Annotated in this window: 94 protein-coding genes (2 of these 94 only partly in view); 57 read left to right on the top strand and 37 right to left on the bottom strand. The window is 67.2% G+C overall.

Annotation, left to right across the window (positions count from 1 at the left end; genetic code table 11):
* The 5 genes from ACVN90_RS17045 to ACVN90_RS17025 form a co-directional block, all read left to right on the top strand.
* Window positions 1-175 carry the end of a tagaturonate reductase gene (locus ACVN90_RS17045; protein ID WP_475099388.1) on the top strand. The gene continues 1,274 nt to the left of window position 1, outside the view, so the window shows 175 of its 1,449 coding nt (coding positions 1,275-1,449); its start codon lies beyond the left edge, outside the window; it ends in the stop codon at window positions 173-175.
* Entirely contained in the window at window positions 175-1,095 is a 921-nt protein-coding gene (locus ACVN90_RS17040; protein WP_475099387.1) for a sugar kinase, read from the top strand. Before ACVN90_RS17045 ends, ACVN90_RS17040 begins: the two co-directional genes overlap by 1 nt.
* Before the next feature lie 16 nt (window positions 1,096-1,111).
* Window positions 1,112-1,714: a bifunctional 4-hydroxy-2-oxoglutarate aldolase/2-dehydro-3-deoxy-phosphogluconate aldolase gene (locus tag ACVN90_RS17035; protein WP_475099386.1), complete on the top strand. Its 603-nt coding sequence runs from the start codon at window positions 1,112-1,114 to the stop codon at window positions 1,712-1,714.
* Between the two features lie 157 nt (window positions 1,715-1,871).
* Window positions 1,872-6,743 (top strand): OmpL47-type beta-barrel domain-containing protein, encoded by a 4,872-nt coding sequence (locus ACVN90_RS17030; protein ID WP_475099385.1) that lies wholly within the window; start codon window positions 1,872-1,874, stop codon window positions 6,741-6,743.
* Window positions 6,744-6,845: 102 nt separating this feature from the next.
* Complete coding sequence (locus tag ACVN90_RS17025; protein ID WP_475099384.1) at window positions 6,846-9,590, top strand: PxKF domain-containing protein; 2,745 nt, start codon at window positions 6,846-6,848, stop codon at window positions 9,588-9,590.
* 247 nt (window positions 9,591-9,837) lie between these two features.
* Here ACVN90_RS17025 and ACVN90_RS17020 read toward each other — a convergent pair whose 3' ends face one another.
* The 9 genes from ACVN90_RS17020 to ACVN90_RS16980 form a co-directional block, all read right to left on the bottom strand.
* Complete coding sequence (locus tag ACVN90_RS17020; RefSeq protein WP_475099383.1) at window positions 9,838-10,011, bottom strand: twin-arginine translocase TatA/TatE family subunit; 174 nt, start codon at window positions 10,009-10,011, stop codon at window positions 9,838-9,840.
* A gap of 13 nt (window positions 10,012-10,024) precedes the next feature.
* On the bottom strand, window positions 10,025-12,769 hold the full coding sequence (locus ACVN90_RS17015) for an exo-rhamnogalacturonan lyase family protein (RefSeq protein ID WP_475099382.1): 2,745 nt from the start codon (window positions 12,767-12,769) through the stop codon (window positions 10,025-10,027).
* A 58-nt stretch (window positions 12,770-12,827) separates the two neighbouring features.
* Entirely contained in the window at window positions 12,828-13,367 is a 540-nt protein-coding gene (locus ACVN90_RS17010; RefSeq protein ID WP_475099381.1) for a LacI family DNA-binding transcriptional regulator, read from the bottom strand.
* On the bottom strand, window positions 13,360-14,565 hold the full coding sequence (locus ACVN90_RS17005) for an SGNH/GDSL hydrolase family protein (RefSeq protein WP_475099380.1): 1,206 nt from the start codon (window positions 14,563-14,565) through the stop codon (window positions 13,360-13,362). The genes ACVN90_RS17010 and ACVN90_RS17005 overlap by 8 nt, the downstream gene beginning before the upstream one ends.
* A gap of 3 nt (window positions 14,566-14,568) precedes the next feature.
* Window positions 14,569-15,180: a hypothetical protein gene (locus tag ACVN90_RS17000; protein WP_475099379.1), complete on the bottom strand. Its 612-nt coding sequence runs from the start codon at window positions 15,178-15,180 to the stop codon at window positions 14,569-14,571.
* Between the two features lies 1 nt (window position 15,181).
* The gene (locus ACVN90_RS16995) at window positions 15,182-16,102 is read right to left on the bottom strand and encodes a carbohydrate ABC transporter permease (RefSeq protein WP_475099378.1); all 921 of its coding nucleotides are present in this window, start codon (window positions 16,100-16,102) and stop codon (window positions 15,182-15,184) included.
* Window positions 16,099-17,082, bottom strand: a complete 984-nt coding sequence (locus ACVN90_RS16990; protein WP_475099377.1) for a carbohydrate ABC transporter permease — start codon at window positions 17,080-17,082, stop codon at window positions 16,099-16,101. Before ACVN90_RS16990 ends, ACVN90_RS16995 begins: the two co-directional genes overlap by 4 nt.
* Window positions 17,083-17,098: 16 nt before the next feature.
* A complete protein-coding gene (locus tag ACVN90_RS16985) occupies window positions 17,099-18,394 on the bottom strand; it encodes an ABC transporter substrate-binding protein (RefSeq protein ID WP_475099376.1) in 1,296 nt (431 codons plus the stop codon).
* A 116-nt stretch (window positions 18,395-18,510) separates the two neighbouring features.
* Window positions 18,511-19,569, bottom strand: coding sequence for a LacI family DNA-binding transcriptional regulator (locus tag ACVN90_RS16980; RefSeq protein WP_475099375.1), 1,059 nt, complete (start codon window positions 19,567-19,569; stop codon window positions 18,511-18,513).
* A gap of 125 nt (window positions 19,570-19,694) precedes the next feature.
* On the opposite strand from ACVN90_RS16980, the gene ACVN90_RS16975 reads away from it, so the two are divergent.
* The 3 genes from ACVN90_RS16975 (at window position 19,695) to ACVN90_RS16965 (ending at window position 23,891) form a co-directional block, all read left to right on the top strand.
* The gene (locus tag ACVN90_RS16975; protein WP_475102148.1) at window positions 19,695-21,671 is read left to right on the top strand and encodes a DUF2264 domain-containing protein; all 1,977 of its coding nucleotides are present in this window, start codon (window positions 19,695-19,697) and stop codon (window positions 21,669-21,671) included.
* Complete coding sequence (locus ACVN90_RS16970) at window positions 21,668-22,669, top strand: hydroxyacid dehydrogenase (RefSeq protein WP_475099374.1); 1,002 nt, start codon at window positions 21,668-21,670, stop codon at window positions 22,667-22,669. Before ACVN90_RS16975 ends, ACVN90_RS16970 begins: the two co-directional genes overlap by 4 nt.
* Window positions 22,670-22,787: 118 nt before the next feature.
* Window positions 22,788-23,891 (top strand): rhamnogalacturonan acetylesterase, encoded by a 1,104-nt coding sequence (locus ACVN90_RS16965; protein ID WP_475099373.1) that lies wholly within the window; start codon window positions 22,788-22,790, stop codon window positions 23,889-23,891.
* Between the two features lie 61 nt (window positions 23,892-23,952).
* Here ACVN90_RS16965 and ACVN90_RS16960 read toward each other — a convergent pair whose 3' ends face one another.
* The 13 genes from ACVN90_RS16960 to ACVN90_RS16900 form a co-directional block, all read right to left on the bottom strand.
* Window positions 23,953-26,697 (bottom strand): PxKF domain-containing protein, encoded by a 2,745-nt coding sequence (locus tag ACVN90_RS16960; protein WP_475099372.1) that lies wholly within the window; start codon window positions 26,695-26,697, stop codon window positions 23,953-23,955.
* 102 nt (window positions 26,698-26,799) lie between these two features.
* Window positions 26,800-31,104, bottom strand: coding sequence for an OmpL47-type beta-barrel domain-containing protein (locus ACVN90_RS16955; protein WP_475099371.1), 4,305 nt, complete (start codon window positions 31,102-31,104; stop codon window positions 26,800-26,802).
* A 97-nt stretch (window positions 31,105-31,201) separates the two neighbouring features.
* Window positions 31,202-36,829 (bottom strand): family 78 glycoside hydrolase catalytic domain, encoded by a 5,628-nt coding sequence (locus tag ACVN90_RS16950; RefSeq protein ID WP_475099370.1) that lies wholly within the window; start codon window positions 36,827-36,829, stop codon window positions 31,202-31,204.
* Between the two features lie 234 nt (window positions 36,830-37,063).
* The gene (locus tag ACVN90_RS16945; RefSeq protein ID WP_475099369.1) at window positions 37,064-38,536 is read right to left on the bottom strand and encodes an NAD-dependent succinate-semialdehyde dehydrogenase; all 1,473 of its coding nucleotides are present in this window, start codon (window positions 38,534-38,536) and stop codon (window positions 37,064-37,066) included.
* Between the two features lie 20 nt (window positions 38,537-38,556).
* Window positions 38,557-39,360, bottom strand: a complete 804-nt coding sequence (locus ACVN90_RS16940) for an HpcH/HpaI aldolase family protein (protein WP_475099368.1) — start codon at window positions 39,358-39,360, stop codon at window positions 38,557-38,559.
* Window positions 39,345-40,130 carry a 2-keto-4-pentenoate hydratase gene (locus ACVN90_RS16935; RefSeq protein WP_475099367.1) on the bottom strand — a complete coding sequence of 262 codons (786 nt, stop codon included), beginning with the start codon at window positions 40,128-40,130 and terminating at the stop codon, window positions 39,345-39,347. Before ACVN90_RS16935 ends, ACVN90_RS16940 begins: the two co-directional genes overlap by 16 nt.
* Before the next feature lie 171 nt (window positions 40,131-40,301).
* Complete coding sequence (hpaD, locus tag ACVN90_RS16930; protein ID WP_475099366.1) at window positions 40,302-41,462, bottom strand: 3,4-dihydroxyphenylacetate 2,3-dioxygenase; 1,161 nt, start codon at window positions 41,460-41,462, stop codon at window positions 40,302-40,304.
* 43 nt (window positions 41,463-41,505) lie between these two features.
* Complete coding sequence (gene hpaE / locus ACVN90_RS16925; protein WP_475099365.1) at window positions 41,506-43,038, bottom strand: 5-carboxymethyl-2-hydroxymuconate semialdehyde dehydrogenase; 1,533 nt, start codon at window positions 43,036-43,038, stop codon at window positions 41,506-41,508.
* Between the two features lie 22 nt (window positions 43,039-43,060).
* A complete protein-coding gene (locus ACVN90_RS16920; RefSeq protein ID WP_475102147.1) occupies window positions 43,061-43,726 on the bottom strand; it encodes a GntR family transcriptional regulator in 666 nt (221 codons plus the stop codon).
* A gap of 10 nt (window positions 43,727-43,736) precedes the next feature.
* On the bottom strand, window positions 43,737-45,218 hold the full coding sequence (locus tag ACVN90_RS16915) for a fumarylacetoacetate hydrolase family protein (RefSeq protein ID WP_475099364.1): 1,482 nt from the start codon (window positions 45,216-45,218) through the stop codon (window positions 43,737-43,739).
* 116 nt (window positions 45,219-45,334) lie between these two features.
* On the bottom strand, window positions 45,335-47,047 hold the full coding sequence (locus tag ACVN90_RS16910; RefSeq protein ID WP_475099363.1) for an FAD-dependent monooxygenase: 1,713 nt from the start codon (window positions 47,045-47,047) through the stop codon (window positions 45,335-45,337).
* Window positions 47,048-47,055: 8 nt separating this feature from the next.
* Window positions 47,056-47,868: a coniferyl-alcohol dehydrogenase gene (locus ACVN90_RS16905; protein ID WP_475099362.1), complete on the bottom strand. Its 813-nt coding sequence runs from the start codon at window positions 47,866-47,868 to the stop codon at window positions 47,056-47,058.
* Window positions 47,865-49,373: an aldehyde dehydrogenase family protein gene (locus ACVN90_RS16900; protein ID WP_475099361.1), complete on the bottom strand. Its 1,509-nt coding sequence runs from the start codon at window positions 49,371-49,373 to the stop codon at window positions 47,865-47,867. The genes ACVN90_RS16905 and ACVN90_RS16900 overlap by 4 nt, the downstream gene beginning before the upstream one ends.
* Before the next feature lie 135 nt (window positions 49,374-49,508).
* Between ACVN90_RS16900 and ACVN90_RS16895 the strand changes: the two genes are divergently transcribed.
* The 4 genes from ACVN90_RS16895 (at window position 49,509) to ACVN90_RS16880 (ending at window position 54,256) form a co-directional block, all read left to right on the top strand.
* Window positions 49,509-50,912, top strand: coding sequence for an MFS transporter (locus ACVN90_RS16895; protein ID WP_475099360.1), 1,404 nt, complete (start codon window positions 49,509-49,511; stop codon window positions 50,910-50,912).
* A gap of 60 nt (window positions 50,913-50,972) precedes the next feature.
* Window positions 50,973-51,659 (top strand): IclR family transcriptional regulator, encoded by a 687-nt coding sequence (locus ACVN90_RS16890; protein WP_475099359.1) that lies wholly within the window; start codon window positions 50,973-50,975, stop codon window positions 51,657-51,659.
* A 3-nt stretch (window positions 51,660-51,662) separates the two neighbouring features.
* On the top strand, window positions 51,663-52,598 hold the full coding sequence (locus ACVN90_RS16885; protein WP_475099358.1) for an AraC-like ligand-binding domain-containing protein: 936 nt from the start codon (window positions 51,663-51,665) through the stop codon (window positions 52,596-52,598).
* A 143-nt stretch (window positions 52,599-52,741) separates the two neighbouring features.
* Window positions 52,742-54,256: an APC family permease gene (locus tag ACVN90_RS16880; RefSeq protein ID WP_475099357.1), complete on the top strand. Its 1,515-nt coding sequence runs from the start codon at window positions 52,742-52,744 to the stop codon at window positions 54,254-54,256.
* 122 nt (window positions 54,257-54,378) lie between these two features.
* Here the strand turns inward: ACVN90_RS16880 and ACVN90_RS16875 are convergent, their stop codons facing one another.
* The 3 genes from ACVN90_RS16875 to ACVN90_RS16865 all read right to left on the bottom strand — a co-directional run bounded on the left by ACVN90_RS16875 (window position 54,379) and on the right by ACVN90_RS16865 (window position 58,005).
* Window positions 54,379-55,722, bottom strand: coding sequence for an FAD-binding oxidoreductase (locus ACVN90_RS16875; RefSeq protein ID WP_475099356.1), 1,344 nt, complete (start codon window positions 55,720-55,722; stop codon window positions 54,379-54,381).
* Window positions 55,719-57,371 (bottom strand): thiamine pyrophosphate-binding protein, encoded by a 1,653-nt coding sequence (locus tag ACVN90_RS16870; protein ID WP_475099355.1) that lies wholly within the window; start codon window positions 57,369-57,371, stop codon window positions 55,719-55,721. Before ACVN90_RS16870 ends, ACVN90_RS16875 begins: the two co-directional genes overlap by 4 nt.
* Window positions 57,372-57,534: 163 nt before the next feature.
* Window positions 57,535-58,005 carry an Lrp/AsnC family transcriptional regulator gene (locus tag ACVN90_RS16865; RefSeq protein WP_475099354.1) on the bottom strand — a complete coding sequence of 157 codons (471 nt, stop codon included), beginning with the start codon at window positions 58,003-58,005 and terminating at the stop codon, window positions 57,535-57,537.
* 174 nt (window positions 58,006-58,179) lie between these two features.
* Here ACVN90_RS16865 and hisC point away from each other — a divergent pair, with 174 nt between their 5' ends.
* The 7 genes from hisC (at window position 58,180) to ACVN90_RS16830 (ending at window position 66,745) form a co-directional block, all read left to right on the top strand.
* Complete coding sequence (gene hisC / locus ACVN90_RS16860) at window positions 58,180-59,262, top strand: histidinol-phosphate transaminase (protein ID WP_475102146.1); 1,083 nt, start codon at window positions 58,180-58,182, stop codon at window positions 59,260-59,262.
* A 34-nt stretch (window positions 59,263-59,296) separates the two neighbouring features.
* Complete coding sequence (locus ACVN90_RS16855) at window positions 59,297-60,298, top strand: ABC transporter substrate-binding protein (RefSeq protein ID WP_475099353.1); 1,002 nt, start codon at window positions 59,297-59,299, stop codon at window positions 60,296-60,298.
* Window positions 60,299-60,319: 21 nt separating this feature from the next.
* Window positions 60,320-61,243, top strand: coding sequence for an ABC transporter permease (locus tag ACVN90_RS16850; protein ID WP_475099352.1), 924 nt, complete (start codon window positions 60,320-60,322; stop codon window positions 61,241-61,243).
* 9 nt (window positions 61,244-61,252) lie between these two features.
* Window positions 61,253-62,041, top strand: coding sequence for an ABC transporter ATP-binding protein (locus ACVN90_RS16845; RefSeq protein WP_475099351.1), 789 nt, complete (start codon window positions 61,253-61,255; stop codon window positions 62,039-62,041).
* A gap of 22 nt (window positions 62,042-62,063) precedes the next feature.
* Complete coding sequence (locus ACVN90_RS16840) at window positions 62,064-62,936, top strand: oxidoreductase (RefSeq protein ID WP_475099350.1); 873 nt, start codon at window positions 62,064-62,066, stop codon at window positions 62,934-62,936.
* 130 nt (window positions 62,937-63,066) lie between these two features.
* The gene (locus ACVN90_RS16835; RefSeq protein WP_475099349.1) at window positions 63,067-65,139 is read left to right on the top strand and encodes a primary-amine oxidase; all 2,073 of its coding nucleotides are present in this window, start codon (window positions 63,067-63,069) and stop codon (window positions 65,137-65,139) included.
* 196 nt (window positions 65,140-65,335) lie between these two features.
* The gene (locus ACVN90_RS16830) at window positions 65,336-66,745 is read left to right on the top strand and encodes an aldehyde dehydrogenase family protein (RefSeq protein WP_475099348.1); all 1,410 of its coding nucleotides are present in this window, start codon (window positions 65,336-65,338) and stop codon (window positions 66,743-66,745) included.
* Between the two features lie 174 nt (window positions 66,746-66,919).
* On the opposite strand, the gene ald is transcribed toward ACVN90_RS16830, so the two are convergent.
* Window positions 66,920-68,002, bottom strand: coding sequence for an alanine dehydrogenase (gene ald, locus ACVN90_RS16825; RefSeq protein ID WP_475099347.1), 1,083 nt, complete (start codon window positions 68,000-68,002; stop codon window positions 66,920-66,922).
* 135 nt (window positions 68,003-68,137) lie between these two features.
* Between ald and ACVN90_RS16820 the strand changes: the two genes are divergently transcribed.
* Window positions 68,138-68,623, top strand: a complete 486-nt coding sequence (locus ACVN90_RS16820; protein WP_475099346.1) for an Lrp/AsnC family transcriptional regulator — start codon at window positions 68,138-68,140, stop codon at window positions 68,621-68,623.
* A 47-nt stretch (window positions 68,624-68,670) separates the two neighbouring features.
* Here ACVN90_RS16820 and ACVN90_RS16815 read toward each other — a convergent pair whose 3' ends face one another.
* Window positions 68,671-69,588: a LysR substrate-binding domain-containing protein gene (locus tag ACVN90_RS16815; protein WP_475099345.1), complete on the bottom strand. Its 918-nt coding sequence runs from the start codon at window positions 69,586-69,588 to the stop codon at window positions 68,671-68,673.
* A 71-nt stretch (window positions 69,589-69,659) separates the two neighbouring features.
* Between ACVN90_RS16815 and ACVN90_RS16810 the strand changes: the two genes are divergently transcribed.
* The 10 genes from ACVN90_RS16810 to ACVN90_RS16765 all read left to right on the top strand — a co-directional run bounded on the left by ACVN90_RS16810 (window position 69,660) and on the right by ACVN90_RS16765 (window position 80,564).
* A complete protein-coding gene (locus ACVN90_RS16810; protein WP_475099344.1) occupies window positions 69,660-71,375 on the top strand; it encodes an amidohydrolase in 1,716 nt (571 codons plus the stop codon).
* Entirely contained in the window at window positions 71,375-72,466 is a 1,092-nt protein-coding gene (locus ACVN90_RS16805) for a Zn-dependent alcohol dehydrogenase (RefSeq protein WP_475099343.1), read from the top strand. Before ACVN90_RS16810 ends, ACVN90_RS16805 begins: the two co-directional genes overlap by 1 nt.
* A 126-nt stretch (window positions 72,467-72,592) precedes the next feature.
* Complete coding sequence (locus tag ACVN90_RS16800) at window positions 72,593-73,585, top strand: ABC transporter substrate-binding protein (RefSeq protein WP_475099342.1); 993 nt, start codon at window positions 72,593-72,595, stop codon at window positions 73,583-73,585.
* A 97-nt stretch (window positions 73,586-73,682) separates the two neighbouring features.
* A complete protein-coding gene (locus ACVN90_RS16795; protein ID WP_475099341.1) occupies window positions 73,683-74,417 on the top strand; it encodes an ABC transporter permease in 735 nt (244 codons plus the stop codon).
* Window positions 74,414-75,184 carry an ABC transporter permease gene (locus ACVN90_RS16790; RefSeq protein ID WP_475099340.1) on the top strand — a complete coding sequence of 257 codons (771 nt, stop codon included), beginning with the start codon at window positions 74,414-74,416 and terminating at the stop codon, window positions 75,182-75,184. Before ACVN90_RS16795 ends, ACVN90_RS16790 begins: the two co-directional genes overlap by 4 nt.
* A gap of 53 nt (window positions 75,185-75,237) precedes the next feature.
* Window positions 75,238-76,020, top strand: coding sequence for an ABC transporter ATP-binding protein (locus tag ACVN90_RS16785; RefSeq protein WP_475099339.1), 783 nt, complete (start codon window positions 75,238-75,240; stop codon window positions 76,018-76,020).
* A gap of 27 nt (window positions 76,021-76,047) precedes the next feature.
* Window positions 76,048-76,626 carry a TetR/AcrR family transcriptional regulator gene (locus ACVN90_RS16780; RefSeq protein ID WP_475099338.1) on the top strand — a complete coding sequence of 193 codons (579 nt, stop codon included), beginning with the start codon at window positions 76,048-76,050 and terminating at the stop codon, window positions 76,624-76,626.
* Window positions 76,627-76,645: 19 nt separating this feature from the next.
* Complete coding sequence (locus tag ACVN90_RS16775) at window positions 76,646-77,953, top strand: aminotransferase family protein (protein WP_475099337.1); 1,308 nt, start codon at window positions 76,646-76,648, stop codon at window positions 77,951-77,953.
* Window positions 77,954-78,305: 352 nt separating this feature from the next.
* Window positions 78,306-78,989 carry an IclR family transcriptional regulator gene (locus tag ACVN90_RS16770; protein ID WP_475099336.1) on the top strand — a complete coding sequence of 228 codons (684 nt, stop codon included), beginning with the start codon at window positions 78,306-78,308 and terminating at the stop codon, window positions 78,987-78,989.
* Window positions 78,990-79,082: 93 nt separating this feature from the next.
* The gene (locus ACVN90_RS16765) at window positions 79,083-80,564 is read left to right on the top strand and encodes an aldehyde dehydrogenase family protein (protein WP_475099335.1); all 1,482 of its coding nucleotides are present in this window, start codon (window positions 79,083-79,085) and stop codon (window positions 80,562-80,564) included.
* A gap of 296 nt (window positions 80,565-80,860) precedes the next feature.
* Here the strand turns inward: ACVN90_RS16765 and ACVN90_RS16760 are convergent, their stop codons facing one another.
* On the bottom strand, window positions 80,861-81,871 hold the full coding sequence (locus tag ACVN90_RS16760) for a LacI family DNA-binding transcriptional regulator (RefSeq protein ID WP_475099334.1): 1,011 nt from the start codon (window positions 81,869-81,871) through the stop codon (window positions 80,861-80,863).
* Between the two features lie 170 nt (window positions 81,872-82,041).
* Between ACVN90_RS16760 and ACVN90_RS16755 the strand changes: the two genes are divergently transcribed.
* The 5 genes from ACVN90_RS16755 (at window position 82,042) to ACVN90_RS16735 (ending at window position 87,968) form a co-directional block, all read left to right on the top strand.
* The gene (locus tag ACVN90_RS16755) at window positions 82,042-83,583 is read left to right on the top strand and encodes a sugar ABC transporter ATP-binding protein (protein ID WP_475099333.1); all 1,542 of its coding nucleotides are present in this window, start codon (window positions 82,042-82,044) and stop codon (window positions 83,581-83,583) included.
* The gene (locus tag ACVN90_RS16750; protein ID WP_475099332.1) at window positions 83,580-84,623 is read left to right on the top strand and encodes an ABC transporter permease; all 1,044 of its coding nucleotides are present in this window, start codon (window positions 83,580-83,582) and stop codon (window positions 84,621-84,623) included. The genes ACVN90_RS16755 and ACVN90_RS16750 overlap by 4 nt, the downstream gene beginning before the upstream one ends.
* Window positions 84,620-85,696 (top strand): ABC transporter permease, encoded by a 1,077-nt coding sequence (locus ACVN90_RS16745; RefSeq protein ID WP_475099331.1) that lies wholly within the window; start codon window positions 84,620-84,622, stop codon window positions 85,694-85,696. The genes ACVN90_RS16750 and ACVN90_RS16745 overlap by 4 nt, the downstream gene beginning before the upstream one ends.
* A gap of 38 nt (window positions 85,697-85,734) precedes the next feature.
* Window positions 85,735-86,784, top strand: a complete 1,050-nt coding sequence (gene rhaS / locus ACVN90_RS16740; RefSeq protein ID WP_475099330.1) for a rhamnose ABC transporter substrate-binding protein — start codon at window positions 85,735-85,737, stop codon at window positions 86,782-86,784.
* An 80-nt stretch (window positions 86,785-86,864) separates the two neighbouring features.
* Window positions 86,865-87,968: a LacI family DNA-binding transcriptional regulator gene (locus ACVN90_RS16735; protein WP_475099329.1), complete on the top strand. Its 1,104-nt coding sequence runs from the start codon at window positions 86,865-86,867 to the stop codon at window positions 87,966-87,968.
* A gap of 1,098 nt (window positions 87,969-89,066) precedes the next feature.
* On the opposite strand, the gene ACVN90_RS16730 is transcribed toward ACVN90_RS16735, so the two are convergent.
* On the bottom strand, window positions 89,067-90,002 hold the full coding sequence (locus tag ACVN90_RS16730) for a LysR family transcriptional regulator (RefSeq protein WP_475099328.1): 936 nt from the start codon (window positions 90,000-90,002) through the stop codon (window positions 89,067-89,069).
* Window positions 90,003-90,126: 124 nt separating this feature from the next.
* Between ACVN90_RS16730 and ACVN90_RS16725 the strand changes: the two genes are divergently transcribed.
* The 12 genes from ACVN90_RS16725 (at window position 90,127) to ACVN90_RS16670 (ending at window position 100,499) form a co-directional block, all read left to right on the top strand.
* Window positions 90,127-90,843 (top strand): SDR family NAD(P)-dependent oxidoreductase, encoded by a 717-nt coding sequence (locus tag ACVN90_RS16725; RefSeq protein ID WP_475099327.1) that lies wholly within the window; start codon window positions 90,127-90,129, stop codon window positions 90,841-90,843.
* Entirely contained in the window at window positions 90,840-91,562 is a 723-nt protein-coding gene (locus tag ACVN90_RS16720) for an SDR family NAD(P)-dependent oxidoreductase (RefSeq protein WP_475099326.1), read from the top strand. The genes ACVN90_RS16725 and ACVN90_RS16720 overlap by 4 nt, the downstream gene beginning before the upstream one ends.
* 83 nt (window positions 91,563-91,645) lie before the next feature.
* A complete protein-coding gene (locus tag ACVN90_RS16715; protein ID WP_475099325.1) occupies window positions 91,646-92,515 on the top strand; it encodes a substrate-binding periplasmic protein in 870 nt (289 codons plus the stop codon).
* Window positions 92,516-92,572: 57 nt separating this feature from the next.
* The gene (locus tag ACVN90_RS16710) at window positions 92,573-93,358 is read left to right on the top strand and encodes an amino acid ABC transporter ATP-binding protein (RefSeq protein ID WP_378898697.1); all 786 of its coding nucleotides are present in this window, start codon (window positions 92,573-92,575) and stop codon (window positions 93,356-93,358) included.
* Between the two features lies 1 nt (window position 93,359).
* On the top strand, window positions 93,360-94,001 hold the full coding sequence (locus tag ACVN90_RS16705; protein WP_475099324.1) for an amino acid ABC transporter permease: 642 nt from the start codon (window positions 93,360-93,362) through the stop codon (window positions 93,999-94,001).
* Complete coding sequence (locus ACVN90_RS16700; protein ID WP_475099323.1) at window positions 94,001-94,645, top strand: amino acid ABC transporter permease; 645 nt, start codon at window positions 94,001-94,003, stop codon at window positions 94,643-94,645. Before ACVN90_RS16705 ends, ACVN90_RS16700 begins: the two co-directional genes overlap by 1 nt.
* A 184-nt stretch (window positions 94,646-94,829) precedes the next feature.
* On the top strand, window positions 94,830-96,131 hold the full coding sequence (locus ACVN90_RS16695; protein WP_475099322.1) for a flavin-containing monooxygenase: 1,302 nt from the start codon (window positions 94,830-94,832) through the stop codon (window positions 96,129-96,131).
* 132 nt (window positions 96,132-96,263) lie between these two features.
* The gene (locus ACVN90_RS16690; protein WP_475099321.1) at window positions 96,264-97,532 is read left to right on the top strand and encodes a Glu/Leu/Phe/Val family dehydrogenase; all 1,269 of its coding nucleotides are present in this window, start codon (window positions 96,264-96,266) and stop codon (window positions 97,530-97,532) included.
* Between the two features lie 14 nt (window positions 97,533-97,546).
* Window positions 97,547-98,119 carry a 6-phospho-3-hexuloisomerase gene (gene hxlB / locus ACVN90_RS16685; protein WP_475099320.1) on the top strand — a complete coding sequence of 191 codons (573 nt, stop codon included), beginning with the start codon at window positions 97,547-97,549 and terminating at the stop codon, window positions 98,117-98,119.
* A gap of 23 nt (window positions 98,120-98,142) precedes the next feature.
* On the top strand, window positions 98,143-98,766 hold the full coding sequence (gene hxlA, locus ACVN90_RS16680) for a 3-hexulose-6-phosphate synthase (protein ID WP_475099319.1): 624 nt from the start codon (window positions 98,143-98,145) through the stop codon (window positions 98,764-98,766).
* Between the two features lie 260 nt (window positions 98,767-99,026).
* Window positions 99,027-99,836 (top strand): hypothetical protein, encoded by an 810-nt coding sequence (locus ACVN90_RS16675; RefSeq protein WP_475099318.1) that lies wholly within the window; start codon window positions 99,027-99,029, stop codon window positions 99,834-99,836.
* 81 nt (window positions 99,837-99,917) lie between these two features.
* The gene (locus ACVN90_RS16670; protein WP_475099317.1) at window positions 99,918-100,499 is read left to right on the top strand and encodes a helix-turn-helix domain-containing protein; all 582 of its coding nucleotides are present in this window, start codon (window positions 99,918-99,920) and stop codon (window positions 100,497-100,499) included.
* Window positions 100,500-100,819: 320 nt separating this feature from the next.
* On the opposite strand, the gene ACVN90_RS16665 is transcribed toward ACVN90_RS16670, so the two are convergent.
* The gene (locus ACVN90_RS16665; RefSeq protein WP_475099316.1) at window positions 100,820-102,925 is read right to left on the bottom strand and encodes an alkaline phosphatase family protein; all 2,106 of its coding nucleotides are present in this window, start codon (window positions 102,923-102,925) and stop codon (window positions 100,820-100,822) included.
* Between the two features lie 411 nt (window positions 102,926-103,336).
* Here ACVN90_RS16665 and ACVN90_RS16660 point away from each other — a divergent pair, with 411 nt between their 5' ends.
* Entirely contained in the window at window positions 103,337-104,197 is an 861-nt protein-coding gene (locus ACVN90_RS16660; protein ID WP_475099315.1) for an EamA family transporter, read from the top strand.
* Between the two features lie 122 nt (window positions 104,198-104,319).
* Complete coding sequence (locus ACVN90_RS16655) at window positions 104,320-104,724, top strand: hypothetical protein (protein ID WP_475099314.1); 405 nt, start codon at window positions 104,320-104,322, stop codon at window positions 104,722-104,724.
* 312 nt (window positions 104,725-105,036) lie between these two features.
* Here the strand turns inward: ACVN90_RS16655 and ACVN90_RS16650 are convergent, their stop codons facing one another.
* Window positions 105,037-105,861 carry an alpha/beta fold hydrolase gene (locus ACVN90_RS16650; protein ID WP_475099313.1) on the bottom strand — a complete coding sequence of 275 codons (825 nt, stop codon included), beginning with the start codon at window positions 105,859-105,861 and terminating at the stop codon, window positions 105,037-105,039.
* A gap of 236 nt (window positions 105,862-106,097) precedes the next feature.
* Between ACVN90_RS16650 and ACVN90_RS16645 the strand changes: the two genes are divergently transcribed.
* A complete protein-coding gene (locus tag ACVN90_RS16645; protein WP_475099312.1) occupies window positions 106,098-106,478 on the top strand; it encodes a RidA family protein in 381 nt (126 codons plus the stop codon).
* Between the two features lie 170 nt (window positions 106,479-106,648).
* Here ACVN90_RS16645 and ACVN90_RS16640 read toward each other — a convergent pair whose 3' ends face one another.
* The gene (locus tag ACVN90_RS16640; RefSeq protein ID WP_475099311.1) at window positions 106,649-107,290 is read right to left on the bottom strand and encodes an LON peptidase substrate-binding domain-containing protein; all 642 of its coding nucleotides are present in this window, start codon (window positions 107,288-107,290) and stop codon (window positions 106,649-106,651) included.
* 339 nt (window positions 107,291-107,629) lie between these two features.
* Here ACVN90_RS16640 and ACVN90_RS16635 point away from each other — a divergent pair, with 339 nt between their 5' ends.
* The 3 genes from ACVN90_RS16635 (at window position 107,630) to ACVN90_RS16625 (ending at window position 109,224) form a co-directional block, all read left to right on the top strand.
* Window positions 107,630-108,208: a VanZ family protein gene (locus ACVN90_RS16635; RefSeq protein ID WP_475099310.1), complete on the top strand. Its 579-nt coding sequence runs from the start codon at window positions 107,630-107,632 to the stop codon at window positions 108,206-108,208.
* Between the two features lie 352 nt (window positions 108,209-108,560).
* Window positions 108,561-108,947, top strand: coding sequence for a hypothetical protein (locus tag ACVN90_RS16630; RefSeq protein WP_475099309.1), 387 nt, complete (start codon window positions 108,561-108,563; stop codon window positions 108,945-108,947).
* Between the two features lie 7 nt (window positions 108,948-108,954).
* Window positions 108,955-109,224 (top strand): hypothetical protein, encoded by a 270-nt coding sequence (locus ACVN90_RS16625; RefSeq protein WP_475099308.1) that lies wholly within the window; start codon window positions 108,955-108,957, stop codon window positions 109,222-109,224.
* A gap of 44 nt (window positions 109,225-109,268) precedes the next feature.
* Here the strand turns inward: ACVN90_RS16625 and ACVN90_RS16620 are convergent, their stop codons facing one another.
* The 3 genes from ACVN90_RS16620 to ACVN90_RS16610 are packed head-to-tail and all read right to left on the bottom strand — an operon-like array spanning window position 109,269 to window position 110,729.
* On the bottom strand, window positions 109,269-109,730 hold the full coding sequence (locus ACVN90_RS16620; RefSeq protein ID WP_475099307.1) for an SRPBCC domain-containing protein: 462 nt from the start codon (window positions 109,728-109,730) through the stop codon (window positions 109,269-109,271).
* Between the two features lie 11 nt (window positions 109,731-109,741).
* Entirely contained in the window at window positions 109,742-110,389 is a 648-nt protein-coding gene (locus ACVN90_RS16615) for a dihydrofolate reductase family protein (protein ID WP_475099306.1), read from the bottom strand.
* Between the two features lies 1 nt (window position 110,390).
* Window positions 110,391-110,729 carry an ArsR/SmtB family transcription factor gene (locus ACVN90_RS16610; protein WP_475099305.1) on the bottom strand — a complete coding sequence of 113 codons (339 nt, stop codon included), beginning with the start codon at window positions 110,727-110,729 and terminating at the stop codon, window positions 110,391-110,393.
* Window positions 110,730-110,810: 81 nt separating this feature from the next.
* Between ACVN90_RS16610 and ACVN90_RS16605 the strand changes: the two genes are divergently transcribed.
* Both ACVN90_RS16605 and ACVN90_RS16600 read left to right on the top strand, forming a co-directional pair.
* Complete coding sequence (locus tag ACVN90_RS16605) at window positions 110,811-111,038, top strand: RNA-binding S4 domain-containing protein (protein ID WP_475099304.1); 228 nt, start codon at window positions 110,811-110,813, stop codon at window positions 111,036-111,038.
* A gap of 66 nt (window positions 111,039-111,104) precedes the next feature.
* A complete protein-coding gene (locus ACVN90_RS16600) occupies window positions 111,105-111,275 on the top strand; it encodes a hypothetical protein (protein ID WP_475099303.1) in 171 nt (56 codons plus the stop codon).
* A gap of 27 nt (window positions 111,276-111,302) precedes the next feature.
* On the opposite strand, the gene ACVN90_RS16595 is transcribed toward ACVN90_RS16600, so the two are convergent.
* The gene (locus tag ACVN90_RS16595) at window positions 111,303-113,003 is read right to left on the bottom strand and encodes a vWA domain-containing protein (RefSeq protein ID WP_475099302.1); all 1,701 of its coding nucleotides are present in this window, start codon (window positions 113,001-113,003) and stop codon (window positions 111,303-111,305) included.
* Between the two features lie 156 nt (window positions 113,004-113,159).
* On the opposite strand from ACVN90_RS16595, the gene ACVN90_RS16590 reads away from it, so the two are divergent.
* Window positions 113,160-114,290 (top strand): winged helix DNA-binding domain-containing protein, encoded by a 1,131-nt coding sequence (locus ACVN90_RS16590; protein ID WP_475099301.1) that lies wholly within the window; start codon window positions 113,160-113,162, stop codon window positions 114,288-114,290.
* Here the strand turns inward: ACVN90_RS16590 and ACVN90_RS16585 are convergent.
* Complete coding sequence (locus tag ACVN90_RS16585; protein ID WP_475099300.1) at window positions 114,230-115,090, bottom strand: alpha/beta fold hydrolase; 861 nt, start codon at window positions 115,088-115,090, stop codon at window positions 114,230-114,232. The two genes, ACVN90_RS16590 and ACVN90_RS16585, sit on opposite strands and share 61 nt — an antisense overlap.
* Before the next feature lie 226 nt (window positions 115,091-115,316).
* Here ACVN90_RS16585 and ACVN90_RS16580 point away from each other — a divergent pair, with 226 nt between their 5' ends.
* Window positions 115,317-115,343: the start of a histidine phosphatase family protein gene (locus tag ACVN90_RS16580; RefSeq protein WP_475099299.1), read on the top strand. 699 nt of this gene lie beyond the right edge of the window; the window shows 27 of its 726 coding nt (coding positions 1-27); its start codon is at window positions 115,317-115,319; its stop codon lies beyond the right edge, outside the window.

Genomic DNA, 115,343 nt, shown 5'->3' with positions numbered 1-115,343 from the left:
CCAAGGGGCTGATCGCGAACGGGGCGTGAGACGAGTGCTGGTCGACACCGGTCTGCTGCCGGAGGGCCACCCGTCGCTGAGCAGACTCGCCGTCGAGGTCGCCGGTCACATCGCTCAGATCGAGCACGAAGGGGTCAGGACGACTCTGCACCCTGCCACGGTCGGAGACCGCTGATGGAGGCCGTCACCGCGCCTGCGCGCCGAAGTGTCGATCTGCTCACGATCGGCGAGACGATGGCGCTGGTGACCTCGGCCGAAGCCGGCCTCACCGAGGGGGCGCCGCTCCTCCTCGGAGTAGGGGGAGCCGAGAGCAACGTCGCCGTGGGGGCGGTGATGCGGGGCCTGCGGACGGCGTGGGTGTCGCGCGTGGGAAGCGACACGCTGGGCGAGATGATCGTGTCGTCGGTGGCCCGGCGGGGCGTCGACGTATTCATCCGCGTCGACACCTCCCGTCCGACGGGCGTCATGTTCAAGCAGTCTTCGCCCGTCGGATCGACGGTCTTCTACTACCGCGCCGGTTCCGCGGCGTCGGCTCTGTCCCTCTCGGACTTGGACTCGGCTCCGCCCGCCCGTCTCGTGCACACGACCGGTATCACCGCCGCGCTGTCGACGAGCTCGCGCGAACTGGTCGAAGCGGTGGTCGACGGCGCAGTGGCGCCGGCGATCACCAGCTTCGACGTGAACTTCCGGCCCGCGCTGTGGAGCTCCAAGCAGCAGGCCGCGGAAGCGCTGCACCAGCTGTCGCGTCGTGCGGACATCGTGTTCGTCGGCCGTGACGAGGCCGAGCGGCTCTGGCACACGACCACTGTCGAAAGCGTGCGTGAGCTGCTTCCGGACGTTCCGCACCTCGTCGTGAAGGACGGGTCGGTGGAAGCCGTCGAGTTCGACGGAGATCGAGTCACCCGCGTTCCCGCGAACCCGGTGGACGTCGTGGAGCCGGTCGGGGCCGGCGACGCGTTCGCGGCCGGCTGGCTCGCCGCCCTGCTGCAATCCGGCGACGCGACGGCACGGCTTCACGCCGGACACACGTCCGCGGCGGCCGTGCTGCGCAGCCGACACGATACCGCCGAGGAGCCGGACCGTGTCCGGCCGTGAAACGAAAGAGTTCCGTATGACCGCCGAGTACTTCGAAGCCACCTTCGCCGACGTCCCCGTCATGGGGATCTTCCGTCGACAGGGGCTGGCTCGGACGCTGCAGCTCGCCGAAGCAGCATGGAGCGTAGGGGTTCGTGTCATGGAAGTCCCGGTGATGGGCGCCGATGACATCCCCGTGCTGCGCGCTGTCGTGCGGGCCGCTCGTGAACGAGGCTTCGACGTCGGCGCCGGCACGATCGTCTCCGTCGATCAGGTTGATGCTGCCGCGGAGGCGGGCGCCGCTTTCACGGTCGCCCCTGGGTTCGATCCCGCGGTGGCGCGAGCCAGCGTCGACCGCGGACTTCCGCACATCCCGGGTGTCGCGACCGGCAGCGAAGTGCAGGCTGCTCTCGGCCACGGGCTGACATGGCTCAAGGCGTTCCCCGCGGAGCGCCTGGGACCGCAGTGGATCCGGCATCTCCGGGGTCCGTTCCCCCACGCGCAATTCGTCGCCACCGGTGGAGTCACCCCCGAGACCGCCGCGTCGTTCCTCGAAGCGGGATGCCGGGTCGTCGCTCTCGGCTCGGCGTTCGACACGGAGGAGCAGATCGCCAAGCTCGCGGGGCTCCTCGAGAGGTGAGCTGCGCGCCGGCAGCCTCGTCGCCTCGCTCGACCGCGGTCGGCCGCCGATCATATCGCTCGAATCTGTTGACTTGACCAGGAGCACCGGCTAGCCTGAAAAAACGCTTTCTGCAAGCGTTTTTTTCACGAGCACCGCAGCTCTGAGAGGAACACCGATGTTCGTTTTCAACCGACGACCCGCGACAGGAGTGGCGCTGGGTACAGCCGTCGCCGTCGCACTCGCCGCATCGCTGACGGCGATCTCCGCGCCGGCCGCGTCTGCCGCAGAGGCATCTGCTTCCGCGTTCACCGGTTACACCGACAAGAGCGGACTCGAGGCCGAGGGCCGCGCCGTCGTGGCGAGCGAGCAGCTGCTCGTCACCGACGGATCGGCGCCGACCGGAACGGGGACGACGTACTACGTCGACTCGCAGGCGGGAGCAGATAGCAGCAACGGCACCTCGGCGGGCACGGCGTGGAAGACGCTCGCGAAGGTGAACGCGACGGTGTTCCAGCCGGGTGACCGCATCCTGCTCAAGGCGGGCAGCACGTGGGCGGCCGATGGAACCACGGTCGCCAAGGAGGCCTACGACTACACGAACTGGAGCGCCGGCGTGCCCACGGACGTCGCAAAGGCCGACCCTACGGCGCTGCTGGCGCCGAAGGGCTCCGGCTCGACAGCGGCTCCCATCGTGCTCTCCAGCTACGGGACCGGCGCAGCGCCCCAGCTGGACGGCCGGGGTGTGGTCAATGACGTGCTGCAGTTGACGAACCAGCAGCACTGGGACATCTCGAATCTCGACATCAGCAACGTCACCGACGGCTTCGACCCGTCGAAGTTCCAGCCGGGTCTCAACGACGGCCTCAAGGCGGGCGAGGAGAACCCGAAGACGGGCGACCTGCGCGGCATTCACGTCCAGGGGGAGAACGCGGGCACGCTCAGCGGGTTCGAGATCCACGACGTCTTCATCCACGACGTCAGCGGTGTGATCTGGTCGATCGGCAACACCGGTCTCGACCGCTCGAAGCGCACCGGCGGCATTCTCTTCGAGGGCCTCAAGGGCGACGCGCACACCGTCTCGCAGTTCCAGGACGTGATCATCCGCGACAGCTACATCGCCAACACGTCGTTCGCGAACATCATGTTCAAGCAGTTCTCGGGCATGGGCGAGTACCGATACCAGGACGTCGACCCCGGCTGGGGCGACCGCGCGGTCGCAAAGGCCAGCAGCACCGGCGTGATCACCGAGGACCCCGACTGGCGCCCCCACACGGACGTGGTGATCGAGGGCAACTACCTCACCAACCGCGACACCCAGTACGGCTGGGACTCGGTCTACCTCACCAGCGTCAAGGGCGGCACTGTCGACGACAACCTCATCGACGGAGCCGGCGTGTCGGGCATCGAGCTCTACTATTCCGACGACATCGTCGTGCAGAACAATGAGGTCGCCGAGCTCGAGACGCGGGCCAACGCGGCCGACTCCAACGGCATCGACCCCGACCGCGGGACCTCGAACATCCTCATCCAGGGCAACTACGTCCACAACTCCGGTGAGGGCATCCTGCTGTGCGGCTTCGCCTTCAGCACAGCAGTGGTGCGCTACAACGTCATCCAGGACGTCGACCGCAACTACGTCAACCCGCATGGCAACGCCGGCGTGAACGTCATCTACAACAATCTGATGTACAACACGCAGAAGCCGGTGAAGAACAACACCGTCGGCTTCTTCGAGTCCTCGGGCAGCGCGAGCGAGTACCTGTTGGCGAAGAATCCGCATTGGGTGCTCAACAACGTGTTCGTCAACACCCGTGCCGACGTGACGGCCGCCGCGTTCCGTACCGAGTTCCCCGGCGTCACCTTCCGGGCCAACGCGTACTACGGCCCCAAGGTGACCGCGCCCGCCGCCGACACCCAGGCGATCACGGCCGACCCGAAGCTCGGCGGCAACCCCGCCGACGACGTCGCCAACGCCGCCATCGCGTCGTTCGACTCGCCGCTCATCACGTCGGGCTCCGCCGTCGATCTCGCGGCGATCGCTCCGGGCTTCGCCGCCCGTGGTGCGGCCGACACGAGCAGCCTGCCGATCGGGGTCGACATGTTCGGCGTGCCCCTCACGACCCCGCCGACCGTCGGACCGACCTCCTACGTGCCCGCTCAGGGCAAGGGCCTGCTCACGGGCGTCGTCGTCGACGCGTACGGCAGCCCGGTGGGAGGTGCCACCGTCGCATACGGGTCGGGCACGGTGACCGCTGACACCGGCGGCCGCTACGCGGTAGAAGCAGCGCCGGGTGCCTTCTCGCTCACCCCGAGCGCGACCGGCTACAGCGCCGGCGCAGCCGTCGCCGTCAACCTTCCAGCCGGGTCGACGGTGAACACGAAGCTGACGCTCGGCGAGACGACAGCCACCACCGGAACCCTCACCGGGACCATCACGTCTTCGGGCACCAAGCTCGCCGGCGCGACCGTCTCGCTCGTGAAGGACGGCGCAACGGTCGCGACGGCCACCTCGGACGCAGCCGGTTCGTACACGCTGAGCGACGTGGCCAAGGGCACCGGGTACACGCTCACGGCCGGCAAGACCGGTTACGTGACGGGCTCCAAGGCCGACGTCGAGGTGAGGGCGGCGCGGACGGTGACCGTGGACCTCGCGATCGCCGCCGAGCGGAAGGAGACCGAGTACGCGATCAATGAGACGTTCGATGACGAGTCGACCGGTGCCTTCACGCGGACGGCGGACAACAGCCTGGTCGCCGTGACGAACTCGGCCGTCGGATCCATCACGATCGGTGACGACGCGTCGCGCGCGGGAAACAAGTACCTTCGCATCGCGAAGACGAGCAGCAGCTCCGGGGCGCTCGTCGTGCACAACCCGACCGAGCTCAACCTCACGGGCACGGTGACGGTCGAGGCCCGCATCCAGCGCACCACGACCACCGGGTCGCCGAACCAGGTCGCGATGTACTCGTTCACCGAATCGAGCTGGAGTGCGTCGAACCCCGCCGCGTCGACCAACCCGGCCGGGACGTTTGGCCTCTCCAACGGCAAGATCATCACGCACAACGTCACGGGGGCGAGCACGATCAAGAACGTCGCGGACTACGCGGTGGGTCGCTGGTACACCGTGCGCAACGTCATCGATCTGAACTCGGGCACGTTCGACTTCTACATCGACGACATGAAGACGCCGGTGCTGGCGGATCAGCCGCTGCGCACCAAGGTCGATGATCTGGACTACTTCGAGTTCTTCGTGAATGGTTCCAACGTCGGCGACATGCTGATCGACTACTTCCGCGTGAACACCGGTGATCCCTACGACTACGACGACGCGTCACTCGTCTCGGTCGAGGCGACGAGCGGGGCGGCTGCGGTCGAGCTCACGTCCTCCGGCGACGAGTACGCCGGCACCGTCGACCCGCACACCGAGAGCGTGTCGATCAAGGCCGCGACCGCGAGCCCGTTCGCGCACGTCACCGTCAACGGGGTCGATGAGACCGCCGGCGGTGCCGTGGACGTCGATCTCGCCGAGGGGTCGCAGAGCGCGGACACATGGGTCACCGCGGTGCCGATCGTGGTGACCGCCGAGAACGGCAGCAAGAAGACGTACACCGTCTCGATCTCCCGCACCAACCCCAACCAGTCCAACTCGCTGCGCGCCTTGGGCGTCGACGGGTACGAGCTCTCGCCGGCGTTCGATCCGGCACGGCAGGGGACGGACGACCCGTACACACTCGCGCAGGAGCTGCCCGCGACGGTCGGGTCCATCACACTCACGTGGGCGCGCGGATGGACCGGTCAGCAGGTCCAGGTGGGCGGTGACCTCGCCGCGGCCGATGCCACACAGGCGACCGTCGATCTGGAGCCCGGCGAGAACGAGATCATCGTCACGTCGGACTCGTTCCCCGGCGATTTCGCGAGCTACGTGATCCGCGTGACGGTCGCCGCGCCCGCGGATGTCACGGCACCCGTGGTGACGGCGAGCACGGCACCTGCCGTCGCCGACGGCACGAACGGCTGGTTCGTGTCGCCGGTGTCCGTCAGCCTGTCCGCCACCGATGCCCAGTCGGGCGTGGCGAGCGTGGAGTATCGGCTGGGTGACGGTGCGTGGAGCGCGTACGGCACGGCGGTCTCGATCCCTGCAGGCACGACGACGTTCAGCTATCGGGCCACCGATGTCGCGGGCAACGCCTCGGAGGTCCAGGAGCTCCCGCTGAAGCTGGATCTGACCGCGCCCACGGTCTCGGGTTCGCTCGTGGAGCGGTCGGTCGAGGTGTCGGCATCCGATGGCGGCTCGGGAGTCGCCCTGGTCGAGTATCAGGTCGATGCGGGCCCGTGGTCCGCATACTCCGCCCCCGTCGCGGCCCCTGACGCCGCCGCGCACATGGTGTACTTCCGTGCGACGGACGTCGCCGGTCAGGTGAGCACCACGGGTGTGGTGAGTATCCCCGCGGCTCCGCCGGCGGGCCGGGTTCCCGGCGCACCCACGGGTGTGACGGTGGCACTCGGTGATGCCGCGGCGAAGCTCACCTGGGGGGCGCCGACCGATCCGGGGACGTCGGCCGTGACCGGCTACACCGTCACGGCGGTGCCGGGCGGGAAGACCTGCACGACCACGGGCGCGCTGACCTGCCGGATCGAGGGCCTCACGAACGGGACGGCTTACTCCTTCCTGGTCACGGCGACCAATGCCGTCGGCACGTCGGTGGCCTCCGCGCCCACTTCTCCGGCGACGCCGTCGTTCGCGCCGGGCACGGCCGGGAACGTGTCGGTCTCGGTCAGCGCCAAGGCGCAGTGCGTGAACGCGAAGCCGTCGCTCGCGGTGTACGTGCTGAACAAGGAGTCGGTGGCGGTGACCGCGGTGGTGACGACGGCCTACGGGACGCAGACCGCATCCCTCGCCGCGGGCAAGGCCGTGTACCTCACGTTCACCACTTCGGGCGCAGCGATGCCGGCGGCCGTCGCGTCGATCGACGCGACCAAGACGGTCGGCGGTGCCCCCGTCACAACCACCTACGAGGCCGGCTACACGGCGGTCTCCTGCAACTAGCGATCGGGCCGGCCGGGATCCGCGTCCCGGCCGGCCGGCGCTGACCGCGCCGTCTCGCCGAGGCGCGGCCGAACAGCCAGATTCTCTTCAAGGACGTGCACCATGACCGCCATCTCATCCCTTCGCCGGCGAGCCGTCGCCGTGCTCGTCGCGGTCGCGGTCGTGGTCGCAGGCAACGTCGCCCTGGCGGTCGATCCGGCCGCCGCGGCTGCGGTGCCGAGCGCTCCTGCGGGGGCGACGGTTGTGACCGGTGACAGGGCGGCCCGGGTCACCTGGCCGGCCTCGGCAGATGACGGTGGGTCGGCGATCCTGCAGTACACCGCGACTGCTACGCCCGGCGGCCGCTCCTGCACGACCGCCGGCGAGTTGACCTGCCGGATCGACGGTCTCGTGAACGGCAAGTCCTACACGTTCGCGGTGACCGCCACGAACGCGTCGGGCACCTCGTCCGCGTCGCCGCCCAGCGCGCCGATCACCCTGTCGTACCCGATCGGTGGAGCGGCCACGTCCATCGCGGTCAATGCGCGGGCGCAGTGCACGAACGCGGTTCCCGTGCTCGCCGTCTACGTCCTCAACAAGGAGTCCGTTCCGGCGGATGTGCAGGTGACCACGGCACTGGGAGACCGAACAGTCTCGCAACTAAGCGCGGGAACACCGAACTACATGACGTTCGCGGCGAGCGGGAAGAATCTGCCTGCGGGGGTCGCGACGATCGTTGCGACCAAAACGATCGATGGCGTCCCGAAGCCGACGACGTATGAGGCGGCCTACAACGCGGTGGACTGCGACTCCGCGGGGCCGATCATCACGTCCACCGTGACGCCGCAGGCGAACGCGTTCGGCTGGCACAACAGCGACGTGTCGGTGCGGTTCGCCTGTGTCGACGACAGCGGGGTCGCCGGGTGCGCGGGCGACGTGACTTTGACGAACGAGGGGCTCGGGCAGACCGTGCCCGGTGACGCCGTCGACGTGCTGGGCCACCACTCGAGCACGGTCGTCGGTCCGGTCAACATCGACAAGACCGCTCCGACACTCTCTGGAGCGCTCGTGGCCGCGCCAAACGCGGCGGGCTGGTTGAACGATGATGCGGTGGTCGAGTGGGCCGGCGACGACGGGCTGTCAGGCCTGGATCCGGCGACGCAGCCCGCCGCGACCACGGTGACGGGCGAGGGGAGCAGTCTCAGCGCGGGCCCGGTCACGATCTCGGACAAGGCCGGGAACGTGAGCGCACCCGCTACGGTGACCGGCATCAAGATCGATCGGACGGCGCCGGTCGTGACCGGGAGCCCGAGCACGCCGGCGAACAGCTTCGGGTGGTACCGCGACGCCGTCGTCGTCGACTTCACCTGTCAGGATGCGCTCTCGGGTGTAGCCGAGTGCCCGACCAGCCAGCTCGTCTCCGGGGATGGCGGCAGCCAGAGCGTCACCAGCGCACCAGCCGTCGACCTCGCGGGGAACACCGCGACCGCGACGGTGTCGGGCATCAACATCGACGGAACGGCGCCGAGCACCACCATCGATAACCAGTGCGTCCGCGCCAACGGCTACTGCACGGGCGCCACGGCCATCGTCGTCATGACGGCGACCGACCAGGCGGGCCTGTCGGGGTTGGCGCAGATCCACTACCGCATCGGCCAGGGCGACGAGCGCATCGTGGATGCCGCGACCGCGACCGTCGAGGTGCCGATCGACGCGGCGGGCGGTGCCACCATCACCTATTGGGCGGTCGACCGGGCCGGCAACAGCGAGGAGCCCAAGTCCACCGAGCTGCTCTGGGACGCCATCGCACCCACCGTCACCCACACCGTCTCACCGGCCGCGAACGCCAACGGCTGGAACAACACCGACGCCACCGTTCACTTCGACGCCCGCGACAACGACGCCGGTTCCGGCATCCATCCCGGAAGTATCACAGGTGACACCACCCTGACCAGCGAGACGAACGGCACAGAGATCACCGGGACGGCTCGCGACACCGCCGGTAACATCGGCAGCGACACGGTGACCGTCCGGATCGACAAGACGCAGCCGACGATCACCGCGGCGATCGTCGCGGGAACTCTCGGAGCCAACGGGTGGTACACGTCGCCCGTGACGGTGCGCTTCACGTGCACGGACTCCCTCTCCGGCGTCGCTGCGTGCCCCGACGACTTGGTCCTGTCCGACAACGGCGCCTCCAACACTGCGGCCGGCACGGCGACGGATCGGGCAGGGAACACCGCGTCGACGAGCATCGGCGGTATCAAGATCGACCGCGAGAAGCCGCAACTGCGCAAGGCGGACATCTCCGTCGAGGGAGGCACGTTCATGCTCGGGGCCGTCCCGACGGCGTCGTGCGCGGCGACCGATGCCTACTCGGGTATCGCGGGGTGCGTCGTGACGGTGACGGGCGGAACCGCGAACGGAGTCGGAACCTTCTCGTACACGGCCGTCGCGACCGACCGCGCAGGCAATAGGACCACGGTGACCGGCACCTACCGGGTCATCTACTTCTTCCTCGGCTTCCTGCCGCCCGTCATCGACGTCTACCCCGCACTGCCGGTCGTCGGGATCCACAAGTCGGGCAGCACCCTCCCGGTCCACTTCGTCCTCTTCGACGCGAATGGGCGCGTCGTCCAAGCCAGCACCGCTCCGAAGTGGCTCTCCCCGACAAGGGGACCCGCGACGACCGCCCCACTCACCCAGACGGCCTTCGCCCCCGCCACCGAGGACACGGGAACCACCTTCCGCTACTCCCTCGGCCTCTACCAATACAACTGGAAAGTCACGGGCGCCGGCTACTACTGGCGAATCGGTGTCCAGCTCGACGACGGCCAAACGCACTACGCCACCCTCGGCGTCCGCTGACCCGACTCCCGTCACGCGCCACGGACCCACGCGAGCGAGGGCGATGTTGCCGTCCACTTAGGTGCGATACGAGGGTTCACCCATCTCGACCGATGGGAGCGGACGGAGTGTGGCATGTCGGAGTCATACCGCCCCGCGAGCGTCAGGCAGATAGGCGGGAAGTCTTGCGATGGATGTTCTTCGCATCAGCGCCGCGACCTTGGCCAACCGCGGTGGATCGGCGCGTCTCGCCCACCCACCGTTGTGTTTACGTGTCGGTCGTCTGCTTCGGATCCGGTTCGACCTCTTTCGTCTCCTTCTTGAGGATTCGAACGGATTGTCCGACGCCCTTCGCGAGCGCGGGTAAGCGGGCCGCTCCGAAGAGGAGCAGCAGGACGGCAAGAAGAAGGATGAGATGCCATCCGCCGATGTTCGCGAGCATGTCTGGCCTGACTTCAGATCTGATCGCCGACGAGGGCGAGGTTCTGGATGGCGGCGAGCCCGTATTGAGCGCTGGCGTTGGTGCTGAACGGCGCCTCATCGATTGGGTTGAGCACCGCGGGTCCTTCGACGTGTGTTGCTGTGAAAGCGAGGCTCTCGGGGTAGCCGGCGTGGCCGGTGCGGAACTCCCGCCACGCGCGCTGTGCGAGGGCGATGTCGCCGAGCTTGTGGGCTGCGTAGGCCGTCGCCCGCGAGTACGCCTGTCGGAGGTTCTGGCTTCCCCACGAGGACCCGGTGATCGCGATCTGCTCCGCCGAGGTGCCGTTGTAGAGCCGGCAGTAGTTGACCCATTGTTCTGTCACCGTCGGGTCGTCGATGAGTTCGATGAGCTCCGTCATGAGTTCGAACAACCCGAACACGGAGTCCAGCGACCCGACATCGACGCTCTTCTCGCTGGGCCCGCTGAATTTGCCGTCGGCGAGGTTGTATCGCACCTCTCCGCCCTGCGACCACCCGTTGGGGAGCGCGGCGATCGTCTTGGCGCCGTTGATGAGCTTCTCCTGCGCGACCGGGTCGCCGTTGCGCTCCCACTCGGCCAGCCAGGCCAGAGCGAGCGCGCCCCAGTCCGTCGTCGTAGAGACGCCGAGCGCATCGGGTTGCGGGTTGTAGACCTCGTCGCGGATCTTGCGGGCGGGGTCGAGCACCAGGAAGGTCTTGTCGGCGTCGACGAGGTCCTTCATCAGGTCGCCGACCCGCTCGTCGGCGGTGAGGAAGTAGTAGAAACGGCGGTAGCCGGCGTTGCTGATCCGCTGCTGCTTCGCGCTGTCGCCCCAGTGCATGATGCCGTGGCGGGTTCCGAGGTCGCGGTACTCGCCGAGGTGGTAGACGTCGACCTCGCCGGTGTGACGTGTCATGGCTTCGGCGAAACGGAAGGCCGTCGCATCGCCGGTCCGCAGGTAGTGGTACCAGAGCCACATGTCGGTGCTGAGCTCGGAGTTGTCCCAGGCGTAGCCGCCGATGTCGTACCGCCACACGTGCCGGTCGCGATCGTAATCGTGGATCACGTCGCCGTAGTCCCAGAACCCGTACCACGACCGCTGGTCGACCTGCTGCACGTAGTGCTGGTGCATGACGGCGAGCTTGTCCTCGACCGCGATCTTCTTCATGTTCGACCGATCGACAGGCGCCCAGGAGCCGAACACCCCTGCCGAGTGGTTGTGCTCGGGAGAGCTCACCAAGAGCGGCGGGGTGGCGTTCGCGTCCGCGAGGGCGCTGAAGTCGGCGGCGGTCGGTGTGGCGCCCAGAGCCCAGAAGCTCAACTCGGTGGTGCGGGCAGTGCCATAGGGTGAGCCGAAGCCGGGCTCGTAATCCTCGTAGGTGATCTCGAGCGCGTCGAGCTGCTTCGCATAGGTGTCCTGTCCCATGCCGTCGTGATAGAACCGGAGGTCCATCGCGTCCGCCTTCGGCGACCACATCCACGCCGTGGCCGTCGCCTTGTCCGTCGCGGCACCCGAGATCTCGAGCTCCGTGGGGTGCAGCTGCCAGAAGTTGCGCATGCCGAAGGCGAGGCCGCCTCCGGGGCTGCCGACGTAGGCGAGACCGCGGGCCCGCTTGCCTGAATCGACGCGAATCCAGGAATGCCCCGCCTTCGTGCGCTTGCGGATCTCGAACCCGTGGGCTGTGAGCTGGCTGAGGCTGTAGTCGCCCCACGCGGGGATCCACTGCAGTCGCGACGTCACGCGCTGATCCCACGTGGCGGTATCCGGGGTCCACGTCCCCGCGATCTGTGCGGCGCGCGCAGCGGCGCCCGGGTCGCGACGGAGCCCGGTGATGCCCCGGACGGCTTCGCCGAGGACGCCGGCAGCCTCGCCGGCGAACCGGATGTGCCGGTCGTGCAGCTGCGCCGAGAGCGGCACGGAGAAGCTGAAGCCGATGCCCGTGATGAAGTCTTTGGTCTCGTCGCCGTCGAAAACGAAGCTGTGCACGACGCGGACGCCGTCGGATCCGGCGTAGAGGTAGAACCGCACGTCGAACGGGAGCCATGTGCGGTTCCCCTTCTTGTGGTTCCCCGTCACGCGCACGACGGCGCGGACCGGTCCGCTCTGCTCGACCTTGGCATCGGACACCTGGCTCTGGAACTGCTCTCGGGCGACCTTCTCGGCTCCGTCGGTGTCGGGCTGATCCTGACGGGAGGCGACGAGCCGGCCGTTCTCCGCGATGACCGTGTCGCCGCGACGGATCGATGACACGAGGTTCGCCCCGTTCTTGGGAAACTCAACGCGGATGACGCCGGTGTCCACGACGACGCGCCCCGGGTTGTCGGAGACTGAGATCGCTGTCGCCGGCGGCGCGGGTGTCCCAGGTTGTAGCGAGTACCCGGCAGTTCGCCCGGATGCTCCGCTCAGGGCGTGCGCGGTCCACTTCACGGAGCCGTCTGGCCACCACCCCGTCGGCCAACTCTGCACCGGGACGGACTCGCCCGCCTCGGAGACCAGAGCGAACGTCTGCTCCGGGCTCAGCGCACCGCGCGGCCACGGCACGCCCCAGGTCGTCCCGGCGACGAGTTGCGCAGGTGTCCCACCTTCGAGCCAGCGAACAGGGATCGGCCCGTGTCCCGTGAGGGCATGCGGTGCAACCTGACCGAACGCGCCGCGCGCGAGTGGCGCCGCGCTGGCGGCCGACGGGGTCGACGACACGAAGGCCGCAGCGACGCCCGCAGCGACCGACGACTGAAGCAGAGTTCGACGACTGATGTCCATTGGTGATGACTCCTCGATGAATCTGTGGAGCCGTCGCTGGCTCCGACCGCCACCGAAACTAGGACGAAGCCTCGGCCGCAGTGATCAATCGGACAAAATCGGTCAGGATCGGCGAATCCACGTCCGCGTGGGAGGAGACGCTCAGAACGACAGGGACGCCCCCGTGCCCTTTGTAATGATCAAGTTCTACGGCCACCGCGGCGCTCGGAGCGGAGGTGGAGTGCAGGACGACGATGGAGCGCGGCCGCTGTCCTCGAAGAACCCGGACGATGCCCGCGGCCCTGTCGGAGGCGACCGGGCACGCGGTGATCTGCGCGAGGAGGCCGGCCTCATCCGCAAGCCGATGGACGAGCTCGGCCGTGCGCATGATCCTTAGGTCGGTGAGCGCGTCGACGACGATGAGGACCGTGGTCGACCTGCGTCGTGCAGTCGCTTGCGCTCGCACGTCGACGGCATAGCCGAGCTCCGCGGCGGCGTCGCGCACCCGTTTCGCGTTGTCGTCCCGCACGTTGCGCGTCGATCCGTTGAGCACGCGAGACGCCGTCGACTGTGAGACTCCGGCGGCCTGCGCCACTTCGACAAGCGTGGTCTCAGCCATGCCCGGCTTCCAGCTGCACCGGAGTGCCCGCAGTCGTGAAGGCTTCGCGGAGCACTCCGGCGAAACGGTGCCCCATGACGAGGTGCGTCGACGCGTCGGGGTGCAGATTGTCGGGAAGCGGCCGGACGACGGCATCGGCTTCGCCATACAGAAGCCGGCCGTCGATGTGATGAATCGCGTCGTCGCCCGCGGCACGGCGCCGTTGGACGACCCTTTCGAGCTCGACCCGAATGGCCTGGAGGCTGAGCTTTCCGTCACGCATCTCGTCCGCTCTGCCCAGCGTGCGGTACGCCGCGGACTCTCCGTCGCGGACAGGGTCTGCGACGGTGGGACCCGGAGCCTTCTCCACGATCGGGCACAGGATCGGGCTGACCACCAGCAGCGGCGTCGCGGAGTGCCCGTCCCGGATCGTGGCGATGAACCCCTCGATGGCGGATACGAAGGCGCGCCGGCGCATCGCGTCATGGTTCACCACATTGATCCCGAGCTTGATCGAGATCACATCGGCCGGTGTGTCGCGAATCGTTCTCGCGGCGAACGGGTCAACCAGCGCGTTGCCTGCGAATCCCAGATTCGTGAGTTCCACGCCGACCTCCCGTGCGGCGACGGCCGGCCAGATGCGGCTGGGCGAAGCAGCACCGGAGCCATGGCTGATGGAACTGCCGTGGTGCACCCACCGCCGCCGCTGAGGCGGCGGCGCGGCAACAGCACCATCAGCTCTCAACGCGGCGATCGTGACCGTCTCCTGCTGCGGAAGCCAGATCTCGACGCTCGCCGTCCGGCCGGGCAGATCGGGAAATGGGAGAGTCGTCACCGGCGCGTGATCCGCCTCGGCGACCTTAGTTGCGAAGTGCAGGCGATAAAGACCGTGCTCCACCGCGTGGCACCGGCCAGCCAGTTCACCGTCGATCAAGAGGTCGAACGCTCCGGGCGGCGGGACGACCCCGACCGCTCCCCCGTCGAGCCCGTCGACCGCGACGGGCCGCAGCACACGCACGTCCAGTTCCACGGTCCGCGCGTCGGTGGTGAAGCAGACGCGCACACCCGCCCCCTGGGTCGCGGCGCGGCGCACCCAATCGTCGGGAGCCATCGCGATGGCCTCTGGCGTCAGCCGCGTGAGCCGGATGCCCTCATCGGTGTGCTCGAGATGCGCGGCGCCTCGGATCTCGACGCCGCTAAGCGGCACGTCGCGCAGCATTTCTCACCCGCCGATGCCGGGTTCTGCGCGGCTCAGGCGTCGCATCTCGACCCCGACCCCCGCCAGCGCGAGCAGTCCGCCGCCGATGAGGACGAGCGGCGGGTACATCCATGCGAAGACGGCAACCCCGCCGACCGCCGCGGCCAGCAGGACCGAACCCACCGGGTCGCCCCACGTCAACCGGAGCGCCTCGCGCCCCTGCCACCGCCACCCAGCGCCCGGCACCCACCCGGCGGCGAAACGCACAGCTACGAGCACAGTGCCGACAGCCGCGCCGAGGAGGACGAGGGTCACCGCGCCCTTGCCGGGCACGTCGACGAAAGTGAGAAGCCAGAGGTCCACCGCGATCGCGAGGAGCGCCGCGACGAGGGCGATACCGGGGAGCAGGAGTGTGCGCAGCGCGGTTCCCAGGTCCTCGAGAAGGGGACGGATGCCGTCGCCCTCACCCGTGACGTGGCGCTTGAGGTGCCGGACACCCGTCGCCAGTCCCGCGAGGGCGGTGATGGCCGGCAGCGCGCACACCGCCACGACGATCCCGACGAGCAGCGTCTCGCCGAAGAGGGCGAACCCGTGCGAGTGCAGCATCCGCTTCTTCGTCGACTGCGCGCGTGCCATGTCAGCCCTTCAGCCCTGACGACGCCATGCCGCCGATGATGTACCGCTGGAACACCAGGAAGAACACCAGCACCGGCACGAGCGCCAGGACGGCCATCGCCATCTGTGCACCGAAATCCGACGTGGAGGTCGCATCTACGTAGAGGCGAAGGGCGATCGGCATCGTGTACAGGTCGGGGTCCTTCAGATAGAGGAGCGGACCGAAGAAGTCGTTCCAGGTCCAGATGAAGGCGAAGATCGCTGTGGTCACCAGGGCCGGCCGCATTAGGGGCAGCATGATCGAGAAGAAGATACGGCCGTGCCCGGCACCATCCAGGCGCGCGGCTTCGTCGAGGTCGCGGGGCACACCGCGCATGAACTGCACCATGAGGAAGACGAAGAAGGCCTCGGTCGCCAGGTACTTGCCCAGCAGCAGCGGGAAGTAGGTGTTCACCAGACCGGCCTGACTGAACACGATGTACTGCGGGATGATCACCACGTGGAACGGGAGCAGCAGCGTCCCGATCATCAACGCGAACCAGATCCCACGGCCCGCGAACGAGATGCGCGCGAAAGCGTATGCGGTGACGGCCGACGAGGCCACCACCCCGATCACGGCGAGTACGGCGAGAGCCATGGAGTTGCCGAAGAACGTCCAGAAAGAGATCCCTGCGATGCCGTCGAACGCCTTCGCGAAGTTCTCGAACGTGAACTCCTTGGGCAGCAGCCCCACGTCACCGACGATTTGATCGCTGGGTTTGAAGGACGACAGGATCATCCACGCTGCAGGGTACAGCACCACGACCAGCAGCGCCAGCGAGAGGACGTGGAAGACCACCGACCGCGCCATGGCTTTCGGTGTCCGGCGACGGCGGTCCGAGGACCGCTGATCCGATCCTGTCGTGATCGCGCGGGTGGTTGTGAGCTCGTCGGTGAGTGTCATCGCGAGTCGCCTCCGTAGTGCACCCAGAACTTGGAACTCCGGAAGAAGATGAGCGTGATGATTCCGACCACGACCAGCAGGATCCACGCCATCGCCGATGCATAGCCCATGCGCAGTTCCACGAAGCCCTTCGTGTACATGTACAGCGTGTAGAAGAGGGACGAACCGGCAGGACCACCGGTGCCGTCCGAGATGATGTAGGCCGAGGCGAACACCTGGAAGGCATTGATCGTCTCGAGGAGCAGGTTGAAGAAGAGCACCGGCGACAGCATCGGCAGCGTGATGCTCCAGAAGCGCCGCCAACGGCCCGCGCCGTCGACGTCGGCGGCTTCGTAGAGCTCCTGGGGGATGTCCTTCAGGCCTGCCAGGAAGATCACCATGGGCGCACCGAACTGCCAGGTGGCCAACAGGATGAACATCGGCATCGTGTAGTCGGGGTTGCCGACCCACCCGCCCCAGTCGAGGCCCAGGGCCGCGCCGATCCGATCGACGATGCCGTTGTCGATGAACATGGCGCGCCAGACGATCGCGATGGAGACGGAGGCCCCGATCAGCGACGGCGCGTAGAACGAGGAGCGGTAGAATCCCTGTCCTCGTCGGCTGTTGTTCAACAGCATCGCGACGGCGAGGGCTGCCGCCAGCTTGATCGGCGTTCCGATGAGGACGTACACGAGCGTCACCTGTGCCGATTGCAGGAACCGCGGGTCGGCGAACAGCTGCTCGTAGTTCTGCAGCCCGACCCACTGCGGTGGCTGGAAGAGGTTGTAGCTCGTGAAGGACAGATACAGCGACGCGACCATCGGTCCCGCGGTGAGCAGGAAGAATCCGAGCAGCCACGGGAGGAGGAAGGTGTAGCCGGCGCGGTTCTCGTGGCCGTTCGTGCCGGAGCGGCGACGCTGCGTGCGGGATGTCGGAGGTGCGGCCGTGGCCGGCGCGACGTCGGTCGCGCCGGCCACGGGGGAATCGATGGTCATGGTCATCTCCGGATCCGTCGGATCAGAGCCCGGCCTGCTCGGCCTCAGCCCACCACTGCTCCGCGAACTGGTCGACCGTGATCTTTCCGTACATGAGGTCGCCGTTCAGGCGGGTCCACGATGCCTCGAGGGTCGCGAACGACTCCGGAAGGACGGGAGCCGGCACGGTCTCCTGGTCGGCGAGCGAGTCCCGGTAGGCCAGCGACTTCGCCTCGAGCGAGCCTTCCTCGAAGTCGAGCGCATCCAGCTGCTCGGACGACGCCGGGACGCCGCGGGACGTGCCGAAGATCTTCGCCGCCTCCGGATCGTTCGCGAAGAAGTCCAGCAGCTCCGCGACTTCGGCCGGGTGCTCGGTGTTCGACGCGCCGGCGAGGTGCAGCACGGTGTAGAAGACGTCCTTGTCGCCTTCGGGCCCGGTGGGCACCGGCAGGGTCTCGAGGTCGGCGATGTCGGTGTACCGCGAGAAGAAGCTGTCCCACGTGAGGGAGCTCGCGGTCTCCTGCTGGGCGAACCCGTCGGCCGGCGCGATCTGCGTGGCGCGGTCGGGCGGGAAGAACGCGCCCGCCTCGCGAAGGGGCGTGGTCAGGTCCATCCACTCGACGATGTCGTCCTGGGTGAAGTTAGGTGTGCCGTCCTCGTCGAACGGCTCGACGCCGTTCTGCAGAAGCCACTGCAGGAAGAACCACGAGGTGATGCCCTGGTCGTAACCGCCGTACACGGGGCTTCCCGCGGCGTTCGACGTGCCTGCCGCCGTGACCTCCTCGATCCAGTCGTTGAGGTCTTCCCAGGTGTAGTCCGCATCGAGCGGCTCGACGCCGGCCGCCTCGGCCAGCGCCGGGTTCACGAAGAGCGCGAGGGTTCCCGTCCCCTGCGGAACGCCGACCTGGGCTCCGCCGATCTCACCGGCCTGCACGATCACGTCGTCCATCGTCGTCAGGTCGACCTGCTCGCCGACGTACGGCGCGAGATCCAGCAGAGCGCCCTTCGCGCCGTACTGGATGAGGTTGGCCTGGTCGAATTGCATCACGTCGGGAAGTGCACGAGCGGCGACCTCGGTCGAGCGGGCGTTCCAGTACGAGGGGAAGTCGGCGAAGTTGCCGTTGACCGTGATGTTCGGGTGCTTCTCCTCGAACACGTCGATGGCCGCCTGGTACATCTCGGCACGGCTGTCGTTGCCCCACCAGACGAGCTCGAGGGTGACGGGTTCGTCTGAGGTCTCGGCACCGGTGTCGTCTGCGCCGCCGGAGCAGGCGGCGAGCGCGCCCACCGACAGCGTGACCGCCATGGCCATGCCTGCGATCCGTGCTGTGTGCTTCATTGCAGTGATCCTCTCTGATCATCGGTCTCGCCGACCCCGGGTACGGGCGTCAAAGCGTCGGCGGAGGTCAATCTATGCAACGGGCACATCCCATCCGGACAAGTGGACAAAAACGATCACACCAGCGCTCCGCACGATTCGCGCACGGTGAGCCGCGGCAGCATCGTGATGTGACGCGCGGCGGTGTCGGACCGGTCCGGTGACGCGATCCGCTCCGTCATGATGCGCAGCACCTCCTGGCCGAGATCGCGGCCAGGTGCGGTGATGCTCGTCAGCGGCACCATCGCGAGGCCGGCCGTATCGTCGTCGTACGCCACGATCGCGAGATCCTGCGGGACACGGATGCCGCGATCCGTGGCGAGCTCCACGAGCCTGGCGGCGTGCACATCGGTGTGCACGATCGCCGCCGTCGTACCGGTCGCCGCGCACGCGTCGAGGAACGCTCGCAGGCCGTCATCCAGCGGCTCGCCGTCGCCCTCCTCGCCCTTCGGCAGCGCCGCGTACGGGGCGTCGGCGAGTCCGAGCCGGGCCACGGCCGCGGTGTACCCGTCGCGTACGAGCGGCGCCGTCGGTGTGCGATCGAACAGGGCGAGCCCCACGCGCCCGTGACCCAGCGATGCGAGGTGCTCGACGGCGAGCTGGGCACCGCGGCCGTGATCGGTCCGGGCGCTGTCGAAGGCGGCGAGCGCCGTGGACTCGAGCCGGCGCTCGAGGAAGACGACCGGCACCGGGATCGTGCGCACCCAGTCCGCGAGCTCGGCCTCGGTCCGATGCCTCATCGTCGGCGCCAGGATGATCCCCGCGACACCCACGTCCACCAGCCGCTCGGCCTGCCGCTGCTCGAGCTCCTCCCGGTACTGCGAGGTCGCGAGCACGACACGCGTTCGGCCACCGCGGGAGGCGGCATCCATTCCCCGTACGATCTGGGGAAAATAACTGACGGACGACGGCACGACGACCCCCACGTTCGCCCGCGCGGGCTGCGCCACCGACGGGGCGCCCAGCGCGATCGCGCCACCGTGCACGCGGGCGAGCCTTCCGGCCCGCTCGAGCTCGACGATGTCGCGGCGCACCGTGACCTGAGAGACGCCGAGCTGTTCGGCGATGTCTGCCGCGCTGGCGATGCCGTGCAGCTCGAGCTCACGCAGCAGATGTTCGTGGCGTGTTCTCGGCAAGGAATTCTGTCCGGCCATGTGCGAAGTCCGTTCGTCGCAGTCTGATCCGCATGACCGTTCGGTGATCGAAATTGTCCGAAAGGGCGGATGGCTACAGGATCGTAATACACGATCGGCAGGTGACGATGACGTACCAGGGGACACGAGCGCCGCAGACGACGGCACGCCAGGGGTGGCAGCAGGTCGCGGACGACCTGCTGCGCGCCGTCGTCCCGTTCGCCTCGCCGAGCGGCTCGCTCATCACGCTGCCCGGGCCTTCCAGCGCCTCCGGCCGCTGGAGCGACGGACTCGAGGGCTTCGCCCGCACCTTCCTGCTCGCGGCCTTCCGCGTCCGCGGCGCCGGCGGCGAAGATCCCGCCGGCTCGCTCGAGCGGTACGCCCGCGGACTCGCCTCGGGCACGGATGCTGCGAGCCCGGAGCGGTGGCCGACCATCACCGAGCGGCGTCAGGCCGTCGTCGAAGCGGCATCGATCGCGATCGGCCTCGCCGAGACGCGACCGTGGCTGTGGGACCGGCTCGATCCCTCGGTCCAGGAGCGAACCGTGCGGTGGCTGGCGGGTGTCGTGGGCACCGGCGGGTACACGAACAATTGGATCTGGTTCCAGAATGTGATCGAGTGCTTCCTCGCCTCGGTCGGCGGGCCATGGCGCCAGGACGATCTCGACCGCAACGCCGACATCCAGGAGAGCCTTTACGTCGGCGACGGCTGGTACTCCGACGGCGCCGGGCCCGATGGCGCGCGCCGCAGCTTCGACTACTACGCGGGATGGGCGTGGCACGTCTACCCGCTGATGCACGCGCGGATCCGCGGCATCGAGCTCGAACCTCTGCACAGGGAGCGCCTGCGCGCGTTCCTCGACCAGGCACGCGATCTCGTCGGCTCGCACGGCGACCCGCTCTTCCAGGGCCGGTCGCTGACCTACCGATTCGCGATGCTCGCGCCGTTCTGGGCAGGAACGATCGCGGATGCCACGCCTCTGGCTCCCGGCGAGACCCGCGCTCTCGCGGCGCCGGTGCTTGACCGCTTCGTCGCCGCCGGGAGCGTCGATGACCGCGGACTCCTTCCCATCGGCTGGCATCGAGAGTTCCTGCCGATCCGGCAGGTCTACACCGGCGCGTCGTCGCCGTACTGGGCGAGCAAAGGAATGCTGGGTCTGCTCCTTCCGTCGGATCATCCGGAGTGGGCGGCCGAGGCATCCGTCTCCCCGCGGGCCGAGGTGAGCGCCCGCACCTTGACGGCACCCGGGTGGCTGGTGGTGCGTTCCGAGCGCGACGGTGTGGTGCGCGTGCTGAACCACGGGTCGGACGGTTTCCGCGGACCCGCGGGCGCCCCGCGCGCGGACAACCCCTTCTACCAGCGGCTCGGCTACTCCTCGGCGACCTCCCCCGCACTGACGCGGGCAGCGGTCGCCGAGCCGTTGGAATCACACGTCGCGCTGCTCGATGGCCGCGGGAAGCCGTCCCATCGCGACGCGATCGAGCCGGTGCACGTGGGCGGGCGCGTCGCGGTGTCGCGCTCCCGCGTGCACTGGCTCGACGGACCGTCCGACGACGACGCCTCCGATGTCGCGGGATGGACGTCGATGCGGCGCGGTCCTCGCGTCACGGTCGCCTCGGTGGTGAACGGGGTGCAGGAGCTCAGGCTGGCGTGGTGGAGCGATGCTCCGGCGGTGTCCACACCGACCGCGGCCGGCGCCGCCGACGAGGTGTGGCCGGCGGACCCGGGACCGTGGACATTCCGCATCGGCGGCTGGTCGCTGCCCGTCGCCTTCGGCCAGTGGAGCGCGGCCGCTGCCGGCGCCTCGCGCGCGGACGGGCTGACGAGTGCGGTCGTGGGACTGCGGGGCCTCGAGGACTCGGGCCTGGCCGAAAGATCCGGCGGCGATCCGTTCGCCGCCGGATCGGTCACCCCGTGGGCCGAGGGAACCGCCGCCGCGCAAGCCGGCTCGGTCGTCGCCGCACTCGTAGCACTCGGCACCCCCGGTGCCGGGCTCGACCCCTGTTCGGTTCCGTCGATCGCCGTCCAGGCGGAGTGCATCGTCGTGCGATGGCCGGACGGAGCGGTGGATGTCGTCGCTGCCGAGGGTGAGGCGCTCCTATGACCCGTCCGCCCGCCCTCCTGGCCATGGAGTCGACACAGCTCGCTTCCGATGTGTTCGGGCCGCGCGCCCGCCGGGATCTGGAAGGGATCGTCGCACTTCACGACACGGTGCTCACGCCCGGGCTCGCGGCGATCCCCGCGCGGACGAACGACATCGAGATCCTGATCACGGGTTGGGGCGCGCCTCGTCTCGACCGAGCCACCCTCGCGAACTGGCCCCGGCTGCGCGCCGTCGTCCACGCCGCCGGGTCGGTCAAACGGCTCGTGACGCCGGCAGTCTGGGAACGCGGCATCCGTGTCTCCAGCGCTGCGGGTGCCAACGCGGTGCCCGTCGCCGAATATACACTCGCGACCATCCTGCTGAGCGCAAGCGATGTTCTGCGGTCCGCACACGACTTCGAGCGCACGCACGACCTGCTGGCGGCGCGCCCACGCGGCGACGTCGGGGCATTCGGCATCACCGTCGGCGTCATCGGGGCCTCCCGGATCGGTCGCAGAGTGCTCGAGCTGCTGCGCCCGTTCGACATCGACTGCCTGCTGGTCGACCCGTCGGTCACCGCACTCGAGGCGGCCGAACTCGGCGCGGAACTCGTGCCGCTGCCTGAGTTGCTGACCCGATCCCAGGTCGTGACCGTCCACGCGCCCGCACTGCCCGAGACCTTCCACATGATCGGGCGCGAACAGCTCGCCCTCATGTCCGACGGCGCCACCATCATCAACACGGCGCGAGGCTCGCTCATCGACACGGACGCGCTCGTCGAAGAGCTGCGCGCCGATCGGCTGCGGGCCGTGCTCGACGTGACCGATCCGGAGCCCCTGCCGCCGGGGCATCCGCTCTTCTCCCTGCCCGGCGCGACCCTCACGCCCCACATCGCCGGTTCGATCGGGAACGAGCTTCGACGACTCGGTCACCACGTCGTGGCCGAAGTCGAACGATTCGTCACAGCAGGCGAACTCGCCGACGAGGTCACATCGCCCGATCTCGCCCGCATCGCCTGAGCGCCGACTGCTGTCGCGATCGGTTTTGTCCGGATCCTCCCGCAAGACAATATGCCTGACCAGACTTACTTTCGCGCCCAACGCCGGGCGCGGATGCATCCGAAAGGACGATGAAGTCATGAAGGTCACTTCCTCCCCCACCCGCCGACGCCTCGCGGCGTCCGCGTTGTCGATCGCGCTCGTCGCCACCGGCCTCGCCGTGCCGGCCGCAGCGCAGGCGTCGCCGCCCGGACTCGACCAGGCCGGGCCGCGGATCGATCCCGCGCTGCTCGCGTCGTGCACGGGCGAGGTCCCGATCGTGTGCACCTTCGAGGGCCTGGCACCCGGCAACTACGACGTGACGGTCGACCTCGGCTCCGAGGTCGACCCCGCGAAGACCGAGATCTACGCCGAAAGCCGCCGTCTGGTGCTCGCCGCGGTCGACACCGCCGCCGGCGAGCACACCCGCAGGTCGTTCACCGTCAACGTCCGCGACCCCGAAGGACAGCAGAACCAGCCCGCGGGCACCGGCACGCCAGGGCTCAGACTCACCTTCGCGGGGGACGCCCCCGCCATCGCCGGCATCGGGATCCGACAGGCCCTTCCGCGCACGCGGCAGGTGGCCCTGATCGGCGACTCCACCGTCACCGACCAGGAGACCTGGCCCTACACCGGCTGGGGTCAGCGCCTCCCTGCGCACTTCGGACTCGGCATCAGCGTCGTGAACCACTCCGGGTCGGGCGAGAGCTCCGAGTCCGTGCTCGCCAAGTCCGAGCTGTTCGACGCCCTCGAGCCGCAGCTCGGAGAAGGAGACCTTGCACTCATCCAGCTCGCGCACAACGACAAGACCACGACGGCACAGCAGTACCGCGCGAACCTGACCGAGCTGGTGGATCGCGTGCGTGCACGCGGTGCGACTCCTGTGCTCGTCACCCCGATCGTCCGCCTGCGCTTCACGAACGGCGTGATCAACCCGGTCGGACTCATCGTGACCGATCTGGCGGATCTCCCCGCGGAGATGCGCGCCGTCGCGACGGACTTGGACGTGCCGCTGATCGACTTGACGCAGCGCAGCCGCGACCTGGTGGAGACACTGGGCCCTGTCGACGCGGAGCCGATCTACCTGATCCGGATCAACGGCGACCGCACGCACACCTCGGAGTACGGCGCAGGCGTGTACGCGGACATCGTGGCCGAGGAACTGCAGAAGCTCGATCTGCTACCGGGAGCCGGGTGGCGCTGAGCCCTTATCCGCATGCGGTTCGGCGCGCCTCGGCGCACCGAACCGCATGCGTCTCCAGGCGCTATCTCACACCCACGGTCGCGAAGTAGGTCTGCCCATCGTCGAGCTGCACGCCGATGCGCCAGTAATAGCCCGCGCCGGTCACCTTCCAGTTGTACTGATACAGCCCGGGCGTGTAGCGGAACGTCGAGCCGCTGTCGGCCGTGACGGACGCGAAGTCCACTTCGCTGATCGGTGCGGAGGTCGGCGAGCCCTTGATCGGCGCGAGCCACTTGGGCGCGCTGTTGCTCTGCACGATCCGACCGTCGGCATCGGCCAGGAGGAAGTGAACGGGGAGCGTGCTGCCGGCTTTGTAGATCCCGACAAGCGGCAGCACCGGGTACAGGTCGATGACGGGCGGGAGGAAGCCGAGGAAGAAGTAGATGACCCGGTAGGTGCCGGTCACCGTGGTCCTATTGCCTGCGCGGTCGGTCGCGACGGCCGTGTACGAGAAGGTTCCGACTCCGTTCGCGGTTCCGCCCGTCACCGTCACGACGCACCCCGCGATACCCGAGTAGGCATCGGTCGCCGCGCACGACGCCGTCGGGACGGCCCCGAGCATGAACGTGCCTCCCTCGACGGAGATGTCCGCCTTGCGCAGTTGCGGCTTCTCGCGGTCGATCTTGATACCGCCGATGCTCGTCGACGCGGTGTTCCCTGCCCGATCCGTCGCCGTGCCGGCCGCAGTGTTGGAGGCGCCGTTGTCGGACAGGACCAAGTCGTCGGGGCACGCAGCGACGCCGGAGAGGGAGTCCGTGCACGTGAAGCGCACCGTCACGGGCGACGTGTACCACCCGTTGGCTCCGAGAGTTCCCGCGACGATCGCCGCGGTGATCGTCGGCTGCGTCTTGTCGATCCGGACGGTCACCGTGTCGCTGCCGATGTTACCGGCGGTGTCGCGAGCCGTCCCGGTGATCTCTGTGCCGTTCGTCTCGCTGGTCAGGGTGGTGTCACCTGTGATACTTCCGGGATGGATGCCGGAACCGGCGTCGTTGTCGCGGGCGTCGAAGTGAACGGTGGCGTCGGTGTTGTTCCAGCCGTTGGCGTTCGCGGCCGGTGAGACGGTGTGGGTGACGGTGGGTGCGATGGCGTCCCAGAGCAGCTCGGTGGACTTGGGCTCCTCGCTGTTGCCGGCCCGGTCGACCGCCCAATAGGTGATGGTGGCACCGCCCGCCGCGTCGATCGGCACCTCGACGGTCGCGGTCGCGGCATCCACGATGCGCTCGTCGCCCTGGCCGATGCGGTAGTGGATCTGCGCCAACCCCGACAGGCCCGCCTGGTCGGTCGCCGTCATGACGACGATGGCCGTGGCGCCCGTGCAGTAGCCGTTGGCGCGGACGCACTGGTTATCGATGGTGGTGCTCGGCGCCGTTCCGTCGATGTTGATGCCCGACACCGTCGCGGTCGCGGTGTTCCCCGCGAGGTCGACGGCTGGTGCGCTGGTGACGCTCTGGCTGCCGCCATCCCCGGAGACGAGCTGGCTGGTCGGGCACTCGGCTACACCCGAGAGCGCATCCTGACAGGTGAAGTCGACGACGACGGCGTCGCGGTACCACCCGAAGCTGTTCGCCGGCGTGCTCGGGCTCCCGGTCACGACCGGCGCCGTCCGATCGATCTTGATGCCGGTCACCGTAGCGGGTGCGCTCACGTTCCCGGCCTTGTCCGAGATCGTGACCGGGCCCGCGCTGAGACTGCTCCCCTCGCCCGTCACCGTGGTCGCGGCGGGCTGCGTCGCCGGATCCAGGCCTGACAGCCCGTCGTCGCCGGCCCACTCGACCACCGCATCATCGTTCAACCAGCCCGCCGCGTTTGGCGCGGCCACGAGCGCTCCAGAGAGTGTCGGAGCGGTCTTGTCGATGTTGACCGGACCGACGACCGTGCTCGAGTGGTGGCCCAGCACGTCGACGGCGTCACCGGGCACGGTCTGCCCGAGCCCCTCGTTCGTCAAAGTCACGTCGCCCGCGCACCCGGCGACCCCGCTGTCGTCGACACAGGCGAACCGCACCGACACGTCGCTGTTGTGCCAGCCGAACGCGTTCGCCTGCGGCGTCACGGTGGACGTGATGATCGGCCCCGCGGAGTCGCAGTCCACCGCGTTGTAGGCCGCCTCATACGTCGTCGGCTTCGGGACGCCATCGATCGTTTTGGTCGCAACGATCGTCGCGACCCCCGCAGGCAGATTCTTCCCGCTCGCCGCGAACGTCATGTAGTTCGGTGTTCCCGCGCTTAGTTGCGAGACTGTTCGGTCTCCCAGTGCCGTGGTCACCTGCACATCCGCCGGAACGGACTCCTTGTTGAGGACGTAGACGGCGAGCACGGGAACCGCGTTCGTGCACTGCGCCCGCGCATTGACCGCGATGGACGTGGCCGCTCCACCGATCGGGTACGACAGGGTGATCGGCGCGCTGGGCGGCGACGCGGACGAGGTGCCCGACGCGTTCGTGGCGGTCACCGCGAACGTGTAGGACTTGCCGTTCACGAGACCGTCGATCCGGCAGGTCAACTCGCCGGCGGTCGTGCAGGAGCGGCCGCCGGGCGTAGCAGTCGCGGTGTACTGCAGGATCGCCGACCCACCGTCATCTGCCGAGGCCGGCCAGGTGACCCGGGCCGCCCTGTCACCGGTCACAACCGTCGCCCCCGCAGGAGCGCTCGGCACCGCAGCCGCGGCGGCCGGATCGACCGCCAGGGCGACGTTGCCTGCGACCACGACCGCGACCGCGACGAGCACGGCGACGGCTCGCCGGCGAAGGGATGAGATGGCGGTCATGGTGCACGTCCTTGAAGAGAATCTGGCTGTTCGGCCGCGCCTCGGCGAGACGGCGCGGTCAGCGCCGGCCGGCCGGGACGCGGATCCCGGCCGGCCCGATCGCTAGTTGCAGGAGACCGCCGTGTAGCCGGCCTCGTAGGTGGTTGTGACGGGGGCACCGCCGACCGTCTTGGTCGCGTCGATCGACGCGACGGCCGCCGGCATCGCTGCGCCCGAAGTGGTGAACGTGAGGTACACGGCCTTGCCCGCGGCGAGGGATGCGGTCTGCGTCCCGTAGGCCGTCGTCACCACCGCGGTCACCGCCACCGACTCCTTGTTCAGCACGTACACCGCGAGCGACGGCTTCGCGTTCACGCACTGCGCCTTGGCGCTGACCGAGACCGACACGTTCCCGGCCGTGCCCGGCGCGAACGACGGCGTCGCCGGAGAAGTGGGCGCGGAGGCCACCGACGTGCCGACGGCATTGGTCGCCGTGACCAGGAAGGAGTAAGCCGTCCCGTTCGTGAGGCCCTCGATCCGGCAGGTCAGCGCGCCCGTGGTCGTGCAGGTCTTCCCGCCCGGCACCGCCGTGACGGTGTAGCCGGTCACGGCCGACGTCCCCGGATCGGTCGGCGCCCCCCAGGTGAGCTTCGCCGCGGCATCACCGAGTGCCACCGTCACACCCGTGGGTGCGCCGGGAACCCGGCCCGCCGGCGGAGCCGCGGGGATACTCACCACACCCGTGGTGCTCACCTGACCGGCGACGTCCGTCGCACGGAAGTACACCATGTGCGCCGCTGCATCCGGCGCCCCTACCGGGCCGGAGTATGCCGTCCACGCTCCGGCGTCCAGCTGATACTCCACCGACGCGACACCCGAGCCGGAATCCGACGCCGACACCGCAACCTTCCTGGCCTCAAGCGAACCAGTCACCACCGGTGCCGTCAGATCCAGCTTCACCTGCAGGTGCCTCACCTCTGAGACATTCCCCGCCTCGTCGGTCGCGCGATAGCTGAACGTGCTCGCACCCTCCGGGATCGACACCGCCGAGGAGTACGCACTCCACGCCCCCTCGCCCAGCCGGTACTCCACGCTCGCGACACCCGATTCCGCATCCGACGCGGACACACTCGCTGACACCAGTGACACGAACCAGCCGTTCGCCCCGTCGGCCGCTGCCGGCGACGACACCGCCGACACCAGCGGCGCCACCGTATCGGGCGTGGCGGCAGCCGACGTGTAGGACGCGACCAAGGTGAAGTAGCTCGTGGTGTCGTTGGACGATCCGTTGTTGCCGCCCAGGGTGAGCGCGGTGCCTCCGGCGACGTCCTTCGCGAAGAGCACGAACGTCGCCTGCGATCCGTCATCGGCTTGGGCGCGGAGGGCAGTCTCCACGAATCCTTGCTGCGCAATCCACGAAGGCCACCAGGTTCCGCGTCCTCGCGCGTCGAACGCCACATAGACGGTCGAGTCTTTCGCGGCTGTGAACGTGAGATAGTTCGTAGTGTCGGCCAAGCGCTTGTCGTCGTTGGCGCCGGGGATTAGGACGGCACCGGTCAGCCTCTCCGGATACCGCACCAGTTTGTTCGTGCGGTCCACGTATTGAACCGCATTGAGTTCCCCGCGTCGCACCGCCTGGAGCTTCGTGGGAGAGGTGACAGTGACGTCACCTGGCTGGATCGTGAGCAGATCGACGTCGACGACGACAGGGGGCGCCAGGGCGGTCGTGCGCAGCGCATTATCCGGGTCGTCGAAGACCGCGGACACGCCGACCTCGAGGATTCCACGCTTACCACCCTGCCGGGTCAGGCGCCACGACGCGGAGATGGCAGCCCCGGCCGCTACAGACGCGAACGTGGTGGGGGATGTCGGCTGCGCCACCCACCCGGCAGGCAACTGCGGCGTGAGCTGAACTGCCGTGACAGGCGCGGCACCGACCGCCGCCTTGTTGGTGAACGACGCAGTCACATTCACGCTTCCGCCGACGGGCGGGCCCGTGAATGGTGCCAGCGACACCTCGATCGGCGTCTTCTTGACGGCGATCTCATAGACGATCGTGTTGATGTCCAGGCCCTGGCTGAGGTTGACCGAGACGTAGTGCCGGCCACGGTACCAGTACGCCTCGTCGCTGAGTGTGATGGGCGCGGAGAGGAAGGTCCCATCCGCCTGGAGCGTCGCAGAAATGGGTGTCGTGCTGCGGTCGAGGTAGAGGCGGAGCGCACCGGCGGTGACGAACGTGGGGTGATTCGACAGATCGACTTTGCCCGCCAGCCGGAAGGTGCTCGTCGGTATCGCCGTGATCGGGCCTTCTCCTGCGCGGTTGGCTGCAAGCAGCGGGATCGGGTTGATCCCCGTCGCCGTCGCCGTCGGCTGGCCGATAAGTCCGAGGGGCTTGGTGTTGTACGTCGTCGTGACCGCGGTGGTGCGGTTGACGTACTTCAAGTTCTCGACCGTGAAGTCACCGATGAACTTGTTCGAGCTGAACGCCGCAGCCGGATTGAGTGTCGAATGCAACGTCACGTCCTTCACGCGCACGTCGTCCACCGGTGACCGTGAGACAGCGCTCGAAAAGCGGAAGACAGTAGGGTTCCGCGTCGCGGGCAGAGCGTCCCCCGTTCTGATGTTGTCGAACCGGATGTTGCGAATGGTGGGGTCGTACACATCCGCGTTCGGCAACGAAACGGTCTCGGAGTAGTCCGCGTCGAACTCCACCACGCACCAGTTGACGTTCTCGATGACGCTGTCGCGTACGTAGAAGTTCTCGATCGCCCCGCCGCGATTGGAGTTGGTCTTGAGCTTGAGGGCCATGACGAGGCCGGTTCCGCCGAAGGTGATGTCGTGGACGAAGACGTTCCTGACGCCGCCCGACATCTCACTTCCCGCGGAGATGCCCGCGGAGTTGCCTCCGTCATTGCGGAAGATGCTGTCGCGCACGATGATTCCGTCGCTCGCATCGCGGCGATCACGTCCGTCGCGGTTGCGTCCCGCCTTGATCGCTACTCCGTCGTCGGACACGGTCACGTTCACGTCTTCGATCACGACGTTCTTCGTGGACTCAGGGTCGATGCCGTCGTCGTTGTTCCAGCCGGTCGACTCGTACCCGGTCGTCATGTTGCTGTAGATGTCGACGCCGCGCACCAGCACGTTCTGGGAATTCAGCGGGTGGATCTGCCAGAACGGGGCGTTACGAACCTTGATGCCTTCGATGAGGATGTTGTTCGAATGGTTCGGCTCGATGAAGTTGGGACGGAACGAGGACTTCAGTACCGTCGCATCGGTGGGCGTCGGAATCTCCACGACATGATCGCCCTGGATGACGGGGATCGTAGTGGGGCGGGTTCCATCGGCGGTGAAGATCCGCTTCTCGACGGGCGTGCCGTCGAAGTTCATTTGATTGAGGATGCCCTGCTGGCCGTAGGTGGCGGTGAGCGAACGGTCCTCCGAGTTGAGTTCACCCCAATAGCCCTTCTTCCACGGGCGCCAGTTCCACATGTCCTCCTGGCCGTCAAGAGTGCCGCCGCCCGTGATGGCGATGTTCTCCTGGTTCAACGCGCGGATGAGTGGCGAGAAATTGTAGAGATCGGTGCCCTCGAAGCTCGTGAGGGTGACCGGGTAGTACTCGTTCGTCTTGTTCCGCATGAATCTGACGGTCGCGCCCGCCTCCACACGCAGGTTGACGTTGCTGAGCAGCTGGATCGAACCCGAGTAGTAGACGTTCGGGTCGCCGTTGCTGGACCCACCGGCGGGAACCACGACGGTGCCACCGCCCGCGTTGCTGCAATCGGCGATCGCGGCGTTGATGGCGTCGCCGTAGTAGACGACCTGCTGTTCGGCGAAAGTGAGCGGCGACGTGGTCGAGGATGGCTTGTTGGCCTGGTTGCCATTGGCGTACCTCTCGGTAGCGGTGCGCACCTTCGCCGCGTACGCTGCTGACGTCACATTGCAGACGCTGTCCGGAAAGACCGGCGTGTTCGCGTTGACGGTCTCGTCGATCTCGTCGTAGCGCTCCTGATCCCAGTAGTCGCCGTCACCCGCGACTGCGGCGGCGTCGAATACCTGGATTTCGTAGCGGTGCGCAGTGGTGCGGTCTGCAGCTGTCACAGCAACAACGTCTCCCGCAGCAATCTGCCCGGTACGGGGCTGACCCGCCGCGGTATCCACTCGCCGGGACTGGCTCGAGCCGTCAGAGGCGCCGAGGTCGGCGAGGACCTGGTCGGCTGTCGCGCCGGGCTCGACCGTGATCGTCGATGTGCCGACGGTGCGGACGACATCGGCGCTCTCCAATGCAACGACGACGGTTCCCGTGGACGCTGGATCTGCGGCCCGGGCGGGAATCGGCGTGGCGACGAGCAACCCTGTGACGATGGTGGTCGCGACGACCGCAGCTGCCGTACGCCGGCGGTCCAGTGAGATGGTTGAGCGAGCCATGGTGCGCGTCCTTATGGTCGGGGTCGGTCTCTCGGCGTCGACGAAGGGACGCGGAGCCGGCGCGGTCGGCCGGGACGAATCCCGGCCGACCCGCCCGCTAGTTGCACGTGATGGCGGTGTAACCAGCTTGATATGTCGTCCGCACCGCGGCGCCGTTGACCGTCTTGGTCGCCACGATCGACGCGGCGTCCGCGCCCATCGTCGCCCCCGTGGTGGTGAACGTCAGGTAGGAGGCCTTGCCCGCCGCCAGCGTCGCGGTCTGCGTGCCGTAAGCCGTGGTCACCGCCGCGGTGAGAGGCACGGACTCCTTGTTCAGCACGTATACCGCCAGCGACGGCTTCCCGCTCACGCACTGCGCCTTCGCGTTCACCGACACCGACACATTCCCCGCGGTACTGGGCGCGAACGACGGCGTGGCCGGAAACGTCGGCGCCGACGCGGCCGATGTGCCCACGGCGTTCGCAGCGGTCACCGAGAACGAGTACGCGGTCCCGTTCGTCAGACCCTCGATCCGGCACGTCAGCGCACTCGTCGTGGCGCACGTCTTCCCACCCGGCATCGCCGTGACGGTGTACCCCGTGACCGCGGACGATCCCGGGTCTGCAGGGGCGACCCACGTCAGCTTCGCCACAGCATCACCCAAAGCCACCGACACACCCGTCGGTGCACCCGGCACCCGACCGGCCGGCGCGGGAACCACCGTGAGGACGGCAGTGGCCGATGTGCTGCCGAGGTAGCTGCCCGCAAGGTCGGGTGCGAAGACGGCGCTGAGCGTGTGATCTCCGACGGCCAGATCCGCGGGCAGTCCGATGGTGGCACTGCCGGCGCGGTCCAGCTCAGATGCACTCGTGATCGCTCGCTCCCCATCCATCAGGGTCACGGCTCCCGCAGCCGTCCGCTCGTCTGAGGCGGTGACGTGCACGGTCGCGGTGACACTGCTTGAGCCGAAAGGCTGCTGCGGAGCGCTCAACTGCAGGGACGTGGACGTCGTCGCTGGCGTCACGTTCACCGTTACGATGCTCGACGCGCTGCCGGTGAAGTCATCCGCGTCGGTGGGAACGAACTCGGCTGTCACAGCGTGCTCACCGACCGGGAGGTCTCGACCGAGCGAGAACGAAGCTGCGCCTTCGGTCACCGGGACCGTGCCCAGCTCGCCCTGAGCGTCGCGGAAGACGATGTCACCGGAGGGGGATCCGGCGGACGCCGAGACCGTGGCACGCAGCGTGGTGCGAGTCGGATCGCCGTATGAGCGGCTGTCGGACGATGCAGTCAGCTCCGTCGTGGTGACGACCGCGTCGGTCTTGAACACGAAGTGCCGGTGTCCACTGCCCACCTTGATCGACTGCTCGTCATCGGAGAAGGTGCTCACTCCGGATGCGCCCCCACTGTCGACGAAACGTCCGCCCGCGATGCGCGGCAGGACGACGGTCGCCGTCACGTTGACCGGAACATCGACGTCGAGCGTGTAACCGGCTCCGGTGCCTGAGAAGGAGACCGCGACCGGACCTCGCTGCGTCACCACCGTGCCCGACGCCGAATCGAGAACACCATGAGCCGGGTCGATCGAGACGCTGGCCGCGCCGGCCTCTGTCACGCGGACGCCGAGGAAGTCCTCGAGGACATCGACCGCGGCGGTTGCGCCCCACCCATGGGACTGGCTCTCTCCGTTCGTCGGCGTGTTCCACTGCTCCCATGTGAACGTCGCGCCCTTGTTCAGGAGCTGCGCCCAGCCGAGGTCTGAGCCGTTGGTGAGCAGCGACAGCTCGGCGTCGGCGCGTCCCGCCGCATCCAGCCCCTTCACGAGGATGTCGGCCGTCATGGGCCCCTGCTTCATGCCGAGGCCCGCGACATACGCCGCCATGGAGGCGACTCGGGACGAGGGCGCGATGCCGAAGGCGAGAGCGTACGATGTGGCGTGCTGGCCCGCATGAGCGCTCTGGGCACCGCTGGAGAGCAGCCCGTCCGAGTAGTAGCCCGACGCATTGATGAGCTTCGCATTCATGACGTCGCGCAGAGCTGCGGACCGCGCCTCGAAGTCGGCCCGGTCGCCTGTCTTGCCCAGGGCGGCTGCCGCTGACGCCGCGCTGTCGAAGGCGCGCACAGCGAGCGCGTTCACCGTCGTGCGTGCATACGTGCTCATGTCGTACCCGAACCGACCCGCCGCCGGCCAGTCGACGATGCCGTACTGATATGAACTGGTGCCGCCAGGCAGCTGCACCACCAGTCCCGCGAGGTTTCCGGTGGCCGGGATCGAGCGGGTGGCGTAATTGGCCGTCTGCTTGAGGTAGGGATATGCCTTCTCCAGCAGTTCCTTGTCGCCGGTCTGCAGGTAGTAGTTCCATACCCAGTCGACCAGGTTGAGAGTGAAGTCCGGGATGTCGCGTGCCCCGTCTCCGTTGGGGTAGACCGCGTTGTACCGGCCCAGGTTGTTTCCTGAGTTCCAGAAGCGGTCAGCAGACGAAAGGAACTGGAGTATCGCCTTCCGGCTGGTGGCTCGCTCGGACCAGGTCGTGGTCGTGACGGCGGAGATGTTGATGGAGTCCTGAAGGAACTGGCCCTTCTCGCGGGTCGGCGTGTCAACGAAGCTGTTCTGCGCCGAGTACAGCGCCGAGCGCTTCATCAACTCGAAGACGGCATTGAGGGTGGAGTTCGAGCTCGAGAAGTTCGACTCCCGGGCCTTCGGCACCTCGGCAGTGATGATGGTGGCCCACACATCCTCCGTCGTGAACGTCTCGCCAGCCAACGCCGGTATGGCGAGATAACGGAAAGCGAGGTGGTCGAAGGAGTCGTAGTGCTGGGCTCCCGCCTTCTGCGTGTAGACGAAAGTCAAGTTCGTCGCCTGGGTGCCGGTTGCCGGGGACGTGTTGATCGCGCCGGTGGACGTGAGTTCGTACCCCTCCTGCAGGGTCACGGACTGGCCCGCCTGTCCGTTCTCGAAGGCGACGCCGATGCGCGCTGGAATGACCTTTCCGAAGTCCAGGACGGTCACTCCAGAGCTCAACGTCGTGCTGGAGACCGGGTGTACGACCGTCTCGGTGGTATGCCCGAGTTCCGCCTGAAGGTGCGGGAAGGATGCCGTGGGATGCGGTCCCGCGACGCCCACTGACGCCCACCCGCTGGCGTCGAAGCTCAGTGACGTCCAGCCGACGGGCAGTTTCCGTGCGTCGTACTGCTCGACGAAGTCGCCTTCGCTGTTGCGTGTGGTCGTTCCCGAGAACGGAGTGGCCGTCGTCGCCTTCCATGTTCCGTCGGAGCTGATCGTCTGGGATGCGCCATCAGTGAAGTACACGACGACTTTGGCAATCGCCCCCTGTACGCCGGCAGCCCGGCTCTGGCCCGCACCGTACCAGCGGGCGAGCAGTCCGATCGAGATGGCGCTGTCCGAGCCGATAGCCGACGTGATGTCCCAGCCCTGATATCGCAGCTCGCTCGAGTAGTCGAACGACTCACCCCGTCCGATGCGGGTGCCGTTGATCGACAGCTCGTAGGCGTCATCGGCGGCGACGTAGGCCAGAGCCTGCTTGACCGCCTTGCCGGCCGCCAGGTCGCGCTGCGTGCGCGTCATCCAGAACAGATTGCTGCCCGTCGCTGCGGTCGAGGTTGCCACGGCCCACTTGCCGGTGCCGCCCGTGAAGTCGTCGGAGAAGAGCACGCCCCCGGACGCATCGCGCACCACGAGGTCGCTGAACGCGCCCACCTCGCTTGCGCCCTCGCGGAATCCGATCGTCCCAGACCCATAGAGAGCATTGGTGGTGGTGTCGACGAGGACACCGTCGACGTACGTCTTGATCGTCGAGCCGCTCACGGCGATCCGCAGCTGATAGACCTGCCCCACGGCGAAGCTCACCGCAGTGTTCGTGCCCAGCGTCGTGAAGCTGCCACCGGTCTGGGTGTGCTTCTTTAGACCTGTAGCCCCGAGTTGCCACATGTACCCGGTTCCGCCTCCTGCGCCGCTCGCGCGGAACATGAATCCCGCTGCGGTCGTGGCGATCTTCGCCCGGAAGCTCACGGAGTAGTCCGTCCAGGTGGATCCCGTGCCTGCGAGCGTCACGCCGCCGCCGGTGATCTGGGTCCATCCCGCTGACGGTGTCGTAGCAATGTGGCTGCCGCCCGCCGATGAGACCCAAGGCGCGAGGGTGGCGGCGAAGTTCGTGTCTGCGAGGCTGCCCGCCGCCCCCGATGTGGTCGTCGAGACCGTGACGGTCGGGCTCGTGCCGTTCTTGTACTTATAGTCGGTGTACGTGCCAGTGCCCGACGTCCACTTCTCGGAGAGGAGGGTGGTGCCGGAGGTGTCCTTGACGATGACGTTCGAGAACGTCCCCGACTCTCCGGTCGACTCGCGGAAGCCGATCGTTCCCGTCGTGTACGTGGCATCCGTCCACGAGTCGACCTGGACACCGTCGACGAAGGTGGTGAAAGTCGACCCCTGCACGACGACCTTGAGGTGGTAGGTCGTGCCCACGGCGTAGTTCGTCGTGACCGGGTTTCGTCGCGCGGACGTCGTGTAGGTGCCCGAGTCAAGGCGATGGGTCTTCAGTCCACCGGTCGCCGCGAGCTGCCACATGTAGCCGTTGCCCACCGTAGATGTGCCCGATGTCGAATAAGTGCCACGGAAGACCACAGCCGCTGCCAGTGAAGCGATCTTGACGTCGGCCTCGAGCGTGTAGTTGGTCCAGGCGTACCCTGGCGCGTACAGCATGATGTCGCCCAGGGTCGAGAGGCTCGAGCTCGACGACGGACCGGCGATCGTGCCCCAGCGGGTGGTCGTGCCGACTGAGCCGACGGAAAGATCCGCGAAGTCGGCGACCGTGCCCTCGGCCTGGTAGAAACCGGCGGTTCCGGTGGTCAGCGTGGTGTCGGTGAGAGTGTCGACGGTCACGCCGTCGATGACGGTGGTGATCGTCGACCCGGACACGGTGATCGCCACCCGGTAGCGCGTCCCAGCCTGAGTGAACGGAACCGAACCGAGCGACGTGGTCGTCCCGTTGTGCAACACGCTCCGGGTGAGCGTGCCGTCGGCGATCGACCAGATGTAGGCATTGCGGAAATCGCTGGAGGCGCGGAACGCGATTCCGGCGGCACCGGTCACCGGGCGAGCCTCGACGCTCACGGTGTAGTCCGTCATCGCGAAACCGCCGTTGTGAAGCGTGAGACCGCCACCCGTGACCCGAGCGCCCGTGCCGGGTGTCGAGTTGACCATCGGCCCGGTGCCCGGCGCCTGGATCCACGAGGCGCCCCAATCGTCATCCGTGAGTCCCGTTGCGAAAGTCGCGGGAGCGCTCTTCGGAGATTGTTCGTCCGCGCCGTCCCAGGTCCGGACCGTCCACGAGTAGGGGTGTCCAGGCTGGAGCGCCGGCCCATCGTAACTGACGTTCGATTGCTCGGAGGACGCGACCTTGCCGGAGTCCCAAACCTGGGAATCGTCCACCGCGTCCGTGACGACAACCCGATACGCGGACTGCATCTCGTCGCGGTCCGCATCCACGGGCCACCATGCGAAACGGGGGTTTCCCTCGACATTCAGCGGTCGCTCAAGATCATTCGTCGTCAGCGCCGTCGGCGCTTGCGGGGCCTGGTTCGCTGCCGCGGTCGCCGTGGGGGCCGTCGGGATGCTGCTCAGCATCATCGCCAGCGCGGTCGCGGTGCTCGTGGCCGCGATGATGAGCCGGTGCCGGCGTGCGCCCCGAGTCGGGCTGAGCTGAGCTGGAGCGTGCGCGAGAGTCATACTTCCCATCTCCGTTGGTGGGTAATGAGGCGGAGCCGTCGTGATCTGAATCGATTCAGATCAATTCATTCGTGGACGGTAGCACGCGCGGGCGGTGGAAGGCAATGTCGGAAGTGAAGTTTCTGCAAGCGTTTCTCCGGCGGAATCACGCGCGTTGACCCAAAGGCTGTCGAACCCTGACCGCGAAGGGCGGATGCTCCTTCCCGGAGCATCCGCCGTCTCTCGATCACCGATTCAGAACGGGTTGGGCGTCAGCGTGTACTTGGTCTGCAGGTATTCGTGGATGCCCTCGGCGCCGCCCTCGCGGCCCAGGCCCGACATCTTCCAGCCGCCGAACGGCGCTGCCGCGTTGGAGACGACGCCCATGTTCAGGCCCATCATGCCGGTCTCGAGGCGCTCGATCATGCGCTGGCCGCGGGCGAGGCTCTCGGTGAACACGTAGGAGACGAGCCCGTACTCGGTGTCGTTGGCGAGGCGCACGGCGTCGTCCTCGGTGTCGAACGGGATGATCGCGAGCACCGGTCCGAAGATCTCCTCACGAAGGATCTCAGAGCCCGGCTGCACGTCGGTGACGACGGTGGGCTCGTAGAACGTGCCGGGGCCGTCGACCTCGTTGCCGCCGGTGGTGACCTTCGCGCCGCGGTTCACGGCATCCTGCACCAGCTGCGATGCCTTCGCGACCGCGCGGTCGTCGATGAGCGGGCCGATGGTGACGCCCTCCTCGGTGCCGCGGCCGATGGTGAAGCCGTTGACGCGCTCGGTGACCCGGCGGGCGAACTCGTCGGCGACCGAGCGGTGCACGATGAACCGGTTCGCGGCGGTGCAGGCCTGGCCGATGTTGCGGAACTTGGCCGCGATCGCGCCGTCGACCGCCTTGTCGAGGTCGGCGTCGTCGAACACCACGAACGGCGCGTTGCCGCCGAGCTCCATCGAGGTGCGCAGCACGCCCTGCGCGGCCTGCTCCAGCAGCCGCTGACCGACCTGCGTCGACCCGGTGAACGACAGCTTCCGCAGCCGCGGATCACGGATGACCGGCTCCGACACCGCACCCGACGTCGACGTCGTGAACACGTTCACGACGCCCTTCGGCAGACCGGCGTCTTCGAGCAGCTGCGCGAAGTACAGCGTGGTCAGCGGGGTGAGCTCGGCGGGCTTGATCACCACGGTGCAGCCGGCGGCCAGCGCGGGCGCGATCTTGCGGGTCGCCATCGCGAGCGGGAAGTTCCACGGCGTGATGAGGAAGCACGGACCGACGGGATGCTGCGACACGATCATCCGGCCGGTGCCCTCGGGGTTCGCGCCGTAGCGGCCCTGCACGCGGGAGGTCTCCTCACTGAACCAGCGCAGGAACTCGCCGCCGTACGCGACCTCGCCGCGCGCCTCGGCCAGAGGCTTGCCCATCTCGATCGTCATCAGCAGCGCGAAGTCCTCCTTGCGCTCCTGCAGCAGATCGAACGCACGCCGCAGGATCTCCGCGCGCTGCCGCGCCGGCGTCGCCGCCCACGCCGGGAACGCCGCGGAGGCCGCGTCCAGCGCCGCGATGCCGTCCTCGGGCGACGCGTTCGCGATCTCCTTGACGACCTCGCCGTTCGAAGGATCGTAGACCTTCAGGGTCTTGCCGCCGGATGCCTCACGCCACTGCCCGCCGATGAACAGCCCGTCGGGGACGGACGCCAGCAGCTCGGACTCACGGGTATCGGTTGTCATGTCACATTCCTCCGGAAGTATCAGTAACTGGTCTTGGGGGGGATAAGCGGCCTGCGGGAATGCTTCGCTGCCAGGGCTTCGGAGCCGCGGGCGAGGAGCGCCACGTCGGCGCCGACGAGGACGAAGGATGCCCCGGCCTCGAGGTAGGCCTGTGCCGCGGCGGGATCGAAGGCGTTGACCCCGACCGGCTTGCCGGCCGCGCGGACCGCGTCGAAGGTGCGCCGGACGGCGGCCACGACGTCGGGGTGGGTCTGCTGCCCCAGCACGCCCATGGACGCGGCGAGGTCGGACGGGCCGACGAAGACGCCGTCCACACCGTCGACCGCGGCGATCTCGGCGGCCGCCTCGACACCGGCGGCCGTCTCGATCTGCACGAACAGCGACACATGGGCGTCGGCGTCCTGCAGATAGCCGTCGACGCGGTTCCAGCGGGCCGACCGCGCGAGCGCGGAGCCCACACCCCTGGTGCCGCGCGGGGGATAGCGCACGGCGGCGACGGCGGCCTCAGCATCCGTCTTCGACGACACCATCGGCACGAGCAGGTTCTGGGCTCCGAGATCGAGCACCTGCTTGATCGTGACGACGTCGCCGATCGGCACGCGCACCACGGGCGTGATCGGGTAAGCGGCGACGGCCTGCAGCTGGGCCAGCACCGACTCGAGGCCGTTGGGGGAGTGCTCCATGTCGATCAGCAGCCAGTCCAGGCCCGAGCCGGCGCAGATCTCGGCCACGAGCGGCGAGCCCGTGCACACCCACATGCCCGCGAGCGGGCGGTCGGCGTTCGCGAGGGCGTCGCGGAAGGTCGGGCTCAGACGAAGCGGCATTCGATCACTCCCATGGGTCCGTAGTCGCACCTGACGGAATCGCCCCGCTCCACCCACATGGGGCGGGTGAACGATCCGGCCAGGATGATCTCGCCCGCCTCGAGCCGCGCGCCGTGCTGGTGGAACTTGTTCGCCAGCCACGCGACGCCGGTCGCAGGGTGGCCGAGCACACCGGCGGCGACCCCTGTCTCCTCGATCTCGCCGTTGCGCGACAGCACGCCGGGGACCCAGCGCAGGTCGATCTCGTCGGGGCGCTTGCGCACGTCGCCGAGCACCATCGCGCCGTACGCGGCGTTGTCGCTGATGGTGTCGACGATGGTGCGGCCCTCGAGCTCGATGTGCGAGTTCAGCACCTCCAGCGCCGGCACCGCGTAGTCGATCGCGGCCAGCGCGTCCTCGAGCGTGCAGTCCGGACCCTCCAGAGGTCGGGCAAGGACGAACGCGAGCTCGACCTCGATCCGCACGTTCGAGAACAGATCGACCGGTATCGATTCGCCCGATTCGTAGACGGTGTCGTCGAACATCACGCCGTAGTCGGGCTCGGTGATCCCGGTGGCCTGCTGCATCGCCTTCGACGTGAGCCCGATCTTGCGGCCCACCAGCGTGCGCCCGGCGGCGATGTTCTGGTCGCGCCATACGCCCTGGATCGCGTACGAGTCCTCGACCGTGGCGTCGAGGTACCGCGCCGTGATGCGCGGGATCACCCCGTGTGTGCGGTCGGCCTCGGCCAGTTCGGCCGCGATGGCGGCGATGTCGTCGGGGTGCAGCATCCGTCTCTCCTTTTGTGTCTGAGTCCCGGTCGTTGAGCGAAGGGCGCTCTCGCGCTCGAAGTCGAAACGCCCTGAGTGTGCGAGATAGTCAAGCGCGTTTCGACTCGCTCGTTCCTCGCTCGCTCAACGACCGGGACAGGGGTCGCTGAGCGAGCGAGGAACCGATGCTCGCTACAGCTGATGGCCGAGCTTGTACTCGCCCTGCTTGTACTCGGGCATCGAGTCCTCGTCGGGACGCGTGTACGAGAAGCCGTCGGCGCCGATGGTGACGGCCATCTCGGAGTCGTCGGTGCGGGCGACGACGGGCTGCGGGTTGCCGTCGAGGTCGAGCACGAGCGAGGCCTCGGTGTACCAGGACGGCACGACGGGGTTGCCCCACCAGTCGCGGCGCTGGTTGTCGTGGACGTCCCACGTGACGACGGGGTTGTCGGGGTCGCCGGTGTAGTAGTCCTGCGTGTAGATCTCGACGCGGTGCCCGTCGGGGTCGCGAAGGTAGAGGTAGAACGCGTTCGAGACGCCGTGGCGGCCGGGTCCGCGCTCTATCGCGTCGGAGCGGCGGAGCGCCCCGAGCTTGTCGCAGATCGCGAGGATGTTGTGCTTCTCGTGGGTGGCGAACGCGACGTGGTGCATGCGGGGCCCGTCGCCGCCGGTCATCGCGGTGTCGTGCACGGTGGGCTTGCGGCGCATCCACGCGGCGTAGACGGTGCCCTCCTCGTCCTGGATGTCCTCGGTGACGCGGAAGCCCAGTGACTGCATGAAGTTGACGGCACGCGGGACGTCGGGGGTGACCTGGTTGAAGTGGTCCAGGCGCACCAGCTCGCCGGGGGTGTGCAGGTCGTACCGCCACGAGAGGCGCTCGACGTGCTCGGTGGCGTAGAAGAACTCGTACGGGAAGCCGAGCGGGTCGGTGACGCGCACCGAGTCGCCGATGCCCTTGGTGAAGCCGTCGGGGCGGCGTTCGATGCGGCAGCCGAGCTCCTCGTAGAAGGCGACGGCCTTGTCGAGATCCTCCGCCGACCGGACGCGGTACGAGAACGCGGCGACCGCGGCGACCGGCCCCTGGCGCAGCACGAGGTTGTGGTGGATGAACTCCTCCGTGGACCGGAGGTAGATCGTGTTCTCGTCCTCCTCGGTCACGTACAGGCCGAGCACGTCGACGTAGAACTCGCGCGACGCGAGCAGGTCGGTGACGACGAGCTCCATGTATGCGCAGCGCAGGATGTCCGGCGCCGGCACGGAGGGGGTGGGGATCGGGTTGTCGGAGAGGATCGGCGCCTCCTGGCTCACGTAGAAGCCGGAGGAGGTGCGGGTCATCTGGTCACGGTGGGTCATGTCGCGTCCTTACGTGGGATATCGGAGATGGATGCTGCGGCCCTCAGTGGCCGGCGGCATCCGCCTTTCCGAAGGTGGGGTTGTGGGCGGGGCCGAGCGTGATGTGCACGGCCTGCTGGTCGGTGTAGAAGTCGATGGAGCGGTAGCCGCCCTCGTGGCCGAGACCCGAGGCCTTGACGCCGCCGAACGGGGTGCGGAGGTCACGTACGTTGTTCGAGTTGAGCCAGACCATGCCGGCCTCGATGGCCTGCGAGAAGTTGTGGGCGCGCTTGAGGTCGTTGGTCCACACGTACGCGGCGAGGCCGTAGCGCACGCCGTTGGCGAGCTCGAGGGCCTCCTCGTCGGTGTCGAACGGCGTGATGGCGACGACCGGGCCGAAGATCTCCTCCTGGAAGATCCGGGCGTCCGGCGCGACGTCGGCGAACACGGTGGGGCGCACGAAGTTTCCGGTCTCGAACGCGTCGGGGCGGCCGCCGCCGGCGACCAGGCGCGCCTCGGACTTGCCGATCTCGATGTAGGAGACGACCTTGTCGTAGTGCTCGGGATGCACGAGCGCGCCCACCTCGGTCTTCGGGTCGTGCGGGTAGCCGACGACGACGCGGTCGGCCTGCGCCGCGTAGCGCGCGACGAACTCGTCGTAGATCGGGCGCTCCACGAGGATGCGCGAACCGGCCGTGCAGCGCTCGCCGTTGAGCGAGAAGACACCGAAGATCGTGGCGTCGATCGCGGCGTCGAGGTCGGCGTCGGCGAACACGACCGCGGGGGACTTGCCGCCGAGCTCCATCGACAGGCCCTTGAGGAACGGCGCGGCGTTTCCGAAGATGAGCTGCCCGGTGCGGCTCTCGCCGGTGAACGAGATGAGCGGAACATCGGGATGCTTCACCAGCGCGTCGCCGGCATCCTCGCCGAGTCCGTTGACGAGGTTGAACACGCCCTTCGGCAGGCCTGCCTCCTCGAAGATGCCCGCCCACAGCGACGCCGACAGCGGCGTGAACTCGGCGGGCTTGAGCACCACCGTGTTGCCGGTGGCGAGCGCGGGGCCGAGCTTCCACGACTCGAGCATGAACGGCGTGTTCCAGGGGGTGATGAGCCCCGCGACGCCGATCGGCTTGCGGTTGACGTAGTTCATCTGCCGGCCCGGCACCTTGTAGGCGTCGTCGGCCTGCGCCACGATCAGGTCCGCGAAGAATCGGAAGTTCTCGGCCGCCCGCCGCGCCTGGCCGAGCGCCTGCGTGATCGGCAGCCCCGAGTCGAACGACTCCAGCTCCGCGAGCCGCGCGTCGCGGGACTCGACGATGTCGGCGATGCGGTGCAGCACGCGCGAGCGCTCGCGCGGCAGCATCCGCGGCCACGGCCCCTCGGTGAACGCGCGCCGCGCGGCGGCGACGGCCCGGTCGATGTCGGCCTTCTTGCCGGCCGCGGCCTGCACGTAGGTCTCGTTCGTCACCGGGTCGAGCACGTCGAACGTGTCGCCGTCCTGCGAGTCGACGAACTCGCCGTCGATGTAGTGCTGGATGCGGCTCGGCAGGCCCTCGGGCACATGCCGGGTCGCGAGAACAGTTGTCGTGTCAGTCATTTCGATGTCCTCCTGTGGATGGTCAGTGCTGGTGGTCCGGATGGCCGAGGTCGGTGAAGGCTTCTGCTGTCCGCCATCGATGTGATCGGGCCGTCAGCTCTATCTCGAGCGGGTCGGTGCCCAGGCGGATCAGGTCGATGAGCTCAGCGTGCTCGTCGACGGACTCATGTGCCCGCTCCGGAACGAACACGAAGATCGACTCACGAAGCCCTGCCAGTCGCGCCCAACCTCGGTGGACGAGGTCCACGACGTGGGTGTTCGGACAGGCTCCGAACAACGCCGCGTGGAACTCGCGGTTCAGGCGGGTGAATTCTCTGGGATCAAAGCGGTCGAGCAGTTCCCTCATCTGTTCATTGATGACGGCAGCCCGTCGCAGATCATCGTCGGTAAGTAGCGGTGCCGAAAGCGCGGTCGCTGCACCTTCCACCAGACTTAGGGTTTGCATGGTGTGCAGATACTCGTCCTGATCGACCACCGCAACGCGCGCGCCGACGTGTCGCTCGAAGATGACGAGGCCCTCTGCCTCCAGCCGCCGGATCGCCTCACGCACCGGGACGACGCTCATGTCGAGTTCGGCAGCGATCGTCGCCAACACGAGCCGGTATCCCGGCCCGTACTGCTGGCGGACGATGCGCGAACGCAGCCAGTCGTACGCGCGCTCCGATTTGCTCGCCGTCTCGGCGCCGATCAGGGTCACGTCAGCCTCGGGCGTCGTACTTCGCGCGCCATTCGGCGTTCATCGGGAAGAGTCCGTCGACCGGATGCCCCTCAGTGACGCGGTCGGCGATCCAGGCGTCCTCGTCCTCCTGGGCGAGGGTGGCGTCGACGATCTCCGCGGCGATCCCCGGCGGGATCACGACGACTCCGTCCGCGTCGCCGACGATGATGTCGCCGGGCTGGACGGTGGTGCCGCCGCAGGCGATCGTCACGTCGGCATCCCAGGGCACGTGCTTGTGCCCGAGCACTGCGGGGTGCGCGCCGGAGGAATAGACCGGGATGCCGACTGCGGCGACGGCCCCGGCATCCCGAACTCCGCCGTCGGTGACGATGCCGGCGGCGCCGCGGGCGTGCGCGCGGATCGCGAGGATGTCGCCGAGCGTGCCCGAGCCGGTCTCGCCGCGCGCCTCGATCACGACTACTTCGCCGTCGCCGACGGCGTCGAACACGCGCTTCTGTGCGTTGTACCCGCCGCCGTGGGACGCGAACAGGTCCTCGCGCCCCGGCACGAAGCGGAGGGTGCGCGCCGTGCCGACGAGCTTCGCCTCGGGATGCAGCGGCCGCACGCCATCGACGTGCACGTTGTTCAGCCCGCGCTTGCGCAGCTGCGCCGAGAGCCCCGCCACCGGCACCGCCTCCAGCTTCGCGCGCAGCTCGAGGGAGAGGGCCGGGACCTCGGACTCGACGGCGGGGAGTCCGGCGGCCTCGCGCGAGCCCCACGCCTCGGTGCGCTGGAGGTCGTCGACCGCCGGCAGTGATCCGAGCTCGGCATCGAAGGCGCGCCTCCCCGCGACGACCGAAGTAATGAGCAATCCGCTGGAGGCCGGCGTGGCGGCGGTCGGCGCATCCACCTCGACCTCGACGACATCGCCGGGTTCTACCACCGACGACCCCGCGGGAGTGCCGGTGAGGATGACATCGCCGGTCTCGAGGGTGAAGTGCTGCGACAGATCGGCGATGATCTGCGCGAAGCTGAAGATCAGGTCGTCGGCCGATCCCTCCTGCACGAGCTTGCCGTTGACCCACGACCGCACGCGCAGCGCGCCGGGGTCAACTTCCCTCGCGTCGATCAGCGCCGAGCCGATCGGTGTGTAGCCGTCGCCGCCCTTGGAGCGCACGTTCGAGCCCTTGTCGTTCGCGCGCAGGTCGTACAGGCCGAAGTCGTTGGCCGCGGTCACCCAGCCGATGTGGCTCCACGCTTCGTCCACCGATACGCGGCGGGCGTCGGTGCCGACGACCAGCGCGATCTCGCCCTCGAACGTGAGCAGCTCGGTGCCGAGCGGTCGCTCGATGCGGCCGCGCGACGGCGCGAGCGAGCTCGACGGCTTGAAGAAGTACGACGGCGCCGCGGGGTGGCGCCCGCGCTGGTTGGCGCGCGAGCCATAGCTCAGATGCACGGCGATGATCTTGCCTGGCCGTTGCGGCAGAGCCGCGAAGCGGGCGTCGAGTGTTTCGATCGGCATGACTGAGTTTTCCCATCTTCGTATCTGAAATCGTATATCTTCCTCGCGACACGGCTCCCATAGAGGGAGGCCGCGGGAACGTCCTCCCCGGATACGTGCCCGGGGAGGACGCGGCGTTACTCGACGCCGATGAGGTCGGGCTCGAGGGTGACGGCCGTCCCCCCAATGGCGCCCCCGCGCTCATGATCGCCGCGAGCACCCTTGAGGACCTTCATCAGTGCGCGTGCATCCTGCGGCTCCTGATAACCACGCCAGACGATGTGCTGATCGGGTCGGACGATGATGAGGCCGTGGTCGATGCCAGGCGCCGAAACGCTGGGCGACACGTTGACGATCTCGAGCGGTAGGGCGAACTCCGCGGCGGTGCTCAGCAGCCCGTCGACCGGCGTCCGCGAGTCGAACCGGAAGAGGGTGTAGAACGGAGCCAGCGCGTCGTATGCGGAAGTCTGCTCGTCCAGCCAGAAGTGCGGCAGCCGGCATCCCGGCACCGTCGAGGGCGTGAACCCACCCATGGTGTATGCGGGCGCAGAGGAGCCGTCGTAGGCGATGATCGGTGACTGGTCATACACGTAGCCGTAGTTCAGCCCCTCGGCCGCGAACTGCTGAGAGTTCAGCTCGATCGCTTCCCGTGCGGTCTCGCGGCGAGCGGCGTCGCCAGCAGGGCTGCGGTCCTCAATGAGCGGAGACAGTGCCTGACGGGCTGCTCGGATCTTGCCCGCATGTCCCATGGCGAACCGTGAGACTTGCGCAGTGATGGGAAGACGCTCTGCTTCGTAGGCATCCAGCATCTCGGGCGCTGCCCACCCAGCAACCTGGGCAGCCAGCAGCCACGCGAGGTTCAGGCCGTCAGCGATGCCCGCGTTCATTCCGTAGCCGGCGTACGGCACCCACAGGTGCGCCGCGTCCCCGGCGATGAATGCTCGGCCGTCACGGAATCGCTCTGCGACGAGCCGGCGGGCTGTCCAATCCTCATTGCTGAGGACCTCGAACTCAAAGGCGTCGTCCACACCCAGAATGGCGCGGATGGATGCGTCGCGATCGACCGATCCGGACGCGGCTTCTTCGGCGCTGAGGTGGTTGTGAACGAGGAAGACCTCCTCGCCATCAATGGCGTACACGTGTCCGTTACGGGTGTTGTTGAACGTGTAGTACGCCCACGCACGGTCTCCCGGCATCCGGTCGTAGAGCCCTTTCGCGCGGATGCACGTCGACATCACGTCCTGGATCACAGGGTCGCCGACGAGCTTCGCGCCGATCTGCTTGCGAACTCGTGAAGACCCGCCGTCGGCGCCGATGAGGAAGCGAGCAGTGATGCTCGCCGTCTCGCCGCCCCTGGCGATGTACGCGGTGATCCCGTCTGCCGACTGCTCGTACCTCAGGTATTCGGTCTCGTTGAGAAGTCTGACATTCTCCAGCTCAGCGACCGTGCGCAGCAGGACCGGCTCGAGGAACGTCTGGTTGATCCGGTGCGGCGGCTCCGGAGTCGCCCACTTGGTGTCCGGCCCATTGTGCGAGGTGTAGCGGTCTTGTCGGCACGGAATCGGTATGCGCCCGATCTCCTCACCCGCGAGCGTCAGCCGGAAGGAGATGTCGTTGGGGTAATCTCCCGGGAGGCCGGCCTCACGCACTTGCTGAGCGATCCCCAGGCCACGGAATCGTTCCATGGTGCGTGAAGACACATGATTGCTCTTCACGCTCGGGGGCTGTAGGAAGCTGCGCTGCTCGATCACGGTCGTTCGCACGCCGTACTGATCGAGGAGGATGGCAGCGGCCATCCCGACGGGCCCGCTCCCGATGATGATGACGTCGGTCTCGATGTTGTCGTTCACGGTCTTCCTTACTTGCTGGACGCCGACGTGAGCGCGGTGGAGATCCCCGGCTGCTGATCGATCGGTGTGCGGATGTAGCTGGCGGCAAGCCCGCCATCGACGGCGATATCGGCGCCATTGACCCAATGAGCCTCAGAGGAGAGAAGCCAGGTGATCACCGGCGCTATGTCCTCGGGTGTGCCCGATCGTCCGGCACGGATGATTCCGTCGTTCATCCGCACTTCGCCGAGCAGGTGCGTGAACTCATCGAGGATCGGTGTGTCGACCGGGCCCGGGTTGACCACGTTGACCCTCAAGCCGCGAGATGCAACAGCGGCCGCGTAGAGCTGTGTCCACACACGAAGCACCTCCTTCGAGTATGGGTAAGCGTGATTGTCCGAGACAGGGTGCTGGCTCAGCCATTCCACACCCGCGTCGTAACTCGGGGTGTCCGCGAGTTCGAGGTGGGGCGCAAGGCGAAGCGGCCACTGATGCCCCGCGCGCGAGGCGACGTTCACGATGCCGGATCCGTCTCGCAGACGGTCGCTCACCGCGAGAGTGAACGCGCGGAGTCCGAGGAAGTTGACGCGCAGTGTCTGATCCGCCCCCCCAAGACCGGAGACTCCCGCGACGTTCGCGAGTCCATCGAAGGTGCCCACGACCGCGGCCGCGGCCTTGTCGATGGATGCCGGGCTGGCGAGATCGACGGGAACGAACTCGACGTCTGCCGAGGGCTGATTGCGGTCGAGCACGGTGACTTCATGCCCTTCCCACAGCAACCGCTGGGTCACTGCGGCCCCGATACCCGATGCGCCGCCGGTGACCAGGTAGCGGGCGCTCATGCGGTCACCCCCGTCGCAAGGGCGGCCAGCTCGGGTCCCGGAAGGCGGGTGAGGTCGTTGCGAACAGCAAGCACCTGCGGTTCGGTGCATTCGAGAAGGATGTCATCCGCGTGAGTGCGTCCCAGGCCTGACTGCTTCACGCCGCCGAAAGGCATGGTCATGTCGGAGACGCCCATGCGATGCACGTTGACGAACACAGTGCCGGCTGCGATTCCCTCGCCGACTTGCAGGGCGGCGTCGATGTCGTCGCCCCAGACCGAGGCGCACAGGCCGAACTCCGAGCGGTTCACTTCTCGGATGACCTCCGCGACGTCGTCGTATGGAAGGACGGGGATGATAGGTCCGAACTGCTCCTGTTGCACAAGGTCATGGTCCCGGTCGATGCCGGTAACGACGGTGGGACGCATGAAGTAGCCGTCCAGCCAGGTCGAGGCATCCACGGCAGACCCGAGTGCGTCGACCCGGGCGCCGGTGGCTTGAACGTCACGAAGGAGGCCCTGCAGTCGGTCGAACTCGCGCGCGTTGTTGATCGGCCCCATCGTTGATTCAGGATTGAGCCCGTCGCCGACACGGATCTCATCCACTGCACTGCGGAAGCGGTCCGCGAATTCCGCCATATCTGATGCCTGCACGTACACGCGCTTGATGTCGAAGCACACCTGCCCGGTGCAGGTGAACACGCCGCGGACGATCTCTCTCATCTTCTCGTCTGACAGAGCGGTGCCGGGCAGGACGATTGCCGGGTCGTTCCCACCTAGTTCGAGTCCGACGCTCTTCACAGACTCTGCGGCGGCACGAAGGATCGACTTGCCGACCGGCGTGCTTCCCGTGAAGAGGATCTTGCGGACGAGTGGATGCGTCGTGAGCACCGGGCCGATCTCGGCTCCCGAACCGGGAACGACATTGAGCACGCCCGCGGGCAGAACGCGGCTGAGGGTCTCCAACACCATGCCGAGACTCAGCGGGGCGAACTCGGGCGGCTTGACCACGACGGTATTGCCGGAGATGAGCGCAGGCGCGATGTGCTGGAACGCCAAGTAGACCGGGTAATTCCACGGCACGATCACAGCGGTGACGCCGAAGGGGAGATGACGGGTGACCGTGATGCCACGCGCGTCGTCCACGCGGGTGGACCGCAGCACCGCGGGGGCAGTCGTGGCGAAGTACTCCGAAACGAGCTGAGGCCCCCGGCTATCAGCGACAGCCTCCCAGAGCACCTTCCCCTGCTCACGGGTCAGCGTCGTCGACCGCTCTCCGAGCGACGACGTCCACTCAGGAACTGCCGATGTCACGAGCGCAGCGCGTTCCTTCACGCTGAGCGCTGCCCATCCCGGCGCCGCGGCATGTGCGCTGCGAACCGCCCGGTCGGCCTCAGCCGCCGTAGATCGTGCGACCTGTCCCACCACCGTGTCGAATGCGGCCGGGTTGTGAACGTTGACCAGCGGAGACGGTACGTACTCGTGGTCGATCAGGGTGTGCGCGATGACACCGTCGTCTGTAGCCACCATGGCTCCTCTCCGTCGAAGTGCGATCACACTAACCGAAATCTGAATAACGTACAACCCGTACGATAATCGGACGTTTTGGGTTGTGGATCGCTCGAGGTGCGTGCTACCGTCCCTCCCATCGCTATATCGGACATGGAGTCCGATAATTCACAAAGGAGTGACGGACTCATGTCCCACAACGCCCAAGCGGGTTCCAGCAAGCGCGTCGCCTTTGCCACCCTCATCGGATCGACGATCGAGTGGTACGACTTCTTCATCTACGCAACGGCCGCGAGTCTGGTCTTCGGCCCCCTCTTCTTCGAGCCGGCAGGCGCGCAGATCGCCACACTTCTGTCGTTCGCGACGATTGGCGTCAGCTTCCTGTTCCGACCGCTCGGTGCGTTCCTGGCCGGACACTTCGGTGATCGACTCGGACGTAAGACGATGCTCGTCATCACGCTCCTGGGTATGGGAACGGCGACCACCCTCATCGGGTTCCTTCCCACGTACGCCGCCATCGGTATTGCAGCACCCGTGCTGCTCTGTCTGCTGCGCATCATCCAGGGAATCTCCGCGGGTGGTGAATGGGGCGGGGCTGCCCTGATGGCTGTGGAGCACGCGTCCCGAGAGAAGCGCGGTCTGATGGGCGCCTTCCCGCAGTTGGGTGTTCCCACCGGTCTGATCCTCGCCGCCGGCTTCATGACGCTCTGCTCGACCGTCATTGCGCCTGGTGATGCCTTCGTGCAGTGGGGTTGGCGCATCCCCTTCATCTTCAGCGTCGTCCTGATCGTCGTCGGCTACTGGGTGCGCCAGCGTGTATCCGAGTCCCCGGTCTTCACCGAAATGGTCGAGAAGCGCGAGCGCGCAAAGGCCCCGATCAAGGAGCTCTTCCGTCGCCACACGGGGCTGGTCATCCTGGCCGCGCTGCTGTTTGTCGGCAACAACGCGGCCGGATACCTCACCACCGGCGGATTCGTCACCAACTACGTCACCAACCCGGATGGACCCATCGGTTTCGACCGCGGCGCTGTGCTCACAGCTGTCACCCTGTCGGGCGTCGTGTACTTCCTGGCGACGCTTCTCGGTGGGTACCTGGCGGACAAGATCGGCCGCCGAGCGACGACGATCATCGGATTCGTCGCGCAGTTGGCGATCACCGTCCCGTTCTTCCTCATGGTCGGAAGCGGTTCGTTCGCACTGCTGGCCGTGGCTGTCGCAGCCTGGTACCTCGTCAACGGACTCACCTACGGGCCCCAGGCCGCCTGGTACTCGGAGATGTTCCCGGCCTCGGTCCGCTACACCGGTGTCTCGCTCGCCTATGCCTTCGGTGCCATCCTCGGGGGTGCGTTCGCGCCGCTCATTTCGGCGGCGCTCGTGCAGCAGTTCGGCAGCCTCTGGCCGGTGGCCGTGTACATGGGGGTCGTCACCGTGATTGCGCTGGCGGCGACGCTCCTATTGCGCGACCGATCCGGGATCGATCTCAGCGCTGACAACGAGGCCGAGCAGGCCGTCGGTGCGACCGTCTTCTCGCGCCCGCTCGCGGACGCGGTTCGCTAGTCACTCGGGGTGGGGGCGGCGAAGCTGTCTCCACCCCGCACCACCACAAGGGAGTTGAGAGTGGGCACGGATCGATCCACAGCACAGACCCTGAGCAGGGGGCTGCAGATCCTTGAGTTGCTCGCTGAATCCGATGCGCCCCTGACTGCGAATCAACTAGCGATCCGCCTCGATACCAGCCGTCCCATCGTCTATCGCCTGCTGCGAACCCTCGGTGCTCACGGTTTACTGGACCCAGAAGCACCGGACGGCAAGTTCGCGCTTGGTCTCGGGCTCTTGGGCCTGTCCCGCAAGGTGGTTCGTGACCTGCGCGAAGCGGCCACCCCAGAACTGACGTTCCTCACCCGCGCGCACCACGCCACCAGCTTCATCGGCGTCCGTGAGGGAAACGAGGTGGTCTGTGTCGCTTCCGTAGAACCCGGCCCGGCCCACATCGCCATCCGACATCGTGAGGGCATGCGCCTGTCGATGGCGGGAGCATCGGGCGTAGCATTGCGAATCAGCGAGCCTCCGCGACCCGACGACGCAGCGGAGGTCCTCGAAGGGCGCTCGGTCGGCTACGCCATCACACGCGGGAGGGTCATGTCAGGAGCACTGGGGATCGCGGCACCCATCCGCCGAGACGGGCAGACCGCACATGAGAGCGTCACCATCGTTTTCGCTCAGGAGAACGTCGCGAACATCGATCGGGTCGCGGCAGATGTTGTCGCGTCGGCAGCCCGCATCGCAAGCGCAAAGACGATGTAGGCAATGTTCGAGTTAGTTGAAGCCTCAGACTTCCCGCAGTTTGCGCGCGCGGTCACGAGCCACTTCGCAACGTTCCGGCTGGACACACGTAACCCTGCGCACTTCACCGGGACAATCGCATCCGCTTCGGTCGATGATGTCGGTTTCGCTACTATCAGGGCCGACAACCACACCGTGACGCGCGATGAGCGCATGGTGCGCGATGCCCCGGATGCGCACTACAAGGTCAGCTTCATCCGTGACGGCCATGGGCTACTCGTGCAAGGACGCAATGAAACGGTCCTGAGCCCCGGGGATATCGTCATTTACGATGCGAATCAGCCGTACACCATTGCGTTGGAGAACGCCCTCGACTCTTTCATCGTGCTAGTGCCACACAGCTCGATCTGTCTTCCACATGACGCCGTTTCCGAGCTGACAGCGGTATCGATGGGCACGCAGACGGGTGTAGGAGCCGTCGCTGCTCATTTCCTGGGCGCGCTGGCGGACGATCTCGCGCTCCTGGACACCGACGTTGGCCGGCGCTTCGCGCATCACGCGGTGGATATGGTCAGCACCCTGCTCATGGAGCAACTCGACGTTCGTCAGGTGGACCTCACCTCGCGCCGCACCGTCTTGCGCAACGTGTACCGATATGTCGAAGCCCACCTGGACGATCCGACCCTTTCGCCGCGCCAGGTTGCTGCCGCCAATTTCATCTCGGTGCGGTACTTGCATTCCCTATTCCTGGATGAGGGTGTCACGATCGGCGCCTGGATCAGGTCGCGGCGACTCGATCGAGCGCGCGTCACGCTCCGAGATCCAGCGAACGCGCACATGAGCATCGCCGATGTGGCGATCCGGTGCGGTTTCGTCGAGTCGTCCCACTTCAGCCGTCTCTTCAAACAGACCTTCGGGGCCTCACCACGCGACTTTCGCGGGGCGTTGTCGGCCGCCTGACTCTCCTGGGCCGACTGCGGCTGCACACCGCGAGGGAGTGCGCGGAATCACTAGTTCTACACGCTGTGCGACATGCGTGCTCGGGTCATCGCGAGCGAAGGTAAGGGTAAACCCGCGTAGTCCCAAAGAAGGGCACGAAGCATATGTCCAGTCAGGTTCCAACCAGGGTCGAATCCGTCGAGCTCGGCGGCAAGCGATCGCTCGGGGTCCCGTCCGTCACTCTGCTCATCATCGCCGCGTCAGCGCCACTGACCGTCATGGCAGGAGGGGTCTCAACGACGTTCGCTGTCTCGGGAGTGCTCGCGCTCCCGGTAGGTTTCGTAATTCTGGCTGCGGCACTGATCGTGTTCGCTGTCGGCTACGCCGCCATGAGCAGGTTCGTCACGAACGCCGGGGCGTTCTACTCGTACGTCGCGAAGGGGATCGGCAAAGCCACCGGTGTCGGTGCCGCCGGCGTCGCGCTCGTCTCCTACAACATGATGCAGATCGGCATCTACGGGCTGTTCGGGTTCCAGGCGTCAGCGTTCCTCGAGGCGAAGACAGGTGTCGCGACCCCGTGGTGGTTATGGGTGGCCGTCTGCATCGCTGTCGTTGCGTTCCTCGGCGTGAACCGGGTCGACCTGTCGGCGAAGGTGCTCGGCACCCTCGTCGCGCTGGAGTTCGTAGCTGTCATCGTGTTCGACGTGCTGTGCTTCATCGTGGCTCCAGAGGGAGTCTCAACGGCAGCCCTGCAGCCGAGCAACTTCTTCGTCCCCGGGGTCGGTGCCGCGCTGGCCTTCGGCATTGCTTCCTTCATGGGTTTCGAGCTCGCCGCCATCTACGGCGAAGAAGCCAAGAACCCCAAGCACACCGTCGCTCGAGCTACGTATACGGCCGTGACGATCGTCGGTCTCTTCTACGCCTTCAGCGCGTGGGCCTTCACCGTCGGGGTGGGGCCGTCCGAGATCATTCCGAAGTCGCGCGAGTTCGGTCCCGACCTGTTCTTCCAATTCATGACCCAGTACGGCGGGACTGTCCTCAGCGACATCTGCCAGGTGCTCTTCCTCACCAGTCTGTTCGCAGCGCTCCAGTCCTTCCACAACGCTGTGGCGCGCTACCTCTTCTCGCTCGGTCGTGAGGGGTTGCTGCCCGCGCGCTTGGCTGCGACGCGAAAGAACGTTCATGCCCCGTACATGGGATCGCTCGTTCAGACGGGCCTCGCGATCATTGTCGTTGCTGCGTTCGTTATCGCCGGGGACGTCTTCGGGCTCGCGGCTGCTTATGCTCCGGTCGAGTTCCTGTACCCGGTCCTCACGCTGTTCACCTGGCTCACCACCACGGGCGCCTTTGGCCTCGTACTGCTGATGGTGCTCACCAGCGTGGCGGTCATCGGCTTCTTCCGCAGGGATCGTAGAGGCCTTGGTGCTTGGTCGACGGTGATTGCCCCCGTTGTCGCCGCGCTCGCTCTTGCCGGAGTGCTTGTCCTCATCATGGCCAACTTCGATGTCCTGCTCGGCCAGACGGAGACCAACGCAGCCACCTTCATCCTGCCCGGGATGGTTGTGTTCGCTGGCGTAGTCGGTGTCGTATGGGGGCTGGCACTGCGGCGACGTCCCGAGGTGTACGCGCGCATCGGTGACGGCGCCGCGAGTACCGAGAGCGTAGAGGCGACTACCTGAGTCCCCGCGCCGTGCTGATGCGACGGCTCGGGACCGAGTGAGGCCCGGTCCCGAGCCGTCGCGATCTGCTTGGGGACCGCTCCGCGATCGGCGTGTTGGGCGCTGCGGAGCCAGGGGGCGTGTTACCAGATTCCTCGGTCGGGACTGAGGATCCCTGCAGGATCCATAACCCGCCGAATCTGCCGCTGGAGTTCACGAGACGTGGCATCCAGTTGGAGCGGAAGCTCATGGCGCTTGGTAGACCCGATGCCATGTTCACCGGTTAAGGTGCCGTCCAATGAAATCGCCAGCGCCGCGATCTCGTGGAGCACGAGCTCGCCTGCCACGGTCTCCTCCGGGCCGTCACCGGTTTCGACTGTGGCATGCAGGTTCCCGTCGCCGGCGTGAGCGACTGTCGCGATTCTGCGGCCCGATCGAGCCGCGATTGCCGCGATTCCCTTGAACATGTTGCTCAGAGCTGAAACTGGCACGCCGACATCGCTCGCGACGCGGAGACCTCGCGCCGAGAGGGCGGGATTGGCGAGTCTGCGTGCCTCCAGCACGCTGTCGTCTTCGGTGACTGCAGCATTTGATGCGCCGTGGCGGGTGCAAGTTGCGACAATCGCCTCGGCATCCGCGTGGGCTTCACGTCCGATGGTCTGCCCGACCAACAGCGCCGGTGCCACCGGCAAGCCTGTCGGGTGGAAGGACTCGATGATCTCCACACTCAGTGCATCCAGCAACTCGAGAACCTCCGGGCGGGCCGGCCCTGCAACGATCTCGTTGACGGCATTGCCCGCTGCCTCGAGGGATTCGAAGGTGGCTCGGAAATTGACCGTGGGCCCGACGGGCAAAGGTTTAAGCCGCACTGTCGCCTGCGTGATGACACCGAGCGTGCCCTCCGAACCAACGAAGAGGTGCGTGAGGTCGTAGCCGGCGACATTCTTGCGGGTACGCGCTCCGGTGTGGAGCAGGCGACCGTCGCCGAGAACGACTTCCAAGCCGGCAACGTAGTCGCTCGTCACTCCGTGCGATATGCATCGGAGGCCCCCTGCGTTCGTCGCGACGTTGCCGCCGACGGTGCAGGTTCCGACGCTCGCCGGATCCGGGGGAAAGAACAGGCCGTGCTGGCGGGCCGCAGCGTCCAGGTCGGCAGTAACGACGCCCGGCTCCACATCCGCGAGCAGGTTCACCGGATCGATTCGGAGGATGCGTTTCATTCGGGCCAGCGAGAGCACAAGCCCTCCCTCGTAGGCGACGGCGCCTCCGACCACCCCCGTGCCGGCACCGCGCACCGAGACGCGGATCCGTCGCTCGGATGCCCATTTCAACGTCAGCCGCACATCATCGGTGGAGGCGGGCTCGACGACAGCGATCGGGACGCCGTCGGGCTCGGCGCGCGACGAGTCGCGCATGAATGGAGCTACCAAGGCAGGATCGGTCAGCACCCGACCCTCGAGCGTCGTCGCCAGTTCGGCGAGAGTCATGACGTCTCCCGCACCACTTCAACCTGATACGGCGCAATCACATCGGGGGAGATACGGCAGTCCAACAGGAGGTAGGGGCGCTCCTCCTCCGGGGTGCCGAGCCAGGCCTCCAGACGGTCGAGATCCTGGATATCGTCGACCACCAGGCCTTCCGCGCCCATCGCGGCGGCAACGCCCGCGAAGTTCACCTCGGGGATCAGCATCGGGCCCATGGCGAGGCCCTGCGCAGCGTACCGGGTCACTTCGGCACCGTAGGCCGCGTCATTCCACACGACGGCGAGGCCGCGTCCCGCCGACGTGCGGATCGCAGTCTCCAGATCAGACAGTGCCATCAGGCCTCCGCCGTCGCCCGTCGACAGCACGATGAGCTTGTCCGGGTTTGCTGCCGCAGCGCCGGCGACGGAGGGGAACCCGAGACCGATTGACTGGTACGCGGTACCGATGGTCAGCATGCCCGCGGGGGAGGGAGCGCCCCAGTACGAGATAGCCCAGCTGATGAAATGGCCGCCGTCTTGCACGATGACCCGCTCACGAGGCAGGAGCTCGCCGATTCGCGCGGCGACTCGCCGCGGATCAAGGCGGCCATCTGGGGCACGCTCGTCGCCCGGATGCAGCTCGCGTACGGCCGAAGCATCGACGGTCTCACGCCACCGGATTCCTCGGACGCGGTCGAGTCGCACGGCCTCCCAGATCGTTTCGGCGGCGGCTCGGGCGTCGGCGCAGATGTGTTCATCGACGCGACGGTTGGTGGCGGTCGGAGAGAGGTCTACCTGGATGACGTGCGCATCCGGTCCGAAGAGAGCGCCGAAGCGGGCCGTGAATTGATTCAGTGAGGCGCCGAAGACTACGACCACGTCAGCGGTTGCGGCCAGCTCCATGGCATCTGCTGCGCCGAAGCCGCCGGCGACACCGAGGTCTCCGGATGGATCGTGAAAGAAGCCCAGGCCGAGCGCCGATGTGGCTGTCAGAGCGCCGAGTTCTTCGGCGAGTCCGTTCAACGCCTCTTGCGCATCCGCCAGCCAGGCTCCTCGCCCGGCAAGCAGAAACGGACGCTCAGCCTGAGCCAGTCGTGCGGCCGTTTCGGCGAGCGAAGCTGCAACTGCCGGGTCGCGGATCTGTGCCGGCTCGATGGAGTGGAGCGCAGTGGCAGGGACGAGATCGCCTGCCTCTGCCGCTGCAATGTCATACGGAATCGCGATCACGGCAGGCCTGCGTTCGGCCATCGCGTGCTCGACCGCGAGCTTCGCGACAGCGGTTATGTCGTTCCTGCCCACGGTGAAGGTCCGCACCCCCACAGCCTCAGCGATCTCGTGCTGGCCGACGTCCCACGGGCGGGCGCCGGTTGACGGCTGGTCTCCGACTACGAGGATCAGTGGGATACGTGCCTGCGCGGCCTCAGCGAGCGGAGTGATCGCGTTGGTGAACCCGGCGCCGTATGTGGTGGTCGCGACTGCAATCCTCCCCGACGATCGGTAGTGGGCGTCCGCGGCGACGACTGCACCCGTCTCATGGCGAACGGGGACGAAGCGCAAGGCATTGTGGCGGTCGACGGCATCGACGAAGCGGGCATTCCCGTTACCCATGACTCCGAACACGCTGGAGGTGTGGGCCGAGAGGGCGTGCGCGAGGTGGACAGAGACAGTTGGCATGAGTCTTCCTTGACGAGACAGAACGGTCGGAGGTCCGTATATGTCTCGCGCCCTGCGCGACGTGCTCCTTTTCCGAGCACCGGCGTTGTCAACCACCGGACAGCGTCAGCATAACCCCAAATCGCCGCGACCCGCCTCAACGGGTTCACAGCGCAGCGCGGGATCAGGGACTGGAAGCGCCGGCCTGCTCGAGCAGGGGGATGTAGCGATCGGTCAGGAAGGTCTGCAGCGCCATGAACGTAGAGACATGCTTGACACCGGGCGTCAGCGCGATTCTGTCGAGGACGCGCTGCAGGTCGCCGGTGGAACGCGCCGCGATCTGCGCGAACATGTCGCTGTCGCCGGTCATGGTGTGCAGCTGCACCAATTCGGGAATCGCGCCCAGCGCTTCGGCGATCCGGACCGGGCCTTCCTGCTGCTCGACCAGCAGCATGCAGAACGCGGTCAAGGTGTACCCCATCGCGGCGGGGTTGATCTGTGGTGCGATCGCGCGAACGACCCCGCTGCTGTGCAACTTGTCGAGGCGGTTCTGGACCGTTGCGCGGGCGACCCGCAGCTGACGAGCGCACTCCACGATCGGCGTGCCTGGTTTGTCGGTGAGCAGTTTGACGAGGGCGACGTCCAACGTGTCCATGGCGTGAACCTCTCAGCGAGATGTGTAGACAGATTGTATAGATGAATAGCGAGTTGCCCATCCTATGTGTACATCCCGCTATGTAAAGAACGAACTGATTGTCTGGTGAGCGACAGTTGGGTAGCGTCCCTCCGGCGGTCACACGATCGCCGCAATCGCAAGGAGGCGACGTTGATGATTCCTCACCGACCCGGGTTGGAGCTGGTCGCGGCCTACCGTCCCGGTCGACCCGCACCCACCGCTCCGGGGATCGTGGGCTACAAGCTGTCGTCCAATGAGAATCCGTTTCCGCCCTTGCCTTCAGTGCTGGAGGCCGTCGTGGAGGCGGCTTCGGATGCGGGAATCCACCGCTACCCGGATATCGCAGCACACGAACTGACCGAGGTGCTGTCCCGCCACCTAGAGGTCGCCCCCGATTCGCTCGCCTTCGGGGCCGGATCGGTGGAAGTCGCTGCTCAGATCATCCACGCCGTCACCGCCCCAGGCGATGAGGTGTTGTTCGCATGGCGTTCGTTCGAGGCATACCCGATCCTCGCGCGGATCGCCGGTGCGATTCCCGTCATGGTCCCACTCGACGACGACGCCCGCCACGACCTCCCCGCCATGGTTGCCGCGATCACGGAACGCACGCGCGTGATCTTCATCTGCAACCCGAACAATCCCACGGGGACGACCGTCACGACAACGGAGGTCGAGTCGTTCCTCGATCAGGTGCCGCCGTCCGTCCTGGTCGTCATCGACGAGGCCTACGTGCATTTCGATCGCGATCCGCATTCGGTGGACGGACTCGCCGTGTTCCGTGGGCGTTCCAACGTGGTCGTTCTGCACACATTCTCCAAGGCTTACGGGCTGGCGGGGCTGCGGATCGGCTACGCCGTCGCCCCACCGGAGATCGCGCAGAACCTCCGCAAGGCCGCGGTACCGTTCGCCGTGACGACCCTCGCCCAGCGCGCCGCGATCGCCTCCCTGAATGCAGCCGAGGAACTCGATCAACGCGTCGACGTCATCGTCGAGGAGCGCGGGCGGGTGATGGCGCATCTCCTAGGCGACGGCTGGAGGGTCGCCGAGTCGCAGGCCAACTTCGTCTGGCTCGAGACCGGAGACGCCACGGATTCGGTCGCACAGTCTTTCGCCGCGCGCGGACTTGCTGTGCGCGCCTTCCCAGGTGACGGCATCCGAGTGTCAATCGGGGAGCCCGCTGCCAACGATGCCCTGATTGCCGCGGCAGCTCAACATGCACCAACTGTCAAGCACTGAACCGAACCCCAACCCAACCCGCAAGGAGCACCCAATGAAGCGCATGTTCCGCTACTCCGCACTCACCCTCGCGACCGCTGCGATCGCAGCATCCGTCGCCGGCTGCGGTTCATCGCCCGCGGCTTCGTCCGAAGCGCCAGACGATGTTCTGCAGATCGGCATCAGCCAGATCGTCCAGCACGAGGCACTGGACTTCGCTCGCGAGGGCTTCAAGGACGCCATCACGGACGCAGGCTACGTCGACGGCGAAACGGTCGTCTTCGACGAACAGAACGCTCAAGGAGAGCAGGCCACCGCGACGACGATCGCCAGTAAGTTTGCCCAGGATGGCAAGGATCTTGTGCTTGCCATCGCAACGCCGACTGCGCAGGCGGCGGTGCAGGCCATCACAGATATCCCCATCCTCTTCACCGCCGTCACCGAGCCTGTGGAAGCCGGACTCGTCGACAGCTGGGATGCGCCGGGGGGCAACGCCACGGGTACCAGCGACCTCAACCCTGTGGCCGAGCAGCTCGAGCTGATTCTCGAGTTCGTCCCCGACGCCAAGACGATCGGGATCATCTACAGCTCAGGTGAGGTCAATTCGAAGGTGCAGGTGGATCTCGCCAAGGAGGCAGCCGCAGATCTGGGCGTCACGGTGAAGGAGGCCACGGTCACCAACTCGAGCGAGGTGGCGCAGGCGGCGGATTCGCTGAAGGGGGTAGACGCCATCTACCTGCCCACCGACAACCGAGTCATCGAGGGATTCGAGTCGGTGATCCAGTTCGGCGAGGCGAACAAGATTCCGGTATTCGGTGCTGAGGGCAACCACGTGACGCGCGGGGCGATCGCGACGTACGGCATCAACTACTACGACCTGGGCTACCAGACCGGTGAGATGGCGCTGAAGATCCTGGATGGGGAAGCGGAGCCGGCTGACATGCCGGTGCAGACCCTCGACAAGCTCGAACTCTACGTCAACCCTGAGGCCGCGAAGCGCATGGGCATTGAGGTTCCCGATGCGATTCTCGACCGCGCCGACAACATCGTCGAATAACTCCGCGAAGCGAACAACCACGTGAACGCAGCAATCGAGCTAGGCCTTCTCTACGGAGTAATGGCGCTGGGCGTCTATCTCACCTTCCGTGTACTCAACTTCCCGGACCTCACCGTCGACGGCAGTTTCACCACCGGCGCGGCAGTCGCAGCGTCTCTGATCGTCAACGGCGTTCCGGCACCGCTCGCCACCCTCGCCGGCGTAGGAGCCGGTGCCGTCGCGGGAGCCGTGACGGGCCTCCTCTATACGAAGGGCAAGATCGACGGGCTCCTCGCCGGAATTCTGACGATGATCGCGCTGTGGTCCATTAATCTGCGCATCATGGGCAGCGCGAATCTCCCACTCTTGAGGGAGGACACGCTGATCACGCCTCTGCGTGAGAACGGGCTCCTGGGCACGCCTGTCGCGATCGTCGTCTTCGCCGCGCTGGCGCTCGCCGTCAAGTTCTTGATCGACTGGTTCCTCAACACCGACCTGGGACTGTCGATCCAGGCAACCGGGAACAACGAGCAGATGATCCGCAGCTTTGGTGTGAACACCGGGTCACGCGTCGTCCTGACGCTCGCGATCTCGAATGGGCTGGTTGCACTCTGCGGCGCGCTGATCGCGCAGTATCAGGGATTCGCCGACATCAGCATGGGCATCGGCCTGATCCTCGTGGGTCTGGCCTCGGTCATCGTCGGCCAAGCCGCCTTCGGGAACCGCGGTGGAATCTTCGTCGCGACCCTCGCGGTCCTGGTGGGTGCAATCGTGTACCGGCTGGTCATCTTCCTAGCCCTCGTCATCGGACTGAACCCCAACGACATGAAGCTCGTCACCGCAGTGCTCGTGGTGCTGGCGCTCCTCCTGCCTCGGTGGGGAGTGCTCAAACGCGTCACGTCGCTCAGAGACATGCGGCGGGCGGCTGCTCGTATCGAGCAGCCGGCCGAGGCGGAAGCACGCTAAGGAAAGAACATGCTCGACATCGACAACATCTCGAAGACCTTCTTCGCAAACACGGTCAACGAACGCAAGGCGCTCCGAGGACTTTCACTCCACCTGGAGCGCGGCGACTTCGTCACCGTCATCGGGAGCAACGGCGCCGGAAAATCGACGCTGCTCAACCTCATCGCGGGCAAGCTCCGCGCAGACTCGGGCACGATCACCATCCACGACCGGTCGGTAGGCAAGCTGACCGACTACGCCCGAGCCGTCTACATCGGGCGCGTGTTCCAGGATCCCATGGCGGGTACGGCTCCAGACCTCACCGTGGAAGAGAATATGGCCCTGGCGTTGAAGCGTGGGCAGCATCGTGGGCTGGGGATGGCGCTGACCCGCCGCCGGCGCGCCCAGTTCCGTGAGGAACTCGAGATACTCGAACTCGGGCTGGAGAAGCGACTGAAGGCCAAAGTCGGTCTGCTGTCCGGCGGACAGAGACAAGCTCTCAGCCTCCTCATGGCGAGCTTCACCCAGCCCGACATCCTGCTGCTCGACGAGCATACGGCGGCTCTCGATCCGCAGCGTGCGTCGCTCGTGACGTCCCTCACCAAGCAGATCGCCGAGGAAGGCAACCTGACCACGCTGATGGTCACCCACAACATGGAGCAGGCCATCGCCCTCGGCAACCGGCTCATCATGATGCACGACGGGCGCATCGCGCTCGAGGTCAGCGGGGAGCAGAAGAGTCGCATGACGGTCTCGGATCTCCTCAACGAGTTCGCGAAGATAAAGGCAGTCCTTGATGATCGCGTCCTCCTCAGCTGAGGTTCTACCAGGGGAGAGTGAAGTGACGGATATCTCGCGGGCGGGTACCTACCGACTTGGCGACCGCACCATCAAACGCATCGGCTACGGCACGATGCAGCTCGCTGGACCAGGGGTGTTCGGGTCCCCGCGTGACCGCGCACAGGCGGTTGCGGTGCTTCGTGAGGCTGTCGCCAGCGGTGTCGACCATATCGACACCAGCGACTACTACGGTCCGTTCGTCACCAACGAGATCCTCCGCGAAGCGCTTCATCCCTATCCGGATGACCTCGTCATCGTCACCAAAGTCGGCGTCCGCCGCGGGCCGGCAGCCGAGTGGATCGCGGCTGACTCGCCCGACGAGTTGCGTCAGGCGGTCCAGGGTAATTTGCAGAGGCTGGGACTCGAGTCGCTGCACCTCGTCAACTTCCGAGCGATGCGCGACGAGAACGCGCCTGCGGAGGGGACGATCGCCGATCAAGTGCGCGCGCTCGCGGATCTGCGGGAGGAGGGGCTGGTACGCCACATCGGAGTGAGCAACGTCACGAGGGCGCAGATTGCCGAGGCTCGCGAGATCACCGAGATCGCGAGCGTACAGAACAGGTTCAGCCTGGTCCATCGTGAAGATGAGGCGCTCATCGCTGACTTGGCTGACGCCGGCATCGCGTTCGTGCCGTTCTATCCATTGAGCAACTTCACTTCGGCGCAGCACCGTGCGCTGGAGGCTGTGGCGGCCGACGTCGGGGTGACGCCGATGCAGGCCGCTCTCGCGTGGCTGCTGAACGTGTCCCACAACGTCCTGCTGATCCCCGGCACCGGGTCGACGGCACATCTGCGTGAGAACCTCGCCGTAGCAGAGATCTCGCTTCCTCCCGACGCGATTCAGCGGCTCGACGAGATCGCATCGCTCTCTTGAACGCACCACGCCGGCACGCGCCCGGCCGGCGTGGTGCGACTGAGCGCTCACAGGCAGATGTAAAGCGCGCCGGATCATGACGCGAGGCGCGTCCGCGGACGAGAGTGGGAGCGGATATCAAGGAGGCCCCATGCCTGCGCACACGCACGACGCGCCCACTCAGCCCCACGACAACCCGGACCTCATTCCGGTGACTGCCGTGAGGAGGGCCGAGCCGCGGCATCCGCTCGATCCGCTCACCGCGGACGAGATCGAGGCGGCCCGCGGGATCCTCGTGGCGGCGGGGCTCCTCGGCGACACGGTGCGGGTGCCGATGCTGCTGCCCGACGAGCCGACCAAGGACGAGCTCGCCGCCTGGTCGCCCGGCGAGCCCTTCGACCGTCGCGTGGACGTGACGCTGATGGATGCTGCGACAGGCGCGCTCGTCGAGGCGATCGTGTCCATCTCGCGCGAGGCGGTGGTCGCGAAACGCGAGCTCGACCCGTCGCGGGCACCGTACGGCCAGCCGCAGTACCTGTTCGAGGAGTACGACCGCGCGGCGGAGATCGTGAAGGCCTCGCCCGAGTGGCGGACCGCGATGACGCGCCGCGGCCTCGCGGACCGCATCGACCTCGCGTTCTGCTCGCCGCTGGCGCCCGGGTTCGTGGGGCGTGAGAACGAGGTCGGGCGCCGCGTCATCCGCTCGCTCACATTCCTGCGCGACAGTGAGGACGACATCCCCTGGGCGCACCCGGTCGAGGGCCTCATCGTCCACGTCGACCTCGTGTCGAACGCGGTCATCGGCATCGAGGACGAAGGGGACGTGCCCGTCCCCTCGGGAAGCGGGAAGTACACCCCGGATGCCGTGGGTCCTGCCCGCACCAGCCTCAAGCCGATCGAGATCACTCAGCCCGAGGGCCCGAGCTTCGCCGTGACCGGGTCCCGCGTGGAGTGGGAGAACTGGTCGATGCGCGTCGACTTCAACGCCCGCGAGGGACTCGTGCTGCACGACGTGCGGTTCGACGACCGTCCGGTGCTGACGCGCGCGAGCGTGCCCGAGATGGTCGTGCCCTACGGCGACACGTCGAACACGCGCTTCTGGATCAGCTACTTCGACGCCGGTGAGTACCTGCTCGGCAAGAACGCCAACCACCTGGAGCTCGGCTGCGACTGCCTCGGCGTCATCCGGTACTTCGACGGCCACGTCGCCGACGACCACGGACATGCCGTGCGGATCCCGAACGTGGTGTGCATGCACGAGGAGGACTACGGCATCCTCTGGAAGCACACCGAACAGGGTCCCGTCGGCTCACACGTGCGCCGGTCGCGGCGCCTGGTCGTGTCGTACTTCTCGACGATCGGCAACTACGACTACGGCTTCTACTGGTACTTCTACCTCGACGGCTCGATCCAGCTCGAGGCGAAGGCGACCGGCATCGTGTTCGTGGGCGGCGGTGTGCCGGGATCGACGAACCCGCATGCCCCCGAGATCGCGCCCGGCGTGTTCGCGCCGGTGCACCAGCACCTGTTCTCGGCGCGGCTCGACGTCGCGATCGACGGCGAGGACAACCGGCTCGTCGAGATCGACGCCGCCCGCATCCCGATGGGCGAGGCCAATCCGTTCGGCAACGCGTTCACGTGGACCGAGACCCCGCTGCCCACCGAGGCCGAGGCCCAGCGCGTCGCCGACGCGTCGGTCGCACGGGTGTGGGAGGTGCGCAGCGCCTCGAAGACGAACTACCTCGGCAAGCCCACGGCGTACCACCTGCTCCCCCAGCCGACCGCGCTGCTCATGGCGGACCCTGCCTCGTCGGTGGCGGCGCGCGCCGCATTCGCGACGAAGCACCTGTGGGGCACCGCATACGACCACGACGAGCGCTGGCCCGCCGGCCGCTACCCGAACGCCCACCGGGGCGGTGCGGGACTTCCGGCGTACACGGCCGACGACCGCTCGATCGACGGCGAGGACCTCGTGCTGTGGCACACGTTCGGCCTCACCCACATCCCGCGTCCCGAGGACTGGCCCATCATGCCGGTCGACTACGCCGGCTTCTGGTTCAAGCCGTACGGCTTCCTCGACGTGAACCCCGCGATGGATGTCCCCGAGTCCAGCCAGGCGCACGGGGTCGGTCATCGGGCTGCGGGCGCCTCGGGTCCCCGGGCCGCGGGCGCGATCGCGGATGGCGGCTGCGGCATGGGCGCGGAGTGCACCTGCGGCCACTGACCCGCGTCGACCATGGCGAGAACGGGCCGACGGATGCTGCACAGCATCCGTCGGCCCGTTCGCTCTTGCTCGCAGCGCTCGGGGCGTGTCTTCGATGTCAGCGGTACGCCCACGTGCAACCGCAGTGCGCGGACCGGCAAACCGATCGCCCGACCGCGGACGAAAATCGATATCAGGACCGATCGAGGAGGATCACATGACCGTCACGACATCGATACTCGATGCCATCACCGTGTCCCAGGAGGAGGGGCGCGCGATTCCTGACGCAGCGACCCGCGAGATCATCGGGTACGCGCCGGTGCACACGGTTGAGGACCTCGATGCGGCGGTCGCGGCGGCCCGAACCGCACAGCCGGCCTGGAACGCACTCGGTCACGCCGAGCGTTCGCGCATCCTGCATGCGATCGCCGATGACATCGAGGTGCATGCCGAGGAGCTCGCTCAGTTGCTCTCGCGCGAGCAGGGAAAACCGCTCGCCGGGCCCAATGCGCGGTTCGAAGTCGGCGGGTGCGCGACCTGGACCCGGAGCGCGGCCGATACCGTGCTCGAGTCCGAAGTGGCCTTCGATGCGCCCGGTGCGCGTGCGGAGATCTATTACGATGCTCTGGGCGTCGTCGGCGCGATCAGCCCGTGGAATTGGCCCATGATGATCGCGGTGTGGCAGATCGCACCGTCCCTGCGCATGGGAAACACAGTTGTGGCGAAACCAAGCGAGTACACGCCGCTCTCGGTACTGGCGCTCGGGGAGATCTTCAATCGTCATCTCCCTGCGGGCGTCCTCACTGTCGTGTCGGGTGACCGCGAGGTCGGGGCGGCGATCGCCAGCCACCCTGGGATCGACAAAATCATGTTCACTGGGTCGACCGCCACAGGGCGTCGGATCGTCCAGTCGTCGGCCGCGAACCTGGCGAGGCTCACGCTCGAGCTCGGCGGAAATGACGCCGGGATCGTGTTGCCCGACGCTGATCCGGCGGTGATCGCGAACGATCTGTTTTGGGGCTGCTTTCTCAACACTGGTCAGACATGCGCAGCGCTCAAGCGCCTCTACGTGCACGACTCGCTCTACGACCAGGTCGTGGATGGGTTGGCAGAACTGGCGCAGGCGACACCGATGGGGCGCGGGCTCGATGAACGCAACATGCTCGGTCCGCTGCAGAACCAGTCCCAGTTCGACATCGTCGAGGGGCTTGTGGAGGACGCTCGTCGTCATGGTGCCCGCGTGGTGGTCGGCGGTGAGCCCGCGCCCGACCTGGGGCCGCTCTTCTACCGGACGACGGTCGTCGCCGACATCGACGACGGCGTAGCGCTGGTCGACGAGGAGCAGTTCGGGCCGGTGATTCCCGTCGTCCGTTACAGCGAGGTGGAGGACGCGATCCGTCGCGCGAACGCATCGGATCAGGGGCTGGGTGCGTCTGTTTGGAGCTCCGACGCCGATGCCGCGATGGAGATCGCCAAGCAGCTTCAGGCCGGCACAGTGTGGATCAACCAGCACGGCCCTCTCAACCCCGTGGTGCCCTTCGGCGGGACCAAGGCCTCGGGGTATGGCCAGGAGTTCGGCACTGCGGGGCTGAAGGCGGTCGCGGCTGCCAAGGTCATCTCTCGCTGACCGGGCGACGGTCGCCGCTGCCCGCCGGGTTCGGCCTCGCCAGAGCGATGGCGAGGCCGAACCCGGCTTCCGCGCCGACTTAGCGTGTCGCGCCGAGCTCGCCTGTGGTCGGCCGGCACGTGGCTGTGCCGGCCCACGATGGTGCAGCGACCGGGGTGATCACTCGGTCCTCTCTCATCCGAACGCGGAGGCTACAGCCGCGTTCTGGATCCGGCCTCCGTGGACGTTCACTCCAGCCGCGAGAGCAGCGTCCTGCGCAACGGCCTTCTCCCACCCGTTGTCGGCAAGGGCAACGAGGTAGGGGAGGGTGGCATTGGTCAGCGCTCGCGTGGACGTTTCCGGGACTGCGCCGGGCATGTTGGCCACGCAGTAGTAAAGCGTGCTGTGGACTTCGAAAGTGGGCGCGTCGTGCGTAGTAGGCCGCGAGCCCTCGAAGCAGCCTCCCTGATCGATGGCGATGTCGACGAGCACTGCACCGGCTTTCATCCGTGCGACCATGTCGTCAGTGACGAGCTTCGGGGCGGCAGCGCCAGGGACGAGGACGGATCCGATGACGAGGTCCGCGTCGGCGACCTCCGCCGCGATGTCGAGGCGGGTCGAGACCCGCGTCTGAATCGCCGTCCCGTAGCGGTGCTCCAACTCTCTGAGCCTCGGGAGTGACAGATCGATGACCGTGACATCCGCGCCCATGCCAATCGCGTTCGCGGCGGCGTGCTCCCCGGCGACGCCCCCACCGATCACCACGACCTTCGCCCGTCGCGTGCCGGCAACGCCGCCGAGCAATACGCCCCGGCCGCCCTGCGCGCTCAGCAGCGCGTGAGAGCCGACGGCTATCGACAGGCGACCGGCCACCTCGCTCATGGGCGACAGGAGCGGCAGTGTGCGATCCGGCAACTGCACGGTCTCGTAGGCGATCCCCGTCGCCCCGGAGTTGATCAACGCCTCGGTGAGCGGGCGGTCCGCCGCCAGGTGCAGATATGTGAAGAGCGTGAGATCCGGCCGCAGGTAGTGGTACTCCGCCGCGATCGGCTCCTTCACCTTCACGACCATGTCCGCCTCCGACCACAAGTCTTCCGCGTGCGGGACGATCGTGGCTCCAGCGACCACATATGCATCATCGCTGATGCGAGAACCGTTCCCGGCCCCTCGTTCGATCAGTACCGAGTGACCGTTCGCCGTCAACGCGTCCACACCTGTCGGAGTGATCGCGACACGCCTCTCGTTGTTCTTGATCTCGGCGGGAATACCAATTATCACTGCGAGCCTCCTTGCATCGTCATTGCCCCAATTGTGAAATAATCCTCGTCAACTCGTGAGGTTGACCGTAGAATCGTTCCCCCAAAGGCAGAATTCTGTGAATCCGTTCGAAAACGACGATGCGAGAGTTGGCGCATGGCGAAGAATCTGCGGACAGGCGGGCTGGATTCAATCGACGCACTGATTGTCCAAGAGCTCGCCCAGGACGCGCGGCGGACCAACGCTGAGCTTGCGGCGAAAGCGGGCGTCGCCGCGTCGACGACCCATGCGCGGCTGCGGTCGCTGGAAGACCGCGGAGTCATCGACGGCTACCACGCTGCTGTCGACCCGGCTTCGCTTGGACGGGGGCTGCAGGCGATGATCGGGGTGACTCTTCGACCTGGCTTCCGGCAGGAGAGCATTGCCGCATTCGCCGCCGAAGTGGACAAGCTTCCTGAGGTCATTCAGACCTTCTTCGTCGGCGGCGCCGACGACTTCCTGGTTCACATCGCAGTAGCCGATTCGTCGGCGCTCCGCACGGTCGTCGTCGAGCACTTGTCGTCGCAGCCGAGCGTCGCCTCGACGAGAACGAGCGTGATCTTTTCCTATCACCGCAACGCTGTCGTCCCAGCGTTCGACTGAGGATCGTCGCAGCGAGGCCGTGACCGGCGCACAGCCGTGCCTCACGGCTACTGCACCGGGACGCCCTCCAACGCGAACTCACGCTGGCAAAACGTGACCACGGCGCGAACTTTCCGGGACGACAGCGCGCCCCGCTCGTGCGCTATCACGACAGAATTGCGGGGGATGTCGCCCTCGATCGGGCGGTACGCGAGCGGCAATCCATCGTAGGTGCGATCACCCTGCGGCCGCCCCATGATGATGGTGTACCCCAGGCCGCGGGCGACCATTGCGCGAATCGTCTCAACATTCGACGACCGCCAGCGCACGTCGAGCTGGAGCCCGGCGCTCCTCAGCATCTCTTCGACATACCCGGTTGCGGTCGGCAGAGCGAGGAGAATGGCAGCCTCGCCGCGCAGTCTCTGAAGTGGGATCGCCGGGAGCGAGGCGAGGGGATGACCGGGGGCGATCGCGATCTGCAGGCGAACGGGAGCGACTTCCGCGAAGTCGACGTCGTCGGGGACGCCGTTCCGGTACATGAGAACGATGTCCAGCTCTCCCGCCTTCATGCGGGTGAGCAACTCTGCGGAATCCCCTTCCTCCAGGACGACGCGAACGCCCGGATAGTGAGCGCGGAAATGGTCGATGACGCGGGGGATCAACCAGGGGGAGAGCGTAAGGAAGCAGCCGATGCGCAGTTCGCCCGACAGCTGACCTGCCATCTCGTGCTGGAGTTCGCTGAGCGCCTGGGACCGCTCGAGAAGTGCCGTCGCCTGCGAGTATGCGCGCCGTCCTGCAGCGGTGAGCGTGGTGCCCTTTCCCCGCTGACGCACGGTGAGGGGCAAACCCAGCGCCTTTTCGAGTTCAGTCAGCGCGAGGGACACCGCACCAGTGGAGGAGGACAGCCGCGCGGCAGCCGCTGCCACGGATTGCGTTTCCACGACGGCGACGAAGCACTCCAGCTGTCGAAGTGTGAACGACGGCATTGTTCAGCAAACCTACTTTGCATGGGCGGAAGTTCTCCATTGATTGTGCCTCCTCTGACAACCGAAGGTGGATGACAGACCTCGACCCGTTCCCGGAGGTGCTCAACGATGAGGATGACCACAACTTTGCTGCGCGATCTGAGGCGGGGTGTGTCCCCGTGAGTGACGCGTCCGTGCGCATTGAGAACGCGCAGATCATCACGTGCGACCCCGACCTTCCCTTGGCTAACTGGGTGCGACTTGAGGGCGGGATCATCACCGATCGCGGCACGGGCCGCGCGTCGGCCGCTGGAGCCGCCGACCGAGTGAGCGATGCTCGGGGCGCGTTCATCACGCCGGGCCTGATCGACGGGCACACCCATCTCGTGCAGGGTGGTGCGCGCGGACTTACGGAACTCGAGATTCCTCGCGGGACACTCACGGTATCGGCGCTCGCCGATTTGCTGCGCATCGCAGGTCGTTCGGCCGAGCCCGGCAGGTGGCTCGTCGCCGGTCCCGTACCCAGTTCGCTCCTCTCAGCGCTCGACAGTCGTGAGAGTCTCGCTCTCATCGATGGGGCTACGGGAGAGGTCCCGCTCCTGATGCGTGACGAGACCTACCACAATCGAGTCGTCAACTCGGCGGCCTTCGCTCGCATGCGTTCGCTCGAGTTCAGCGGGGCGGGACGGGTGGCATCCGAGGATGGTCGCCCGACGGGAGTCCTCTGGGAAGGGGCCAGCGTCGTCGCTGAGCGCGCGGCCGCGGAGGATCAACGGCCGCATGAACTGCGAGCGGCCCTCCTGGCCGCGATGGCCCGGTACAACCGCTTCGGCGTCACGACCGTTCAGGATGCGGCGACGTCGCTCGCAGTCCTCCAATCGCTCGTCGCGCTCGGAGACAGGGGCGAAGCCCGCCTGCGCGTCGTCGCGTCTCTGCTCTACAACGATCCTGGTTTCGGTGTCGAACCAGTCGGCGCGGAACTCGTCGCGGCCGCGCGTCGGTTTGGTGCCGGAGAGTCCGGCGCGATCCTGCCGCAGTTCGTGAAAATCTTCCTGGACGGAGTGCCGTCCTCCCATACGGCCGCTTACCATCACCCATACGCGACGGCCACAGAGCACCCGCACGGCGTGCTCAATTACACGGCGTCGGAGCTCGCAGACATCCTGGTGTCTCTCCAGCGATCGCGCCTCGGCGCCAAGATCCACACGCTCGGCGACCTCGCTGTCACTACGGCCCTCTCGGGGGTACGGGATGCCCGAGCCCGTGGTTTCACTCAGCTCGTGCAGTTCGCGCACGCCAAGAACATCGCGCTGAGCGAGATCGACGAACTGCGCGAACTGGGAATATCCATCGACGCCTCGCCGCCGGTTTGGCACCCGTCCAGCATCACGCAGTCGATCGAACGCGAGCTGGGCACCGAGATCGCGCATTTCCGAAGCCCTCACCGGGCGATGCTCGACGCGGGCGTCGTGGTGGCAGGTGGCAGTGACTGGCCGGTCATCGACACGCCCTCACCGTGGCATGGGATGGCGAGCATGGTCACGCGAGCCGACCCCTCCGGCAGCTATCCCGGTGCTCTCTGGCTGGAGCAGGCCATCACGCCGCAGGAGGCGCTCGAGGCGTACACGTCAGCAGCAGCGGATGCTGCGGGTCTCGCGGGCGAGACCGGGCGCGTCGCTCCAGGCCTCTCGGCCGACCTGGCCGTACTCGACCGCAATCCGCTGGATATCGAGCCCGCGCAGATCGCCGGGATCACCGTGCGCGAAACCATCGCGCGCGGAGTCACCGTCTATAGGGAAGGACAGTAATGAAAGCCGCGGTACTCCGCGACGTCGGGGAGTCGCTCCAGGTGATGGATGTTGACATCGATCACCCAAGAGCCAAAGAGGTTCGGGTTGCAGTGAAAGCGAGCGGACTGTGCCACAGCGATCTGCACATCATGCACCACGGTTTCGGGTTTCCGATGCCGGCGGTGCTCGGTCATGAGATCGCGGGTGTTGTAGAGGCCGTGGGCGCTGGCGTGACCGATCTGCAGGTCGGGGATCATGTTGTGGCATCGCTGGTGAGTTACTGCCGCAGCTGCGAGCGGTGCCGCGCGGGCAAGCCGTACCAGTGCAGCTCGCCAAGTGCCGTCACGCGGGCACCCGAGGACGCGCCGCGCTTGACAGTTGGCAAGCAGGCGCTGACCCAGATCGGCAACATCGGTGGGTTCGCCGAGATGGTTCTCGTGCACGAGAACAATCTCGTCCGCATCGACGACGACATCCCGCTCGACCGGGCCTGCCTGCTCGGGTGCGGCGTGCTGACCGGGGTGGGAAGCGTGTTGAATACAGCTCGCGTCCAGGCGGGGGAGAGTGTTGTCGTTCTCGGCTGCGGCGGGGTGGGGTTGAACGTCGTCCAGGGAGCCGTCCTCGCCGGCGCCTCGCACGTGATCGCGATCGACCTGCACGAGACCAAACGTGATCTTGCGCGGAGGTTCGGGGCGACCTCGACGCTGGACCCCGCTACCGGTGATCTCGGCTCTCGAGTACGTGACCTGTTGAGGTCGTCGGGTGCCGATCATGTCTTCGAGGTCATCGGCCTTCAAGAGACAGCGCGTCAAGCGATCGACTTCGCAGGGGTGGGGGGCACCGTCTACGCCGTCGGCATGCAGAAGCCGGGCAACCAGGTCCACCTCAGCGCGGCGGAGCTGTTTCGTGCGCAGAAGGCGCTCAGGGGTGTCTACATGGGCTCCGCGAATCCGGCACGAGACATCCCGTTCTATGCAGAGCTGTACAAGCAGGGGCGTCTCAACCTTGATGATCTCGTCTCTAGGCGGATCGGCATCGCCGACATCCAAGACGGATACGGCGATCTGGTGCGCGGCGGAGTCGCGAGAAGCGTCATCGTGTTCGACTAGGCCAAAGAGTTGTTATCCACTTGGCAAAGAAATAGTTCTTTGAATCGGCGGCACAGCGCGATATCATTAGTCGTCTGGATAACCCGCCCCAGGCGCCACATTCAAAGATGAGCAGAACGGAATGCAATGAAGCACCACTACACAGCGCGTCTCGCCCTCGTCGCCGTTGCGGCAACGGCACTGTCCTTCTCTCTCGCTGCTTGCGCGGGGGCGGAACCTGCAGCAACGCAGGGCGCCGACGGGGAACTGACGCCCGTCAAGGTCGGCAACCTTGTCTACGTCGGTACCGCCCCATTCCAGCTCGGCGTCGAGCAGGGATTCTTCGAGGACGAAGGTCTCGACATCACCGTCACGGAAGGTGAGAACCCGGCAGCTCTCGGGGGGCAGCTGACCAGCGGTCAGCTCGACGTCGCGTTCACCACGGCACCATTCCTCGCCACGGCCGTCTCGGAGGGCGCAGACCTCCGCGCGTTCGCATCCGTCGACGGCGTCATCGACCCCGAGGACCCGTCGTCGGGCATCGTCGTCCTGGATGACAGTCCCATCAACAGCCTCGAAGACCTCAACGGCAAGAAGGTCGCGGTGCCCGCACTCGGGTCGCTGATGAACCTGGTCACCGTGGCGGACATCGAACGAAACGGTGGCGACAGTTCGTCCGTCGAGATCGTGCAGGTGCCCTTCCCGCAGATGCAGCAGGCACTCGAAACCGGCAACGTCGATGCCATCGTCCCCACCGAGCCCTTCCTCTCCGCAACGCTCGCCGCCGGTGGGCGTTCGATCGCGGCGCCGGAAGCTGACATCGTTCCGAACGCGTCAGTCACCGCGTGGGCGGCGACTCAGAGATGGCTAGACGCCAACCCCGAAGCCGCGGCGGCGTTCGCTCGCGCGATGGACAAGAGCATCGAGTACGCGAAGGCGCACCCGGACGAACTGATGGCCATGATGCCGGACTACACAGGGTTGTCCGCCGAGCAGATCGAGACGATGAGCTTCGGAACGGTTCTGACGTCGCAGCTGAACGGTCAATCCATCTCCGACCAGGCGGACCTGCTGGTGGAATTCGGGTTCATCGACAAGGCTCCCTCGCTGGAAGAGTTGGTTCACGAGATTGACCAGTAACAGCACCAGCACGGTACCTACGGCCGTTCTGCTTCGGGGCCGCGGGCGGAAGGTTCCGCCCGCGGGCCTCCGGGCCACTCTTCTCGGAGTCGCCGGAGTGCTCTCGGTGCTGGTTATCTGGGAAGCCGTGACCCGCACGGGACTCGTCGGTTCGTCGGCACTGCCGCCGGCCACCGACGCGCTCGCCGCGATTCCGGTCCTTATGGGAACGGCCGCTTTCTGGCAAGCGCTCGGGCTCACGATCCTCAGCGCCCTCGTGGGGCTTGCGATCAGCTGCGTGATCGCGATACCTCTGGGCACGATCATCGGGCTGAGCAGTTTCCTTCATCGCACGCTGTACGCCACGATCGAGTTCCTCAAGCCCATCCCCGTGGTGGCTCTGCTGCCGCTCGCTCTGTTGGTGTTCGGAGTGACAGTCGAGATGAAGCTCGGCCTGATCGTTTTCGGAACCATCTGGCCGCTGCTGATTCAGGTGATCTATGGCATTCGAAACGTGGACTCCGTCGCGTGGAACACCGCACGAACCTTCAGAATCAGCTCGGTACGTCGATTCACCTCCGTCGTCCTCCCGAGCGCGGCTCCCTATGTGGCGACGGGCCTGCGCGTGGCCGCGGTGACGGCGCTGCTCTTGAGCGTGGTGACCGAGCTCGTGGGAGCAGTTCCGGGTCTTGGGTACGAGATCAGGCGCGCCCAGTCCGCTCTGAAGTTCGATGATCTGTACGCATTCGTCATCATCACCGGTGTGTTCGGAGTGATCATCAACCTCCTTCTGGAGTACAGCGAAAAACGCGTCGTGTTCTGGGCCGGGAGCGCAAGGGGGGTCAAAGCATGAACGCGCGCGCCACGCGCATCGTGATGGCGGTCGTCCTTCCCGCGGTTCTCCTCCTCGCCTGGTGGCTCGGATCGGCCAACAGCACACTGTTCTTCTTTCCGCCGCTGTCGCGGATTCTCGAGCGGTTCGGCGAACTCTTCCTCAGTCCGGAGATCATGTCGACGCTCGTGCCGAGCCTCATCAACTTCTTCTTGGGTTTTGCGATCGCTGCCGTCGTAGGGGTGTTCGGTGGGCTATTGCTCGGGCTCAACCCGAGTGTGCGGTCATTCTGCGCACCCATGGTCCACTTCTTCCGATCTCTGCCGGGGCCGGCACTGTTGCCGCTCTTCATGCTGTTGTTCGGGCTGGATATGGAGATGAAAGTCTGGATCATCGCCTTCACGACGCTTTTTCCCATCCTGATCAACTCGATCGACGGAGTCCGGGCTCGTGATCCTCGGTGGAAGGACGTCGACGACGTGTTCCGCATCTCGACTCAACGCCGATTCTGGTTTGTCACTCTCCCGGGTGCGATGCCTCAGATCATGACGGGGCTGCGAGTGGGGCTGCAGACGGCGCTTCTCGTGATGGTCGTCAGCGAGATGCTGGCGTCCACCAACGGCGTCGGGTTCCTGGTCCTCCAAGCACAGCAACAGTTCCGAGTCGCCGATATGTGGGCGGGCATTCTCATGCTCGGCCTGCTGGGACTCCTTCTCAACCTCCTCTTCGAACCCGTCGAGCGCCGGGTGTTGCGCTGGTATCACGCGACCCACGACGCCCGTGCCTGAGATTGTGAATGGATAACATCATGCAAGAAACCGCAATCGCGGAGACGAGACCAATGGCTGACACTGCGCAGGAGATCCTCTCGATTCGTCATCTCGCGAAGACCTACGGCACCGGCGAGAAGGCTTTCACCGCAATCGAGGACGTGACTCTCACCCTCAATCGAGGTGAGTTCGTGTGCGTCGTCGGCCCGAGCGGGGCCGGCAAGACGACTCTCTTGAACTGTCTGACGGGCCTCCTCTCCCCATCGAGTGGTGAGTTGCTGTTCGAGGGCGAGCCGATCGTGGAGCCTCCGCTGGGCCTGGCTGTGGTATTCCAGGACTACGCTCGCTCGCTGTTTCCCTGGATGAGCGTGGAAGGTAACGTGTCGTTCCCGCTTCGCGGCAAGGGCATCAGCAAGGCCGAGATCGCGGCCCGCGTGAGCGAGGCGATCACCGCGGTGGGGCTCAATGGTGCGGGAAAGAAGTACCCGTGGCAGCTCTCCGGTGGGATGCAGCAGCGCGTCGCGATCGCCAGAGCCTTGGCTTACAATCCGGATTGTCTCGTGATGGATGAGCCGTTCGCAGCGGTGGACGCGCAGACACGATTCGAGCTTGAGGATCTCCTGCTGCGCGTGCGCACGGAGTTCGGCATCAGCATCCTCTTCGTCACTCATGACATCGATGAGGCCGTCTACCTTGCTGATCGTGTCGTGGTTCTCACCCGCGCCCCCGCATCGGTCCGCTCTGTCGAGGTCATCGATCTTCCTCGGCCCCGGAACCAAGTCAAGACTCGGCACCTGCCGGAGTTTGCCGACTACCGCACAACGCTCTTCGAGCTCGTGCAGACACAACACTGATCATCGCCATCTACAGCTAGGAGCCCCGTGGCTAGAGACGAGAGCCGGGAAGCACTTCTGGAAGCAACCGTGAGAGTTGTCGCTCGCGAAGGATTGCGGGGCCTCACCTATCGGGCCGTTGCACTTGAGGCCGGAGTCACCCACGGACTTGTCACTCACTACTTCGGCACACGGGATGCGTTGCTGCTAGCTGCCTTTCGTGAGAAGGCTCGCAACCGCGACGCCGTCGAGCGGGTGAGTCCGGGCACTGGCGACATCGACGACATCGGAAGCCATCTCGCCACGATCGTCGAGGAGGCACACGAAGAAGAGCGCTATCAGTACGAGATGATCCTCGAAGCGTTCCGCAAGCCGGAGTACATCGGCGAGGTCCAGGATCTCTACGACGACTTCGTGAAAGGGATTGAAGCGGAACTGAAGCTCGCCGGTGCTGATCGAACAGAGCCCCTGGCACGCGTGGTCTTCGCCGCGCTGGACGGTCTCGCGCTGCAGCAGCTCATTACTCGCGACCCTGCGCGGACGGAGGAGGCGATCAAACGGCTGCAGCGACTGGTTCGCGCCGACATCGCGATGGCCAAATTGAAATCAGTCTTCGACGAAGAATGACTACCCACAAGGAATCACCATGACCACTACGTACGCTGATGTGAAAACCACCGCGACGGCCGCCTCACTTCGAGAACGCGATCAGGCGTCGATCGTCCATCCGATGTCGGTGATCAACAATCCCCGGCCTCCGGTGATCATGTCGCACGGGCGAGGCGCCAAGCTGTGGGACGTGGACGGCAAGGAGTACGTCGACGGCACGTGCGGCCTCTGGCAGTGTCCAATCGGCCACGGTCGAGCCGAACTCGGCCGCATCGCGGCAGAGCAGATGGAGCGGCTCGAGTTCTTCTCGTCATTCGGGGACTATTCGAATGCGCCTGCGATCCAGCTCGCCGAACGACTGCTGCAGATCGCGCCGTCCGGTATGAAGCGCGTGTTCTTCACCAGCGGCGGGTCAGAAGGCAACGAGACTGCCATCAAGCTGGCTCGGTTCGCGCAGATTCATGCGGGGCGCCCCTCGAAAGTTGGCATTCTCGCGCGCCACGGTGGTTACCACGGGATGGGCGGAGCCTCTCTCGCGGTCACCGGACTGCCGAATCTCACCAGCGGTGTAGGACCGCTGATCCCCGGTGTCGAATGGCTAGCACATCCGGGGGACCTTCACGAGGGTCGGGACAAGACCGATCTGCTCATCGAGGACCTCGAGTCGACGATCGCGCGGGTCGGAGCCGACAAGATCGCTGCGTTCATCGGAGAGCCGATTCTCGGCGTGGGCGGGATGGTCATTCCTCCCCCGGACTACTGGCCGAGGGTTCAGAAGGTTCTGCGGCGCCACGACATCCTCCTCATCCTGGATGAGGTCGTCACCGGGTTCGGCCGGACCGGGCACTGGTTCGGAGCCCAGCATTTCGACATCCAGCCCGACATCATGGTCACGGCCAAGGGCATCACGAGCGGGTACGTCCCGATGGGGGCGGTGCTGATCGGCCAGCGGGTACTCGACCTCGCTGACGGGGGCGCGTTCATGCACGGCTTCACCTACAACGGCCACCCGGTCGGCGCCGCGGTCGCGCTGGAGAACATCGCCATCATCGAAAGGGAAGGCCTCATCGAGCGCGGGATGGAGGTGGGCCGATGGATGCGGGAGGAACTGTCTCCTCTGGAGAAGATGCCCCACATCGCCCAGGTGCGGTCGCTGGGCACTCTGTTCGGTATCGAGACGACAGCTGAGAACATCGCCGGCGTGCAGGATCAATGCCGCGACGACGGCGTTATCGTGCGGATGACGGGAAAGAACATGGTCCTCTCCCCACCCTTGGTGACGACGCATGTGGAAGTGCAACGACTGGCCGAAGTCGTCGTCCATCACCTTGCCGCGGCCGGTTGATGCTGCGATAGGTCGCTCTCCGAGGACTCGAGCGCGGCGGGCGGCTCGGGGTGGGCCCGAGCCGCTGAGCTGTACCCGTCACCCGGGGGTTTGGTGACGGACGATGGGTCGAGTCCGGCGATGGCTCGGCGGGCGGAGAGCTCGTCCCTTCAACCCCGCTCGCCGGAGCGCGATTCCTTCCCGAATACGGAACGCTGACTGCCGAAGACGAGAGCTCGTGGCGCCAGCCGTCGCCGTTGGGATGTTGACCAGCCGATTCCGGGGTACCGGGGTCGTGTGGGCAGTTGGATAGTCTCCTCATGTGGGCCGACGGCGAGGACTTGCCGTCGGTCCTCCATGAGGAGGAGCAATTGTGGCGGATCGTTCAACTGCGCAGACGCTGAGCCGCGGACTGCAGATCCTAGAGATCCTCGCAGACGCTGACGAGCCGATGACAGCGGCCGAGTTGGCACTTGCCATAGACACCAGTCGGCCGATCGTGTACCGACTTCTTCGAACTCTTCAAGCGCATGGCCTCTTGGACCCCGATGCTGCGGAAGGAAAGTACGCATTGGGGCTCGGGTTGCTCGGCCTGTCGCGCAAAGTGGTCCACGATCTTCGCGAAGCGTCCGCTCCCGAACTTGCGACGCTCACGCGCACTCATCACGCGACGAGCTTCATCGCCGTCAAGGAAGGCGACGAGATGGTATGCGTGGCGTCTGTGGAGCCAGGTCCGGCACATATTGCGATACGTCACCGCGAGGGCATGCGGCTTTCAATGGCGGGGGCGGCGGGGGTCGCGGTGCTGATCACCTACCCGCCAACCGACGCGGATGACCCCGAAGTGATAGCCGCTCGAGCGAGGGGCTATGCCGTCACCCGCGGGCGCCAGATCGCGGGCGCCCTCGGCGTCGCTGCGCCCATTCTTGGCGGAACCGGCCCCGCGCACGAAAGCGTGGTGATGGTCTTCGCTCAGGAGACTGCAACTGACATCGAGAACGTTGCGGCCGACGTCGTGGCCGCTGCACAGCGCATCGCTTCCGCTCAGACGATGTAAGTCGGTCAAATCAGTTCGCCTGAAGAGCCACGACGGAATTATCCGTTTGTAAAAGCCGTCCCGAACCTCGATGCTCGTCACCAGACAGTGGAAGTGATCCGCCGCGCCGCGAAGATCACCACCGATGAAAGGTTGGCAATGTCATCACCTCGAGGACGAGTTGAGGATTCACTCTGGATCGATAACGAGCGTCTTACACCCTCCACCGACACGTATCTCGCCGTCGACGACGCAGCGACGGGGGAGGAGATCGCTCAGGTCCGTTCTGCGAACGCCGACGACGTCGACCGCGCCTTCGCATCTGCGCGTCGAGCGCAAACGAAATGGGCCGCGGTGAGCCCGGAGGAGCGCGTCGCAGTGCTCGAACGAGCCACGAGCCTTCTCGACGAGGCCAAGGACGACCTCGCCGCAACGATGCAGGCAGAAGTCGGCACAGTTCAGAAGCAGGTCTATGCGGCACAGGTAGGACTCGGCCTTGCCGCACTCCGCTTCACGCTCGATTCCGCCCTGGCCATCATCAACGAGAGGCGACGGATCAGCACCTCGGAGGTCGTCTACGAGCCGGCGGGGGTGGTTGGGGCTATCACCCCGTGGAACTACCCTCTGATGCAGACGGCGCTCAAGGTCGGTCCCGCGGTAGCGGCCGGGTGCAGCGTCGTGCTGAAGCCGCCGAGCGTAGCCCCGTTGACTGCATTCGTCATCGCGGAGAAGTTCGCAGAGGCCGGGCTGCCGGCAGGCGTTCTCAACGTCGTGTTCGGCAGTGGAGGAAGTGTGGGCAGCGCCATCGCGGGCCACCGCGACGCGGACTTCGTCTCGTTCACAGGCTCCGTTGGCGCGGGACGCCAGGTAGCGGCCGCGGCCGCCGCCTGGGGAACGCGAAACTCCCTCGAGCTCGGCGGTAAGAGCGCCGCGATCGTCCTCGATGACGACCTTGTTCGGTCTTCCGTGCGGCACACCATCGCGAGTTGCTTTGCCAATGCTGGGCAGACCTGCGCGGCGCTTTCTCGACTGATCGTCCCTCGTCGTCACATCGCTGAGGTTGAAGACGAGGTCGCCGCCATCTTCGCAGACGTGGTCGTCGGTGACCCACGTGACGTGAACTCCACGGTTGGTCCGCTGTCCAACCGTGGACAGCAAGAGACAGTGCTGCACTACCTCCGCGGAGTCGACGATTCGAGGGGGGCTCGGACGATCGCATCCAAGGATGTCTCGCATCTCAGCGCCGGCTGGTATGCGCCACCTACCGTGGTGGTCGTGGACGACCCGTCAGCCGCGATCGTCAAGGAGGAAGTGTTCGGCCCGGTGCTCGTGATCCAGCCTGCGGACGACGAGAATCATGCGATCCGTCTCGCGGAAGGTACCCAGTTCGGTCTGATCGCGCGCGTGTGGACGAACGACGACCAGCGGTTCACAGAGACGGCGCGAAAGCTTCGCGTCGGCGGCGTCATCCAGAGCGATGCCGACACGGACTGGGGAGCGCCCTTCGGCGGCGTGAAGTCGTCAGGTCACGGGCGCGAGCGCGGCGCGTACGGTGTCGAAGAGTATCTCGTGCCAAAGTCGTTGCAACGCAGGTAGACACTGCGAGCACCGAGAAAGCCGGAGTCCCACAGCCTTCGATCGGTCCAGACTCCGGCGCGCTCGGGAGCGAGTTGCGGACGAACGCGATGGATGCTCGGCGGGATGGCAGAGGACCATCATTCTTGTCGACGCCCTGTCACCCGCGTGCTTCGTCGGTGGCCTGCACGCAGCGGATGCGCCTGACTGCGGGAGTCAGTTGTCCGCCTGCGGTCGCGGCAAGTTGCGCTACGCCTCGCCTAGGGACGCTCGTTCGCACGGAGTCAAGGCTCCTTGAGTGCCCCCGCGAAAGACAGTTATCGCGCAGCAGTGGAGTTCCTCACCACGAGCTCAGGAGGGAACACCGTCTGGCGCGCGATGCTGTCCGGGTCGGCGGCTTCTTCCAGCACGATCCGCAGCGCAGTGCGCCCGATCATCCGGCTCGGTTGGCGGATCGACGACAGGGGCACCGCGGCCGCGGCCGCGAATGAGATGTCGTCGAACCCAATGATGGCGATGTCGTCGGGGACAAGCATCCGCCCGTCGACCACGAGGGACTGGAGCAGGCCGAGGGCGAGCAGGTCATTGGCGGCGAAAAGTGCATCGGGCCAATCACGGCGAGAACGAGAGATGATGCGGGTGCCGGCGGCGACCCCCTCCTCGACGGTCATCGCGGAGGTCGCAACCACCTCGAGATCGACGTGGTTGCCGGCGTTCTCAGCAGCGACGCGCGCACCGGCCAACCGGTCGTTGACCTGGCGCATGTCGAACGGGCCGCCTACGAACGCGATTCGGCGGCGGCCCGTCTCGATGAGGTGCTCCACGGCCAGGCTTCCACCCGCGACGCTGTCGACCGACACCGACGAGAATCGGCCGTCACCGCTGAAACGGTCGACGAGGACGGCCGCGATACCGCGTTCCTTCAGGCGCCGCAGTCGTGGCGTGACATCTCCGTAAGGCGCGATGAGAAGCCCTCGAACCTGCTGCTCTTCGAAGAGGTCGAGGTATAGGCGCTCGCGGCGGGGATCTTCGTCGGTGTTGCCGTAGAGGATGGCGATGCCATGGCGAGTAGCCTCGTCCTCAGCACCACGGACGACGTCGTTGTAGAACGGGTTCTGGCCGTCGAGCACAACGAAGCCGACCGTGGTGCTCACACCTGCTCGAAGCTTGCGAGCGGCGTCATTTCTCACGTAGCCGAGATCCTCGATTGCGCGACTGACGCGATCGACGGACTCAGCGGATACCTCGTCCGGCCGGTTCAGGACGTTCGACACTGTCCCAACCGATACGCCTGCTCGTTGCGCGACATCACGGATACTCACCGGCACGTTTCGTCTCCACTTCTTCGTCGGATCACGATTCGGTCACCATCGACCAACGACTTGACCGACGTCGCCACTGAATCTAGAGTAACTTGAACTTGACCTGAATCGATTCAGATCGCTTCAGAGGATCAAGCATCTCATTCGACTACTTTCACCTCAACGAGGAGGATGCCGTGGCAGCCGATGTCGCACCCGCCGCGCCACCCGCGCCCGATCCCCGTGTCGCGCTCGAACTGCGTCGGGTGGTGAAGTCGTTCGGCGCCGTGGTCGCGCTGCGCTCAGGAAGTCTGAGGCTCGAGCGTGGCTCAATCCACGCGCTCATCGGCGAGAACGGCGCCGGCAAGTCGACGCTCGTGAAGATCATCGCCGGGCTGTACCGCCGCGATGCGGGCGAGTTCCTCCTCGACGGCCAGTCGGTCGACTTCACAAGCACGGCGCAGTCGAAGGCCGCGGGCGTCGCGGTCATCTACCAGGAGCCGACGCTGTTCCCCGACCTGTCGGTGACGGAGAACATCTTCATGGGGCGTCAGCCCACGAACCGGGTCGGCAGGATCGATCGTCGGGCGATGCGCACCGAGGCCGTGGAGATCTTCCAGCGCCTGGGTGTCTCCCTCGACCCCGACCGGGTCACCGAGGGCCTGTCGATCGCCGACCAGCAGATCATCGAGATCGCCAAGGCGATCTCGCTGGACGCCCGCGTTCTCATCATGGACGAGCCGACCGCGGCGCTGTCGGGTGTCGAAGTGGAGCGGCTGTTCGCCGTGGCGCGGAGTTTGCGTGACGAAGGCCGTGCGCTTCTGTTCATCTCGCACCGCTTCGACGAGGTGTTCGCGCTGTGCGACACCGTCACGGTCATGCGTGACGGCTCCTACATCGACACCACTCCGCTGGCCGAGACCACCGTGGAGGAGTTGGTTCGCCAGATGGTCGGCCGCGACGTGACCGAGCTGTTCCCGAAGCTGCCGTCCGAGGTGGGCGAGGTGGTCCTCTCGGTCAAGGGTCTGACGCGCCGCGGCGTCTTCCGCGACATCTCCTTCGACCTGCGCGCCGGCGAGATCGTCGGTCTCGCAGGCCTGGTCGGAGCTGGCCGCTCGGAGGTCGCCCGCGCCATCTTCGGCGTGGACGGCTACGAGGCGGGCACAGTCACGCTGCACGGCGTGCCGCTCCCCAAGGGCGACCCGCGTCGCGCCACCTCACGCGGCATCGCCCTCGTCCCGGAGGACCGCCGAAAGCAGGGTCTCGTGCTCGACGACGGGTTAGCCCGCAACATGACTCTCGCGATCCGCTCGAAGCTGGCCAAGTGGGGCCTGATCTGGAACGGCCTCGAGAACGCCGCCGCCAAGGTGTGGGCGAGCCGCCTCGAGGTGAAGACCGCGGCTCTCGACGCCGAGACCGGCACCCTGTCGGGCGGCAACCAGCAGAAGGTCGTTCTCGGCAAGTGGCTCGCGACCGAACCGGCCGTGCTCTTCGTCGACGAGCCCACCCGTGGCATCGACGTCGGCACCAAGTCCGAGGTGCACCGCCTGCTGAGCGAACTCGCCCAGCAGGGCAAGGCCATCCTGATGATCTCGTCAGAGCTGCCCGAGGTGCTCGGCATGGCCGACCGCGTCCTCGTGATGCGCGAAGGACGCCTCACTGGCGAGTTCTCCCGAGCGGACGCGACACCCGAAGCCGTCATGTTCGCGGCCACAGCGGACGCGGAGGCCGCAGCATGAGCACCACGACGACCACCCGCCCGGTAACCCCGGGCAGCAGCAGCGCCGCCAAGCTGGTCCGCCACCTCGCAACCGCGCGGGAGACGGGCATCCTCATCGCCCTGCTCCTCGTGATCGTCGCCGCGACGATCGCCAACCCCACCTTCCTGTTCTCGGCCGACGGGTTCCGCGACCTCCTCCTCACCCCGTCGCTGCTGCTGCTCGTAGCCGTCGGCTCAGCGGTCGTGATCATCACACGCAACGTGGACCTCTCGGTCGGCTCGATCGTCGGCCTGTCGGCTTACCTCACCGGTCGCCTATTCATCGACATCCCGGGCATTCCGCTCATCGGGGTCTTCGTCGGCGGCGTGCTGATGGGCGGTCTGCTCGGCGCTATCAACGGCGCGCTCGTCGCGTTCGCGCGGGTGCCCGCTCTCGTGATCACGCTCGGCACGATGTACATCTATCGCGGCATCAATGTCGCGTGGACCGGCAGCGACCGCATCAACGCGTCGGACATGCCCAAGGACTTCCGCGGGCTCGGCACGGACTCGCTGCTCGGCATCCCGATCCTCACGATCATCGCCGTCGTGGTGCTCGTCGTGGCCGCCTGGTACCTGCGCAACATCCGCGGCGGTCGGGAGTTCTACGCGATCGGCTCCGACCCCGCCGCCGCGCACCTGTACGGCCTGAAGGTCAACCGCCGCGTCATCACCGCGTTCGTGGTGTCGGGCGCACTCTCGGGTCTCGCCGGCGTGCTGTACGCCGCCCGCTACGGGACCGTCAGCTCCGCTGCCGGCTTCGGCTGGGAGCTGCAGGCGATCGGTGCGGCCGTGATCGGCGGTGTCGCGATCTCGGGCGGTGTCGGCACCGTCTGGGGCGCCGCGATCGGAGCATTCCTGCTGCTCACCATCAACCGGGCGCTGCCGATCCTCGGCATCGACGACTTCTGGCAGCGCGCCGTGGTCGGCGCCCTGATCCTGGGCTCGATCGTTCTGGACCGTGTTCTCGCGATCCGCCAGCACCGACGACTCATCGCACAACGGGAGGAGGACCGATGACCACCGCAACCGCCAAGACCAGCACGGTCCGCGTCTACCAGGACTACTCACGTCCGCTCTGGCGCCGCATCCTGTTCACGCGGGAAGCCGCGATCATCGCCATCCTCGCCCTCGTGATCGTCATCGCGCTGGCGACGGTGCGGAACTTCGATAGCCCCCTCACGGTCACCTACCTGCTCCGCGACATCGCGCCGATCCTGCTGATCGCACTGCCGATGACGCTCATCGTCATCACCGAGGAGATCGACCTCTCGGTGGCATCCATCGTCGGCCTCTCCAGCGTGATGACGGGCATCCTGACACACGCCGGGTTCCCGTTCCCGGCCGCCGCAGTAATCGCGATCCTGGTCGGGACCATCGCCGGCGCGTTCAACGGCTTCCTCATCACCGTGGTCGGGCTACCGTCGCTCGCGGTGACGATCGGCACCCTGGCGCTGTTCCGCGGTATCGCGGTCGGTCTGCTCGGCACCACGGCGATCACCGAGTTCCCCGAGGAGTGGACCGACCTCGCGAAGGCGAACATCCCCGGTACACCGATCCCGATGATCATGATCCCGTTCGTCGTGCTCGCGGTCGTCTTCGCCGTCGTGCTGCACTTCACGCCGTTCGGCCGCTCGCTGTACGCGATCGGTCTGAACAAAGAGGCGGCGCACTTCTCCGGCATCGATGTCGGGCGCACCAAGTTCCTGCTCTTCGTGCTCTCGGGCGCGGTGTCGGGCTTCGCAGGTGTCTACTTCACACTGCTCTACTCCAACGCCCGCGGCGACAACGCCATGGGCATGGAGCTTCAGGTGATCGCGGCGGTGCTCCTCGGCGGCGTATCGATCTTCGGTGGACGCGGTGCTCTGCACGGCGTGATCGCAGGTGTCCTGCTCATAGGGGTGCTGGGCTCGGCTCTCCGCCTGGCCGGCGTCACCAGCGACATCATCAATGTCATCACGGGCGTGCTGCTTATCGTCTCCGTGGTGTCTTCCAGCCTCCTCGCATGGTTGCACAAGCGCAGGGCCGCAGCCATCGGGCGAAGAAAGGGACGACGCGGCGCCGATAGCGCCGCTGGGGGCCCGACCCGTTAGCAAGACGCGAACTCATCGCACCAAGGAAGGAAACAAAGATGTTCGGACTCAAGCGCACGCGACGCGCTGGTGTCATCGCCGCGATCGCGGTGGGTGTCACCCTGGTCGCAGCCGGATGCGCCGGCAACAGCGGTGACGGCGGCACCGGCGGCTCGACCGAGGGCGGCGGCGACGCCAACCTGTCGATCACGATGCTGCCGAAGAACCTCGGCAACCCGTACTTCGACACCTCGACCAAGGGTGCCGAAGAAGCGGCCGACGAATTCGGCGGAACGATCGACGAGGTCGGCCCGTCCGAGGCGTCGCCAACTTCGCAGGTGCAGTACATCCAGACCGCGGCACAGCAGGGCGCAGGCGGCCTGATCGTCTCGGCCAACGACCCGGAGGCGATCTGCGATGCACTGAACGAGGCTCGGGACGCGGGGGTGAAGGTCGTCACGTTCGACTCCGACACCAACGCGGACTGCCGTGACCTGTTCATCAACCAGGCCACTGCGGAGGGTATCGCCAAGGTGCAGGTCGACCTGATCGCCGAGCAGATCGGCGACGCCGGTCAGATCGCGATCCTGTCGGCCTCGGCCAACGCGACCAACCAGAACGCGTGGATCGAGACCATGAAGGAGCTGCTGGCTTCGGACCACCCCGACATCGAGCTCGTCGAGGTCGCCTACGGTGACGATGACGACCAGACCTCGTTCGACAAGACCGCGGCGCTGCTGCAGACCTACCCGGAGCTGAAGGGCATCATCTCGCCCACGACGGTCGGCATCTCGGCCGCCGCCCGTTACCTGTCGACGTCGGAGTACAAGGGCAAGGTCGCGCTGACGGGCCTCGGCACCCCGAACCAGATGCGCGAGTACGTCGAGGACGGCACCGTCACTGCGTTCGCGCTGTGGAACCCGGAGGACCTCGGCTACCTGGCCGCGTTTGCGACGCAGGCGCTCATCACCGGTGAGATCACGGGCGAAGAGGGCGACACGTTCGAGGCGGGCAAGCTCGGCTCCTACGAGGTCGGCGCCGACGGCGTCGTGCTGCTCGGCGAGCCTTACGTGTTCGACGCGGACAACATCGGCGACTTCGACTTCTGAGCCGCTCAGCTGGCCCGGCCGGACATCCGGTCGGGCCAGCACTGCACGCCTGTGCTCTGCGAGCGACCATAGCGGCGTCGATGTCCACCCTCACCCCGAAACGGAGGGACGCCATCGTGTCCGGCCACGAGGGCGAGGAGACCGTGCGAAACGCGACGATCCGAGATGTTGCCCGCCGCGCTGGGGTTTCGGTGGGAACCGTATCCAACGCGCTCAACAATCCTGAGGTGCTTGCACCGCAAACGCTGAGACGAGTACGCGCGACGATCGAAGAGGTTGGTTACCTTCGTAGCTCGGCAGGCCGTGTCCTCGTCAAGCAGCGCACCGAAGGCGTCGGCCTGGTCGTTCCAGACATCCGGAATCGCCTCTTCATAGATTTGGCCAACGGTGCGCAAGTTGAGGCGCAGAAGCGCGATCTGCGCCTCCTCATGGCGAACTCGCTCTTCGACATTCATTCCTCCATTGGGGGAGGCGCACCGCCAGACCAGCAGGACGAGTACATCGAATACTTCGCTGAAGCGCGGGTCGACGGGTTGCTACTCGCCACAATGCGGGACCCATCCTTGGAGCTCGCGCGAGCGCGCAAACACCTCAGCGCGGTCGTAGTCGTGAACTTCCGCGCCCTGAACGCACCGTGGTGTTCCGTCCTCATGGACAACCGTCAGGTGGGTGCCCTGGTCGCGCAGCACGTCGCCGACGTCGGCATCAAGCGCGCCTACTTCGTGTCTCCGTCGGACTCTGTCCAGCCAATCATGGAACGTCGCGCTGGGTTGCTCGATACAGCATCGCGGCTCGGGATCCACATCATCGAAGTGACGACGGCGGGCCTCACCTTCGAGGACGGCTGCACCGCTGCGCGCCGCTTGCTCCCCGATGCGGGCAGCAATGACGCGATTGCCGTTCTCTGTCTAGCGGATCAGCTGGCGCTCGGCGTCCTCGCCACTGTTCGCAACCACTCCCAACTCCGCGTGCCTCACGATGTTGCGGTGATCGGCATGGACGGCGACCACCACGGAGCGGCCACCGACTGGATCGGTCTGACCTCAATTGCACTGCCGGCCCATGACATGGGCCGGCGTGCCATTCGGCTGCTCGAGGAGGAGCATCGGCCAACCCACGAGCACCAAACTGTGACGCTCCCTGTGCAGCTCGTGGCCCGCGCAAGTTCTGCTCGGCAGGCTTAGCTCGACTGAGCTGCCGGTCCTGACTTGCGAGGCGGGTCGCCGCCGGTCTCCAGCGGCGGTGGTGTGCCGCGACAGGCGAGACCTCGATACGTCGAGCGTGATCGGCTGCTCGGACGTGTTCGGATGCCCCAGAGATTGCCCGAGCCGCCCGTTGTGCTCCCCACGCCTTCGGACGGTGTGCTTAAACGACTGCCGCTTGCGCCTCAGCGATGCGACTCCAGGCACTATGAGCTTCGGCAGCGAGCGCGGCCGCCTCGCGGCCAGTCTCGCGATCGGGGCACACAACGCTAGTGATGGTCCTTCGTTGAGGGGTGACAGGTGGAAGTCCTTCGGTGGAGTTCAAATCCCTCCGTCTCCGCCAGCGATCGCTGTGTGCTTCGGCGGACGCGCGATGGCATCAGCGCGCCACGGTGTACCGTCCTCCTCGAAAGGCACTCAAGGGTCCGCGCATCCCTCAGTTCACATACGCGCACACCCGGCTGGACAGCGCGCCAGGGTGGACGAAACGGATGTGTGCACCAATGTGTGAACTGGGTGCTCCGATCCCAGTGTTCACGGTGGGTCGCACGTAGTTCCCGCTTGACTACGGATCAGAAGGTTAGGGGTTCGAGTCCCTTCGGGCGCGCACTGTGTTGAGACAGTAACCGGAAGAAGCCCCGATCAGGGGCTTTTTCTGTATCTGCGCTCCCGTTCTGATTCATCCCGCGAGCCCTCTGATTGCGAATCAATAGGTTCGGCTGGTCGAGCGCGGAATTCCGCGGTTGCTGGGCTCCCGCATGATCAGAATCAGACGAGTTTTCCCCGCGGGATGTGTGCACCTATGTGTGCACTAGACCGGCGAGCCGCCTTCCCGTAGCGGCACCGGGTCAGCGCGCGAAGCAGGCCGTGTTCCTCGCCTCGCCTGCCAGCGCGCCCGTGAATGCGACGACGCTCGTCTCCGACTTCGGGTACCTGGCGTGCTCTGCGGTCGGAGCGCTCGCATTCGTCGAGGAGGGCGAGGCGGGCATATCCGCGTGACTCGAGCAGAGACGGGGCTAAACCATCCTTCCGCCAGAGCGGAGCCGCAGCCGCGCCCGGCGCTGGAGTGCTCGGAGATCATCAGGACTGCTCGATTGCGGGGGCTTCGCGTGCGATGCGCTGAAGGATCCGGTGGGCGAGGCGCATGAACTGGGCGGTGGCGGGGGAGATCGCGCCGCCCTTGCGTGTCACGAACGCGTAGTGCTCGACGATGGGCGGGTCCAGCGGCGCCCACGAGAGACCGCGCGACTGCATGAACTGGCGCCCGACGTGGAAGGAGACGAGGGAGTCGCCGACACCCTGCGCCGCGAGTTCGAGGGCGTGCGTTTGGAACTCGACTTCGACGATCGGGCGGATCACGGCACCCTCGCGCTGCGCCCGCTCGGTGAGCGAGACCCGCAGCGGGTCGTCGTTCGACCAGCGCGCCTCCGACAGGATAAGGGGCCGCGACGCGAGGGTCGCGATGTCGATCGGCCCCGTCGTGCGCTCGGGGTTGCGTGAGACGTACACGGCCTGATCGCGGAACACCGACGGCGTCAGCTCGAGCTCGCGGTCGTCGATCGGGAGCTGCACCAGCCCGGCCTCGAGGTGCCCTTCGCGCACCTCGTCGGCCACCTCGGACGAGTTGAGCCCCACCACCTGGATGCGCACCGACGGGTACAGCTCGTGGAACTCGCGGATCAGATCGGTGAGCAGATACAGGTGGGCGCTGTTGAACGTTCCGAACGAGACGGTGCCCTCCTCGAGCGACCGCAGCCGCTTGCTCCAGTCGGCGAGCTCGCGCGCATCGCTCAATGTGCGCTCCGCGAGCGGCAGCAGTTGCTTGCCGGCATCCGTCAGCAGCAACCGTCGGGACGTCCGCGTGAAGAGGGTGACCCCGAGCGAGGTTTCGAGCACATTGATCTGCTCCGAGAGGCTCGGCTGTGCGATGTGATGCTCGGCGGCCGCTCCGGCGAACGTTCCGACTCGTGCGGCCGAGACGAAGTACTCCAGTTGACGGACGGTGGGGAGTGCCATGACGGGCTCCGATCTCAAGGTTCAACCTATGTCTACCACCTGTGAACAAGCATTGCCCTGCTTCTCAAGGGCTGGTGCACTGGGTTCCCAACAGCGAACAACGCATCGAAAGGCCGGAACTCACATGCAGGGCACTCAGCGCACCGTCGTCGTCACGGGAGCAGCATCCGGGATGGGACTGTCCACCGTCCAGACGTTCCTGCGCTCCGGATGGCGGGTCGTCGGCCTCGACGTCGTAGAGAGCACCGTGGACGACGCCGCGCCCGGCGCGTATTTATCGGCCGTGGTCGACGTGCGTTCCCGCGACGACCTCGACCGCGTCCTCGGCGAACTGCTGGCGACCGGCGAGCCCATCCACGCCGTCGCCAACATCGCCGGCGTCTACCCGCCCACGACCCTCGAGACCTACGACGAGGCGACCTACCGGCGCATCTTCGACATCAACGTGCTCGGCATCCTGAACGTGATCGCCGCGGTCCGCCCGCGCATGGTCGACGGATCGGCCGTGGTCAACTTCGCATCGGTGGACGCGTTCACCGTCTCGCCCGGGCAGCTGCTCTACGGCGCCTCCAAGGCCGCGGTCGTGATGCTCACCAAGGCGCTGGCCCTCGAGCTCGCGCCCGCCGGTATCCGCGTGAACGGCATCGCTCCCGGCTGGGTTGCAACGCCCGGAAACGCGGCGACGGGGCGGATGGAGGCTGCAGCCGCCGGCATACCGCTGGGCAGGGTCGCGCAGCCCGAGGAGATCGCGGACTGGGTGCTGCTGCTGTCGACGCCCGGCGCGGTCGCGTTCATGACCGGCGAGACCGTCGTGCTTTCCGGCGGGGACGTGATCCGATGAGCGCCCCCGACACGATCATCATCACGGGCGCCGCGCGCGGTCAGGGTGCCGCCCATGCCGCGCACCTCGCTCGCGGAGGGACTCGCATCGTCCTCACCGACGTGCTCGACACCGAGGGCGAGAACACGGCCGCGGTGCTGCGGGCCTCCGGGGGCGACGCGGTGTATCGCCACCTCGACGTCACCGACGAGGAGTCCTGGGCCGCCCTCGCCGCGGAGCTTTCCGGCCCGAAGCACCGGGTGCGCGCGCTCGTCAATAACGCCGGGATCCTCCGCTACGACGTGATCGCCGACACCAGCCTCGACACCTGGCGGCTGCATGAGCGGGTGAACGTGCACGGCGCGTTCCTCGGCATCCGTGCCATCGCCCCGCTCTTGGTGACCGGCGGATCCATCGTCAACGTCTCGTCGACCGCCGCCCTCGTCGGCAGCGCAGGGTACGGCGCCTACGCGGCGTCGAAGGCCGCCGTGATCGCCCTCACCCGCGTCGCCGCCGTCGAGCTCGCACCGCGGGCCCGCGTCAACGTCATCTGCCCCGGAGGCGTCTCGACCGCCATGAACGACGACGAGCCCGCCGGAGGGACGTCCTCGCTCACCCCGCTCGGCCGCCGCGCCCACGCCGACGAGATCTCCCCGCTGGTCGAGTACCTCATCTCGCCATCGGCGTCGTTCGTCACCGGCTCCGTCTTCACCATCGACGGCGGCCTCACCGCCGTCTGACCCGAACCACCCGTCCGCCCCTCGATCAGAAACCCGCACCACCCGCACCCACAGCTCCACCCCCCACAGAGAAGAGAAACCCGATGAACACCCGCACCTTCCCGCGCCGAATGTCAGCCGCCATCGCCGCCCTGAGCCTCGCCGGCCTCGCCCTCGCCGGCTGCGCCGGTGCCGCAGCATCCACCGTCGATGCCAGCTGCGAGCCCGCCCACGAGGGCCTCACCACCTACACCGCCGGCACCCTCACCGTCGGCGTGCCCGAGAACCTGCCCTACACCCAGACGAAGGGGTCTGACGCCGCAGGGCTCGAGATCGACCTCATCAAGAAGATCGCGGCGGCCGAGTGCCTCAACATCGCCTTCGTGCCGATCACATACGCGAACGGCATCCCGATGATCAGCGAGCAGAAGAAGGCCGACCTCATCACCGGCGGCTGGTACGTCACCGAGGCGCGCGCCGAGCAGGTCGGGTTCACCGCCCCGACCTTCTACGACAGCATGGGCATCATCTCCAAGGACGGCCTCACCACTGTCACCGAACTGGAGTCCGCCGGTGATGTCGGCAGCGTCGCCGGGTTCTCGTGGGAAGGCGACATGAGCGCCGTGCTCGGCGACCACCTGAAGACCTACCCGGGCACGGTCGAGACCAAGCAGGACCTCGTCAGCGGCCGCATCCAGGCGGCGCTCGACGGCTACGCCGTGGCCACGGTCGCCTACGCCGGCACCGACTTCACGGTCGAGCCGGCCGAGGCCGACGACCGGATCGCCATCACCACCTCGATGCCGATCATCGCCTTCCCGATCGCCAAGGAGAACACCACGCTGTCGGACGCGATCAGCGAGCACATCGACCAGTTCCGCGAGGACGGCACGCTCGAGGAGGTGCTCGCCGACTACGACCTGCCGGCCAGCCTGCTCGTGTCGGCCGACGTCGCCGAGACCTCCATCCGCTGACAGGCGCCGGGCGCCGGCGAAACGCCGGCGCCCGGCACCATTTCCCGAGGAGTCCCCATGAACCCCGGACTGATCACCCAGAGCAACGCGATCGCCCACGCGGGAGTCGAGATCTCGCACCTGTCGAAGAGCTACGGCGACCACCTGGTGCTCGACGACATCTCCATCTCGGTCAAGCCCGGCAGCGTCACCGCGCTGATCGGCCCCTCCGGCTCCGGCAAGAGCACGCTGCTGCGCTGCGTGAACCTGCTGGAGACCCCCGACAAGGGCACCGTCACCGTCGGCACTCAGACCATCGAGGCGGGCCGCAAGGTCAAGGACCGCGAGCTGCTCCAGCTGCGCCGGCAGGTGGGGATGGTCTTCCAGTCCTTCAACCTGTTCCCGCACTTCTCGGTGCTGCGCAACGTCGCCTTCCCGCAGGAGAAGATCCTCGGCCGCAGCCGCGAGGAGGCCGAGGCGCGCGCGTTGACGCTCCTCGAGCGCGTCGGACTCAAGGACAAGGCGCACCAGCACCCCGCCCGGTGCTCCGGCGGCCAGCAGCAGCGCATCGCGATCGTGCGGGCGCTCGCACTCGACCCCCGCGCGATGCTGTTCGACGAGCCCACCAGCGCCCTCGACCCCGAGGTCGGCATCGAGGTGCTCGCGGTGATGCGCGAGCTCGCCGACGCGGGGATGACGATGATCGTGGTGACCCACGAGATGTCGTTCGCCCGCGACGTGGGGGACCACCTCGTGGTGATGGCCGACGGTCACATCATCGAGGAGGGCGACCCCGCCCAGATCATGGCCGACCCCCGCGAGGAGCGCACCCGCCGGTTCCTCAGCGCCGTGCTGGATCGCTGACATGCAGGACGCACTCGTCGCCGTCCTCATGGGGCTGCCGATGACGCTGCTCGTGACGGCCCTGGCCTTCGTGATCGGCGCGATCGGCGGCATCCCGATCATGCTCGGCCTGCGCTCGAAGTGGGCTCCCCTGCGCGCGACCATCCGCTTCGTCGTCGACCTCATCCGCGGCATCCCGCCCATCGTGTGGCTGTTCCTCATCTACTTCGGGGTCCAGATCGGCTCGATCCGGCTCGACTCGCTCACCGCCGCGGTGATCGGCCTCGGGATCATCTCGAGCGCGTACCTCGCCGAGATCTACCGCGGCGGCTTCACGACGCTGCCGCGAGGTCAGACCGAAGCGGCCGCGGCGCTTGGCCTCGGCACCCGCACCACGTTCGGCAGGATCCTCGCGCCGCAGGCGCTGCGCACCGCGCTGCCGTCGATCACCACGTTCCTGCTGTCGCTGCTCAAGGACTCGTCGATCGCCTCCACGATCGGCGTGGCCGACATGGTGTTCGCGGCGAACATGTTCGCCCGGCAGAACCCCGCGACGGCAGGCATCCTGCCGTTCTTCATCGCCGCGGCGGTGTACCTGATCGTCAGCATCCCGATCGCGATCGCGGCGCGACGACTCGACACGCGACTGAGGAAGGCGCAGTGATGGACATCGTCGAGTACCTCCCGCGACTGCTGCAAGGACTTGTCGTGAGCCTGCAGCTCACGGTGCTCTCGGTCGTCTTCGGCTACGCGATCGGCCTGGTCTTCGCACTCGGCGTGAGCTCGGTGCGGCCGTGGCTGCGCTGGCCGGCGCTCATCGTCGTCGAGATCGGCCGCGGCATCCCCGCGCTGGTGGTGCTGTACATCGTGTACTTCGGCCTCCCGGCCCTCGGCATCCTGTTCGAGAACTTCTGGGCCGCCGTGATCGGCCTGACGTTCTCGGCCGGTGCGTACTCGTCCGAGATGATCCGCGCGGGCATCCAATCGGTTCCGCGCGGGCAGACCGAGGCGTCCTCCGCTCTCGGACTGCCACGCTCCACGTCGTTCACGCGCATCGTGCTGCCGCAAGGGCTGAGATCGGCGATCCCGGCGCTCATGGGCCTCGCGATCATGTCGTTCCAGGCGACGTCGCTGGCCTACTCGATCTCGGTCAACGAGCTGATGAGCCAGGCGTACCAGATCAGCAACATCACCTTCGAGTACCTCGCCGTCTATTCGGTCACCGGCCTGATCTACGCCGCGATCGCGGTTCCGGCCACGTGGCTCTCGGTGGGCGTCGAACGGCGACTGTCGCGCGGACACGCCTGACAGATCGATCCACGGATGCTGCACCCCGCCGTTAGGGCGGGGTGCAGCATCCGTCTTTCCCGCCTCGAAAGAACCATAGGAGAAACCTTTATCTGTCATCAGATAGTGAGCCTTTCCCTCTGGCTCAGACGCTCGTAACGTCGTTCTCAAGCCTCCAACACCCACCCCGAACGAAGGACACGACATGACCCGCTACGCGGTTATCGGTGCCGGCGCCGCCGGCATCTCGGCCCTGCAGCAGCTGCGCCAGGCCGGGTACGACGCCGACTGCTACGAGAAGACCGACCGGGTCGGCGGCCACTGGCACACCGACTACGACGCCCTGCACCTCATCACCTCGCGCGACATGACGCACTTCGAGGACTTCCCGATGCCGGCGGACTACCCGCACTTCCCGCGCCGCGACCAGGTACGCGAGTACATCGAGTCCTACGCCCGCCACCACGGCCTGTACGAGGTGATCCGCTTCAACACCGCCGTGACGTCGGTCGAGCCGATCGCCACCGACGGCCCCGTCGGCTCGGCAGGCTGGACAGTGACCCTCGACACCGGCGAGCGCATCGACTACGACGGCGTGCTCGTGGGCAACGGGCACCTGTGGGACCAGAAGACCCCGCCGGTCGCAGCCGACTTCACCGGGAAGCAGGTGCACTCCGGCTCGTACCGCAACACTGGCGACATCGAGGGCACGCGAGTGCTCGTGGTGGGCGCCGGCAACTCCGGCTGCGACCTGGCCGTCGACGCCGCGCAGCACCGCTACGAGGTCGACATCGTGATCCGCGAGGGCACGTACTTCCAGCCGAAGTCGTACTTCGGCGTGCCGCGGCAGGAGGTCGCGTGGCTGAACGAGTTCTCGTCCGACGAGCAGGACCTCATCTCGCGCCTGCTGGCCCGCATCTCGATCGGCGAGGCCAAGGACTACCCCGGCCTTCCCGTGCCGAAGCACCGCACCCTCGCCGAAGGCAGCACGGTCGTCAACAGCCTGCTCCTCTACTGGCTCCAGCACGGCCGGGTCACGGTCCGCCCCGGCATCGAGCGCATCGCCGGCACGACCGTGCACTTCACCGACGGCACCGCCCGCGAGTACGACACGATCCTGTGGGCGACCGGCTTCCACTCGAGCCTGCCGTTCCTCGCCGACGACCTCGTCGAGCGCCGCTACGGCGCGCCGCTGCGCTACGCCGGCGGCGTCGTGCCCAAGGGCCTCGAGAAGCTCTACTACATCGGCATGGCGGCCCCGCGCGGCCCGCAGATCCCGGTCTACGGCGTGCAGGCGAAGCTCGCGATCCGCATGATCGAGCTCCACGAGGCGGCCGACGGCGGCTTCGCGGGCGTCGGGGCCTACCTCCGCGGGCTGCAGGACGACGAGCACCGCATCGACATCGTGCGCGCGATCTGGAACGACCAGATGGCCGACACCCAGCGCCTGCTCGACGCCTTCACGGCCGCCCGCGAGAGCGACCCGGTGCCCGAGGCGGTGGCGTGATGGAGCCCCACGATGCGTCGGTGATCGAGGACCAGTGGGTCCCGATCACCGAGGCGGTCGTCGTCCTCGGCTACGACTGACCGCCGCCTCGCCCGACCGACCGACCAGATCGACACGAAGAAGGGAACCGCAATGACGCTCACCGCCCCCATCCCGATCATCAGCTCGCCACTCGCCTCGGCCCGGCGCCAGCTCTCGGACGCCGCCGCGTACCTCGAGCTCGACCACGGCCTCTACGAGATGCTCTCCCGGCCCCGCCGGGAGATGACCGTCAGCGTGCCGCTGCGCCGCGACGATGGATCGATCGCGCTGTACACAGGTCACCGCGTACAGCACAACCTGTCGCGCGGCCCCGCCAAGGGCGGCATCCGCTTCAGCCCGGGCGTCGACCTCGACGAGGTGCGCGCCCTGGCGATGTGGATGACGTGGAAGTGCGCCCTGGTCGACATCCCGTACGGCGGTGCGAAGGGCGGCGTCGCGATCGACCCGCGGACGCACTCGCAAGCCGAGCTCGAGCGGGTCACCCGCCGCTACGCCAGCGAGCTGGGCGAGTTCATCGGCCCCGAGCGCGACATCCCGGCGCCCGACATCGGCACGAACGAGCAGACCATGGCGTGGATCATGGACACCGTCTCGACCGGCCGCGGGGTCACGCTCCCCGGCACCGTCACCGGCAAGCCGCTGGCGCTCGGCGGATCGCTCGGCCGCGCCGACGCGACGTCGGTGGGTGTGACGGTCGTCGCGCTCGAAGCGCTGAGCGCCTACGGGATGCTGCCGTACCGGCCGACGGCCGCGGTGCAGGGCTTCGGCAAGGTCGGTGCCGGCGCGGCACGCCTGCTCGCGGCATCCGGTGTCCGTGTCGTCGCAGTGAGTGACCAGTACGGCGCCGTCCACGCCGACGGCGGCCTCGACATCGATGCGCTCGAGGCGCACGTCGCGGCGTCCGGGTCGGTCGTCGGCTTCGCCGGCGGCGAGCCCATCGACGGCGCGGAGCTGCTCGAGCTGCGCGTCGACGTGCTCGCGCCCTGCGCGATCGAGGGCGTGCTGCACGCCGGCAACGCGCACCGCGTGCAGGCGCGCATCGTCGTCGAAGGTGCGAATGGTCCGACGACGCCCGAGGCGGACGAGGTGTTCCGCGACCGCGGCATCGTCGTGGTCCCCGACATCCTCGCCAACTCGGGCGGCGTCATCGTCAGCTACTTCGAGTGGGCGCAGGCGAACCAGGCTTACCGCTGGACGAGCCGCGAGGTCGAGGAACGGCTGCGGGAGCGGATGTCGGACAGCTGGGCGCACGTGCACGCCGAGGCGCAGCGCACCGGGCGCTCGCTGCGCGAGACGGCGACGGTGATCGCGGTCGAGCGCGTCGCCGACGCCCACCGCCTGCGCGGCCTGTACCCCTGAACCGAAGGAAACCGATGACCCCCTCCCACTCCGCGCACGCGCTGAAGCTGATCGATTCGGAGCTCGGCGCCGTCACCGAGACGCTCGCGACCGAACGCGCCGCCGAGATCGCCGAGCTCGCTGCGGTCCTTCGCGACGCTCGCCGCGTCTTCGTGCTCGGCCTCGGCCGCTCGGGCCTCGCCCTGCAGATGACCGGCATGCGGCTCATGCACGTCGGCCTCACCGTTCATATCGTGGGCGACGCCACCACTCCTGCGATCGAAGGCGGCGATGTGCTGCTCGTCGCCAGCGGCTCCGGAACCACGGGCGGCATCGTGCGCGCCGCAGAGAATGCCGTCAAGGCCGGCGCGCACGTCGTATCGATCACGGCGAATCCGGCGTCGCCACTCGCGACGGCCTCCGTCGCGACGGTGATCGTGCCGGCTGCGGGCAAGCTCGACCGCTCGGGCGCGAAGTCCGCGCAGTACGCGGGGAGCCTGTTCGAACAATCCGTCGTCGTCATCGGCGATGCCGTCTTCCACACGCTGTGGCTCGCCTCTGGCGCCACCGCCGACGACCTGTGGCCCCGCCACGCCAACCTCGAATGACCGCAGCCAACGAAAGGAAACCCATGAAGCTGCAGTTCGCCATCGACACCCTCACGACCGAGCACGCGCTCGCGCTCGCTGCGGCCGCCGCGCCGCACGTCGACATCCTCGAACTCGGCACACCGCTCATCAAAAGCGAGGGCCTGTCGGCGATCACCGCCATCAAGCAGGCGCACCCGGACAAGGTGGTGTTCGCCGACCTGAAGACGATGGATGCCGGAGAGCTCGAGGCAGAGATCGCCTTCGGCGCCGGCGCCGACCTCGTCACCGTCCTCGGCACTGCCGACGACAGCACCATCGCCGGGGCCGTCAAGGCGGCGAAGAAGCACGGCAAGGGCGTCGTCGTCGACCTCATCGGCGTCGCCGACAAGCCCGCGCGCGCCAAGCAGGTCGTGGACCTGGGCGCGGAGTTCGTCGAGATGCACGCCGGCCTCGACGAGCAGGCCCAGCCCGGCTACTCGCTCGACGCGCTCCTCCGCGACGGCGAGGCCGCGGGTGTGCCGTTCTCCGTAGCCGGCGGCGTGAACGCGTTGAGCATCGCGTCGGTGCAGGCGTCAGGGGCCCGCATCGCTGTGGCCGGCAGCGCCATCTACAGCTCAGACAACGTAGAGGAGGCCGCCGCTCTCCTGCGCGCGGCCATCGACTGACCGACGGACTCCGAACGGCTGGTCAAGAGCGAAATTCCGCTGGATGCCGCGCTTCGACGTGCTCGGAATCAGGCGAGCCGGCCGTCCCGATGTGTGCACGTATGTGTGCACCATGTGTGCACGAGAAGTTGGCCGGGTGCGGTGGTTGAGGTCGGTCGACCGACCCGGGTAGGGAGTTGTCCACAGGCCGCCGTCTTTGTGGGTGAGCGGGTTGTCCGGGATGCGAGGATGTCTCGGGCTGAGTGGGAAGGCATGTGGCGATGGCGGCATCCTCGGGAGTGTTTCGCCCTGAGCGTGGCATCACCGCGATGTATTTCTCGGCGTGCGTGATCGGCGTCGGCTGCGGCGCCATCTTGGTCTATGCGGCGTGGGGCCTGGGGAGTGTCTGGCTCGCGGTCCTCGCGCTGGGGGCAGTCGCCGTGAGTGCTTGGGCGGCTGCACGCTGCCTCATCGCGCGTATCGCCTTTGATTCGGAGATGCTGCACATCGTCGGCTTTCTCCGCACTCGACGGATCCCGCGTGCCGCGATTCTGTCCGTCGATCGGGCCGATCTCGAGTGGCCGATGGTCCAGTGGTCGCTACCGGCGGCGCCGGATCGATGGAGCCCGCTGACTCCGATCATGCTGAACTCAGGCTCGTTCTTGCCGGCGTCCATGTACCGTCGGCGGCACCGGTTCCTCGCCCAGTTGCACGGCTGGGCCCCCGATTCGAGTGGTGCCGCCGTTCGACCCGGCTTGTGGTCTCGGGTCATGGACGGGTTTGTCCGGATGGTGCTCGCAATCGGCCGCTCGCCCGTTCTCCGGATCGTGATTGGGCTCGTGCTACTCGCGGTCGCTGCAGGTGGGTACTGGCTCGGCGCGTGGACGGCGCTTGCCGTGATGCAGGGTGGAGCGACGCTTCCGCGCGGCGCGATCGCCAGCGTCTTCTGGGTCGTTGGCGCCGCTGAAGCCGCCTATTGGCTGATACCCCTGCGTCGACCCAACCCCCGCGCTTGGCACATCACGCTGACCATCCTCACGGCGCCGCTTGCCGCACTGCTCATCGGCGCGATCGTCTCCAGCTTCAACTGACCACCAGTGAATCCCTGTCCGAGCGGCGCCCCGAAGCGTGGGAGGGTAGACTTATCTAAGTCGATAACTGGGAGGTGCGAAATGACCATCGTGAACTCTCTGCGACGCGCCCGCCGTCGCGCTCGTGTCAGCCTGGGTGAGGCGGCAACGCGATCGGGTGTGGGCATCACGAACCTCTCGGCCATCGAGAATGCTCGGCGACACCCGACCACCGAGACCGCGCAGCGCATCGCTGACGCGATCGGTGTCACCTTCGTTCCCGTCCTCGCGCGGGGGCGGAGCACCGTCGCGGCATCCGCGGATGCCATCGCGCAGGCCGAGGATGCCGGCAACCCCCGTCTCGCCTACCGGCAGTTCATTCAGCTCGCCGATGACCTCGCCGCTGTGGACCCTGTCACGAAGGTGCTGCTGTCCGCCGAGGAGCCTGACCTCACTGGCAGGCGCTGGGACGACGCTGTGGCGGCGCTCGTGGAGTACCGATTGGCGGAAGCTGGTGCCCCGCTTCCTGGATGGGTCACCGAACGCCGTGGGGACGCCGACGAGCCGTGGGAGCCTCAGCGGGCGGCGTTGCCGTTGCCGTTTCCCGCAGACATCACCGCCGTCGCCGAGCCGTTCCTGCGCAGGGGAGTGCTCATCGAAGAGAACGAGTTGGCGGGCGCGTGACCAGCACCGAACTCAGCCGCGATGAGGTCCTCGCGGGCCTTCGTGACATCGTCCGTAGACCATCTTCGGCATGTGGCCGACCTGGTGGTTGGTTCCTCGGTGCCGCCATCGCCGCTCGAGACATCGCGTCGAACGAGAGCAGGACCGCGGGCTGCCCAGCGGTGCCGCGCACTGCTGTGCAAGCAGTGGCGTGGGGCCTGTCCGCGTCGCTCTCGGGCTCGTAGCTTGCGACACCCCCGCGAGCGTCCGCGTGCACCATCGCGAATGCGGGTTGCCCCGGGAGCAGGTGAACCGCTCCCGGGGCATTCGCTTGCTGTTCGTCAGCCCAGGAGGGTGAAGACCACCGTGTAAGAGTTGCCGGCGACGTCGGCGACGACGAGTGTGTTCTGACCGACGACGGCGCCGAACATACCCGGCTTCACGAAGTTGAGGTCGGACCAGATGTTGTTCGAGAGGTCCTTGACGACACCGTTCAGCTCGACCTTGTCGATCTTGCCGGCGTCGAAGAGCTTGAAGCTGACCTTCTCGTAGGTACCGTCGGCGCCGATGGTCTCACCGGCGCCGGTCTTGACCGTCGCGGTCGGCAGTGTCGCGTCGATCGTGAACGCTGCGGTGCCGGTCTTCGCGATGTTGCCGGCGAGGTCCTCGGCATTGAACTTCACCGTGTACGCGCCGTCGGGAAGCGTCACCGTCGCGCGGTGCGTGCCGCTCGTGGCGCCGCCGATCGGGGTCTGCGTGCTCTTGACGAGCGTGCCGTCGCGATAGATGTTCGCGACGATGCGCTTCAGGCCCCGGTCGTCGGTCGCGTCGACCTGTACCTCGATGGTGCGGAGCGGGCCGGCCGTGGTCGGCGCCACGAGCGTCGCGACGGGCTTGGTCGTGTCGGGAGTGACCGGAGCCGCATCCTGGTCGAGCCGGACGCGGTCGACCGTCCAGAACGCGCTGTTCGTGCCCGTGTAGTGGAAACGGAACTGGGCCGTGCGGGCGCCGGCCCGGGTGTCGAAGGTCAGGCGCTCGTTCGTGTTCGTGTTGGCCGAGTACGCCTTCAGCGGCTGCGGAGTGCCGCCGTCGAAGCTCACCGACACCTCCGCCGACTGCGGGCCGTCGATGAAGTAGTTGGTGGCATAGGTCAGGGTCGCGGTCGCGGCGCCGGTCAGCGGGTACGCCGGGCTCACCAGCGTGGAGTCGAACTGGCCGGCAGCGTGCGACTTGTCGTCCCACTCGTCGGAGTCGGCGACAGCGAACACGTCGCGGCTGCGAACGCTCGTCTCGCGACGCTGGCCGAGTTCGACGCCGGTCCAGAACTCGTCGGTCGCGAACGACCAGCCTGCCCACTCGGCGACGCCACCGGCGGGCATCTTCGAGTTGTCGATGCTCCACCCGTCGGGCGTCGTGTGCGTCCAGCCCACCACGCCGGCCGCGGGACGTGTCTCGTCGACCTTGCCCTGCAGCATGGGTCGGAGCGCGTCGAAGTCATCGGCCTTCAGGTCGCCGACTGCGGTGCCGTCGAGGTTCCACGCGGCATCGGGGGTGACGCCTGCGGCGGCGATCACGGTCGGAGCGATGTCGACGACCTTGACGTCGTTGCGGACGGAAGCGGCAGGGATGCCGGGACCCGCGGCGATCACGAACGTCTTGCGCTCGGCAGCGGTGTTGCCGCCGTGGCCACCGGTGGGCGTGTGGCCGTGGTCGGCGGTGACGACGATGGTCCAGTCCTCGTCAGCATAGGTGGCACGGGCTCGGACGGCGCCGAGGATCTCGCCTATCTGGGCATCCGCGCGCTTCAGCGCGGCACCGTAGGCGGCGCCGTTCGTGCCGACCGAATGCCCCGCGCCGTCGACTTCGTCGAGGTGCACGAACACGTCGTCGGGGTCGCCGGTGGAGAGCGCGGTCACAGCTCGTGCCGTGGTGCCGGCGTCGTTCCCGCCGGCGATGCGCTCGTCGACGGCCGGACCGAAGATGGTCTGCGGGACGGGCGACCAGGTTCCGACGACGAGGGTCGAGCGATCCGGCGCGGCGGCCTCGATGCGGGTCAGGTAGTCGGGGAACTCGGCGTAGTTCGGGTTGCTGAAGCTGTTGTCGACGACGCGGTGCTTGTCGGGCCAGACACCGGTGGCGATGCTCGACCAGCCCGGCCCCGAGACCGTGCCGGCCATCGGCTGAGCGTAGAGGTTGCTCGTCGAGGTCAGGCCGGCAGCGCGCAGTGCATCGAGGTTGGGCATTTCGGCTGCTTCGAGGAAGTCGAAGCTCGCACCGTCGACGCCGATGACGAGGGTCTTCGCGGTGCGAGCGTCGGCCGAGGCTGCGACGGCTGTCGCTGCGGCGGCCGGTGAGGCTGCGCCCTGGACGCAGAGGGGAGCGGCGACGATCGCCGCGGCGAGGAACGAGGTCGAGACGGCGCGGACTGCGCGGTTCGGCGAGGGCATGGGGGCCTTTCCGTGGTTGCTGACATGCGGCATCGGGTGCCGCTGCTGCCCAGTCTTCGGAGATCGAAGGTGCCGTGGGGGCCAAATCGAGAGGTGTAAAGACATGTTTGCCCCGGATTCACGGGGCCCGTTCGCCAATCCGCGGAAGTCTGCGTGCAGCCAGGTGAACAACTGGGTCTTCGACGACGTCTTGTCAATACATGTCGCGCATCGAGTGCCGTGCCAGGACGTGACCAAGGCGACATGTCCGCCTGGTACGGTGTGCGCGATAGCGCCTAGGGTTCCGGAGTCTCGGCTCGCCTGGTCCGAGCGGCGCCACGGTGCACCGCCCGTGCGGAGCGTCGTCATCTGACAGGACAAAAGCCCGGAGGACCCGGTTCGTCGCGCCCGCGGCGGACGGAAGGGTCCCGCGTGTCCGCTGTCGCCATCCTCCTCGTCCTCGCTGCGGCGGTCGCGCACGCTGCCTGGAATGTGATCGCACACGGGGCCAGCCGATCCGGCCTGTCGTTCCTGTGGGCCGGGTCGCTGGTCAGCACGGCGCTGTGGCTGCCGGTCGTGCCGTTCACCGGCGGCGTCAGAGGCGAACTGGGCGGATTCGCTCTGGGAGTCGCCGTGTCTGCGGTGCTTCACGTCGTCTACATGCTCGTGCTGCAACGCGGCTACGCAGTCGGCAATCTGTCGACCGTGTACGCCACGGCGCGCGGCAGCGGGCCGCTGCTCACGGTCGTGATCGCGATCGCGGTGCTCGGCGAGCGCCCGTCGCCGGTCGCGCTCGTCGGCGTGGCGGCGATCCTCGCGGGGGTGATCGGCATCGGCTTCATCGACCGCGCCGGCGCGACCCGCGCGAGCGCCATCGACCCGGCCATCGTGTTCGGGCTCCTCACCGGCGCGGCGATCGCGGCGTACACGCTCTGGGACGCCCAGGCCATCCGCACGTGGCAGATCTCACCGGTCGCCTTCATGGTCGGCTGCACCGCGCTAGAGGTGCCGGTCTTCACCATGCTCCTGGGGCGGCGTCTCCCCGAGGGGCTGCGGATGCTGCGACGCGACTGGCGGCGGCTGCTCGTGTTCGGCATCCTGTCGCCGCTGTCGTACATCCTGGTGCTGGCGGCCGTCACCGTCGCGCCGGTGTCGATCGTCGCGCCGATGCGCGAGGTGAGCGTCGTGCTGGTGAGCCTCTTCGGCGCGTTCGTGCTGCGGGAGGCGCGGCCCGGTGCGCGGCTGGCGGCGTCCGCGGTCGTCGTTGCGGGGATCGCCTTGCTCGCCGTCTGAGGTCGGCCGCTCCCGAGCGGTCGCACGTAGGCGTCGCTCAGACGATGCCCGACAGACCATGGGTCACGTGCAGGCGGCAGCACCAATAAGCTCACTCCATGACCTCGGGGCGGCGCGGATCGATGGTGGTCTTCGCCGTTATCGCGGCCAGCTCGATGGGGCTGGCTGGGTGCATGCCGCTCGGAACTGCATGTCCCGCCATCGGATGGAGTAACACGCTCGTAGTGGAGCTCGATGGGGGCGTCGCGAATGTCGCCGACGTCCAGTTGTGCACCTCTGACGGCTGCGCGCCGCGTTCAGACACGGATCCCGCCGACCCGCTCGCGCTTATCGCCCTCGCTGACCACGACGACAACACGTGGACCTTCTCGACCGACATGCTCAACCTGGATGAGGTCACGGTTCGCATCATCGGAGTCGACGGCTCCGTGCTCGACGACCTTCCCGCGGCACCTGCCTGGGTCCGGGTCGGAGGAAGCGAGCAATGCGGAGGACCCGCCCAGGCCACAGTGACTGTCGAGGTCTGACCTCGTCCAGGGGTCGAGCCCCCGGATGAAACTCCGTCACGCCTAAGGCAGAACATCCGCGCCGGGGAGCGACGCCGCTGCGGTCGATGCATGCCAGATACGACAGTGGAGCTAGGCGCGGCGGGGTGGCACACGCTGGCTCGCGACCTCGTCCCTGCATCCCACCGCGACCTCCCGATGCTGGGGCTCCATCTGCCCTTCGTCGACCGTGGCGGTAGCTTCGGATGACGTCCTACCCGGGAGCGTCGGAGACTGAACGGCTTCAGCACGCCAATGCCGGGCTCCATGGACTGCCGCCTGATGGTGGACCGGCTAGTGGGATGGCTCGCCTCTTGATGAGATCGGGTGGCGTCGTAAGAACGAGATGAGGGCCGCGGCGACCTCGTCGGTGTGGGTGAGGGCGAGCGAGTGATCGGCGCCTACCAACACCACGTCCTCGGCATGTGGGAACCAAGCCAAGATGAGGCGGCGGACTTCGGTGAACCAAGGGCCGCTGTCAGTGCCGCCCACGTGAAGGACCGGGCACTTGATGCGGTTCGCGTCCTGCGCCGAGAACTGCCAGGCCAGAAGTGCGGGCAGGTCGGTGTCGAAGAACGTGCGCGCATCCCGCCGCGTCTGCTCGGCCGATCCGGGTACGTGCCGCTCCATGTCCGTCCGCCAGTCCGGGCCGATGACGAGCGTCAAGAACTCCTCGAGTGCCACTTCCGGGCCGCGGGCGTGGCGAGCCGCGAAGAGCCGCTCGTTGGCGGCTCGGAACTCGGCAGCGCTCGGAACGTGAACCGGTGGCGGCTCCACCAGTGTCAGGGTGTGCACGTGCTCCGGCGCATCCGCGGCCAGTTGCATCGCGACCGCCCCGCTGTAGGAAAGCCCGACCACGTGTGCCCGCGGGATCTGCATCGCATCGAGCAGGCGGCGACAGTCGACCGCGTCCAAGGAGATCGATCCTGGGCTCGCAGCTGGGGTACTGCCTCCGTACCCGCGCCGGTGGTAGAGGATCGTCCGGAACCGGTCGTACAACCGGTCGGCCAAGGGGGTCAACTCGTCCGCGGTGAGTGCCGTCTGGATGAACACGACGGGCTCACCCGAGCCCTCATCGAGGACCTGCAGCCGGGCAGCTCCCACGGCGACCATGCTCATCGCTGAGCGTTGATCCCTCTGATCGGATTCGTCCGCACCCACCGTGGTGCCCCCTCCCATCACTCAGGCTAGTCCCGGCCCGCCGATCGAGCGTCGATGCCGCCCGCACTGCGAGTAGTGGGCATGTTGCCGGCTCCGATTCCGCCAGTCGGGTACTCCCGAGCCTCTGGCACTGCCCGCGATCTTCTGCGAGCATGCACGGCATCAGCGGTACCTACGCCACGAGGAGGCTCGCGATGCCGAAGGAGATCATCACCACGCAGGACGCTCCGAGTTCGCCGTTCTACAGTCAGGCCGTGCGGGCGGGCACGCACGTCTACGTCTCGGGGACCGTGGGCGTCGACATTGACACCGGGGCGCTCGCCGGCGATACCATCCAGGACCAGACACGCCAGGCACTCGCGAACTGCGAGGCGATCCTGCGGGCGGGCGGGGCGAGCCTCGAAGACGTCGTCGAGATCGGCATCCTGCTCACGAGGCCGGAGGACTTCGCGGGGCTCAACGAGGAGTACGCTCGCTGGTTCACGTCCGCCCCGCCCGCACGGTACGTCGCGAAGCTAGGGGTCGACGTGCCCGGCATCCTCGTGTCCATCCGGGCGACCGCTGTCACCGCGTAGCGCCCGATTCGAGCTGATCCGAGATGCGCTCGCCTCGCACGCCGCGTGAACGTCCGTGACCCGGCGCTCAAAGCTCGGCGTCTCAGAGGATGACGCACGGCAGGCGGCATCCTGAACGCGCTGCGTTGGAACCTCTTCTGCTGCGCTACCCGAGCCTGCGCTCCGTGGCCTCAAGAGTCGCCGGCATCCGCGTCGCGCGCATCGGCGGCGCGCGCGATGAGCACTGGTTCCTCCTCGAGACACAGGTCGATGATGCCGCCGAGCAGGCCTCCGAGACTGGTCGAGTTCAGCAGACGGAACCGGTCGTACTCGCCCAACGGAGCGATCGCGGCGAGCTGCCAGGACGACTCCACCGGATCATCCGAAATGTCAGTCCCGGGATCCCATCGAGCCTCATCAAGAGCGAAAGCGAGAGCCGCGAGGCGGCGCACGATCCGCTCCGCCTCGCGGTGGAGCGGCGCGAGCGCCTCGTCCCACACGAGCGGAGCCATCCTCGACACGTCGGCCACCGGGTGCGGGTCGTCCTCGCCCCATCGGTCGACAGTGATCCGCTCCCCGCCCACGGCGACCACGTACAGGTCCGTGGCGCCCGCCTCGATCTGCAGGATCCGCGCCATTGTGCCGATGGAGGAGCGCTGATCCCCGCCGCCCGCCTCGAGCCCCCGTTCGATGAGGACCACTCCGAACTCAGGATCCTCCACGTCGAGCAGGTGACCGATCATGGTGAGGTAGCGCGGTTCGAACACCCGCAGCGCCAGCGGTGTGTACGGCAGCAGGACGCTACCCAACGGGAACATCGCGACGGCGTCCATAGGCACCAGTCAATCAGCCGGACGCTTCGCCCGGTCCTCCTTCGATGAGCCACCCGCGACGAGGGATCAGTGTGATGATGGGCCGATGGCGCGGCGACCACTTCCGATCCGGTGGTGATCTCTGCCTTCGTCCTCGGGTTCGTGCTGGTCCTCGCCGGCGTGAGTGCGATGAGTGGGCTGGCTGTTTCAGTGATGAGGAACGGCGCCGAATATTCCTGCCTGGTCGACTCGAGGTACACGCCCGATCTGGGCACGGGGCAGCGGGGTCCTGATCGGATGCTTCGCCGCGATCGCGGCACGCAGAATCCGACGGCCTAGCGTCTCGCGAGAAGATGCCATGTGACTTCCTCAACCACGAGGCACCCGCCGGGCCGCAACCGCGTGATTCTGATCCTCGCGTTCGCGGTCTACCTCGCACTCCTGACATGGGTGGTGCTGTGGAAGCTCGAGACGCCGTGGATCGGTGACGCCGCGGGGCTCGCCCGGCCGATCAAACTCGTGCCGTTCTTGCCGAGCGGAGATGCGGGCGCCAGCACGCCGGCCGAGATGCTGATCAACCTCGTGCTCTTCGTCCCGTTCGGTCTCTTCCTCGGGGCACTCGCACCAATCTGGACGTGGTGGAAGGCAGGTCTTGCCGCGCTGGGCACGAGCCTCCTGCTCGAGAGCATTCAGCACATCATCTCGACGGGCAGCTTCGATACCACCGACCTCGTCGTCAACACCGGGGGAGCGCTCGTCGGGTGGGCGATGTTCCTCGCCGTGCGCCGAACCGCCGGCGAGCATGCGACCGCTGTCATGACTCGCGTCTGCGTGATCATCTCCGCGCTCGCACTCGCCGCCGTGGTCGCGTTCGTCGTGTCGCCGCTCAACTACGGACCGCAGCGCGATGTCGTCGTGGAACGACAGGGTGGCGGCTGATCGGCAGCAGGATGGCGTCGAGGTGTGGACAACGACTGGATCACGAGGATCGTCTTGTTCGTCGTGATGATCGGCGCCGGCGCCCTCTTGATCTGGACGGCGAATGCGGCAGCATCGGGGCGTCTCAAGCGGAATCAGTTCGCCGGCATTCGGATCCCCAGCACGATGGCGACCGAAGATCGAGACCCACACCAGGACTGGCCGCTACCCGAAGCCTCGCCCCCACGGAGCGATCCTCGCCCAGCTCGCTCCAACTGACTGAGGCCAGAGCTCGACACCAAGCCGATTCCTGTGCATGAGGTTGAGCCATTGATATGGTGCGGGAATGCGGTCACGAGCAGCAGCGCTTCTGATGATCTCCCTCGTACTGGTGCTCGCCGCTTGTGCTCCGACGACACTTCCCGAATTCGAATCGCCGCAGACTGATCGCGATGTCGTTTCCGACGCTTCTTCGCAGGAGGTCGACGCTGACACCACCCGTTTCGTCGGGGAGGTCGAGGGTGCTGACTTGTATCTTGCCCGCGGCGCGAACGACACTCTGTGTCTTATTCAGATTCGGGATGGGGAGTGGGAGCAGATGGGGTGCGGTGCGGGCCTGGGCGTCGGCAGCACGCTGGAGAGCGGCACTCGCATCGAAGCCGGGACATTCACGTTCCCCGAGAGTGATGTCGGGGAGGGAGAGCGCACAGCGCTCAGCGACAGCGTGACTGTCATCTACTACCCGCGCGGCACGAGATGATGGGGCCATGTCCTCCTCCGTCGAACGTCAGTCCAACCCGACTGCCTGGGCCGCGTTCTGGTTCGCGCTGGCCGGCCTCGTGCTCATGCCCATCCCTCTGTTCATCGGGCTGATCCTGGGCGGCGCACTCTCGATCGTCGCCGCCATTCTCGCCGTGATCGCCCTCCTCAAGGGGCTCGCGCGCAACGGCAAGGGCATCGCGCCCGTCGTCTTCGCTGCGATCTTCATCGCGCTGACGTGGGGTGGCATCTCGATCGGCGGCGGCACCGTCTGGTAGGTCTCTCCGAGACGCGGGGGACGCAGCATCCTGCCGCTCGAGTGCTATTCGAGATGACGGGCGAGGGATTCGAGCAGGCCTCGGGTGCCCTCTTCGCGGTTCGGGCCGTCCGCCCAGAACCTGTCGAAGAAGACGCCGTGTTCGACGTGCGTGAGCATGGTGCCGTCGGGGATCTGCTCGAACTCGAACGACGCCACCGACGTGGACATGTGGGTGCCGTCGAGCCACATGTCATAGGTCGTGACGATGCGAACGTGTTCGACGATGTCGGTGTAGACCGCCTCGTACCGCGAGAGCGGCCCGCCGTGGAACCGCGCCTCGTCGACGTCGCGTCCGCCGACGCGGAAGTCGAACGCCCACTCGCCAGGCTCGAACGCGTCTCCGTCGCCGATCCATCGGCGCTTCTGCTCCCCGTCGGCGAACGCCTGCCAGATCCTCTCGATGGGCACGGGGTAGTCGCGCGTGAGCGTGAATCCGGAGTGGGCCAGTCGGCGGTCGATCGTCATCGGAGTGTGTCCTAGCGGGTGAAGGTGACGTGGATCGTGCCGCTCTCGGCGACCTGGGTCTGCACCCTGTGGGTCGATTCGAGGCCCCGGAGGTCGTCCCAGACGCGGACGCCGCGAGCGAGCACGATCGGCGCGATCGCGACGTGGAGGTCGTCGACGAGTCCGGCGCGGAGGAATTCGCGCGCCGTGCGCACGCCGCCGCCGACCCGCACATCGAGACCGCCGGCGGCGGTCGTCGCCTCGGCGAGCACGTCCTCGATCGCGCCGGTGCGGAACTCGAACGTCGTCCCGCCGGCCATCGGGATCGACGGCCGGGGCGCGGAGTGGGTGAGCACGTAGACGGGGGTGCCGAACGGCGGCTGGTCACCCCACCAGCCCTTCCAGTCCGGGTCATCGGGAAACGCGTGCAGACCGAACATCGCCGCGCCCATGATCTCGGCGCCCACGCCCTCGAAGAACGCGGCGGCGAACGACTCGTCGAGCCCGGTCGTGCCCGCGCCGCTCGTGTCGCCGAAGACCTTCTGTCGGAAGGTGCGCGTCGCCGCGTAGGCCGCGGTCAGCGGACCCCAGTCGTCGCCCATCGGGTTGTCGGCCTCGGGGTCGGGTGCCGACGTGTAGCCGTCGAGCGACGAGAACACGTCGATGCGAACGCGGGTCATGTCAGATCTCCTTCGATGTGGTGCGGGCCAGGTGGATGCCGAGGCGGTCTGCCTGGCGTTCCGCAGAGGTTCGTTGCTCGCCGAGCCAGAGATGCAGGACGTCGAGCGCGCCGGGCCGCAGGCTCACCGTGCGGACGCGTCCCTGCTTGCTCGAGGTGACGACTCGGGCATCCTCGAGAACGCGCAGGTGCTGAAGCAGCGACGGCAGCGCCATCGAGAACGGCGTCATCAGCTCGGACACGACGGCCGGCGATTTCGCCAGCCGCTCGACGACCGCGCGGCGAGTGGGGTCCGCGAGAGCGCGGAGCACAGCATCCAGCTCTCCGGAATAGTTAGGCATATGCCTAACTATTGCCCATGCGCCGAGACCCGTCAAGGCTGGCCTGATCGGGGCGCTACCGTGGTCGGCTAGCATTCGGGGATGACGAACCCGGCTCCGATCGAAGACGTCCCGATCGGCAGCGAATCCATTCGCCTCGGGCAGTTCCTCAAGTTCGCCGGACTCCTCGACTCCGGTGGGAACGTGAAGGAAGCCATCATCGACGGCTATGTGCTCGTGAACGGCGAGGTCGATCGCCGCCGCGGACGGCAGCTGCAGCTCGGCGACGTCGTCACCTTCGAGGGGCGCGCGGTCCGCGTCTGCCCGTAAGGGCTGAGGACAAGATCCGTCTCACGGGGGAGGCGAGGCGCGACCGGCCCTCGTACCATCCGAGGTATGACCCCGACCGCATTCAAGCCCGGTGACGATGTCTTCACGCCGAACGCCCGCGGCATCATCATCGATATGCGGGCGACGCCTTCCGGAAAGTGGGTGTTCGGGGTCGAGGATGCCACCGGCGCGGTGACCTACTTCACCTCCGCGGGGCTGCGCCTCGCGCAGGACTGATCGAGCCCCGTCACCGACCGGCGGCCCCTAGCCGCAGTTCGGGCGGCAGCCGCGCTGGGTGACTGCGTCGATGAGCACGGTGCCGATGTCTGTCGGCTGCAGCGCCTGATACGCCGCACCGTCAGTGGCGGCTGCGATCTGCTCCAGAGCGGCCTGGTCGGTGTCGGGTCCGTAGCCGATGGCGATGACGGCGATGGGCTTCGTCGGATCCCGCAGCGTCTCGAGCTGTGCGAGCAGCTCCGGCAGGCCGAGGCCGTCGTCGTCCTCGTTGACCCCGTCGGTGTTGAGCAGGACCAGATGCACCTGACCGGGGACGTACGTGTCGCGCATGTACTGCACCGCCGCGAGCACGCTGTCGTACAGTCCCGTGCCGCCGCCGACCAGGCTGTCGAGTCCGTTCGCAGTGTCGATCGTGCGCTGCTTGTGCGCCGGATCGCCCAGGGGGCCGAACGGGACGATCTCCTGCCAGTCCTGTCCGCCGATCCGCCGGCTCGAGAACACCCAGGTGGCGAGCGACGAATCGTCCGACAGTGAGTTCACGGCGCGGACGGCGGCCTGCTCGAACAGGTCGATGCGTCGCATGTCGGCGGTCGCCGGCTGAAGCATCGAACCCGAGACGTCGTTGAGGGAGAGCATCCGCGACGGCGCCGTGAGCATCTGCCAGGTGCGCAGCGCCTCGGCCTGATTGGCGCTGTCGATGGGCTCGGCCGAGACCTCCGCGTCTGCGGAGTCCGACAGCGAGTCCGGCGCATTGCCGGCCGCATCGCGCAGGCCGTGCTCGGAGAGATGGGCGCTTCCGCTCGCGACGGCCGCGGCGAACGCGTCCGCGGCCTTGCGCGTGTCGGCCGAGGCCTCGGCGAGCGTCACGAGGGGCACGCCCACCGCCGGCTTCACGTCGGCGGGGTAGATCGGCACGAGCGGGGTCCCGGCCCCTTCGCCGTACTCGAGCAGGGCCTGTTCCGTGGTCACGGCGATCGTCGGCGTGGTGGCAGCGGATACCGCCGTGAGCGCATCGGCGGCGGTGGGAACGACCCCGGTGTCGAGGCCGAGCACGAGCGCCGTGAAAGCACGCGCATCCCCGCCGAGGGCGGTCTGCAGCGCGAGCAGCGCCGCGGAGCTCGCGGCGACCGTCGACGGATCCGGCAGGACGGCGGCGACCGCGCGTCCGGCGATACTCGAGAACCCGGCAGCCGCCGATGCGAGGGCAGCCGCCGTGGGTTCCGTCGCCGCGAAGACGACCGGGGTGCTGGCCACGGCGTCGCTCACGACGAGGTCTGCCGCGTCCACACCGGTGAGCTCGGCCTGGCCGGTTGCCCGAGCGGGCCACATCGCCGAGTCGGGCACCCAGACGTCGAACTCCGGTTCCGAGCCCGCGGCCAGCGCCGCAGCGGTGACCGCGCTGTCCTCGGCGCGGATGGTCACGTCGGGGCAGTCGGAGCCGGACTCCGGCAGGTCGGCGACGATCGCCTCGAGCGCTCCCGTGATCGCGGGATCCGCGGTGATGCGCAGACCCGACGCCAGACATCCGCTCGTCGATGCCGGTTGCTGCTCGGGTTCGCCGTTGCTCCCGCGCGTAAGGAAGATGCCCAGGACGACGGCCAGCGCGACGACCAGGACGAGGATGACGCCGAGAAGCAGCAGGGAGCGCTTCCGCCGCTGCGCGGCGCGGACGGCGGCGCGCGTCGGGGAGTCACTGCTGACGGGCGTGTTCGGCTGCACTCGAACCACATGCACTCCGATGGACGGCGGGCGGGGGCCCGCTTCGGGATACCACGTCGTACCTGAGGAATACGACATCGTATTTGGGGGGATACTTCAGTGGAGTATAGGCGACGAGCAGTCCCGATGCCCCGGTCGCGCCGGCCCGGTCCACGCCAGGACACCATGGCAGCCGTCGACCCGGCCGTTCTCGCCGCCTACGCTCGTCGTGTGCTCACCGATCGTGACATCGCACGCTGGCGACTGCACTCGCAGCATCTCGCGGCACCCGTCGACGGTGCCGAGGACGTCGTGCGGTCGCTCCTCGCCGTGCAGGCCGAGAATCCGTCGCAGTCGGCGTGGGCCGTCGCCACCCGCACGCGCCACCCGAACTCGGCCGATCTCGCCGGTCTGCTGGCGAGCGGACGCGTGCTGAGGACGCATGTCCTGCGTCCGACGTGGCACTACGTCCACGCCGACGACGCGCTGTGGCTCCTCGAGCTCACCCGCGACAGGGTGCTGCCCACGGTCGATCAGCAACTCGTCCCGCTCGGCGATCGCCTGAACGTCGTCGCAGACCTCGTGCTCGCAGCCCTTGCCGAGTCGCCGGACCGCACGCGCACCGAGCTCGCCGACACCCTCGCGGAGCGCGGTCACGAACTCACGGGAATGCAGCTCATGCTCCTGGCCGGCCACCTCGAGCTGCACGCCGAGATCTGCAGCGGCGTCCCGCGCGATGGAGAGCACACCTACGCGCTCTTCTCCGACCGTGTCGGCGCACCGCGGCGGCTGGACCGTGACGAAGCGCTCACCGAGCTCGCCCTCCGTTATTTCACCTCTCACGGACCCGCCACCGAACGCGACCTCGCATACTGGGCGACACTCACTCTCACCGACGTGCGCCGCGGACTCGCGGGCGCCGCCGACCGACTCGAGTCGTTCGATCATGACGATCGCACCTACTGGCACGCTCCCGGGCGGGCCGCAGCATCCGTTTCGCCGAAAGGCCACCTGCTGCAGGTGCTCGACGAGATGTATCGCGGCTATCAGGACTCCCGCTGGGTGCTCGATGCCGGCCGACTGCTGTCGCGTGGGCGCGAGACCGCGATCGGCATGGCGCTCGTGGACGGGCAGGTGGTCGCCGGCATGAAGCGCACGCTCACGGCGCGGGCGGTGACCTTCGAGATACGTATGCTGCGGCGGCTCACTCCTGGCGATGAGGACGCGATTCAGGATGCTGCCGCCCGCTGTGCCCGCTACCTCGAACTCGAGCCTCGCCTGGTGTGGCAGGAGCCGGCGAGCCCCAGCGGAGCGTGATCGCACGCGCTCGATCGCGGTGACGCGCCGGAGGCCCGATACCGGCGCAGTCCGCGTAGCGGAAGGGACCAGCTGACGGACGCCGCCGCCGCGCGGATCGCCTCGAGCGTCGCCTCCGGCCGCGACACCATCGAGACATGCGACGCGTTCACCTCGGTGATCGTGGCGCCGGCTCGCTCCGCCATGCGGCGCTGCGTGTCGATCGGGATGACGCGGTCCTCGGTGCCGAGCACGGCCCAGCTCGGGATCGTCTTCCACGCGGGCGCGGCCGACGGCGTCACGTTCGCGACGAAGGATGCCGGACGCTGCGTCGCGACGATCGTCCAGCGATCCGCCTCAGGAAGGTCTTGAGCGAACGCGTCGTGCACCGTCTCGGGCTTGAGGAACGCCTCGGCCGCGCCTTCCGGCGCGCCCGGGTAGCCGGCGACGTCGAGCACGGTGGTCGGATCGGCGGCCGCGAGGGCGGAGCCCGACCCCTCGAGGATGCCGACGACGGTCTCGCCCTCGTCGGGGATGAACGCGTCGACGTACACCAGCGCCTTCACGTCGCCGCCGTGCGCGCCGGCGTTCGTGATGACCGCGCCCCCATAGGAATGGCCGACGAGCACGACGGGCCCGGTGGTCCGCTGCGCGAGGAAGGACGTGATGTATGCCGCGTCGGACGACAGCCCGCGCAGCTCGTTGGGCGGCGCCAGGACGGTGAATCCCTCGGCCTGGAGCGGAACGCTGACGGCGTTCCAGCTCGAGGCGTCGGCCCACGCGCCGTGCACGAGGACGATGGTCGGCTTGCTTTCGGACATTCGACTTCCCATCTGTTGCGCCGCCCCCAGGCGGCTGCGGTTGATCAAAGTCGCGTCGTGTGCTGTCCCGGACGCGCTGTCCGACACCTTAGAGCCGCGCGCCGCGTCGGCGCCAGCATTGTCCGGTTGCGCAGCGGTGAACGATCGCCGACGACTGCGCGGGGCGCGACAGCCACCGTCTGTCAATGGGGATCCGCGGCGCGGGCGAGGTGCCTAGCCTGGGGCGATGGCAGTGAGAGAGCTGTGGCTCGTC

The sequence above is a fragment of the Microbacterium sp. F01 genome (assembly GCF_056156365.1).
The sequence above is the reverse complement of the archived record's forward strand: the minus strand, read 5'-3'. Positions and strand labels throughout refer to the sequence as shown.

Coding starts and splice junctions, on each gene's coding strand:
- ACVN90_RS17020 (WP_475099383.1), bottom strand. CDS start 10,011: ATGCTCGCGAACATCGGCGGATGGCATCTCATCCTTCTTCTTGCCGTC.
- ACVN90_RS16710 (WP_378898697.1), top strand. CDS start 92,573: ATGAACCCCGGACTGATCACCCAGAGCAACGCGATCGCCCACGCGGGA.
- ACVN90_RS16975 (WP_475102148.1), top strand. CDS start 19,695: ATGACGTACCAGGGGACACGAGCGCCGCAGACGACGGCACGCCAGGGG.
- ACVN90_RS16805 (WP_475099343.1), top strand. CDS start 71,375: ATGAAAGCCGCGGTACTCCGCGACGTCGGGGAGTCGCTCCAGGTGATG.
- ACVN90_RS16965 (WP_475099373.1), top strand. CDS start 22,788: ATGAAGGTCACTTCCTCCCCCACCCGCCGACGCCTCGCGGCGTCCGCG.
- ACVN90_RS16820 (WP_475099346.1), top strand. CDS start 68,138: ATGGCGAAGAATCTGCGGACAGGCGGGCTGGATTCAATCGACGCACTG.
- ACVN90_RS16960 (WP_475099372.1), bottom strand. CDS start 26,697: ATGACCGCCATCTCATCCCTTCGCCGGCGAGCCGTCGCCGTGCTCGTC.
- ACVN90_RS16870 (WP_475099355.1), bottom strand. CDS start 57,371: ATGCCAACTGTCTCTGTCCACCTCGCGCACGCCCTCTCGGCCCACACC.
- ACVN90_RS16810 (WP_475099344.1), top strand. CDS start 69,660: ATGACAGACCTCGACCCGTTCCCGGAGGTGCTCAACGATGAGGATGAC.
- ACVN90_RS16695 (WP_475099322.1), top strand. CDS start 94,830: ATGACCCGCTACGCGGTTATCGGTGCCGGCGCCGCCGGCATCTCGGCC.
- ACVN90_RS16905 (WP_475099362.1), bottom strand. CDS start 47,868: ATGAGCGCCCGCTACCTGGTCACCGGCGGCGCATCGGGTATCGGGGCC.
- ACVN90_RS16935 (WP_475099367.1), bottom strand. CDS start 40,130: ATGCTGCACCCCGACGACATCGCCGCCATCGCGGCCGAACTGGCCGAG.
- ACVN90_RS16990 (WP_475099377.1), bottom strand. CDS start 17,082: ATGACCATGACCATCGATTCCCCCGTGGCCGGCGCGACCGACGTCGCG.
- ACVN90_RS16600 (WP_475099303.1), top strand. CDS start 111,105: ATGACCCCGACCGCATTCAAGCCCGGTGACGATGTCTTCACGCCGAAC.
- ACVN90_RS16790 (WP_475099340.1), top strand. CDS start 74,414: ATGAACGCGCGCGCCACGCGCATCGTGATGGCGGTCGTCCTTCCCGCG.
- ACVN90_RS16865 (WP_475099354.1), bottom strand. CDS start 58,005: ATGGACACGTTGGACGTCGCCCTCGTCAAACTGCTCACCGACAAACCA.
- ACVN90_RS16715 (WP_475099325.1), top strand. CDS start 91,646: ATGAACACCCGCACCTTCCCGCGCCGAATGTCAGCCGCCATCGCCGCC.
- ACVN90_RS16995 (WP_475099378.1), bottom strand. CDS start 16,102: ATGACACTCACCGACGAGCTCACAACCACCCGCGCGATCACGACAGGA.
- ACVN90_RS16640 (WP_475099311.1), bottom strand. CDS start 107,290: ATGGACGCCGTCGCGATGTTCCCGTTGGGTAGCGTCCTGCTGCCGTAC.
- ACVN90_RS16705 (WP_475099324.1), top strand. CDS start 93,360: ATGCAGGACGCACTCGTCGCCGTCCTCATGGGGCTGCCGATGACGCTG.
- ACVN90_RS16885 (WP_475099358.1), top strand. CDS start 51,663: ATGTTCGAGTTAGTTGAAGCCTCAGACTTCCCGCAGTTTGCGCGCGCG.
- ACVN90_RS16750 (WP_475099332.1), top strand. CDS start 83,580: ATGAGCACCACGACGACCACCCGCCCGGTAACCCCGGGCAGCAGCAGC.
- ACVN90_RS17035 (WP_475099386.1), top strand. CDS start 1,112: ATGACCGCCGAGTACTTCGAAGCCACCTTCGCCGACGTCCCCGTCATG.
- ACVN90_RS16745 (WP_475099331.1), top strand. CDS start 84,620: ATGACCACCGCAACCGCCAAGACCAGCACGGTCCGCGTCTACCAGGAC.
- ACVN90_RS17000 (WP_475099379.1), bottom strand. CDS start 15,180: ATGGCACGCGCGCAGTCGACGAAGAAGCGGATGCTGCACTCGCACGGG.
- ACVN90_RS16785 (WP_475099339.1), top strand. CDS start 75,238: ATGGCTGACACTGCGCAGGAGATCCTCTCGATTCGTCATCTCGCGAAG.
- ACVN90_RS16625 (WP_475099308.1), top strand. CDS start 108,955: ATGTCCTCCTCCGTCGAACGTCAGTCCAACCCGACTGCCTGGGCCGCG.
- ACVN90_RS16655 (WP_475099314.1), top strand. CDS start 104,320: ATGGTGGTCTTCGCCGTTATCGCGGCCAGCTCGATGGGGCTGGCTGGG.
- ACVN90_RS16630 (WP_475099309.1), top strand. CDS start 108,561: ATGATCTCCCTCGTACTGGTGCTCGCCGCTTGTGCTCCGACGACACTT.
- ACVN90_RS16730 (WP_475099328.1), bottom strand. CDS start 90,002: ATGGCACTCCCCACCGTCCGTCAACTGGAGTACTTCGTCTCGGCCGCA.
- ACVN90_RS16835 (WP_475099349.1), top strand. CDS start 63,067: ATGCCTGCGCACACGCACGACGCGCCCACTCAGCCCCACGACAACCCG.
- ACVN90_RS16800 (WP_475099342.1), top strand. CDS start 72,593: ATGAAGCACCACTACACAGCGCGTCTCGCCCTCGTCGCCGTTGCGGCA.
- ACVN90_RS16845 (WP_475099351.1), top strand. CDS start 61,253: ATGCTCGACATCGACAACATCTCGAAGACCTTCTTCGCAAACACGGTC.
- ACVN90_RS16875 (WP_475099356.1), bottom strand. CDS start 55,722: ATGACTCTCGCCGAACTGGCGACGACGCTCGAGGGTCGGGTGCTGACC.
- ACVN90_RS16945 (WP_475099369.1), bottom strand. CDS start 38,536: ATGACAACCGATACCCGTGAGTCCGAGCTGCTGGCGTCCGTCCCCGAC.
- ACVN90_RS16650 (WP_475099313.1), bottom strand. CDS start 105,861: ATGAGCATGGTCGCCGTGGGAGCTGCCCGGCTGCAGGTCCTCGATGAG.
- ACVN90_RS16950 (WP_475099370.1), bottom strand. CDS start 36,829: ATGACTCTCGCGCACGCTCCAGCTCAGCTCAGCCCGACTCGGGGCGCA.
- hxlA (WP_475099319.1), top strand. CDS start 98,143: ATGAAGCTGCAGTTCGCCATCGACACCCTCACGACCGAGCACGCGCTC.
- ACVN90_RS16700 (WP_475099323.1), top strand. CDS start 94,001: ATGGACATCGTCGAGTACCTCCCGCGACTGCTGCAAGGACTTGTCGTG.
- hxlB (WP_475099320.1), top strand. CDS start 97,547: ATGACCCCCTCCCACTCCGCGCACGCGCTGAAGCTGATCGATTCGGAG.
- ACVN90_RS16985 (WP_475099376.1), bottom strand. CDS start 18,394: ATGAAGCACACAGCACGGATCGCAGGCATGGCCATGGCGGTCACGCTG.
- ACVN90_RS17010 (WP_475099381.1), bottom strand. CDS start 13,367: ATGGCTGAGACCACGCTTGTCGAAGTGGCGCAGGCCGCCGGAGTCTCA.
- ACVN90_RS16815 (WP_475099345.1), bottom strand. CDS start 69,588: ATGCCGTCGTTCACACTTCGACAGCTGGAGTGCTTCGTCGCCGTCGTG.
- ACVN90_RS17030 (WP_475099385.1), top strand. CDS start 1,872: ATGTTCGTTTTCAACCGACGACCCGCGACAGGAGTGGCGCTGGGTACA.
- ACVN90_RS16670 (WP_475099317.1), top strand. CDS start 99,918: ATGACCATCGTGAACTCTCTGCGACGCGCCCGCCGTCGCGCTCGTGTC.
- ACVN90_RS16620 (WP_475099307.1), bottom strand. CDS start 109,730: ATGACGATCGACCGCCGACTGGCCCACTCCGGATTCACGCTCACGCGC.
- ACVN90_RS16605 (WP_475099304.1), top strand. CDS start 110,811: ATGACGAACCCGGCTCCGATCGAAGACGTCCCGATCGGCAGCGAATCC.
- ACVN90_RS16590 (WP_475099301.1), top strand. CDS start 113,160: ATGGCAGCCGTCGACCCGGCCGTTCTCGCCGCCTACGCTCGTCGTGTG.
- ACVN90_RS17040 (WP_475099387.1), top strand. CDS start 175: ATGGAGGCCGTCACCGCGCCTGCGCGCCGAAGTGTCGATCTGCTCACG.
- ACVN90_RS16665 (WP_475099316.1), bottom strand. CDS start 102,925: ATGCCCTCGCCGAACCGCGCAGTCCGCGCCGTCTCGACCTCGTTCCTC.
- ACVN90_RS16735 (WP_475099329.1), top strand. CDS start 86,865: ATGTCCACCCTCACCCCGAAACGGAGGGACGCCATCGTGTCCGGCCAC.
- ACVN90_RS16970 (WP_475099374.1), top strand. CDS start 21,668: ATGACCCGTCCGCCCGCCCTCCTGGCCATGGAGTCGACACAGCTCGCT.
- hpaD (WP_475099366.1), bottom strand. CDS start 41,462: ATGACCCACCGTGACCAGATGACCCGCACCTCCTCCGGCTTCTACGTG.
- ACVN90_RS16940 (WP_475099368.1), bottom strand. CDS start 39,360: ATGCCGCTTCGTCTGAGCCCGACCTTCCGCGACGCCCTCGCGAACGCC.
- ACVN90_RS16610 (WP_475099305.1), bottom strand. CDS start 110,729: ATGCCTAACTATTCCGGAGAGCTGGATGCTGTGCTCCGCGCTCTCGCG.
- ACVN90_RS16645 (WP_475099312.1), top strand. CDS start 106,098: ATGCCGAAGGAGATCATCACCACGCAGGACGCTCCGAGTTCGCCGTTC.
- ACVN90_RS16915 (WP_475099364.1), bottom strand. CDS start 45,218: ATGCCGATCGAAACACTCGACGCCCGCTTCGCGGCTCTGCCGCAACGG.
- ACVN90_RS16830 (WP_475099348.1), top strand. CDS start 65,336: ATGACCGTCACGACATCGATACTCGATGCCATCACCGTGTCCCAGGAG.
- rhaS (WP_475099330.1), top strand. CDS start 85,735: ATGTTCGGACTCAAGCGCACGCGACGCGCTGGTGTCATCGCCGCGATC.
- ACVN90_RS16725 (WP_475099327.1), top strand. CDS start 90,127: ATGCAGGGCACTCAGCGCACCGTCGTCGTCACGGGAGCAGCATCCGGG.
- ACVN90_RS16855 (WP_475099353.1), top strand. CDS start 59,297: ATGAAGCGCATGTTCCGCTACTCCGCACTCACCCTCGCGACCGCTGCG.
- ACVN90_RS16895 (WP_475099360.1), top strand. CDS start 49,509: ATGGAGTCCGATAATTCACAAAGGAGTGACGGACTCATGTCCCACAAC.
- ACVN90_RS16615 (WP_475099306.1), bottom strand. CDS start 110,389: ATGACCCGCGTTCGCATCGACGTGTTCTCGTCGCTCGACGGCTACACG.
- hisC (WP_475102146.1), top strand. CDS start 58,180: ATGATTCCTCACCGACCCGGGTTGGAGCTGGTCGCGGCCTACCGTCCC.
- ACVN90_RS16690 (WP_475099321.1), top strand. CDS start 96,264: ATGACGCTCACCGCCCCCATCCCGATCATCAGCTCGCCACTCGCCTCG.
- ACVN90_RS16585 (WP_475099300.1), bottom strand. CDS start 115,090: ATGTCCGAAAGCAAGCCGACCATCGTCCTCGTGCACGGCGCGTGGGCC.
- ACVN90_RS17025 (WP_475099384.1), top strand. CDS start 6,846: ATGACCGCCATCTCATCCCTTCGCCGGCGAGCCGTCGCCGTGCTCGTC.
- ACVN90_RS17005 (WP_475099380.1), bottom strand. CDS start 14,565: ATGCTGCGCGACGTGCCGCTTAGCGGCGTCGAGATCCGAGGCGCCGCG.
- ACVN90_RS16675 (WP_475099318.1), top strand. CDS start 99,027: ATGGCGGCATCCTCGGGAGTGTTTCGCCCTGAGCGTGGCATCACCGCG.
- ACVN90_RS17015 (WP_475099382.1), bottom strand. CDS start 12,769: ATGGACATCAGTCGTCGAACTCTGCTTCAGTCGTCGGTCGCTGCGGGC.
- ACVN90_RS16720 (WP_475099326.1), top strand. CDS start 90,840: ATGAGCGCCCCCGACACGATCATCATCACGGGCGCCGCGCGCGGTCAG.
- ACVN90_RS16775 (WP_475099337.1), top strand. CDS start 76,646: ATGACCACTACGTACGCTGATGTGAAAACCACCGCGACGGCCGCCTCA.
- ACVN90_RS16955 (WP_475099371.1), bottom strand. CDS start 31,104: ATGGCTCGCTCAACCATCTCACTGGACCGCCGGCGTACGGCAGCTGCG.
- hpaE (WP_475099365.1), bottom strand. CDS start 43,038: ATGACTGACACGACAACTGTTCTCGCGACCCGGCATGTGCCCGAGGGC.
- ACVN90_RS16880 (WP_475099357.1), top strand. CDS start 52,742: ATGTCCAGTCAGGTTCCAACCAGGGTCGAATCCGTCGAGCTCGGCGGC.